At 66.8% G+C, this 112,166-nt stretch carries 105 protein-coding genes and 1 pseudogene (2 of these 106 cut by a window edge); 52 read left to right on the plus strand and 54 right to left on the minus strand.

All coding sequences use genetic code 11. The features are described 5' to 3' along the window. Together AC1DNE_RS06725 and AC1DNE_RS06730 are read left to right on the plus strand one after the other, a co-directional pair. On the plus strand, positions 1 to 563 hold the 3' portion of the coding sequence (locus AC1DNE_RS06725; protein ID WP_476765166.1) for an amino acid ABC transporter permease. 91 nt of this gene lie to the left of the window's left edge; 563 of the gene's 654 nt are visible here — the last part of the coding sequence; its start codon lies beyond the left edge, outside the window; it ends in the stop codon at positions 561 to 563. Next, on the plus strand, positions 563 to 1,336 hold the full coding sequence (locus AC1DNE_RS06730) for an amino acid ABC transporter ATP-binding protein (RefSeq protein WP_476765165.1): 774 nt from the start codon (positions 563 to 565) through the stop codon (positions 1,334 to 1,336). Before AC1DNE_RS06725 ends, AC1DNE_RS06730 begins: the two co-directional genes overlap by 1 nt. Before the next feature lie 205 nt (positions 1,337 to 1,541). Here the strand turns inward: AC1DNE_RS06730 and AC1DNE_RS06735 are convergent, their stop codons facing one another. The 4 genes from AC1DNE_RS06735 to AC1DNE_RS06750 all read right to left on the minus strand — a co-directional run bounded on the left by AC1DNE_RS06735 (position 1,542) and on the right by AC1DNE_RS06750 (position 6,821). Further along, complete coding sequence (locus AC1DNE_RS06735) at positions 1,542 to 2,162, minus strand: sarcosine oxidase subunit gamma (RefSeq protein ID WP_476765164.1); 621 nt, start codon at positions 2,160 to 2,162, stop codon at positions 1,542 to 1,544. Continuing rightward, positions 2,155 to 5,139: a sarcosine oxidase subunit alpha family protein gene (locus AC1DNE_RS06740; RefSeq protein ID WP_476765163.1), complete on the minus strand. Its 2,985-nt coding sequence runs from the start codon at positions 5,137 to 5,139 to the stop codon at positions 2,155 to 2,157. The genes AC1DNE_RS06735 and AC1DNE_RS06740 overlap by 8 nt, the downstream gene beginning before the upstream one ends. Further along, positions 5,136 to 5,411: a sarcosine oxidase subunit delta gene (locus AC1DNE_RS06745; RefSeq protein WP_476840992.1), complete on the minus strand. Its 276-nt coding sequence runs from the start codon at positions 5,409 to 5,411 to the stop codon at positions 5,136 to 5,138. Before AC1DNE_RS06745 ends, AC1DNE_RS06740 begins: the two co-directional genes overlap by 4 nt. A 159-nt stretch (positions 5,412 to 5,570) precedes the next feature. Further along, the gene (locus tag AC1DNE_RS06750; protein WP_476810119.1) at positions 5,571 to 6,821 is read right to left on the minus strand and encodes a sarcosine oxidase subunit beta family protein; all 1,251 of its coding nucleotides are present in this window, start codon (positions 6,819 to 6,821) and stop codon (positions 5,571 to 5,573) included. Positions 6,822 to 6,876: 55 nt separating this feature from the next. Here AC1DNE_RS06750 and AC1DNE_RS06755 point away from each other — a divergent pair, with 55 nt between their 5' ends. The 7 genes from AC1DNE_RS06755 (at position 6,877) to AC1DNE_RS06785 (ending at position 14,283) form a co-directional block, all read left to right on the plus strand. Beyond that, positions 6,877 to 7,878, plus strand: a complete 1,002-nt coding sequence (locus AC1DNE_RS06755; protein ID WP_476840993.1) for a GlxA family transcriptional regulator — start codon at positions 6,877 to 6,879, stop codon at positions 7,876 to 7,878. Positions 7,879 to 7,966: 88 nt separating this feature from the next. Next, a complete protein-coding gene (locus AC1DNE_RS06760; RefSeq protein ID WP_476765159.1) occupies positions 7,967 to 8,788 on the plus strand; it encodes a transporter substrate-binding domain-containing protein in 822 nt (273 codons plus the stop codon). A 117-nt stretch (positions 8,789 to 8,905) separates the two neighbouring features. Then, on the plus strand, positions 8,906 to 9,646 hold the full coding sequence (locus AC1DNE_RS06765) for an amino acid ABC transporter permease (protein WP_476765158.1): 741 nt from the start codon (positions 8,906 to 8,908) through the stop codon (positions 9,644 to 9,646). 131 nt (positions 9,647 to 9,777) lie between these two features. Continuing rightward, positions 9,778 to 10,644, plus strand: coding sequence for an amino acid ABC transporter permease (locus tag AC1DNE_RS06770; RefSeq protein ID WP_441470495.1), 867 nt, complete (start codon positions 9,778 to 9,780; stop codon positions 10,642 to 10,644). After that, positions 10,641 to 11,399 carry an amino acid ABC transporter ATP-binding protein gene (locus AC1DNE_RS06775; RefSeq protein ID WP_441470496.1) on the plus strand — a complete coding sequence of 253 codons (759 nt, stop codon included), beginning with the start codon at positions 10,641 to 10,643 and terminating at the stop codon, positions 11,397 to 11,399. The genes AC1DNE_RS06770 and AC1DNE_RS06775 overlap by 4 nt, the downstream gene beginning before the upstream one ends. A 98-nt stretch (positions 11,400 to 11,497) precedes the next feature. Further along, complete coding sequence (locus AC1DNE_RS06780) at positions 11,498 to 13,108, plus strand: FAD-dependent oxidoreductase (RefSeq protein WP_441470497.1); 1,611 nt, start codon at positions 11,498 to 11,500, stop codon at positions 13,106 to 13,108. An 8-nt stretch (positions 13,109 to 13,116) separates the two neighbouring features. Further along, complete coding sequence (locus AC1DNE_RS06785) at positions 13,117 to 14,283, plus strand: NAD(P)/FAD-dependent oxidoreductase (RefSeq protein ID WP_441470498.1); 1,167 nt, start codon at positions 13,117 to 13,119, stop codon at positions 14,281 to 14,283. Between the two features lie 24 nt (positions 14,284 to 14,307). On the opposite strand, the gene AC1DNE_RS06790 is transcribed toward AC1DNE_RS06785, so the two are convergent. Both AC1DNE_RS06790 and AC1DNE_RS06795 read right to left on the minus strand, forming a co-directional pair. Further along, a complete protein-coding gene (locus AC1DNE_RS06790) occupies positions 14,308 to 14,778 on the minus strand; it encodes a chromate resistance protein ChrB domain-containing protein (RefSeq protein ID WP_441470499.1) in 471 nt (156 codons plus the stop codon). After that, the gene (locus tag AC1DNE_RS06795) at positions 14,775 to 15,746 is read right to left on the minus strand and encodes a Fe-Mn family superoxide dismutase (protein WP_441470500.1); all 972 of its coding nucleotides are present in this window, start codon (positions 15,744 to 15,746) and stop codon (positions 14,775 to 14,777) included. The genes AC1DNE_RS06790 and AC1DNE_RS06795 overlap by 4 nt, the downstream gene beginning before the upstream one ends. A 96-nt stretch (positions 15,747 to 15,842) precedes the next feature. On the opposite strand from AC1DNE_RS06795, the gene AC1DNE_RS06800 reads away from it, so the two are divergent. The 3 genes from AC1DNE_RS06800 to AC1DNE_RS06810 all read left to right on the plus strand — a co-directional run bounded on the left by AC1DNE_RS06800 (position 15,843) and on the right by AC1DNE_RS06810 (position 19,477). Then, the gene (locus tag AC1DNE_RS06800; RefSeq protein ID WP_441470501.1) at positions 15,843 to 16,829 is read left to right on the plus strand and encodes a chromate resistance protein ChrB domain-containing protein; all 987 of its coding nucleotides are present in this window, start codon (positions 15,843 to 15,845) and stop codon (positions 16,827 to 16,829) included. A 15-nt stretch (positions 16,830 to 16,844) separates the two neighbouring features. After that, positions 16,845 to 18,260 (plus strand): chromate efflux transporter, encoded by a 1,416-nt coding sequence (gene chrA / locus AC1DNE_RS06805; protein ID WP_441470502.1) that lies wholly within the window; start codon positions 16,845 to 16,847, stop codon positions 18,258 to 18,260. Between the two features lie 191 nt (positions 18,261 to 18,451). Next, positions 18,452 to 19,477 carry an HAD family hydrolase gene (locus AC1DNE_RS06810; RefSeq protein ID WP_476765157.1) on the plus strand — a complete coding sequence of 342 codons (1,026 nt, stop codon included), beginning with the start codon at positions 18,452 to 18,454 and terminating at the stop codon, positions 19,475 to 19,477. A 291-nt stretch (positions 19,478 to 19,768) separates the two neighbouring features. On the opposite strand, the gene AC1DNE_RS06815 is transcribed toward AC1DNE_RS06810, so the two are convergent. From AC1DNE_RS06815 to AC1DNE_RS06850, 8 genes are all read right to left on the minus strand, one after another. After that, positions 19,769 to 20,665: a ribokinase gene (locus AC1DNE_RS06815; RefSeq protein ID WP_441470504.1), complete on the minus strand. Its 897-nt coding sequence runs from the start codon at positions 20,663 to 20,665 to the stop codon at positions 19,769 to 19,771. A 17-nt stretch (positions 20,666 to 20,682) separates the two neighbouring features. Beyond that, the gene (rpiB, locus tag AC1DNE_RS06820; protein ID WP_441470505.1) at positions 20,683 to 21,129 is read right to left on the minus strand and encodes a ribose 5-phosphate isomerase B; all 447 of its coding nucleotides are present in this window, start codon (positions 21,127 to 21,129) and stop codon (positions 20,683 to 20,685) included. 62 nt (positions 21,130 to 21,191) lie between these two features. Then, positions 21,192 to 21,980: a transporter substrate-binding domain-containing protein gene (locus tag AC1DNE_RS06825; RefSeq protein ID WP_476765156.1), complete on the minus strand. Its 789-nt coding sequence runs from the start codon at positions 21,978 to 21,980 to the stop codon at positions 21,192 to 21,194. Between the two features lie 27 nt (positions 21,981 to 22,007). Further along, entirely contained in the window at positions 22,008 to 22,760 is a 753-nt protein-coding gene (locus tag AC1DNE_RS06830) for an amino acid ABC transporter ATP-binding protein (RefSeq protein ID WP_441470507.1), read from the minus strand. A 14-nt stretch (positions 22,761 to 22,774) separates the two neighbouring features. Further along, positions 22,775 to 23,443, minus strand: a complete 669-nt coding sequence (locus tag AC1DNE_RS06835; RefSeq protein WP_476765155.1) for an amino acid ABC transporter permease — start codon at positions 23,441 to 23,443, stop codon at positions 22,775 to 22,777. A 9-nt stretch (positions 23,444 to 23,452) separates the two neighbouring features. Then, positions 23,453 to 24,136 (minus strand): amino acid ABC transporter permease, encoded by a 684-nt coding sequence (locus AC1DNE_RS06840; protein WP_476765154.1) that lies wholly within the window; start codon positions 24,134 to 24,136, stop codon positions 23,453 to 23,455. A gap of 8 nt (positions 24,137 to 24,144) precedes the next feature. Continuing rightward, positions 24,145 to 25,056 carry an NAD(P)-dependent oxidoreductase gene (locus AC1DNE_RS06845; RefSeq protein ID WP_476765153.1) on the minus strand — a complete coding sequence of 304 codons (912 nt, stop codon included), beginning with the start codon at positions 25,054 to 25,056 and terminating at the stop codon, positions 24,145 to 24,147. A gap of 20 nt (positions 25,057 to 25,076) precedes the next feature. Next, a complete protein-coding gene (locus AC1DNE_RS06850; protein WP_441470511.1) occupies positions 25,077 to 25,826 on the minus strand; it encodes a FadR/GntR family transcriptional regulator in 750 nt (249 codons plus the stop codon). A 329-nt stretch (positions 25,827 to 26,155) separates the two neighbouring features. Here AC1DNE_RS06850 and AC1DNE_RS06855 point away from each other — a divergent pair, with 329 nt between their 5' ends. The 13 genes from AC1DNE_RS06855 to rimO all read left to right on the plus strand — a co-directional run bounded on the left by AC1DNE_RS06855 (position 26,156) and on the right by rimO (position 38,709). Continuing rightward, positions 26,156 to 27,130: a Gfo/Idh/MocA family protein gene (locus AC1DNE_RS06855; protein WP_476765152.1), complete on the plus strand. Its 975-nt coding sequence runs from the start codon at positions 26,156 to 26,158 to the stop codon at positions 27,128 to 27,130. Positions 27,131 to 27,428: 298 nt separating this feature from the next. Next, positions 27,429 to 27,785: a DUF2849 domain-containing protein gene (locus tag AC1DNE_RS06860; protein ID WP_476765151.1), complete on the plus strand. Its 357-nt coding sequence runs from the start codon at positions 27,429 to 27,431 to the stop codon at positions 27,783 to 27,785. Between the two features lie 3 nt (positions 27,786 to 27,788). Further along, the gene (locus tag AC1DNE_RS06865) at positions 27,789 to 29,459 is read left to right on the plus strand and encodes a nitrite/sulfite reductase (RefSeq protein ID WP_476765150.1); all 1,671 of its coding nucleotides are present in this window, start codon (positions 27,789 to 27,791) and stop codon (positions 29,457 to 29,459) included. Continuing rightward, positions 29,446 to 29,970 carry a DUF934 domain-containing protein gene (locus AC1DNE_RS06870; protein WP_441470515.1) on the plus strand — a complete coding sequence of 175 codons (525 nt, stop codon included), beginning with the start codon at positions 29,446 to 29,448 and terminating at the stop codon, positions 29,968 to 29,970. Before AC1DNE_RS06865 ends, AC1DNE_RS06870 begins: the two co-directional genes overlap by 14 nt. Before the next feature lie 2 nt (positions 29,971 to 29,972). Further along, a complete protein-coding gene (locus AC1DNE_RS06875) occupies positions 29,973 to 30,224 on the plus strand; it encodes a hypothetical protein (protein WP_441470516.1) in 252 nt (83 codons plus the stop codon). Continuing rightward, complete coding sequence (gene cysG / locus AC1DNE_RS06880) at positions 30,221 to 31,678, plus strand: siroheme synthase CysG (protein ID WP_476765148.1); 1,458 nt, start codon at positions 30,221 to 30,223, stop codon at positions 31,676 to 31,678. Before AC1DNE_RS06875 ends, cysG begins: the two co-directional genes overlap by 4 nt. A 194-nt stretch (positions 31,679 to 31,872) precedes the next feature. Further along, positions 31,873 to 32,913 carry a sulfate ABC transporter substrate-binding protein gene (locus tag AC1DNE_RS06885; protein WP_441470518.1) on the plus strand — a complete coding sequence of 347 codons (1,041 nt, stop codon included), beginning with the start codon at positions 31,873 to 31,875 and terminating at the stop codon, positions 32,911 to 32,913. 4 nt (positions 32,914 to 32,917) lie between these two features. After that, the gene (cysT, locus tag AC1DNE_RS06890; RefSeq protein ID WP_441470519.1) at positions 32,918 to 33,814 is read left to right on the plus strand and encodes a sulfate ABC transporter permease subunit CysT; all 897 of its coding nucleotides are present in this window, start codon (positions 32,918 to 32,920) and stop codon (positions 33,812 to 33,814) included. Further along, positions 33,807 to 34,697 carry a sulfate ABC transporter permease subunit CysW gene (cysW, locus tag AC1DNE_RS06895; RefSeq protein WP_441470520.1) on the plus strand — a complete coding sequence of 297 codons (891 nt, stop codon included), beginning with the start codon at positions 33,807 to 33,809 and terminating at the stop codon, positions 34,695 to 34,697. Before cysT ends, cysW begins: the two co-directional genes overlap by 8 nt. 24 nt (positions 34,698 to 34,721) lie before the next feature. Further along, positions 34,722 to 35,768 carry a sulfate/molybdate ABC transporter ATP-binding protein gene (locus tag AC1DNE_RS06900; protein ID WP_441470521.1) on the plus strand — a complete coding sequence of 349 codons (1,047 nt, stop codon included), beginning with the start codon at positions 34,722 to 34,724 and terminating at the stop codon, positions 35,766 to 35,768. Positions 35,769 to 35,894: 126 nt separating this feature from the next. Beyond that, on the plus strand, positions 35,895 to 36,332 hold the full coding sequence (locus AC1DNE_RS06905; RefSeq protein WP_476765146.1) for an OsmC family protein: 438 nt from the start codon (positions 35,895 to 35,897) through the stop codon (positions 36,330 to 36,332). Further along, complete coding sequence (locus AC1DNE_RS06910; RefSeq protein ID WP_476765145.1) at positions 36,329 to 37,195, plus strand: sulfurtransferase; 867 nt, start codon at positions 36,329 to 36,331, stop codon at positions 37,193 to 37,195. The genes AC1DNE_RS06905 and AC1DNE_RS06910 overlap by 4 nt, the downstream gene beginning before the upstream one ends. 194 nt (positions 37,196 to 37,389) lie before the next feature. Further along, on the plus strand, positions 37,390 to 38,709 hold the full coding sequence (rimO, locus tag AC1DNE_RS06915; protein ID WP_476765144.1) for a 30S ribosomal protein S12 methylthiotransferase RimO: 1,320 nt from the start codon (positions 37,390 to 37,392) through the stop codon (positions 38,707 to 38,709). 12 nt (positions 38,710 to 38,721) lie between these two features. On the opposite strand, the gene AC1DNE_RS06920 is transcribed toward rimO, so the two are convergent. Together AC1DNE_RS06920 and AC1DNE_RS06925 are read right to left on the minus strand one after the other, a co-directional pair. Beyond that, positions 38,722 to 39,051, minus strand: coding sequence for a hypothetical protein (locus tag AC1DNE_RS06920; RefSeq protein ID WP_476765143.1), 330 nt, complete (start codon positions 39,049 to 39,051; stop codon positions 38,722 to 38,724). A gap of 225 nt (positions 39,052 to 39,276) precedes the next feature. Then, positions 39,277 to 40,251, minus strand: a complete 975-nt coding sequence (locus AC1DNE_RS06925; RefSeq protein ID WP_476765142.1) for a quinone oxidoreductase family protein — start codon at positions 40,249 to 40,251, stop codon at positions 39,277 to 39,279. Between the two features lie 135 nt (positions 40,252 to 40,386). Here AC1DNE_RS06925 and AC1DNE_RS06930 point away from each other — a divergent pair, with 135 nt between their 5' ends. Then, positions 40,387 to 41,559: a UbiH/UbiF family hydroxylase gene (locus AC1DNE_RS06930; protein ID WP_441470527.1), complete on the plus strand. Its 1,173-nt coding sequence runs from the start codon at positions 40,387 to 40,389 to the stop codon at positions 41,557 to 41,559. 79 nt (positions 41,560 to 41,638) lie between these two features. Here the strand turns inward: AC1DNE_RS06930 and AC1DNE_RS06935 are convergent, their stop codons facing one another. Both AC1DNE_RS06935 and AC1DNE_RS06940 read right to left on the minus strand, forming a co-directional pair. Beyond that, a complete protein-coding gene (locus AC1DNE_RS06935; protein ID WP_441470528.1) occupies positions 41,639 to 42,781 on the minus strand; it encodes a CaiB/BaiF CoA transferase family protein in 1,143 nt (380 codons plus the stop codon). 9 nt (positions 42,782 to 42,790) lie between these two features. Then, complete coding sequence (locus AC1DNE_RS06940) at positions 42,791 to 43,762, minus strand: AEC family transporter (RefSeq protein WP_441470529.1); 972 nt, start codon at positions 43,760 to 43,762, stop codon at positions 42,791 to 42,793. 273 nt (positions 43,763 to 44,035) lie between these two features. On the opposite strand from AC1DNE_RS06940, the gene AC1DNE_RS06945 reads away from it, so the two are divergent. Together AC1DNE_RS06945 and hspQ are read left to right on the plus strand one after the other, a co-directional pair. After that, positions 44,036 to 45,085 (plus strand): HpcH/HpaI aldolase/citrate lyase family protein, encoded by a 1,050-nt coding sequence (locus tag AC1DNE_RS06945; RefSeq protein WP_441470530.1) that lies wholly within the window; start codon positions 44,036 to 44,038, stop codon positions 45,083 to 45,085. A 113-nt stretch (positions 45,086 to 45,198) separates the two neighbouring features. Then, entirely contained in the window at positions 45,199 to 45,528 is a 330-nt protein-coding gene (hspQ, locus tag AC1DNE_RS06950) for a heat shock protein HspQ (RefSeq protein WP_441470531.1), read from the plus strand. A 104-nt stretch (positions 45,529 to 45,632) separates the two neighbouring features. Here hspQ and AC1DNE_RS06955 read toward each other — a convergent pair whose 3' ends face one another. Next, positions 45,633 to 46,415: an invasion associated locus B family protein gene (locus tag AC1DNE_RS06955; protein WP_441470532.1), complete on the minus strand. Its 783-nt coding sequence runs from the start codon at positions 46,413 to 46,415 to the stop codon at positions 45,633 to 45,635. Between the two features lie 268 nt (positions 46,416 to 46,683). Here AC1DNE_RS06955 and AC1DNE_RS06960 point away from each other — a divergent pair, with 268 nt between their 5' ends. The 3 genes from AC1DNE_RS06960 to AC1DNE_RS06970 are packed head-to-tail and all read left to right on the plus strand — an operon-like array spanning position 46,684 to position 49,899. Then, entirely contained in the window at positions 46,684 to 48,510 is a 1,827-nt protein-coding gene (locus AC1DNE_RS06960; RefSeq protein ID WP_476765140.1) for an extracellular solute-binding protein, read from the plus strand. A 10-nt stretch (positions 48,511 to 48,520) separates the two neighbouring features. Continuing rightward, the gene (locus tag AC1DNE_RS06965; RefSeq protein WP_441470534.1) at positions 48,521 to 49,552 is read left to right on the plus strand and encodes an AMP-binding protein; all 1,032 of its coding nucleotides are present in this window, start codon (positions 48,521 to 48,523) and stop codon (positions 49,550 to 49,552) included. Positions 49,553 to 49,599: 47 nt separating this feature from the next. Then, positions 49,600 to 49,899: a hypothetical protein gene (locus AC1DNE_RS06970; RefSeq protein ID WP_441470535.1), complete on the plus strand. Its 300-nt coding sequence runs from the start codon at positions 49,600 to 49,602 to the stop codon at positions 49,897 to 49,899. On the opposite strand, the gene AC1DNE_RS06975 is transcribed toward AC1DNE_RS06970, so the two are convergent. Next, positions 49,871 to 50,347, minus strand: coding sequence for a hypothetical protein (locus AC1DNE_RS06975; protein ID WP_476765139.1), 477 nt, complete (start codon positions 50,345 to 50,347; stop codon positions 49,871 to 49,873). The genes AC1DNE_RS06970 and AC1DNE_RS06975 overlap by 29 nt on opposite strands. Positions 50,348 to 50,670: 323 nt before the next feature. Here AC1DNE_RS06975 and AC1DNE_RS06980 point away from each other — a divergent pair, with 323 nt between their 5' ends. The 9 genes from AC1DNE_RS06980 (at position 50,671) to lexA (ending at position 59,078) form a co-directional block, all read left to right on the plus strand. After that, a complete protein-coding gene (locus tag AC1DNE_RS06980; RefSeq protein ID WP_476765138.1) occupies positions 50,671 to 50,952 on the plus strand; it encodes a YARHG domain-containing protein in 282 nt (93 codons plus the stop codon). Between the two features lie 126 nt (positions 50,953 to 51,078). After that, on the plus strand, positions 51,079 to 52,590 hold the full coding sequence (locus AC1DNE_RS06985; protein ID WP_476810153.1) for a helicase HerA domain-containing protein: 1,512 nt from the start codon (positions 51,079 to 51,081) through the stop codon (positions 52,588 to 52,590). A 112-nt stretch (positions 52,591 to 52,702) separates the two neighbouring features. Continuing rightward, positions 52,703 to 53,737, plus strand: a complete 1,035-nt coding sequence (locus tag AC1DNE_RS06990; RefSeq protein ID WP_441470539.1) for an aldo/keto reductase — start codon at positions 52,703 to 52,705, stop codon at positions 53,735 to 53,737. Positions 53,738 to 53,942: 205 nt separating this feature from the next. Further along, a complete protein-coding gene (locus tag AC1DNE_RS06995) occupies positions 53,943 to 54,560 on the plus strand; it encodes an anthranilate synthase component II (protein WP_441470540.1) in 618 nt (205 codons plus the stop codon). 16 nt (positions 54,561 to 54,576) lie between these two features. Continuing rightward, positions 54,577 to 55,590: an anthranilate phosphoribosyltransferase gene (trpD, locus tag AC1DNE_RS07000; protein ID WP_476765135.1), complete on the plus strand. Its 1,014-nt coding sequence runs from the start codon at positions 54,577 to 54,579 to the stop codon at positions 55,588 to 55,590. A 7-nt stretch (positions 55,591 to 55,597) separates the two neighbouring features. Continuing rightward, the gene (trpC, locus tag AC1DNE_RS07005) at positions 55,598 to 56,410 is read left to right on the plus strand and encodes an indole-3-glycerol phosphate synthase TrpC (protein WP_476840994.1); all 813 of its coding nucleotides are present in this window, start codon (positions 55,598 to 55,600) and stop codon (positions 56,408 to 56,410) included. After that, positions 56,407 to 56,907, plus strand: a complete 501-nt coding sequence (gene moaC, locus AC1DNE_RS07010) for a cyclic pyranopterin monophosphate synthase MoaC (RefSeq protein ID WP_476765133.1) — start codon at positions 56,407 to 56,409, stop codon at positions 56,905 to 56,907. Before trpC ends, moaC begins: the two co-directional genes overlap by 4 nt. Positions 56,908 to 56,971: 64 nt before the next feature. Then, complete coding sequence (locus AC1DNE_RS07015; protein ID WP_441470544.1) at positions 56,972 to 58,183, plus strand: molybdopterin molybdotransferase MoeA; 1,212 nt, start codon at positions 56,972 to 56,974, stop codon at positions 58,181 to 58,183. Positions 58,184 to 58,367: 184 nt separating this feature from the next. After that, entirely contained in the window at positions 58,368 to 59,078 is a 711-nt protein-coding gene (lexA, locus tag AC1DNE_RS07020; protein ID WP_441470545.1) for a transcriptional repressor LexA, read from the plus strand. Here lexA and AC1DNE_RS07025 read toward each other — a convergent pair. Beyond that, entirely contained in the window at positions 59,072 to 61,333 is a 2,262-nt protein-coding gene (locus AC1DNE_RS07025) for a ComEC/Rec2 family competence protein (RefSeq protein ID WP_441470546.1), read from the minus strand. The genes lexA and AC1DNE_RS07025 overlap by 7 nt on opposite strands. Positions 61,334 to 61,486: 153 nt before the next feature. Here AC1DNE_RS07025 and gltX point away from each other — a divergent pair, with 153 nt between their 5' ends. From gltX to AC1DNE_RS07040, 3 genes and pseudogenes are all read left to right on the plus strand, one after another. After that, positions 61,487 to 62,905, plus strand: coding sequence for a glutamate--tRNA ligase (gene gltX, locus AC1DNE_RS07030; protein ID WP_441470547.1), 1,419 nt, complete (start codon positions 61,487 to 61,489; stop codon positions 62,903 to 62,905). Between the two features lie 374 nt (positions 62,906 to 63,279). Further along, positions 63,280 to 64,569, plus strand: coding sequence for a citrate synthase (gene gltA / locus AC1DNE_RS07035; protein WP_476840995.1), 1,290 nt, complete (start codon positions 63,280 to 63,282; stop codon positions 64,567 to 64,569). A 138-nt stretch (positions 64,570 to 64,707) separates the two neighbouring features. After that, a pseudogene (locus tag AC1DNE_RS07040) lies at positions 64,708 to 65,630 on the plus strand (Bug family tripartite tricarboxylate transporter substrate binding protein). Between the two features lie 14 nt (positions 65,631 to 65,644). Here AC1DNE_RS07040 and lpxB read toward each other — a convergent pair. The 11 genes from lpxB to frr form a co-directional block, all read right to left on the minus strand. After that, on the minus strand, positions 65,645 to 66,823 hold the full coding sequence (gene lpxB, locus AC1DNE_RS07045) for a lipid-A-disaccharide synthase (protein ID WP_441470550.1): 1,179 nt from the start codon (positions 66,821 to 66,823) through the stop codon (positions 65,645 to 65,647). Continuing rightward, the gene (locus tag AC1DNE_RS07050; protein ID WP_441470551.1) at positions 66,823 to 67,674 is read right to left on the minus strand and encodes an LpxI family protein; all 852 of its coding nucleotides are present in this window, start codon (positions 67,672 to 67,674) and stop codon (positions 66,823 to 66,825) included. Before AC1DNE_RS07050 ends, lpxB begins: the two co-directional genes overlap by 1 nt. Beyond that, positions 67,671 to 68,480, minus strand: a complete 810-nt coding sequence (gene lpxA, locus AC1DNE_RS07055; protein WP_441470552.1) for an acyl-ACP--UDP-N-acetylglucosamine O-acyltransferase — start codon at positions 68,478 to 68,480, stop codon at positions 67,671 to 67,673. The genes AC1DNE_RS07050 and lpxA overlap by 4 nt, the downstream gene beginning before the upstream one ends. A gap of 34 nt (positions 68,481 to 68,514) precedes the next feature. Continuing rightward, entirely contained in the window at positions 68,515 to 68,973 is a 459-nt protein-coding gene (fabZ, locus tag AC1DNE_RS07060) for a 3-hydroxyacyl-ACP dehydratase FabZ (protein ID WP_441470553.1), read from the minus strand. A 207-nt stretch (positions 68,974 to 69,180) separates the two neighbouring features. Continuing rightward, positions 69,181 to 70,242, minus strand: coding sequence for a UDP-3-O-(3-hydroxymyristoyl)glucosamine N-acyltransferase (gene lpxD / locus AC1DNE_RS07065; protein ID WP_441470554.1), 1,062 nt, complete (start codon positions 70,240 to 70,242; stop codon positions 69,181 to 69,183). A 36-nt stretch (positions 70,243 to 70,278) separates the two neighbouring features. Further along, the gene (gene bamA / locus AC1DNE_RS07070; RefSeq protein WP_441470555.1) at positions 70,279 to 72,777 is read right to left on the minus strand and encodes an outer membrane protein assembly factor BamA; all 2,499 of its coding nucleotides are present in this window, start codon (positions 72,775 to 72,777) and stop codon (positions 70,279 to 70,281) included. A 215-nt stretch (positions 72,778 to 72,992) separates the two neighbouring features. Then, on the minus strand, positions 72,993 to 74,141 hold the full coding sequence (rseP, locus tag AC1DNE_RS07075) for an RIP metalloprotease RseP (RefSeq protein ID WP_441470556.1): 1,149 nt from the start codon (positions 74,139 to 74,141) through the stop codon (positions 72,993 to 72,995). Between the two features lie 22 nt (positions 74,142 to 74,163). Beyond that, the gene (gene dxr / locus AC1DNE_RS07080; RefSeq protein ID WP_441470557.1) at positions 74,164 to 75,345 is read right to left on the minus strand and encodes a 1-deoxy-D-xylulose-5-phosphate reductoisomerase; all 1,182 of its coding nucleotides are present in this window, start codon (positions 75,343 to 75,345) and stop codon (positions 74,164 to 74,166) included. Positions 75,346 to 75,349: 4 nt separating this feature from the next. Beyond that, on the minus strand, positions 75,350 to 76,180 hold the full coding sequence (locus AC1DNE_RS07085) for a phosphatidate cytidylyltransferase (RefSeq protein ID WP_441470558.1): 831 nt from the start codon (positions 76,178 to 76,180) through the stop codon (positions 75,350 to 75,352). Continuing rightward, a complete protein-coding gene (locus AC1DNE_RS07090; RefSeq protein WP_441470559.1) occupies positions 76,177 to 76,935 on the minus strand; it encodes an isoprenyl transferase in 759 nt (252 codons plus the stop codon). Before AC1DNE_RS07090 ends, AC1DNE_RS07085 begins: the two co-directional genes overlap by 4 nt. Before the next feature lie 53 nt (positions 76,936 to 76,988). Then, positions 76,989 to 77,552, minus strand: coding sequence for a ribosome recycling factor (gene frr, locus AC1DNE_RS07095; RefSeq protein WP_441470560.1), 564 nt, complete (start codon positions 77,550 to 77,552; stop codon positions 76,989 to 76,991). Positions 77,553 to 77,797: 245 nt separating this feature from the next. Between frr and AC1DNE_RS07100 the strand changes: the two genes are divergently transcribed. After that, on the plus strand, positions 77,798 to 78,211 hold the full coding sequence (locus tag AC1DNE_RS07100; protein ID WP_441470561.1) for a VOC family protein: 414 nt from the start codon (positions 77,798 to 77,800) through the stop codon (positions 78,209 to 78,211). Between the two features lie 16 nt (positions 78,212 to 78,227). Here the strand turns inward: AC1DNE_RS07100 and pyrH are convergent, their stop codons facing one another. From pyrH to AC1DNE_RS07120, 4 genes are all read right to left on the minus strand, one after another. Then, a complete protein-coding gene (pyrH, locus tag AC1DNE_RS07105; RefSeq protein ID WP_441470562.1) occupies positions 78,228 to 78,935 on the minus strand; it encodes a UMP kinase in 708 nt (235 codons plus the stop codon). 105 nt (positions 78,936 to 79,040) lie between these two features. Next, entirely contained in the window at positions 79,041 to 79,964 is a 924-nt protein-coding gene (tsf, locus tag AC1DNE_RS07110; protein ID WP_441470563.1) for a translation elongation factor Ts, read from the minus strand. Positions 79,965 to 80,141: 177 nt separating this feature from the next. Further along, a complete protein-coding gene (locus tag AC1DNE_RS07115) occupies positions 80,142 to 81,143 on the minus strand; it encodes a 30S ribosomal protein S2 (protein WP_441470564.1) in 1,002 nt (333 codons plus the stop codon). A 251-nt stretch (positions 81,144 to 81,394) separates the two neighbouring features. Beyond that, positions 81,395 to 81,787 carry a pore-forming ESAT-6 family protein gene (locus tag AC1DNE_RS07120; protein ID WP_476765129.1) on the minus strand — a complete coding sequence of 131 codons (393 nt, stop codon included), beginning with the start codon at positions 81,785 to 81,787 and terminating at the stop codon, positions 81,395 to 81,397. A gap of 239 nt (positions 81,788 to 82,026) precedes the next feature. Here AC1DNE_RS07120 and AC1DNE_RS07125 point away from each other — a divergent pair, with 239 nt between their 5' ends. Next, positions 82,027 to 83,196: a GGDEF domain-containing protein gene (locus tag AC1DNE_RS07125; RefSeq protein ID WP_441470566.1), complete on the plus strand. Its 1,170-nt coding sequence runs from the start codon at positions 82,027 to 82,029 to the stop codon at positions 83,194 to 83,196. Between the two features lie 19 nt (positions 83,197 to 83,215). On the opposite strand, the gene AC1DNE_RS07130 is transcribed toward AC1DNE_RS07125, so the two are convergent. The 8 genes from AC1DNE_RS07130 to coaD all read right to left on the minus strand — a co-directional run bounded on the left by AC1DNE_RS07130 (position 83,216) and on the right by coaD (position 93,220). Next, entirely contained in the window at positions 83,216 to 83,593 is a 378-nt protein-coding gene (locus AC1DNE_RS07130; protein WP_441470567.1) for a VOC family protein, read from the minus strand. 69 nt (positions 83,594 to 83,662) lie between these two features. After that, positions 83,663 to 84,358 carry a helix-turn-helix transcriptional regulator gene (locus AC1DNE_RS07135; RefSeq protein ID WP_441470568.1) on the minus strand — a complete coding sequence of 232 codons (696 nt, stop codon included), beginning with the start codon at positions 84,356 to 84,358 and terminating at the stop codon, positions 83,663 to 83,665. A gap of 11 nt (positions 84,359 to 84,369) precedes the next feature. Next, positions 84,370 to 85,098, minus strand: a complete 729-nt coding sequence (gene pncA, locus AC1DNE_RS07140) for a bifunctional nicotinamidase/pyrazinamidase (protein ID WP_441470569.1) — start codon at positions 85,096 to 85,098, stop codon at positions 84,370 to 84,372. Positions 85,099 to 85,175: 77 nt separating this feature from the next. Continuing rightward, entirely contained in the window at positions 85,176 to 88,649 is a 3,474-nt protein-coding gene (dnaE, locus tag AC1DNE_RS07145; RefSeq protein WP_441470570.1) for a DNA polymerase III subunit alpha, read from the minus strand. A 521-nt stretch (positions 88,650 to 89,170) separates the two neighbouring features. Beyond that, positions 89,171 to 89,860 carry an ABC transporter ATP-binding protein gene (locus tag AC1DNE_RS07150; RefSeq protein ID WP_441470571.1) on the minus strand — a complete coding sequence of 230 codons (690 nt, stop codon included), beginning with the start codon at positions 89,858 to 89,860 and terminating at the stop codon, positions 89,171 to 89,173. Between the two features lie 4 nt (positions 89,861 to 89,864). Continuing rightward, a complete protein-coding gene (locus tag AC1DNE_RS07155) occupies positions 89,865 to 91,157 on the minus strand; it encodes a lipoprotein-releasing ABC transporter permease subunit (protein WP_441470572.1) in 1,293 nt (430 codons plus the stop codon). Positions 91,158 to 91,200: 43 nt separating this feature from the next. Then, the gene (gene proS, locus AC1DNE_RS07160; RefSeq protein WP_441470573.1) at positions 91,201 to 92,532 is read right to left on the minus strand and encodes a proline--tRNA ligase; all 1,332 of its coding nucleotides are present in this window, start codon (positions 92,530 to 92,532) and stop codon (positions 91,201 to 91,203) included. 187 nt (positions 92,533 to 92,719) lie between these two features. Next, positions 92,720 to 93,220: a pantetheine-phosphate adenylyltransferase gene (gene coaD / locus AC1DNE_RS07165; RefSeq protein WP_441470574.1), complete on the minus strand. Its 501-nt coding sequence runs from the start codon at positions 93,218 to 93,220 to the stop codon at positions 92,720 to 92,722. Positions 93,221 to 93,591: 371 nt separating this feature from the next. Between coaD and AC1DNE_RS07170 the strand changes: the two genes are divergently transcribed. Both AC1DNE_RS07170 and AC1DNE_RS07175 read left to right on the plus strand, forming a co-directional pair. Next, positions 93,592 to 95,466 (plus strand): ABC-F family ATP-binding cassette domain-containing protein, encoded by a 1,875-nt coding sequence (locus AC1DNE_RS07170; RefSeq protein WP_441470576.1) that lies wholly within the window; start codon positions 93,592 to 93,594, stop codon positions 95,464 to 95,466. A 159-nt stretch (positions 95,467 to 95,625) separates the two neighbouring features. Then, complete coding sequence (locus AC1DNE_RS07175; RefSeq protein WP_476765127.1) at positions 95,626 to 96,312, plus strand: DUF2161 domain-containing phosphodiesterase; 687 nt, start codon at positions 95,626 to 95,628, stop codon at positions 96,310 to 96,312. Between the two features lie 175 nt (positions 96,313 to 96,487). Here the strand turns inward: AC1DNE_RS07175 and AC1DNE_RS07180 are convergent, their stop codons facing one another. From AC1DNE_RS07180 to AC1DNE_RS07190, 3 genes are read right to left on the minus strand one after another with little or no spacing between them, the layout of a single operon-like run. Further along, positions 96,488 to 96,898: a hypothetical protein gene (locus AC1DNE_RS07180; RefSeq protein WP_476765126.1), complete on the minus strand. Its 411-nt coding sequence runs from the start codon at positions 96,896 to 96,898 to the stop codon at positions 96,488 to 96,490. Next, on the minus strand, positions 96,895 to 97,347 hold the full coding sequence (locus AC1DNE_RS07185) for a DNA polymerase III subunit chi (RefSeq protein WP_441470579.1): 453 nt from the start codon (positions 97,345 to 97,347) through the stop codon (positions 96,895 to 96,897). The genes AC1DNE_RS07180 and AC1DNE_RS07185 overlap by 4 nt, the downstream gene beginning before the upstream one ends. Before the next feature lie 49 nt (positions 97,348 to 97,396). Further along, entirely contained in the window at positions 97,397 to 98,890 is a 1,494-nt protein-coding gene (locus tag AC1DNE_RS07190) for a leucyl aminopeptidase (protein ID WP_441470580.1), read from the minus strand. A gap of 155 nt (positions 98,891 to 99,045) precedes the next feature. Here AC1DNE_RS07190 and lptF point away from each other — a divergent pair, with 155 nt between their 5' ends. Genes lptF through rsmA form a run of 5 tightly spaced genes read left to right on the plus strand, consistent with a single transcriptional unit; the run spans position 99,046 to position 105,841 of the window. Continuing rightward, entirely contained in the window at positions 99,046 to 100,239 is a 1,194-nt protein-coding gene (lptF, locus tag AC1DNE_RS07195; RefSeq protein ID WP_476765125.1) for an LPS export ABC transporter permease LptF, read from the plus strand. Next, positions 100,239 to 101,330: an LPS export ABC transporter permease LptG gene (gene lptG / locus AC1DNE_RS07200; RefSeq protein ID WP_476765124.1), complete on the plus strand. Its 1,092-nt coding sequence runs from the start codon at positions 100,239 to 100,241 to the stop codon at positions 101,328 to 101,330. Before lptF ends, lptG begins: the two co-directional genes overlap by 1 nt. 49 nt (positions 101,331 to 101,379) lie before the next feature. Then, complete coding sequence (locus AC1DNE_RS07205) at positions 101,380 to 103,923, plus strand: LPS-assembly protein LptD (RefSeq protein WP_476765123.1); 2,544 nt, start codon at positions 101,380 to 101,382, stop codon at positions 103,921 to 103,923. Between the two features lie 53 nt (positions 103,924 to 103,976). Continuing rightward, entirely contained in the window at positions 103,977 to 104,996 is a 1,020-nt protein-coding gene (pdxA, locus tag AC1DNE_RS07210) for a 4-hydroxythreonine-4-phosphate dehydrogenase PdxA (protein ID WP_441470584.1), read from the plus strand. Further along, positions 104,993 to 105,841, plus strand: a complete 849-nt coding sequence (gene rsmA / locus AC1DNE_RS07215; protein ID WP_441470585.1) for a 16S rRNA (adenine(1518)-N(6)/adenine(1519)-N(6))-dimethyltransferase RsmA — start codon at positions 104,993 to 104,995, stop codon at positions 105,839 to 105,841. The genes pdxA and rsmA overlap by 4 nt, the downstream gene beginning before the upstream one ends. A 94-nt stretch (positions 105,842 to 105,935) precedes the next feature. Here the strand turns inward: rsmA and gmk are convergent, their stop codons facing one another. The 7 genes from gmk to fabD all read right to left on the minus strand — a co-directional run. After that, positions 105,936 to 106,583, minus strand: a complete 648-nt coding sequence (gene gmk / locus AC1DNE_RS07220; RefSeq protein ID WP_441470586.1) for a guanylate kinase — start codon at positions 106,581 to 106,583, stop codon at positions 105,936 to 105,938. Between the two features lie 6 nt (positions 106,584 to 106,589). Next, positions 106,590 to 107,471: a YicC/YloC family endoribonuclease gene (locus tag AC1DNE_RS07225; protein ID WP_441470587.1), complete on the minus strand. Its 882-nt coding sequence runs from the start codon at positions 107,469 to 107,471 to the stop codon at positions 106,590 to 106,592. A gap of 108 nt (positions 107,472 to 107,579) precedes the next feature. Beyond that, positions 107,580 to 108,929 (minus strand): endolytic transglycosylase MltG, encoded by a 1,350-nt coding sequence (gene mltG / locus AC1DNE_RS07230; RefSeq protein ID WP_441470588.1) that lies wholly within the window; start codon positions 108,927 to 108,929, stop codon positions 107,580 to 107,582. A 200-nt stretch (positions 108,930 to 109,129) separates the two neighbouring features. Continuing rightward, the gene (fabF, locus tag AC1DNE_RS07235; RefSeq protein WP_476765208.1) at positions 109,130 to 110,401 is read right to left on the minus strand and encodes a beta-ketoacyl-ACP synthase II; all 1,272 of its coding nucleotides are present in this window, start codon (positions 110,399 to 110,401) and stop codon (positions 109,130 to 109,132) included. A 55-nt stretch (positions 110,402 to 110,456) separates the two neighbouring features. Beyond that, positions 110,457 to 110,693, minus strand: coding sequence for an acyl carrier protein (locus AC1DNE_RS07240; protein ID WP_149128804.1), 237 nt, complete (start codon positions 110,691 to 110,693; stop codon positions 110,457 to 110,459). A 259-nt stretch (positions 110,694 to 110,952) separates the two neighbouring features. Further along, the gene (fabG, locus tag AC1DNE_RS07245) at positions 110,953 to 111,690 is read right to left on the minus strand and encodes a 3-oxoacyl-[acyl-carrier-protein] reductase (protein ID WP_441470589.1); all 738 of its coding nucleotides are present in this window, start codon (positions 111,688 to 111,690) and stop codon (positions 110,953 to 110,955) included. A 42-nt stretch (positions 111,691 to 111,732) separates the two neighbouring features. After that, positions 111,733 to 112,166, minus strand: the 3' portion of a protein-coding gene (fabD, locus tag AC1DNE_RS07250; protein WP_441470590.1) for an ACP S-malonyltransferase. It continues 511 nt past the right edge of the window; only the last 434 of its 945 coding nucleotides appear in the window; the start codon falls outside the window, past its right edge; the stop codon is at positions 111,733 to 111,735.

Below are 112,166 nucleotides of genomic sequence, written 5' to 3' on the forward strand. Positions count from 1 at the left end.
TGTTCGGCACGCTGCTCGGCGGCCTCGTTGGCATCCAGCTGTCCTATGCACCCTGGTGGCTCAAGCTGCCGTTCCGGCTCTATGTCGACATCATGCGCGGCACGCCCGTGCTCGTCCTGATCCTCGCGGCCTTCTACATTCCCGCCGTCGCGGGCCTGAACCTCGGCCCGACCCAGGCCGGCATCCTGGCGCTGTCGCTTTTCGCCGGCGCCCATATCGGCGAATTGCTGCGCGGTGCGCTGCAGGCGATCCCGCCCGGGCAGGCCGAGGCAGGACGCAGCATCGGGCTGACCTTCCCGCAGCTCCTGGCCTATGTGTTGCTGCCGCAGGCGGCGCGCAGCGCCCTGCCGCCCTGGATCAATACCGGCGTCGAGCTGATCAAGGGCTCGAGCCTGCTCTCGATGATCGGCGTCGGCGAACTCCTGCTCAAGACGCAGGAGATCATCGGCCGCAACTTCATGACCATCCAGTTCTATGTCTTCGCCGGCATCCTCTATCTGGTGATCAACATCGTGCTGGATCAACTGGGCAAGGCCGTCGAACGGCGGGTCGGGCAGCATTGATGGACAAGCAGCACCCTCTCCTCGCGATCCGCGGCCTGACCAAGCGCTTCGGCCATACCGAGGTACTCAAGGGCGTCGATCTCGACCTCAACCAGCGCGAGGTGGTCTCGATCATCGGCTCCAGCGGCTCGGGGAAGACGACCCTGCTGCGCTGCGTCAACCTGCTGGAGGAATACCAGGGGGGCGACATCGTTCTCGATGGCGAGACGATCGGTTATCGCACGGCCGCCGGGCGCCGTCATCGGCTCGGCGACCGCGAACTCTCGCGCCAGCGCGCGATGACCGGCATGGTCTTTCAGAGCTTCAACCTGTTTCCGCATCTGACGGCGGCCGGCAATGTGATGCTCGGCTTGCGCAAGGTGCTGCGGCTGCCCAAGGCCGAAGCCCGGGCGATAGCCGAGAAATGGCTGGCGCGCGTCGGCCTCGCCACGCGGGCGGACCACTATCCGAGCCAGCTCTCCGGTGGCCAGCAGCAGCGCGTCGCCATTGCTCGGGCGCTGGCCATGAACCCAAAGCTCGTGCTGCTCGACGAGGTGACCTCGGCGCTGGACCCCGAGCTCGTCCAGGAGGTGCTCAATACGGTGAAGAGCATCGCGGAGGATGGCGCGACGCTCTTGATCGTGACCCACGAGATGCGCTTTGCGCGGGACGTCTCGAGCCGCGTCGTCTTCATGGAACATGGGCGGATCGTCGAGGAGGGGCCGCCCGCGGAGATCTTCGGCAATCCCAAGAGCACCCGGCTGGCGGAGTTTCTGCGCAATACGCGGAGCTAGCGGCCGGCCGCGGCGAACTGGCCTGCTCGCACTGCCCGCGTCCCCCGGGTCGTAGCTCGCGCGCGTCGACGCGCGGGCGGTGTCCCGCTGCGTTGTGCCGGCGCCGGAGAAGCAAGACGGCATGATTGACCCGCTCACGCGGGTCCCCGAGAGAAGGAGAATGCCGGCAAGGCCGGCAGCGCGAATGGCGCGCGAGGCGCTGCAATCAACCTCGGCCGGTGGCAACACGGCAGCCGAATTCGGCCGCCGATGCGGCAAACCAGGACCAGAAGCTCCCTGCCATGCTGCGTGCGACCATGATCTCGAATACGGGCCCGTCCGGGCCGTCGGCGAGCCGCCACAGCTGCACGCCGACATAGGCGACGCTGATCAGAGCGGTATCGCCGACGGCGAAGGCCGCCGGGTGCAGATCGAGCATCACGCCCTTCGCCAGCACATCGCGAACACGCGAACCCGAGAGCCTGAAGGCGGCGCGCGCATCGCTCTGATCGCTGACGGCAGCATGGGCCGAGAGCTCGCCGAGAAGCCCGGCAAAGCCATCGCGCGAGGCCGCGCGCAGCAGCCATTGCCCCGGCCCCGCCCAGACCACGTCATGCGCCGCGGCCTGCGCAATCCTCGGTGTCTCCGGCAGGACGATGCCGAGCCTGCCTTCGACGGCCCGCGACAGAGCCGTTGCCATGCCGGGTTCGGCGATCAGCGTCGCCAGACCAAAGCCATCGAGCAAAGTCGCACAGATGCCAGCATCCCCCTTCATGCCGAAGGAGCCGGGCTGCGCGATCCCGGCCCAGGCGCCGCGCGGGACCCAAGAGATCGCTGTCTCAGCCATGGAGGTGGTTTCCTTCGGGATCGACGAAGACCGGCGAGCAGATCTCGACGACGATGTCGCCGTTGCGGACGGGGTCGTAGGCGCGGACGCGCTCGCCGATGCGGCTGGCGCCGTTCCGGATCAGGCCGAGGCCGATCCAGTGGTTCAGATGCGGCGAATGGGCGACCGAGGTCATGTAACCCTCGTCGTTTTCCATCACCGCCGCCTTGCCGATGCCGATGAAATGGGCGCCCGCACGCAGGCGCTGGGACGGATCGGCCGGCTTGAAGCCGACGAAGGACGGCCGGTCCCCCTCGACCAGGGCCTGCCGGCCCGCCATCAGCCGCCCGACGAAATCCTTCTTCGTCGACATCATCTTGCCGAGGCCGAGATCGCGCGCCGTGGTCTGGCCGTTGAGCTCGTTGCCCGCGACATGGCCTTTCTCGATGCGCAGCACACCGAGCGCCTCGGTGCCGTAGGGCGTGATGCCGAAGGGCTCGCCCGCCCGCATCAGGGCGCGCATCATCGCGTCGCCATAATCGGCCGGGACTGCAAGCTCGAAGGCCAGCTCACCCGAGAAGGAGATGCGGAAGAGCCGGGCCGTTATCCCGCCGCCGACCGTCACAGTGCGCGCCGCGAGATAGGGGAAGGCCTCGTTCGAGATGTCGTGCGCGGTATCGACGACGCCGCGCAGGGTCTCGCGCGCCTTCGGGCCGGCCACGGCCACCTGCGCCCATTGCTCGGACACCGAGACCATGCGGACATCAAGCTCCGGCCACAGCACCTGATGGCAGAATTCCAGATGCTGCATCACCTTGCCGGCGTTGGCCGTCGTGGTCGTCATCAGGAAATGATGCTCCCCGAGGCGGGAGGTGGTGCCGTCATCCATGACGAAGCCGTCCTCGCGCAGCATCAGCCCGTAGCGGGCCTTGCCGACCGGCAGCGCCTTCCAGCCGTTGATATAGACCCGCTCGAGGAATTCGGCGGCGTCTGGGCCCTGGATGTCGATCTTTCCGAGCGTCGAGACATCGCAGATGCCGACGCTCCCGCGCACGGCCTTCACCTCGCGATTGACGGTGGTCAGCCAATCGCCCTCCCCGGGCTTCGGATAGTACTGGGCCCGCAGCCACTGGCCGGCTTCGATGAAGACGGCGCCCCCCTCCTTCGACCACTCATGGGTCGGCGCCAGCCGCACCGGCTTGAAGTCCTTGCCGCGGTGGTGGCCCGCCAGCGCGCCGATCGCGACCGGCGTATAGGGCGGGCGGAACGTCGTCGTGCCCGTCTGCGGGATCGTCCTGCCCGTCTGCTCGGCCATGATGGCCAGGCCGGAGAGGTTCGAGGTCTTGCCCTGGTCGGTCGCCATGCCGAGCGTGGTGTAGCGCTTGAGATGCTCGACGGGCCGGAAGCCTTCGCGCGCGGCCAGCTCGACATCCTTGTCGGTGACGTCGTTCTGGTAGTCCACGAAGGCCTTGCCCTTCGTGCCCTTCACCCGCCAGACGGGCTTCAGCGCGGTCGTCTCGGGATCGGTCGCGGGCGCGGGCTCAGCCGCCGCAGGCGTCAGCCCCGCATCGGCCACAGCCTCGCGGCCGAGCCGAGCGCCGTCCTCCAGCGCCTGCGCCAGGGTGAAGCGCCCGGCTGCGCTGCCGGCGACGGAGAGCCCCGGCGGCAAGGTGCCCGGCACGAAACATTGCAGGCCCTCGTCCCAGGCCGGCTTGCCGTTCTGGTGCGAGGTCAGATGCAGCGTCGGGTTCCAGCCGTTCGAGACGGCCAGCAGATCGCAGGCGAGAGCCGTCTTCGCGCCGGAGGCATCGCGGATGCTGACGCCGCCGAGCTGACGGCCCCCGCGCGTGCCTTCGATCACGGCGCCTGCGAACAGCCTTGCGCCGAGCTTGTCGGCGAGCGCCTTGCGCGCTGGATCCGCGTCGGGACGGCTATCGACGATGGCCGCCACCTTGCCGCCGGCGGCTGCGATGTCGCGCGCTGTCGTCCAGCCATCGTCGCCGGCCGTGAACAGCACCGCTTCGCGGCCCGGCATGACGCCGTAACGATTGACGTAGGCGCGCACCGCCCCGGCCAGCATCACGCCGGGCGTATCGTTGCCGGGGAATACGATCGGCCGTTCCAGCGCGCCCGCGGCGAGGATCGCGCGTTTGGCATAGATGCGCCAGCCGCGCTGGCGCGGCTGATGGGCCGCAGGCTCCGGCAGGTGATCAGCGACGCGCTCGACCGCGCCGTAGATGCCGTGGTCGTAGAGGCCGAAGATCGTGGTGCGCGGCATAATCCGCACTTCGGGCAGGCTTTCGAGCTCCGCCAGCGTCGCCGCCAGCCATTCGGCCGCCGGCTTTCCAGCGATCTGGCGCTGCTCCGCCAACAGGCGACCGCCCAGGCGGAAATCCTCGTCGCAGAGGATCACGCGGGCACCGCTGCGGCCCGCTGCCAGCGCCGCCGAAAGACCGGCGGGCCCGCCGCCGATCACGAGCACGTCGCAGAAGGCGAAGGCCTTTTCGTAATGGTCGGGATCTTCCGCTCCGGCCGCGCGGCCAAGGCCTGCGGCGCGGCGGATCAGCGGCTCGTAGAGCTTTTCCCAGAACGCCGCCGGCCACATGAAGGTCTTGTAGTAGAAGCCGGCGACCAGAGCCGGCGAAACGAGCCCGTTGAGCGAGAGCAGATCGAAAGCGAGCGAGGGCCAGCGGTTCTGGCTTGCGGCATCGAGCCCGCCGAACAGTTCGATCACCGTGGCCCGGGTGTTCGGTTCCCGGCGGCCGCCGGAGCGCAGCTCGACCAGCGCGTTCGGCTCCTCCGGGCCGGCGGAGAGAATGCCGCGCGGGCGGTGATACTTGAAGGAGCGGCCCACCAGCCGCACCCCGTTGGCGAGCAGCGCAGAGGCCAGCGTGTCACCGGCATAGCCCTGATATGGCTTGCCATCGAAGCTGAAGGTCAGCGCCCGGCCGCGATCGATCAGGCCGCCGGAGGCGCGGCGGAAGGACTGCCCGCTCATGCCACCGCTCCCGTCTTGCGCGTCTTTGCCGGCTCGACCGCCGCGATCGCATGAGTGCGGGTATCGCGGGTCACGACCAGCCAGGCATGGCAGCCGGCGCCGTGATACCAGAGTTCGCGGTGCGTGCCCGCCGGATTGTCGCGCAGATAGACATAGTCGGTCATCACCGCCTCTGTCGCCGCCATGCCGTCAGGGCGTTGCGGGTCGGCCGCGCCCAGATAGCTGAATTCCTGGGCGTCGTGCGCGCCGCAATGGGGACAGGTGATGCGCATGGTCAGGCTTCCACGATTTTCGGGATGCGACGCACCGCAACCGTCATGCTCGCCCTCGTGGCGAGCATCCACGTCTTGAACACAACGTTCGACCAGCGAAGACGTGGATGGTCGGGACAAGCCCGACCATGGTGGGGATGGTGAGCGCAGCTTGTCATCTCAGTGCAGGTTGGGCTGGGCGCCGGCGCCCTTCTCGTCGATCAGGCGCCCGGTGGCGAAGCGATCGAGCCGATAGGCGGTCGCGACGGGGTGCGGCTGTCCCGTCGCGATCAGATGCGCGAAGCAGAAGCCGGAAGCCGGCGTCGCCTTGAAGCCGCCATAGCACCAGCCGGAATTGAGGTAGAGCCCATCGACCGGCGTCAGATCGATGATCGGAGAGCCGTCCATCGACATGTCCATGACACCGCCCCAATGCCGCAGCATGCGCACCCGGCCGAGGCCCGGCCAGAGCGCCATGGCAGATTCCATCACGTCCTCGATCACAGGCAGATTGCCGCGCTGGGCGTAGGAGTTGTAGCCGTCGATATCGCCGCCGAAGACGAGCCCGCCCTTGTCCGACTGGCTGATGTAGAAATGCCCGGCGCCGAATGTGACGACGGTGTCGATCAGGGGCTTCAGCCCTTCGGAGACGAAGGCCTGCAGGACATGGCTTTCGATCGGCAAGCGCAGGCCCGCCATCGCCGCCACCCGCGAGGAGTTGCCGGCCACCGCCATGGCGATCTTCCTCGCCCGGATCGGCCCGCGCGAGGTCTCGACGCCGACGGCCCGGCCGCCGGCCATGGTGATGCCGGTGACCTCGCAGTTCTGGATCATGTCGACGCCACGACTGTCGGCGGCCCGCGCATAGCCCCAGGCAACGGCGTCGTGCCGCGCCGAGCCGCCGCGGCGCTGCAGCAGCCCGCCCTGGATCGGGAAGCGGGCGTTGTCGAAATCGAGATAGGGCAGCATCGCCCTCACCTGCTCGCGGCCGAGCAGCTCGGAATCGACGCCGGCGAGCCGCATCGCATTGCCGCGCCGGGCGAAGGCGTCACGCTGCGCATCCGAGTGGTAGAGGTTGATCACGCCGCGCTGGCTGACCATGGCGTTGTAGTTCAGATCCTGCTCCAGCCCCTCCCAGAGCTTCATCGAAAGCTCGTAGAACGGCGTGTTGCCCGGCAGCAGGTAGTTCGAGCGGATGATCGTGGTGTTGCGGCCGACATTCCCGGAACCGAGATAGCCCTTCTCCAGCACCGCGACGTTCGTGATGCCGTGCCGGCTGGCGAGGTAATGCGCCGTCGCGAGGCCATGCCCGCCGCCGCCGATGATCACGACATCGTATTCGGCCTTGGGCGCAGGATCGCGCCAGACGGGGGTCCAGCCTTTATGCCCCTGGAAGGCCTGGGCGAGCAGCGAGAAGACGGAATAGCGCATCGAGGGGTCCGGGCGGTCTTGTCATCTGGAGATTGACCGACATAGGCTGCGTGACATGCTCGATAGCGACATCCGATTGCCCAGCAGCGACGACAGCGCACCGGCTCATGTCGGCTTTCTGCTGATCCCTGATTTCGCTCTGCTGCCCTATGCCTCGGCGATCGAACCCTTGCGCGCGGCCAACCGGCTCTCCGGCAGGTCGCTCTATCGCTGGAGCCATGTCTCGATCGACGGCGCGCCCGCTTCGGCCTCGAACGGCGTCGCCATCGCGGCGGATGCGAGCGTCGGCGCCGAATTGCGGCTCGACTACCTGTTCGTCTGCGCCGGGGGCAACCCGGCCCTCTTCCACCATCAGCCGACCTTCGCCTGGCTGCGCCAACTCGCCCGGCGCGGTGTGCGGATCGGCGGCGTCTCGGGCGGCCCCTATCTGCTGGCGCGCGCCAACGTGCTGACCGGCTATCGCTTCACGCTCCATTGGGAGCACGCGCCGGCCTTCCTGGAGGAGTATCCGGACCTCGATCTGCGCCGCTCGCTCTACGAGATCGATCGCGACCGGCTGACCTGCAGCGGCGGCACCGCCCCGCTCGACATGTTGCATGCCGTGATCGCGCGCGAACACGGCAGCGAACTGGCGCTGGCCGTGAGCGAGTGGTTCCTGCAGACCCATGTCCGGGAAGGAGCCGGTCCGCAGCGTATGCCGCTGCGCGAGCGGCTGGGCATCGCGCATGCGCCGCTGCTGCGCGTCATCGGGCGCATGGAGCAGACCATCGAGCATCCCGAACCGCGCGAGGACCTCGCCCGCCTCGCCAATGTCTCGCTGCGCCAGCTCGAGCGCCTGTTCCGCCAGCATCTCGGCCGGTCGCTCGGCGAGCACTACCTGGCCCTGCGCCTTGACCGCGCGCGCGACCTGCTGCGGCAGACAAGCCTCTCGATCCTCGAAACGGCACTCGCCTGCGGCTTCGCCAGCGCCAGCCATTTCTCCCGCAGCTATCGCGAGCGCTTCGGCCATCCCCCGCGCGGCGAGAGAGTGCAGCAAGCTCACTCTGATCGACGCTGACAGGCAAGAAAGCGTCGCACAGGATCAAATCCGCGCACCGATCCCCCGGAAGTCTAGGGCTTCAAATAAAAACAGGGGATCGCGACCGATGAAACGTTTGACCGCTCTGGCGCTGGCTGTCGCCGCCACGCTCGCCGCCGCGCCGGCCCTCGCTCAGGACACCCTCGCCAAGATCAAGGAGAAGGGCGTCCTCACTGTCGGCGTGAAGAACGACTACAAGCCCTGGGGCTTCCTCGACCCGTCGGGCAAGATCGTCGGCCTCGAGATCGATCTTGCGCAGGAGGTCGCGGACAAGCTCGGCGTGAAGATCGAGATGGTTCCCGTCATCGCCGCCAACCGCATCGAGTTCCTGCGGCAGGGCCGCATCGACATGATCCTGGCGACGCTCGGCGACACGCCCGACCGGCGCAAGCAGATCGGCATGATCGAGCCGAACTACTATGCCGGTGCCACCAACGTGCTCGCGCCGAAGAGCGCCGGTCTCAAGAAGTGGGAAGATCTGAAGGGCCGAAAGGTCTGCGCCGTGCAGGGCGCCTATTACAACCGCCGCGTCTCGCAGATGTATTCGCCCGAGCTGGTGGTGTTCCCCTCCGTGCCGGATGGGCTGAACGCGCTGCTGGGCAACAACTGCGTCGCCTTCCTCTTCGACGACACGCTGATCGTCTCGACGCTGGCGGGCGGCGATCCGAAATGGGCCAATTACGAAATGCCCCTGACCTCGGAGGATCCGCAGCTCTGGGCGATCGGCGTGCGCCTCGACGACCTCGACGGCGCCTTCGGCAAGCTGCTGAAGGACATGTCGGTCGAGTGGCACAAGAGCGGCAAGCTGCTCGCGCTCGAGAGCAAGTGGGGCATCAAGCAGAGCCCCTACCTGATCGAGACCAACAAGAAGCTGAAGGGCGGCTCGTAGCCTCGGGGCGTCATTCTCGGGCTTGTCCCGAGAATCTCATGACCAGAGGGCTCTGGTTTCCGAGATGGTCGGGTCAAGCCCGACCATGACGCGCCAAGCCTACCCGAGGTTTCGGACATGATTGCCGCCTTCTTCGAGCGCCTGAACGATGTTCATGGCCTCAACTTCTCGATCTTCTACGACGCCTTCGATCGTTCCCGCTTCCTCACCGGGCTGTGGACCACGACCTATATCTGCGTCGTCTCCATCCTGGCCTCGCTCGCGATCGGGCTCCTCGGGGTCTGGGTGGCCGGCAGCCAGTCGCGCCTCGGACGGCTGCTGGTGCGGGTTTACGTCCAGTTCTTCCGCAATACCCCGCCGCTGGTGCAGCTCTCCTTCTTCTACTTCGCCGTCGGCGGCTTGCTGCCGACGGTGTCGGACGGTTTCGGCGGACAGTCACCGCTTGTCAGTGGCACAGGCTGGGCGATCATCGCCTTCTCGCTTTTCGCCGGCGCATTCAACGTCGAGATCTTCCGCGCCGGGATCGAGGCTGTGCCCGAGACGATGGTCGAGGCCGCGGAATCGCTCGGCTACACGCGCTTCCAGCTCTGGCGCCAGATCGTGCTGCCCCTCGCCTTCCGCATCTGTCTGCCGGCGCTCAACAACAACCTCGTCAATCTCGTGAAGACCACCACCCTCGCCTACGCGATCGGCGTGCCCGAATTGCTCTACGCCGCCTCGCAGATCTGGTCGGAGATGTTCAACGTCCGCGAGATGATGAACGTGTTGCTGGTGACCTATGTCCTGCTCGTCGCAGTTCTGGTCTGGGTGATGCATCGCTGGGAGAAAGCCATGCGCATTCCGGGCTACATGCCATGAAAGCGAGCCGACCCATCTCCTCAGCCCTCATCCTGAGGAGCCGCGAAGCGGCGTCTCGAAGGATGCTTCAGGAGGCTCCGGAGACATCTGGATCATCCTTCGAGACGCGCTCTTGCAGAGCGCTCCTCAGGATGAGGGCTCGTCATGACGTCCGCCCCGAAAGCGACCTTCCGGTCCTCAAGCCATTCCGCGCCGCGCCGATCGCGCCGAGCGGCCTTGCCGCACCTGCCCTCCTGAGCGCCGGGCTCGTCGCGGGCGCCGGAATCCTCTTCGCCGCTTCGCTGGCCGTGGCGCAGGTGACCGCACCGGCGGCACGCGACGGTGCCGTCACCATCCTGCTGCGCTGGGCACCGCTGATCTTCCAGGGCTTCCTGTTCAACCTGCTGATCAGCTTCCTCTCGATGGTGTTGGGAACGGCGGTGGGCGTGCTGTTCGGCATCGGCCAAGTTTCGCCATCCGCGGCGCTGCGCAAGCCTGCCTGGGCCGCGACGCAGTTCTTCCGCAACGCACCCTGGCTCGTGCTGCTGTTCTACGCGATGTTCCTGCTGCCCTTCGAATTGAAGCTCGGCCCGGTCACCCTGGCCTTTCCCGCCTGGGTCAAGGCCATCATCGGGCTGGCGCTTCCGGTCGCGGCCAACGTCTCCGAGATCGTGCGCGGCGGCATCCGCTCGATTCCGTCGGGCCAATGGGAATCGGCCGAGGCGCTCGCCTTCACCCGCCGCCAGACGATGTGGATGATCATCCTGCCACAGGCCTTCAAGCGGATGATCCCGCCCTGGATGAACCTCTACGCCATCCTGACGATGGCCACGACGCTGATCTCGGTCGTCGGCATTCAGGACGGGCTGACGGTGACGCGCGCCGCGCTCGTGGCCGAGAGCCGGCCGGAGCTGATGCTGCCGATGTATCTCCTGCTCCTGCTGATGTTCTTCGCCTACTGCTATCCGATCGCGCGCCTCACCATGGCGCTCGAACGCCGCTTCAACGTGAAGGGATGACCATGGTCGCCAAGCATCAACTCGGCGAGCCGGTCGTCGTCGTCGAGGGCGTCGAGAAGGCCTTCGGCGCCTTCCCGGTGCTGAAGGACGTCAGCCTGACCATTCGCCGCGGCGAGACCGTCTGCATCATCGGCCCCTCGGGCTCGGGCAAGTCGACGCTGCTGCGCTGCATCAATGCGCTGGTGCCGATCAGCAGGGGTTCGATCACCGTCGCCGGCCGGCAGGTCAACGACCCCATGCTCGACAAGCTCGCCCTGCGCCGCGACGTCGGCATCGTCTTCCAGCAGTACAACCTGTTCCCTCACAAGACGGCGCTGCAGAACGTGATGATGGCGCCGGTCCATGTGCTGAAGCAGGATCGCGCAGAGGTCGAAGAGCGGGCCAAGCGCCTGCTCGCCAAGGTCGGATTATCGCACAAGCACCAGGCTTATCCGGGCGAGCTTTCGGGCGGGCAGCAGCAGCGCGTCGCGATCGCCCGCTCGCTGGCGATGAACCCCAAGGTGATGCTGTTCGACGAGGTCACCGCCGCGCTCGACCCAGAGACCAAGAAGGAGGTGCTCGTCACCATCCGCGACCTTGCCGCAGAGGGGATGACCTGCATCCTCGTCACCCACGAGATGGGCTTCGCCCGCGAAGTCGCCGACCATGTCTATTTCACCGACGGCGGCGTCATCGTCGAGCACGCGGCACCGGCGGAGTTCTTCGGCGCGCCGCGAGAAGCCCGCACCCGCGCCTTCCTCGATCAGGTGCTCTGACGCGACATGTCGCGTCAGAGCCGGTCGATGTCGCAAACCGGCCGGCCACCGCAGGCCGCCCGTCCAAGAATGAACGCCGTCATTCGAGAGCGTGCCTCATGAACACTCTGGCCTCAGACCCCAAATCCGTCACCGGCAAGCCGCTGGCCATCGACGAGACGGTGGACGTCCTGGTCATCGGCGGCGGGCCCACCGGGCTCGAAGCGGCGATCCAAGCCGCGAAGCGTGGGTTCGGCGTCCTGCTGATCGATGAGAACCCCGTGCCATTCAAGACGATGGGCGACGACGTGCCCTTGCATTTCGGGCAGGGCATGGCGGCCAGCGCCCGCAATCGCAACGCCATGATGGAGGCATTCGTGGCCTCCGAACCGCGGATCGCAGAGGCTTTCGAGGCCGGCATCGATGTGCGCCTCGGCACCGCCTGCTGGGGCCTTTATGCGAACGGTCCGGCACTCGGCTGGATGCCCGGCCTCGTCGCGGGGCTCGCCGACGAGGAACGCAGCGCCCTGGTCCAGGCGCGGCACGTTATTCTCGCCTGCGGCCGACGCGACATGGGTCTCGGCTTCCCTGGCTGGGAGAAGCCGGGGGTGCTGGGCGCCACCGCCGCGCTTAGTCTCGCGACACGCTACGGCGCGCTCGGCCCGCGCCGGCTCGTCATCCTCGGCTCCAGCACGGAAGCCCTGACCACGGCGCTGGCGCTGCGCGAGACCGGCGCCAGCGTCGCTGCGATCGTCGAGCAGGCTCCCGAAGCCGTCGGCGACGCGGCGCTGCTGGCCAGCCTGCGCGAGGGCGGGACGGATATCCTGACGCGCCATGTCGTCCGCGAGGCGGCCGGGCGCGATTCCGTCGAGGCGGCAATGGTCGCTGGGCTCGACGACGAAGGCCATCCGGCACAGGACGAGCGCGCCATCGCCTGCGATGGCATCGTGCTCGCTGTGGGAGCCACCCCGGTCGTCGATCTGATCGATGCCGCCGGCTGCAAGGTGGCGTTTCAGCCCGAGCGCGGGGGCTATGCGCCGGTCCTCGATGCGAACCAGCGCACAAGCATCCCGAACGTGTATGCGGTCGGCGACTGTGCCGGCATCTGGGCCGCGAAGACCCGCGACCGCGCGGTCGCCGAAGCGGAAGCCCGATGCGCCGTCGCGGCGCTCGGCACGGATGCAATGGCAGACAGCGCCACGAACCCGCCGGCACCGGGATACGACATCTCCGATTACCGCCTGGCCTGGGTGCGGGCGAGTGTCATCGAGGCGCGCGCGGAATTCCATGTCTGCCAGTGCGAGGAGGTGACGGCCCGCGAAATCCTCGAAGTCCGTCCACCGCGTTATCTCGACTGGCAGAACGAGCGCCGCAACGACCGTTCGCTCGCGGCCTTGCTCGGCAATGGCCCGCCCAACCCCGATCAGGTCAAGCGCCTGACCCGTGCCGGCATGGGCCCCTGCCAGGGCCGCCGCTGCCGCGAACAGGTTGCGGCGCTGCTGGCGCTCGGCGCGGCCCTGCCGCTCTCGGCGATCCCGCTCGCGGGCTATCGCACGCCGGCGCGGCCGATGCCGCTGTCGATGACGGCCCATGTGCCGGAAGCGCCGGAGCAGGCCGAGCATTGGGACACCTGGTTCGGCATGCATGCGCAATGGGTGCCGTTCTGGGAGGTTCCGGAGCGCTACACCGTCGCGACCAACGACGCGACCGGCCCCGTCGCGAGCGAGTGAGAGCCAACATGAGCGAGATCAACGGAGCTTCCGTCGTTATCGTCGGCGGCGGCGTGACCGGTCTCTCCGCCGGCTGGTGGCTGGCGCGCGAGGGCGTCGACGTGCTTGTGCTGGAAAAGGGCCTGATCGGCTGGGAGGCCTCCGGCCGCAATGGCGGCGGCTGCTCGCACCACCATTCGCCGCTCTTCGCCGAAGAACAGCGGCTCTGGCCGATCATGGACGAGTTGCTGGGATACCCGACCGAGTTCAGGGGCGAGCGCATCCGCCTTGCTTCCAGCGAGCACCAGATGGCGCTCTACGGCCGCGCCCTGCGAAACGCCGAGCGGCAGGGCTTCCAGTCGGACATGCTCGACGTCCGGCAGGCGAAGGAGCTCGTGCCGCTGGCGGGCGACACCATCGTCGGCGGCTATCACTACAAGTTCGGCGGCCATGCCAATCCGCACCGCACGCTGCAGGGCTATGCCTGGGCGATGCAGGACCATGGTGGGCGCATCCTGCAGCATACGACGGTCACCGGCTTCCGCAGCGAAGGCGGGCGCGTGACGGCGGTCGAGACCGACCGCGGCGTCATCGGCTGCGACAGCCTGGTGCTCGCTGCCGGCCCACAGACCGGGCGGCTCTCGGCGATGCTCGGGCAGGAGGTGCCGGTGCAATCGGCCCGCTGCGAGATGATCGTGACGGAGCCGTTGCCGCTGATGCCGCTCGGCGGCGTCGACGGCTGCGGCCTCTATGGTCGACAGACCCTGCGCGGCAACCTCGCCTATGGCGGCGGGCCGCATGAATGGCTGGCGATGGCCGAGGAAGGCACGCCGGCGAAGCCGACCACGCCGCTGATGCTGCATATGGGCAAGCGCCTGGCCGAGCTTCTGCCGAAGGCGGCACATGCCCGCATCATCCGCTCCTGGGCCGGCGTGATCGAGAATACGCCGGACGGCCGTCCCGTGATCGACCGGTTGGATTCACAGGCGAATGTCGTGGTCGCGACCCTGTCGAGCGTCGGCTTCGGCCTCTCGCCCGCGAGCGGCCACGCGATCCGGGACCTCGTCGTCGACGGCGCGTGCAGCTTCGCCGATATTTCCACCTTCAAGCTGTCGCGCTTCGCGAAGCTGGAGCCGAACTGGCGGGAATTGCAGGGCTGGCAGGTGACGGCGGCGACCGAAGCGCTGGTCGCGTGACGGTCCAAGACCGGAGCAAAGTCGTCAGGCAGCCGTGGCCTTCATCGCCGGCGGCCAATTGTGGGTCTCGCCCTTGCGGCGGGATGCCCAGGCGTAGAGCGCATCGTAGATGATGAAGCCGCGCTTCAACACCTCGTGATCGTCCGGGGAGAGATCGCGAAGCCCCATCGAGATTGCCAGCAATCCTGCCGATTGCGGCGTGAGATCGTGCCGGTCCGTATCGGCGCCGCGAACGATCGCGGCAATCGTGGCGATGGCCGGATCCTTGGCCAGATCATGCTTCTCGACGAAGGCATCGAAGCTGCATCCCTCGCCGAAATGCGTGTATTCGACACCGGGTACGTCATAGGGAATGGCGCCGCTTTCCTCGGCCACCTTCCTGACCTGATCCGGCGGCACGAACAGGAACTCCGGCTCCTTGTCGATGAACCGCGTGATCAGCCAGGGACAGGCGATCCGATCGATGACGGGGCGCTCGCGCGTGACCCATTTCATGGCGTAGGCCTCCCTTCAGCGGTGATGAGCGGAACGGTTGGGGCGCCGATCGCATGCCAGGCGGCAATGCCGCCTGCGAGCGAGCGGGCATCGAGGCCGCGACGGCGAAGTTCGGCGACGGCGTCGCCACTGACCTGGAAGCCGTAGACGCAGTAGGCGACGATCGGCTTGTCCTTCGGCAGGTCCCCGGCCCAATCGGCGATCTGTTCTGGCGCGCGCAGTTGCGCCCCCGGGATCATGTCGCCGCGGTTCGCCAAATCCTCCGCGAGGCAGACGTCCAGCAGGACGAAATCGTCCTGGCGCTGCAAGCGAGCCAGCAAATCCTCCGCGGCTACGGTGTCTCCGGGAACGTCGGCGGCAGCTAAGCCGACCGCGCGTCGGTTCAAGGCGAGCCGCTGGAACCGAGCGCCAACCCGCTCCCAATGGATGTTCTTCATGAAGGCGTCGACATAGGCTCCGGCTTTAGCCCCGAAATCGATGTGATAGGCGTGCTCGTACATATCGAGCGCCATGATCGGGATACTGCCGGCGAGGTAGCTCGTGTGATCCTGCCCCCATTGGATCATCAGGCGTTCGTGACGCTCGGACCAGACCAGCAAGGTCCACCCCGAGCCGCCGGCTTGTGCCTTCGCGCAGGCCGAGAATTTCGAGCGCCAACCGGCGACACTGCCAAAATCCCGCTCCAGCGCCAGCGCGAGGTCGCCCGCGGCATCGCCGGTGCCGCCGAGCCCGTCGAAATAGATCTCATGCAGGATCGCCGAATTGGCGGCGACGAGTTCCTCCCGCTTGAGGCCGTTAATGTCGAACACCGGCGTCTGGCTCCAGTCAAGCTCGTCGAGGCGGCGCTCGATGGCGTTGAGGCGTCGCACGGCGCCTCCGTAATTGTTCTCGTAATGGCTCGCCAGAAGCCGCTCGGAGAGCCCGTCAAGGCGCGGCGGCTTGAACGGCAAGGGCATGATCCGATGCATGGCACCCTCTCCAGGATACGCAATGACCGGACGCTACGCCCGAATCAAAAATGATACAAGTGTTGCTTTTTATATTTCGAATGATACGGTACGAACATGAGTGACGATGCGAATTCCGCGGAGCAGCGCTGGCTCCTGCTGATCCACCAGTTGCCGAGCAAGCCGGCGTATTTCCGGGTGAAGATCTGGCGGCGCCTGCAAGGGATCGGCTCCGTCGCGGTGAAGAGCACGGTCTATGCCCTGCCCGCGAATGCCGAAACTCAGGAGGATTTCGAGTGGCTGCTGAAGGAGATCGTTGAAGGCGGCGGCGAGGCCATGATCTGCGAAGCGCGTCTGATCGACGGCCTCTCGGACAGCCAGGCCAGGGCTCTCTTCGACGCGACACGCGATGAAGATTACGAGGAAATCTCCAAGGAGGCGCGCGCTCTTTCCGCCCGGCTCACGGCAACCGCCACGCCCGAGGACAAGGCGGAAGCTCGCTCGCAAACCGGTCGTCTGCGGAAACGGCTCGCAGACGTCGCCGCCATCGACTTCTTCGGAGCGACCGGCCGCCTTTCGGCCGAGAGCCTGGTCGCCGAGATCGAGCGCAGGCTTGCAGAGGATGCCCATATGACGACGCCGTCGCCGGAAACACCGACGCGAACTGCAGCCGACCTCAAGGGCCATGTCTGGGTGACGCGCAAGGGCGTGCATGTCGACCGGATCGCCTGTAGCTGGCTGATCCGCCGCTTCATCGATCCCAGTGCCGTCATCCGCTTCGTTCCGGGCAAGGGATACGAGCCCGAACCAGGAGAGCTGCGCTTCGACATGTTCGAAGGCGAGATCACGCATGAGGGCGATCATTGCAGCTTCGAAGTCCTGCTCTCTCGCAGCGGCATCACCGATGCGGCGCTCCAGGCCGTTTCCGAGATCGTCCACGACATCGATTTGAAGGACGGCAAATTCGGGCGCGAGGAAACGACAGGCATTGCGAGCCTGATTTCGGGCGTCTGCACCGCATACCCTCAGGACGAAGAACGCATTGCGCAAGGCGCGGCTGTCTTCGACAACCTCTATCAATACTTCAGGTCGAAGCGCGCCTGACGACCGGGGAATGTGATGAACAAGAGCGAGACCATCGACGCTGCGCCTCCCAATCGGAGCGCCGAGCCCGACCATGGGATTTCATTCGGTGAGGCCCTGCGCGTCTGGGCGCGGGTCGCGGCGCTCAGCTTCGGCGGCCCTGCCGGGCAGATCGCGGTGATGCACCGCATCATCGTGGAGGAGAAGCGCTGGATCGGCGAGACGCGGTTCCTGCATGCGCTTAACTACTGCACCTTGCTTCCCGGGCCGGAAGCGCAGCAACTGGCCGTCTATATCGGCTGGCTCCTGCACAAGACCAAGGGCGGCCTCGTCGCCGGAACCCTGTTCGTGCTTCCCGGCCTCATTGCCATCATGGCGCTGAGCTGGATCTACGCCATCTTCGGCAATGTCGGGAGTGTGCAGGCGCTGTTCTTCGGGTTGAAGGCGGCGGTGCTGGCGATCGTGCTCGAAGCCGTGCTCCGGATCGGCCGGCGCTCCCTCAAGAACGGAGTGATGATCGGCCTCGCCGCGGCCGCCTTCCTCGCCCTGGCGCTCTTCCATGCCCCCTTCCCGCTTGTCGTTCTTGTAGCGGGCCTGATCGGCTATGTCGGCGGCCGCGCCGGCTGGTCCGCTTTCCGGGTCGGAGGCGGTCACGGCAAGGTCGGAGCCAAGCAGGTCGCCGACATCGATTCAGCGCTCGGCGATGGCATTCCGGCACATGCCAGGCCGCCGCTGAGTTGGTCTTTGAAGGTCGCCGCCATCGGCTTCTTCCTCTGGTTCGCTCCGATCGTCGCCTTGCTGGCGACGCTCGGCCGAGGCGACGTGTTCACCGAGATTTCCATCTTCTTTTCCAAGATGGCGATGGTCACCTTCGGCGGGGCCTATTCGGTCCTGTCCTATGTCGCCCAGCAGGCGGTCGAGCATTACGGCTGGCTGAAGCCGGGTGAGATGCTGGACGGCCTCGGCATGGCCGAAACCACGCCCGGGCCGCTGATCATGGTCACGCAGTTCGTCGGCTTCATGGGGGCCTACCGTGCGCCGGGCTCGCTGAATCCGCTGCTGGCCGGCACGCTCGGCGGATTGCTGACGACCTGGGTGACCTTCGTTCCCTGCTTCCTCTGGATCTTCCTGGGCGCGCCGTTCATGGAGACAATGCGCAACAACAGGGCGCTTTCCGCCGCTCTTGGGGCGATCACGGCCGCCGTCGTCGGCGTCATCCTGAACCTGTCGATCTGGTTCTCGCTGCACGTCCTGTTCGCCGAAGTCCGACAAATCCGCGCCTATGGCTTGGAACTCGACGTGCCGGTCCTGAGCACGGTCAACGTCGCCTCGCTGCTGTTGACGCTGGCCGCCATGATCGCCGTGTTCCGCTTCAAGGTCGGGATGATCAAGGTCATCGCAGCATGTTCAGCGGCCGGGTTGCTCTACGGGATGCTGCACGGGCTCACCTGACGGAAATATTACCCGTCGACAGCACCAAGTATCGGAGCGTGTTCAGCCGGATCGCGCCCGCCGCCCAGCGCGGTTGCGCAGCATCCGCAACCCGTCAAGTCCTCCAGCCGGTCCGTAACAGTTACACGCTTCTGATGATCGGCCGAATGCTGTTCGATAGCCGCCCCGATGATGCGTGCGCGAGGCGTGTGATGACTCGTTCCACCGGACCTTTCCCACTCGCGACGAGGCGAGACGCTCTCGTCACGGCTCTGATTGCCTCGGTGGCGATGGCCACTGGCACCAGCCCCGTCACGGCCCAGACCGATCCGCTGCCCTCCTGGAATGACGGGAACGCCAAGCAGGCCATCAAGACCTTCGTCGAGAAGGTCACACGGCAAGGCGGCCCGGATTTCGTCCCGGTGGCCGAGCGGATTGCCACCTTCGACAATGATGGAACGCTCTGGTCGGAGCAGCCGCTCTATTTCCAGGGCATGTTCCTGCTGGACCGGATCAAGGCGCTCGCGCCCGGCAGGCCGGAATGGCAGACGCAGGAACCCTTCAAGTCCCTGCTCGCCGGAGACCTGAAAGCCGTCACGGCAAGCGGAACCAGGGGAATCGAAGAGCTCGTCCTGGCGACCCATGCGGGGATGGACAGCGCCGAGTTCGAGCGGATCGTCAAGGAGTGGATGGCGACAGCGCGGCATCCGAAGTTCAACCGCCCCTATAACCAGCTCGTCTACAAGCCGATGGTCGAGCTGCTGGCCTATCTGCGGGCAAACGGCTTCAAGACCTATATCGTCTCCGGGGGCGGGGTAGAGTTCATGCGGCCCTGGGTCGAAGCAGCCTATGGCATTCCGCCCGAACAGGTCGTCGGGTCCGGCATCAAGCTCAAATATGAACTCGTCGGCGACAAGCCGGAGCTGCAGCGGCTGGCCGAGGTGGATTTCATCGACGACGGTCCTGGCAAGCCCGTCGGCATTGCCAAGTTCATCGGCCAGCGCCCCGTCTTCGCCGCCGGCAACTCTGACGGCGACTTGCAGATGCTCCAATGGACGACCCTCAACACGGGTCAGCGCTTCGCACTCATCGTGCACCACACCGACGCCGAGCGCGAATTCGCCTACGATCGGCAGTCCCAGGTCGGGAGGCTCGACAAGGCCCTCGATGAAGCTCCGTCGCGCGGATGGCTGGTCGTCGACATGCGCAACGACTGGAAGACGATATACGGCCCGTAGCAGATGCGAAGGCAAAGCCGCCGATCTTCAATCCGCGGGAGCACGGCGGCAAAATGTGCCGGCGGCCATTTCGATCTGCCGCTCGGCTCGGTGACGTTCGCGACATAATGAAATCGGCCGGGTAGAAGCCGTGCTTGACTAGGCCTGCCCTCCTGCCCGGTCACGATGACGGCGAGAGCTCTGGACGCAAGGCGGCCTGCAATACTCCTGCCTCCCGGCGAAGGGCCGATGCCGGAACAATGGCAAGGCGCCTTTGCGCCGACTGCGCCGAAAATCTTCAGCCCGGTTCGCTCAGCCGAGCGCGCTTCGGAACGGCATACCCGCCTGCGCTCCCGGTGCGAGGCAGGAGAGAGCGGCGGCGCGGCAGCCGAGGTCGAGCGCCTGCTGGAGATCCAAGCCCTCATCGAGAGCAGCCGCGATCGCGCCGACGAAGGTGTCGCCGGCGCCTGTCGTATCGACCGGTTCGATACGCGGAGCGGGCACGTGGAACGTTTCGCCCTCCGGCGTGTACGCGAAGGCGCCCTCGGCACCGGCCGTGACGATGCAGCGCGTCGCGGTGCCCGCGATCAGGCCCGCGATCTCGCCGCCCGGTTTCCCGAGAATGGCGGCGATATCGGCGGCCTCGTGCTCGTTGACGATCAGGACATCGCTGGCGGCGAGCAACGCCGCCGCATCCGCCGCCGGGAAGCCGTCCGGCACCGGCGCGCAGTTCCAGATGACGCGCCCGCCCGATTGCCGGACGCGCCGCGCAAGCGCCAGCGACTGTGCGAAGGGCACCTCCATCTGCAGCACAAGCGTCGTGCCGGCGGTCAACAGCGCCTCCGGCACGTCGTCCGCGCTGGGCTCGAGATTGGCGCCGCTGGCGACGGTGATCGCATTCTCCGCGTGCGCATCGACGGTGATGAAGGCGCAGCCTGTCGGAGCCGCGCCGGCGCCCACCAGATCGGTCCCGACGCCGTTGGCGACGAGGTTGTCGATCGACTCGCGGCCGAAGCCGTCATCGCCGACGCGGGCCGCCATGGCGACCCGGCCGGGCGCAGCCAAGCGCGCTGCGGCAACGGCCTGGTTCGCTCCCTTGCCGCCGAAATGGCGCTCATAGGACGGAGCGAGCACCGTCTTGCCCGGTCCCGGAATGGTCGCGACCCGCGCGACCAAATCGACATTGATCGATCCGAAGACCAGGATCATCGGGCCCTACCCTCGTTTCAGCCTTCGGCATCCATCTGATGCAGCTTCTCGACACGGCGGCGGAAATCCTCGTCGGTCGAGAACTCGGCGGAGAGATAGGACGAAATCAGATCGCTGGCGAGCCAGGGGCCGACGATCTTGGCGCCGATACACATGACATTGACGTCGTCATGCTCGACGCTCTGATGGGCGGAGTGGATATCGTGGCAAACCGCGGCGCGGATGCCCTTCATCTTGTTGGCGGCGATCGAGGCGCCGACGCCGGTGCCGCAGACCATGATGCCGCGCTCGGCCTCGCCGGACGTGACCTTGCGGGCGACTTCGCGGGCGATGTCGGGGAAATCGACCGGCTTGTCGTCATGGGAGCCGACATCGATGACCTCGTGGCCCAGCGATTTGATGTGGTCGATGACGTGCTGCTTGAGGGACCAGCCGGCATGGTCGGAGCCGATGACGAGGCGCATGGGAGTTCCTGTTGGTTAGAGCGAAGCGCCGGCGCCCTTGTCGGGCGCCGGCGAGGAATGGATCAGCCGCGCATGTTCGCGGGCAGTTCGGTGCCGTGGAACTTCTTGTAGATCGCGTTGAGCTTGCCGTTCTTGAGGTTCTGCTCGACCCAGGCGTCGAGCTTCTCGAGCAGCTTGGGCTCGCCCTTCTTCACGCCGACGGCGAGATCGAAGTTGGTGATCGAGACCTTCGGCTCGAAGGGACGCGCAGGCGCCTTGACGCCGATCTGCGAGACGATCGTCGCCGAGGTGGCGACACAGTCGGCCTGGCCGGAGATGGCGGCGGTGACCATCGTCGCATCGTCCTCGAAGCGGGCGAGCTTGAGGTCGCGCTCCTTCATGTTGGTCAGCGTCGTGTCCTGCGTGGTGCCGCGCGAGACCGCGATCGTCTTGCCCTTCAGATCGTCCCAGCTCTTCACATCGAGGGATTTCAGGCAGCCCACGACCGACTGCAGCGCGGCATAGGGCTTGGAGAAATCGATGACCTTGGCGCGCTCGGGCGTGACCGAGAGCGTCGAGATGATGATGTCGGCCTTGTTGGTCTGGACGTTGGGGATGCGGGTCGCGCCGGTCGTCTGGACGAATTCGAGCTGCAGGCCCCAATCCTTGGCGAGGAGCTCGGCGGTCTCGACATCCGAGCCGGTCGGTTTCATCGCGCCGTCGATCATGCCGGACGGCGGGATCGCGAGATCGGTCGCGATGCGGATCTTGCCGGCCTTCATGATGTCGTCGAGCATGTCGGCGCGGGCGGCCTGGCCGGCGCAGGCGAGCGCCGTCGTGCCGAGCAAGGCAATCGTGAGAAAGCGTTTCATCCTTGGTTTTCCTTCCCTTTTTGGTCGTTAGAGCCCGGTTCCGACGAACTGGGCGAGTTCCGGCGTGGCCGGTGCCGACAGGATCGAGGCACTTCCGGCCTCGTGAACCCTGCCCGCGTGCATGAACACCACCTGATCGGCGATGCCCCGTGCGAACCCCATCTCATGGGTGACCATGACCATGGTCATGCCGTCGGCAGCGAGCTGCTCGATGACCTTGAGCACCTCGCCGGTCAGCTCCGGATCGAGCGCGGAGGTGACCTCGTCGAACAGCATCACCTTGGGCTGCATGGCGAGCGAGCGGGCGATCGCCGCGCGCTGCTGCTGCCCGCCGGAAAGCTGCTCGGGATAGGCGTCGAGCTTTTCGGACAAGCCCACCTTCGCCAGCATGACCTTGGCGAGCTCTCGGGCCTCGGCCTTCTTCATGCCCTTCACCGAAACCGGCGCCAGCGTGATGTTCTGCTCGATGGTGAGATGCGGGAACAGGTTGTAGCTCTGGAAGACGATGCCGACATCCTGCCGCAGCGCCCTGAGATCGATATCGACAGCGTCGACCCGGTGATCGCAGACGCGGATCTCGCCGGAATCGATCTTCTCGAAGCGGTCGATGCAGCGCAGCGCCGTGCTTTTGCCGGAGCCGGAGCGGCCGATCAGCACCAGCACGTCGCCGCGCGCGACCGTGAAGCTGACGCCGTCCAGCACCTTGAGGGTGCCGAAGCTCTTGTGGACCTTGTCGAGGACGACGATGGGACGTTCAGCGGTGGGACGTTCCTTGCTCATGGCTTTGAGTCTCGTCAGGCCGGCATCAGCTTCGCGCGGCCGACGCCCATGCGGCGTTCGAGACGCCGGCTTAGGAGCGAGATCGGGAAGCATAGCGCGAAGTAGATCAGGGCGATGATCGCGTAGATCAGGAAGGGTTCGAACAGCGAGTTGTTGATGATCTGGCCGGAGCGGGCGAGCTCGACGAAGCCGACGACAGAGGCCAGCGAGGTGTTCTTGATGATCTGCACCATGAAGCCGACCGTCGGCGGCGTCGCGATGCGCATGGCCTGGGGCAGGATGACCTTGAGCATACGCTGCGTGCGGCTCAGCCCCAGCCCTTCGGCCGCTTCCCATTGCGGGCGCGGCACGGCCTGGATGCAGCCGCGCCAGATCTCGCCGAAATAGGCGCCGACATAGATCGTCAGCGAGGCGCCGGCCGCCCAGAGCGGCGTGATCGCGAAGCCGAGCGCCGAGAGCCCGAAATAGCCGAGGAACATGATCACGAGCAGCGGCGTGCCCTGGACGAGCTGCACATAGGCGCCGCTGATCAGCCGCACGGCCTTGCTCGGCGACACCCGGGCAAGCGCGATCAGGAAGCCGACGAGGCCGCCGCCGATCAGCGCGACCGCCGACAGCCCGATGGTCCAGAGCGCGCCCTGGCCGAGAAAGAAGAGATGGTTTGCGTTCAGGGAGCCGCCCATGACGATCCTCTAGAGCGGCGTGCCGAGGCGCCGGCGGCGCGGGAAGAGGACGAGCCCGAGCGCCCAGAAGGCGGCGCGCAGGACGAGCGAGAGCGCGATGTAGCCGAGCGCGACGAGGATGTAGGTCTCGAAGGCGCGGTAGGTGTCGGACTGGACGTAGTTGGCGACTGCCGTCAGCTCCTCGGCCGAAATCTGCGAGGTGACGGAGGAGGCCAGCATCAGCAGCACGAACTGGCTGGTCAGCGAGGGATAGACCTTCTCGACCGCCGGCAGCAGGATGACGTGCCAGTAGATCTGGAAGCGCGAGAGCGCGAGACCTTCCGCCGCCTCGATCTGGCCGGGCGGGATCGACTCGAAGCCGGCCCGCATGATCTCGGCGGTATAGGCGCCGACATTGATCGCAAGCGCCGCCGCCGCGACCGAAAAGGCCGAGAATTTCAAGCCGATGCTGGCGAGGCCGAAATAGACGAGGAAGATCTGGACGAGCAGCGGCGTGTTGCGGATCGTCTCGACATAGCCGGCGCAAAGCCCGGCAATGAAGCGGTTGCTGCTGCCGCGGCCGATGGCGCAGAATGTGCCGATCGCGCCTCCGATCAGGATCGCCATGAAGGCGAGCTGCAGCGTCATCACCGCACCGTCGAGGAAGAGCGGCCAGCGCTCCAGAACGACGGAGAAGTCGAGGTCGAGACCCATCGCCGCCGTCAGGCCCGGTTCGTCATGCGGTCATAGACGCGGAAGAGCGCCTGATTGCCGTTGCCGCCCTCACCATGGGCGCGGGCCTCGATATACTGGCTGGTGACGAGCGCAGTGCCCGGCAGTGGCACCGAGAGCGCCTGCGCCTGCTCCTGCACGAGGCGCAGATCCTTCAGCATCAGGTCGATGCGGAAGCCCGCCCCGGCATCGCCGGCGATCATGGCAGGGCCGAGCTTCTCGAGCATCCAGGACGCCGCCGAGCCTCCGAGCAGCACGCTGCGCATCTGCTCGAGATCGACGCCCGAGGCGCGGCCGAGCGCAATCGCTTCGCAGACCGCCTGGATGTTGATGCCGCAGATCAGCTGGTTGCAGAGCTTCACCGCCTGGCCGGCCCCCGGAGCGCCGACATGGGTAGTGGTCGTGCCCATGCCGCGGAAGAAGGGTTCGGCCCTGGCGAAGGCGGCGGCGTCACCGCCCGCCATGATCGTCAGCGTCGCGTTCTTGGCGCCGATCGGGCCGCCGGAGACCGGCGCATCGATGAAGTCGGTGCTCGCAGCCTTGAGGTCGGCATGGATCCTGCGGACGGCGACCGGCGAGATCGTGCTCATGTCGACGATCAGGCGGCCGCGCGGCGGCGAGGCCAGGAGACCACCCTCGCCATAGACGACATCCTCGACCTGCGGCGTGTCCGGCAGCATGGTGATCGCGATATCGGCCTCGGCCGCAGCCTCGGCCGGGCTCTTCGCCGGCTTTGCGCCTTCCGCCGCCAGCGTCGCAACCGCATCCCCAAGGATATCGAAGACAGTGACCTTGTGCCCGGCCTTCAGAAGATTGCGCGCCATCTCCCGGCCCATCGTGCCGAGGCCGATGAAGCCGACGCTGCCCGTCTGGTTCTGTCCCATGCTCTGTTCTCTCGGCATTGTCTCTGGAAACCGGAGCCTCAGGCCCCCTGCGCGCTGCGCGTCTCGGGCCGGTCGCCTTCGCCGGTGACGGCGCGGCGGCGGTACTCGTCGCCGATCGCGAAATGGCGCCGCAGCGTCACCTCCGCACGATCCGGATCGCGCCCGACGATGGTGTCGAAGACGCGCTTGTGGTCGTCGATCAGGTAGCTCTTCATCGAGCCGAACTGCTGCACGAGCTCGCGGCGGCTGCGATGCGAGCGCGCGAGCAGCGTGGACATCGATTCATGCAGCACTGCGAGCGTCGGCGAGCGCGACGCCAGCACGATGGCGCGGTGGAACTCGAAATCGGCCGCGCCGCCCGCATCCGCATCGTCGATCGTCTCGCCGATGCGGACGAGCGCGCGCTGCAGCCGCTCGAAATCGGCAATGGTGGCCCGCTCGCAGGCCAGGCGCACGGCCTGGCACTCGATCGCGATGCGGGCCTCCATCACGTCGTCGATGAGGTCGGCCTGCTGGGCCAGGGCGAGCGTGAAGAAGTCCTTCAGCATCGAGGCGTCCGGCCGCTTCACGATGGTGCCCACGCGCTCGCGGATCTCGACGATGCCGAGCATGTGCAGCGCGCGCAGCGCCTCGCGCACGATCGGCCGGCTCACCCCGAGCTGGGCGGCCAGTTCGCGTTCGGCCATGAGCCGCTCGCCCTGCTTCAGCGTGCCGTCGAGAAGCCGCTCCCGCAGATAGGCGAAGACGCGCTCGAACCCCGACGCGCTGTCGGTACCTTGAGCATCCATCCCTGAAACCATTCTTCTTCGTTCTGGTAAGACCAGTACGATGACCAGCATGAAAGGTCAATCGGGGGGCGCAATGACGAAAGGGGCGCCCGGCGAGCAGTGGCGCAAAGCTCAGCGCACCGGCGTTCGCGAAGCCTTCATCCTCAGCCGGGCCGGCCCGCTCCGGGCGCTGCTCGCGCTGGCCGTGATGGGCCTCTCGCTCACGGCGCGGTCGCGGGTCGTCTCGCCCCCCTCCGCATCCGGCGCTGAAACGGCTTCCGTCCAATGGTCCGGGCGTGGCATGCAGGGCGCGGCGTTTCCGCCCTTCACCGCCTGCTCGAGATTCCGCCATGTCCCAGACCTCCATCTCCTTCGGCCTGATCGGCGCCGGCATCATGGGCGAGCGCATGCTGCGCGCGGCGCTGGACCAGCCGGCGACGGCCCTGCGCGTCTGCGGCATCTGGGACCCTTCCGCCGAAGCCATGGAGCGGATCGCCGCTGCCCTGCCCGCAGTGGCGCAGCAGCCGGACGCCGCTGCCCTGATCGCGGCGAGCGATTGCGTCTACATCGCCTCGCCGCCCTCCTCCCATCTCGCCCATGCCCGCGCGGCGCTCGCCGCCGGCCGGGCAGTGTTTTGCGAGAAGCCGCTTGCCGTCGATCTCGCGGATGCGCGCGCCTTCGTCGCGGAGGCCGGAGAACGCGGCGCGGTGAACTTCCCCTTTGCCTCCTCGCCCGCCGTGGCACGCTTGCGGGACTGGATCGCCTCCGGCGTGGTCGGCACGCCCGAGCGCATCTCGATCGAGGTCGCCTTCGCGACCTGGCCGCGCTCCTGGCAGGTCGATGCGGCCGGTTGGCTCGACGGCCCCGCGCAGGGCGGCTTCACCCGCGAGGTCGTCTCGCATTTCCTGTTCCTGACCCGCCGCATCGCCGGCCCCTTCGCCGACCTTGCCGCCAAGGCCAGCTTCCCCGAAGCCGGCAAGAGCGAACGCCGCATCGAGGCGACGCTGACCGCAGGCGCCCTGCCCGTCACCCTGACCGGCAGCGTCGGCACGACCGCCAAGGACGACCACAACGTCTGGACACTGGAAGGCGACAAGGGCGCGGTGCGGCTCTGCGACTGGTCGCATGCCGAGCGCCGTCGTCCCGACGGCAGCTGGGAGCGCGACCCGGAGGCGCTCTCCCAGAACGAGGCTCGGCCGCTGGCGCTGCGCCGCCAGCTCGAAGGCGTGGCGAAGCTCACGCGCGGCGAGCCGCACCACCTTGCAACGCTGCGCGAAGCGTTCGATGTGCAGGAAATCGTCGAAACGATCCTGAAGAGCGCCTGACGCGCCCATCGGACGGTGGCGGCGCCCCGGCCTCATTCCGAGCGCCGCCTGAATTGGCATAAATTTGCGGCGGAAGGGCCAGGAATCCGGTCCGCGAGATGATTTTACTCCCTGACCCTGAGAATACAGAAAAACACCCTATCTGATGTGAATTGAGCTGCAGCCCGCTCGTAGCGTAAAATCCCTGTTCGAAAGACCGAACGGGGATGGGTATTGCTGTGGCGATTCTGGACGTCATCGATCGACAGGGCCTGAGCCATCACAATGGGTCGTCGCCGACGCTCGCGGAGGCCACGTGATGGCCACCACGACGAAACGCGTCCCGCTGCCGGCCATCCTGCTCGCCAACGACCTTCTCGACGGCGATGTCGTCTTCGCCGCAGCCGGCGACGCCGGAGCCCTCATCTGGACGCGCGATCCAGCGCCGGCCCTCGTCGCCGCCGACGAGGCGGCGGCGGAGCGGCTGGAGGCCTTCGCTGCCGCCGAGCTGCGCGGCAACAAGGTCGTCGACGCCTATCTCGTCGACGTGTCGATCGAGAGCGGCCACCCGGTTCCGCGCCATTTCCGCGAGCGTTTCAAGACGCTCGGCCCCAGCAATCGTCCCGATCTCGGCAAGCAGGCCGGTGAAGGCATCGCCTCCGCGCCGAAGGGCTGATCCATGTATCGTTACGACGAATTCGACGAGCGTTTCGTCCGGGAGCGGGTGGCGCAGTTCACCGACCAGGTCGCGCGCCGGCTCGATGGCTCTCTGACCGAGGACGAGTTCAAGCCACTGCGGCTCAAGAACGGCGTCTATCTCCAGCTCCACGCCTATATGCTGCGGATCGCCGTTCCCTACGGCACGCTGAACTCCCGGCAGCTGCGCCAGCTGGCCCTGATCGGCGAGCGCTATGACCGCGGCTACGGCCATTTCACCACGCGCCAGAATCTGCAGTTCAACTGGCCGAAGCTGCGCGACATCCCGGCGATCCTCGGCCTGCTCGCCGATGTCGAGATGCATTGCATCCAGACCTCGGGCAACTGCATCCGCAACGTCACCGCCGACCACTTCGCCGGCGTGGCGCAGGACGAGATCGAGGATCCGCGCCCGACCGCCGAGCTGATCCGGCAATGGTCCTCGGCCCATCCCGAGTTCAGCTACCTGCCGCGCAAGTTCAAGATCGCTGTGACCGGCGCCGAACACGACCGGGCCGTGACCAAGGCACACGACATCGGGCTCAGGCTCCGTCGCCACCCCGATACACATGAGGTCTGCTACGAGGTCAGCGTCGGCGGCGGGCTCGGCCGCACGCCGATGATCGGCAAGGTGGTGCGCGACTACCTGCCGAAGCATGACCTGCTCGCCTATCTCGAAGCGGTCATGCGGGTCTACAATCTCGAAGGCCGGCGCGACAACAAGTACAAGGCCCGCGTCAAGATCCTCGTCCACGAGATCGGCGCCGAGGAGTTCACCCGCCGGGTCGAAGCCGAGTTCGCCGAGCTCAACGGTCCTTCGATCAATGCAGATCCCGACGAAGTCGCGCGGATCGCCGCCTATTTCGCACCGCCGCGCTACGAGGCGCTGCCGCCCGTCAGCAACACGCTGGAGGCGGCCAAAGCCGCGAACCCGGCCTTCGCCCGCTGGGTCGAGGTCAACACCCACAAGCACAAGGCGCCCGGATATACGGCGCTGACGATCTCCCTGAAGCCGCTCGGCCAGGCGCCGGGCGACGCGAGCAGCGAGCAGATGCGCCTCGTCGCCGATCTGGCCGAGCGCTACTCCTTCGACGAGCTGCGCGTGACCCATGCGCAGAACCTCGTGCTGCCGCATGTGCGTCAGCGCGACCTCCCCGCAATCTGGCAGAAGCTCGGGGAAGCGGGTCTGGCGGAGGCCAATATCGGCCTCGTCACCGACATCATCGCCTGCCCCGGCCTCGACTACTGCGCGCTGGCGACGGCCCGCTCGATCCCGATCGCACAGGCGATCCAGCAGCGTTTCGCCGATGCAGCGCGCCAGCGCGAGATCGGCCCGCTCGGCATCAAGATCTCCGGCTGCATCAACGCCTGCGGCCACCACCATGTCGGCCATATCGGCATTCTCGGCCTGGAGAAGCGCGGCATCGAATCCTATCAGATCACGCTCGGCGGCGACGCCACCGAGAACGCCGCGATCGGTGAGATCCTCGGTCCCGGCCTCGCTGCCGAGGAAGTGCCGGACGCGATCGAGCGGATCGTCGCCGTCTATCTGACCGAGCGGAGCGAGGGCGAGAGCTTCATCGACAATGTCCGCCGTATCGGCCTTGCGCCGTTCAAGGCCGCGTTCCAGGAGACCGCCCGTGCCGCTGCTTGACCGGAATGGAAGTCGGGAAGATCGCTGGACCCGCAGCGAAGGCGCCGCGATCGGCAACATCCCGGCCGCGCTCGTGCCGTGGGAGGCTCTGGCTGAGGCGCTCGAGGCGCGAACGCCCGATCAGCAGATCGGCGTGATCCTGCCCAACTCCGTCCCCTTCGCCGCGCTCGCGCCGTTCCTGCCACGACTTGCGCTGGTCGCCATCGCCTTTCCCGCCTATTCGGACGGTCGCGGTTTCAGCCTTGCCCGCCAGATCCGGCGCGCCGGCTTCGAAGCTGAAGTCCGCGCCAGCGGCCCCCTGATCGCCGACCAGTTCGCCTATGCCCTTTCCTGCGGCTTCGACACCATCGAGCTGCCGGAGGCGAGCGCAGCCCGCCAACCCGCGCCGCAATGGCTGCATGCTCGGGAATCGTTCAGCGCCACCTATCAGCGTGGCTATGGCGAGGCCGGGCGCAACATCCTCGACCAGCGCCGGGCGGCGGCAGCCGCGGCCCCCATCGCGGCGGAGTGAGCATGACGATCTCGACCGCCGCGCACAGCTCCGTCGAACGCCCCGGCGCCGCCGCGGGCATCAACGAGGACGACCTGAACGCCGAGTTCGAGGTCATGCTGCCCCGCCAGTCTGCGAGCGAGGCACGCGGGCGCTGGTTCGATCTTTGCTTTCGCCTTATCATCCTGGCACTGGCCGCGTTGTGGCTGCTGACTCCACCGGCGGGCGGCGAGCACAGTGCGGCAGATCAGAAGGCCGCAGCGACCACGCAATGATCGACAGACAGCCCGAAACCACCGCGGCGCGCATCGAGCCGCTGGCGACGCTGCCGCTCTTCCACAAGCTGGACAGGCGCAAGGTTGTGCTCGCTGGCGCGACCGAGGGCGCGCTGTGGAAGGCTGAGCTGCTCGCCGCGACCGGAGCGGAGCTTCATGTCTTCGCCGATGGCGAGGCCGGGCTGTTCGCGGGACTTTCGCAGGGCGAGACCGGCGGTCGCGTCCATGTGCACGACCGGCCCTGGCAGGCTGGCGACCTCGTTGACGCCGCGATCGCCGTGGCCGATCTCGACGATGCCCACGCGGTCCGCGCCTTCGTGGCCGCAGCCCGGCAGGCGGGCGTCCCGGTCAACATCGTCGACAAGCCGGAATACTGCGATTTCGCCTTCGGCGCGCTGGTCAACCGCTCCCCGCTGATCGTCGCCGTGTCCACGGATGGCGCCGCGCCGGTTTTCGGCCAGGCGATCCGCACCAAGATCGAGGCACTGCTGCCGGCAGGGCTGAAGAATTGGGCGCTGGCCGCAGCCGACTGGCGCCCGTCGGTCCAGGCTCGCGAACTTCCCTTCGCGCTGCGGCGTGCCTTCTGGGAGCTCTTCGCCGGCAGGGCGATGGCTGAACCGGGGCGCGCCCCCAGCAAGCAGGACGAGGCGGAACTCTTCGCGCGGCTCGCCCTGATCGAGGCCGCGCATGACGGCAAGGGCCGAGTCACGCTGGTCGGCGCCGGCCCGGGCGATCCCGAGTTGCTGACGCTGAAGGCGATCCGCGCCCTGCAGAGCGCCGACATCATCCTCTACGACGATCTCGTCTCGCCGGGCGTGCTCGAGCTGGCGCGGCGTGAGGCCAAACGCATGCTGGTCGGCAAGACCGGCTACGGCCCCTCGGTGAAGCAGGGCGACATCAACGCGCTGATCGTCTCGCTGGCGTCACAGGGCAAGGATGTCGTGCGGCTGAAGGGCGGGGACCCCGGCATCTTCGGACGCGCCGGCGAGGAGATCGAGGCCTGCCAGGCCGCCGGTGTTCCCGTCGCGATCGTGCCGGGCATCTCGGCCGCGCAAGGCGCGGCCGCCTCGCTCGGCCTGTCGCTGACCCATCGCGACCATGCGCGGCGCCTGCAATTCGTCACCGGCCATTCGCGCAAGGGCGAGTTGCCTGATGATCTCGACTGGCGCGCCATGGCCGATCCTGCCGCCTCGACCGTGATCTACATGGCGCGTGCCACCTTGCCCGGCTTCCGCGAGCGCGCCATCGCCGCCGGGCTCAACCCGGAAACGCCGGCCGTCGCCGTGCTCTCCGCCACCCGCCCGGACGAAAAGCGCGTCGCTGCGACCATCGCGACCCTGCCGGAGCGGCTAGGCGAACTACCGGCGAGCGGCCCCGTTCTGGTCCTGCTCGGCCACGCCTTCGGCCCGGCTCTGGCCGACGCCAATCCGGCAGCTGACCGCCGCCGTGCCTGATAGCGGCCCGGCCTCATCGCCGGGCGGGAACGTCATCGCCGGAGAAGCGTTTTCTCCTCCGGCGCCCAAGTTTGGAAGGCGCACATTGCGCTAGGTCATTGAGAAAAAACCGCCAATTCAGTACGTTTCGTTTGTTTTTCAGAACGGATCGAAGCTTGAACCGAGCCTCGCCGTGAACGCAACGGAGCCMTGACATGACGCGACCCGTTTACAGCCGCCTCCTCCGGGCCGGGCTTGTTCTGGGAGCCTTCACCCTCTGCTTCGGCGTCGTTGCCGGAGCCCGCGCCCAGACCGAACTCCTGAACGTTTCCTACGACCCCACCCGCGAACTGTATCGTGACATCAACGCGGCCTTCATTGCCGAGTGGAACGCGAAAAACCCCGACAAGAAGATCAGCACGATCCGTCAGTCGCATGGCGGCTCCGGCGCACAGGCTCGCACCGTCATCGACGGGCTCGATGCCGATGTCGTGACGCTGGCGCTCGCCGGCGACATCGACGCCATCGCCGAGCGCTCGAAGAAGCTGCCGCTCGACTGGCAGGCGCGTCTGCCGCATAACTCTTCGCCCTACACCTCGACGATCGTCTTCCTCGTCCGCAAGGGCAATCCGAAGTCGATCAAGGACTGGGGCGATCTGGTGAAGCCGGGCGTGCAGATCATCACGCCGAACCCGAAGACCTCAGGCGGGGCGCGCTGGAACTATCTCGCCGCCTGGGCCTATGCCGAGAAGGCCTTCAACAAGGACGAGGGGAAGGTGCGCGACTATATCGGCAAGCTCCTCGCCAACGTCCCGGTGCTCGACACCGGCGCGCGCGGCGCGACCACGACCTTCACCCAGCGCGGCATCGGCGACGTCTTCCTGTCCTGGGAGAACGAGGCCTTCCTCGCCCTCAAGGAGTTTGGCGCGGACAAGTTCGACATCGTGGTGCCCAGCCTGTCGATCCTGGCCGAGCCGCCGGTCGCCCTTGTCGACGCCAATGTCGACGCCAAGAAGACCCGCGAGCAGGCGCAGGCCTATCTCGAGTTCCTCTATACGCCGAAGGCGCAGGCGATCATCGCCAGGAACTTCTATCGCCCGCGCAACCCGGAAGCCGCCGACAGCAAGGACGTCGCCAACTTCCCGAAAATCGAGCTGGTGACCATCGATGGCGTCTTCGGCGGGTGGAAGAAGGCGCAGCCGACCCATTTCGGCGATGGCGGCACCTTCGACCAGCTCTACAAGCCGGCGCGCTGACGCCATGGCGGCGACGACGACGAGCTTCCGCTGGCGCGAGCCCAGCATCCTGCCGGGCTTCGGGCTGGCGCTCGGCGTCACCGTCGCCGCGTTGTCGCTGATCGTGCTGATCCCGCTGGCGGCCCTCTTCCTGAAGGCCGCCAGCGCGGGCCCCTCCGACATCTGGGCGGTGGCGACGTCCCCGCGCACGCTGGCAGCGCTCAAGCTTTCCTTCACGGCCGCGCTGTTCGCGGCGCTCGTCAACGCCGTGTTCGGCCTGATCCTGGCCTGGGTGCTGGTGCGCTACGAGTTTCCGGGCCGGCGCCTGATCGACGCGGCCGTCGACCTGCCCTTCGCCCTGCCGACCGCGGTGGCCGGCATCTCGCTGGCGGCGATCTATGCGCCGAACGGCTGGGTCGGGTCGCTGCTGGCGCCGCTGGCCTTCCGCGTCACCATCCCCTTCACCGATCTCTCCTTCGGCTTCGACGGCAAGGTCGCCTATACGCCGCTCGGCGTGATGGTGGCGCTGATCTTCATCGGCCTGCCCTTTGTGGTGCGCACCGTGCAACCGGTGCTGGAGGAGCTGCAGAGCGATGTCGAGGAGGCCGCGGCGCTGCTCGGCGCCAGCCGCTTCAGGACGATCTTCCGGGTGATCCTGCCGCAGGTCGCGCCGGCGCTGCTGACCGGCTTCGTGCTCTCCTTCGCACGGGCCGTCGGCGAATACGGCTCGGTGATCTTCATCGCCGGCAACGTGCCGATGGTGTCGGAAATCGCGCCCCTCCTGATCGTGATCCGGCTCGAGCAGTTCGACTATGCCGGAGCGGCCGTGGTGGCGACGACGATGCTGCTGATCTCCTTCGCACTGATCCTCGTAGGCAACCTGATCCAGGCCCGCGCCCGCAGGAGGTTCGGCGATGTCTGACGCCATTCTGCCCTCGGCCGTCGCGACGCAGGCACCTCGCAGCGCCAGCCGCGCGCGCGGCGAAAGCCTCGGCGTGCAGATCGTGCTGATCACCATCTCGCTCGCCTTTCTGCTGCTCTTCCTGCTGTTGCCACTCGTGACCGTCTTCATCGAGGCCGGCGCCAAAGGCTGGGATGCGTATCGCGCCGCGATCACGGAGCCCGATGCGCTGTCGGCGATCCGGCTGACGTTGCTCGTTGCGGCGATCGCGGTCCCGTTCAACATCGTCGTCGGCATCGCCGCTGCCTGGACCATCGCCAAGTTCGAATTCACAGGCAAGAACCTGCTGATCAGCCTGATCGACCTGCCGTTCTCGGTCTCGCCTGTGATCTCCGGCCTCGTCTTCGTGCTGCTTTTCGGCGCGCAGGGCTATTTCGGCCCTTGGCTGCAGGCGCACGATCTCAAGATTGTCTTCGCCCTGCCGGGTCTGATCCTGGCGACGGTCTTCGTCACTTTTCCTTTCGTGGCGCGCGAGCTGATCCCGCATATGCAGTCGCTCGGTTCGGCCGATGAGGAGGCGGCGCTGACGCTCGGCGCCTCACCCTGGCGCGTCTTCTTCATGGTGACGCTGCCGAACGTGAAGTGGAGCCTGTTCTACGGCGTCCTGCTCTGCAACGCTCGCGCCATGGGCGAATTCGGCGCGGTCGCGGTCGTCTCGGGCAAGATCCGCGGCGTGACCAACACCATGCCGCTGCACATCGAAATCCTCTATAACGAGTACATGGGAGCGGCCGCCTTCGCGGTGGCTTCGCTGCTGGCGGGCCTGGCCCTCGTCACCCTCGTGCTCAAGACCCTGCTGGAATGGCGCTACGGCGATGCGATCGCCGCCAGCCGCCGCCACTGACCCCGCGGACGAAGGAGCTGGGCCATGTCGGTAGCCGTCACCATCGAGACCATCGAGAAGCGCTTCGAGAACTTCCCGGCGCTACGCGGCGTCTCGCTCGACATCCAGCCGGGAGAGCTCGTCGCGCTACTCGGCCCTTCGGGCTCGGGCAAGACCACGCTGCTGCGCCTGATCGCCGGGCTGGAACAGGCCGATCGCGGCCGCGTCCTCTTCGGCGAGACCGACACGCGTGACCTCTCCCTGCGCGACCGCCGCATCGGCTTCGTCTTCCAGCAATATGCACTGTTCAAGACGATGAACGTCGCCGAGAACATCGCCTTCGGGCTGAGGTCCCGTCCGCGCCGCGAACGCCCGAGCAACGATGAGATTCGCAGGCGCGTCAGTGTCTTGCTCGAACTCGTTCAGCTTCCGGGTCTGGAGAAGCGCTATCCGAGCCAGCTTTCCGGCGGCCAGCGCCAGCGCGTGGCGCTGGCGCGAGCGCTCGCGATCGAGCCGCGGGTGCTGCTGCTCGACGAACCCTTCGGGGCCCTCGACGCCAAGGTCCGCAAGGACCTGCGCGCCTGGCTGCGGGAGCTGCACGGCCGCACCGGCCATACCACCGTCTTCGTGACGCACGACCAGGAAGAGGCGCTGGAGCTCGCCGACCGGGTCGCCATCCTCAATGACGGGCGCATCGAGCAGGTCGGCTCGGCCGACGACGTCTACGACCACCCGGCGACGCCCTTCATCTGCGAATTCCTCGGCGAGGTGAACAAGCTGCCGGTCAAGGTCGTCGGCAGCCAGGCCTTCTTCGGCGACCGGCCGGTGCTGGGCGGATTGTCGCAGAACCAGGGTGGCCCCGCCTCGCTCTATGTCCGCCCGCAGCATCTGCGCATCGTCGACGAGACGCCGCTGGCGCTGCCCGGCGTGGTCGAGCATCTGCGCCGCAACGGGCCGCTGCGCCGGGCTGAAGTGGCGGTCGAGGGGCTGAAGAAGCGTCTCGACGTCGATCTCGCCAGCCAGGTCGCGCCGGCGATCGGCGAGCGAATCCGCCTGCGCATCGCCCACGGCAATTTGTTCGCCGCTGCCTGATCCGGCATTTTTCGACATCGGCCGGTGCCGAAAACCGGTTTCCACTTTTCGGCCCGATGCCATAGCTTCCCTCCCGAATCCGGCCGGCGTTTCGCCGACGGTCCTCGATCCGGACAGGAGATCGCGATGAAAGCACGCGCGAAATGGGTGGAAGGCATGGCCTTCATGGGCGAGGCCGGCAGCGGCCATGCCGTGATGATGGACGGCGCGCCTGAATATGGCGGGCGCAACATCGGCATCCGGCCGATGGAGATGCTGCTGATCGGCCTTGCGGGCTGCACCGGCTTCGACGTCGTCAGCATTCTCAAGAAGGGCCGCGAGTCCGTCACCGGCTGCGAGGTCGAGGTCGAGGCCGAACGTGCCACGACCGACCCCAAGGTCTTCACCAAGATCCACCTCGCCTACCGCATCACCGGCAAGGGCCTGTCGCACGCCAAGGCGGAGCGTGCCGTCACATTGTCGAAGGAGAAATACTGTTCGGCTTCGATCATGCTCGGGGCGACCGCCGAGATGACCTACAGCCTCGAAGTGATCGACGAACTACACAAGGAGGCTGCTGAATGAGCAGGGGCGAACTCGCAGGGCTGATCTCGCCGGAGGCGCTGGCCGCGCGGCTCGGCGACCAAAATCTTGTCGTCATCGACATCCGTACCGCCGCCGATGGCGGAAAGGCCGCCTTCGAGGCCGGGCATATCCCCGGCGCGGTCCATTCCGACTACGCGGCCGATGGCTGGCGGGCGAAGATCGGCAACGCGCCGGGCATGCTGCCGCCGCTCGACCATCTCGCGGCGCTCGCGGGAGGACTCGGCATCAAGCCGCATGACGACGTCGTCATCGTCCCGGCCGGCACCGCCGCCACCGATTTCGCCGCGGCGGCGCGGGTCTACTGGACTCTGAAGCTCATCGGCCACGGCCAGCAGGCTATCCTCGACGGCGGCTTCAAGGGCTGGACCGCCGATCCGCATCGGCCGGTCGAGCGCGGCGCCTCCGCGCCGAAGAGCACAGCCCCCTATCCCGTCGTGGCGCAGCAGCGCCTGCGCAGCACGACCGACGCCACCCTCGTCGCGTCGCGCAGCAAGCAGGCGAGCCTCGTCGATGCGCGCGGGCCGAGCTATTTCGAAGGGCGCGAGAAAGCTGCCGAGGCGACCCGCGCCGGCCATATCCCCGGCGCCATCCAGCGGGACTATGCCGGTGCCTTCGAGCCCGGCAGCGGCAAGCTCAAGGCGCCGGGCGAACTGGAGAAGCTGTTCTCGACCGTGCCGAAGGGGCCGGTCGTGTCCTACTGCAATACCGGCCATTCCGCTGCGGCGAACTGGTTCGTGCTGTCGGAAGTCCTCGGGCGCGACGAGGTCGCACTCTACGACGGTTCGATGACCGACTGGACGCAGGATCCCGAGCGCCCGGTGGCCACCGGCAAGGCGGCCTGATATCGCATCGTCATTGCGAGGAGCGAAGCGGCGAAGCAATCCAGGGGGCGTAGAGTTTTGCCGCCCCTGGATTGCGTCGCTGCGCTCGCAATGACGTTTGAATTGCAAAACAGGTTGAAAAGGTTCAAAGGAAGCGACGATCGCGTGCTGTGACGCGCGGCGCTTCCTGACATTTTTGACCGAGCCACCAGCCGATGAACGCCGTCGCGCCGAAAATCTCCTTCGTTTCGCTGGGCTGCCCCAAGGCACTCGTCGATTCCGAGCGGATCATCACCTCGCTGCGCTCCGAGGGCTATGAGCTCTCCAAGAGCCATGCGGGCGCCGACCTTGTCATCGTCAACACCTGCGGCTTCCTCGATTCCGCCAAGGCCGAGTCGCTCGAGGCGATCGGCTCGGCGATGGCCGAGAACGGCAAGGTCATCGTCACCGGCTGCATGGGCGCCGAGCCGGAACAGATCCGCGACGCTTTCCCCAACGTGCTCGCGATCACCGGCCCGCAGGCCTATGAAAGCGTCGTCTCGGCCGTGCATCAGGCGGTGCCACCGAAGCACGACCCCTTCGTCGACCTCGTGCCCGACCAGGGCGTGAAGCTGACGCCGCGGCACTACGCCTATCTCAAGATTTCAGAGGGTTGCAACAATCGCTGCACCTTCTGCATCATCCCGAAGCTGCGCGGCGACCTCGTCTCCCGACCGATCGGCGACGTGCTGCGCGAGGCCGAGAAGCTGGCCAAGGCCGGCGTCAAGGAATTGCTGGTGATCTCGCAGGACACCAGCGCCTACGGGCTCGACATCAAATACGCGCCCTCGATGTTCAAGGATCGCGAGATCCGCACCCGCTTCTTCGAGCTCGCCCGCGAACTCGGCCAGATGGGGATGTGGGTGCGCCTGCACTATGTCTATCCCTACCCGCATGTCGATGAGGTGATCCCGCTGATGCAGGAGGGGCTCGTGCTGCCCTATCTCGACATCCCCTTCCAGCACGCCTCGCCGAATGTCCTGAAGGCGATGAAGCGCCCGGCCCATCAGGACCGCACGCTCGACCGCATCCGGAAGTGGCGCGACATCTGCCCGGACCTCGCGATACGCTCGACCTTCATCGTCGGCTTCCCCGGCGAGACCGAGGAGGACGTGCAGTTCCTGCTCGACTGGCTGAAGGAAGCGAAGCTGGAGCGCGTCGGCTGCTTCAAATACGAGCCGGTGAAGGGCGCGCCCGCCAACGACCTCGGCCTCAACCTCGTCCCCGAAGAGGAGAAAGAGGCTCGCTGGCACCGCTTCATGAAGGCCCAGGCCGAGATCTCCGCCCGCATCGTCAAGGGCCGCGTCGGCAAGCGCATCCCGGTTATCATCGACGAGGCCGGGCCGACCGTCGCCAAGGGCCGCTCCAAATGGGACGCGCCCGAGATCGACGGCAATGTCTTTGTCGCGAGCCGGCGTCCCCTGCGGCCGGGCGATATCGTAACCGTGAAGATCGAGCGCGCCGACGCCTACGATCTTCATGGCGTCGCCGTCTGAACAGTCACGTTCTCAATTGAAGGTGCAGAGGCGGCGGATGGTGCGGCCGTTGCGGTCGCGCGCCGTGCCGAGACTGCTGCAGGCGTCGGTGGACGCCGCGGTCTCGACCTGCGCCACCTGCCGGGGAGGCTCGCTGCAGACCCCGGCCGTGCAGCCGGTCTCGGCATGGCGCAGTCGGACCGGGCCGGGGACGCGCACGCGTCCCTTCTCGACGCCCTGCAGGATCGCATTGGTGTGGGTGGCGGCTGCTTCACCGATCCCTTTGGCCTGCTGAGCCAGCGCGACGCCCGAAAGGGCGACGACAGCGAAGAGGAACGCGGCGGCCTGAAACTTGGACGACATGAGCGTCGGGGTCCTGAATGGTCGCCAGCATGCGCTGGCACCGATTCGTCGCGGCCCCCTGTGTCCCGGTTCATGCTTCGCATAAAAAATGCGCCCGGATGGCCGGGCGCATTGCTCCCACTTGGCGTCATTCCCGGGCTTGCCCCGGGAATCTCATGCCGAAAAGTCTCTGGTTTCCGTCATGCTTGGGGCAAGCCCGAGCATGACGGCCTTGGTCGAGCCCGATCAGGGAATCAGAACGGTCGAACCCGTCGTGCCGCGCGATTCCAGCAGGCGATGGGCTTCGGCCGCGTCCTTCAGCGGGAAGGTCGCGTTGACCGGTACCTTGACCTTGCCGCTCGTGACGGCGTCGAACAGGTTCTTCGCCATCGCGATCATGGTCTCGCGCTTGGCCGTGTGGGTGTTGAGCGTCGGGCGGGTGACGTAGAGCGAGCCCTTGGCGGCGAGGATGCCGAGATTGAAGGCTTCCACCGGGCCCGAGGCATTGCCAAAGCTCGCCAGCAGGCCGAAGGGCTTCAGCGTATCCAGCGACTTCATGAAGGTGTCCTTGCCGACGCCGTCATAGACCACGTCGCAGAGCTTGCCGCCGGTGATCTCCTTCACCCGCGCCGCAAAATCCTCCTCGCGGTAGTTGATGACGTGGTCGGCGCCATGCGCCTTCGCCAGTTCAGCCTTCTCCTTCGAGCCGACGGTGCCGATGACGGTGGCGCCGAGCGCCTTGCCCCATTGGCAGAGGATGAGGCCGGTCGCGCCGGCAGCGGCATGGACAAGGATCGTGTCGCCCGGCTTCACCTTGTAGGTCCGGTGCAGCAGATACTCGGCGGTGAGGCCCTTCAGCATCATGCTGGCGGCGGCCTCGTAGGCGATTCCCTCGGGCAGCGCGACGACGGAAGCCGCCGGCACGATGCGCTCCTCGGCATAGGCGCCGAGCGCCGAGACGACCGCGACGCGATCGCCGGCCTTGAATTCCGCAACGTTCGGGCCGACAGCGAGTACCTCGCCCGCGCTCTCATTGCCGAGCACGAACGGCAGTTGCGGTGCCGGATAGAGGCCCGAGCGGAAATAGGTGTCGATGAAGTTGAGGCCGATCGCCCGGTTCCGGATCAGGATTTCGCCGGGCCCCGGCTGCGGCAGGGTGATCTCTTCGAACTGAAGGACTTCCGGACCGCCGGTCTTGTGGGCGCGAATGGCTTTGACCATGAAATTCATCTCCCTCGGATGGATGGCCGACCATAGTTCATCGCACAGGAAAGCAGCATCCTTGCCGAACGCAGAACGCACCTTGCGACTTTGCGGACCGTGGCCAAGTCGCGGCTCATCGGATAGCGAAGAGCTATGAGCACGCACACCGCCGATCCGGTCGACATCGCCATCGTGGGCGCGGGCGCCGTCGGCCTCGCAGCCGCGCTGGCGTTGAGCCGCGAGGGGCGCAGCGTCGCCCTGCTCGGCCCCGTCGCGACGCCCCGCGACGGACGCACCGTCGCTCTGCTCGACGGCTCCTGGCGCCTGCTGGGCGAGCTCGGCGTCCAGGATGCCCTGCTGGCCAAGGCCGCTCCGCTCACGGTGATGCGCCTCGTCGACGACACCGGCAGCCTGTTCCGCCAGCCGCCGGTCGAGTTCCGCGCCTCCGAGATCGGGCTCGAAGCCTTCGGCTGGAATATCGAGAATGCCGACCTGACCACGATGCTGGCCGAAAAGGCCGGCAAGCTCCACGGCCTGCGGATGATCCCCGGCCTTGTGCGCGCCATCGAGCCGGAGGCCGGCGGAATCCGCCTCTCCGGAGATGATTTTGCCGTGCAGGCCCGGCTCGTCATCGGCGCCGACGGCCGCAATTCGCAGGTGCGTACCGCGGCCGGCATCACGAGCCGGGACTGGCGCTATCCACAGGTGGCGCTGACCGCGATCTTCGAGCACCGCCGCGACCATCGCGAGGCCTCGACCGAATTCCATACGCGCCAGGGGCCCTGCACGCTCGTCCCCCTGCCCGGGCGCCGCTCCTCGCTGGTCTGGCTGCTCGAGCCCGCGGAGGCGGAGAGCATCGCCGCGCTCGACGACGCGGCCTTCGCGCTGCGGGTCGAAAAGCAGGTGCAGTCGCTGCTCGGCGCCATGACCGTGAAAGGGCCGCGCGGCAAGGTTCCGATGGGAGGGCTTTCGGTCGATCGCTTCGGCGCCGGCCGCATGGCGCTGATCGGCGAGGCCGCACATGTCTTCCCGCCGATCGGCGCGCAGGGGCTCAATCTCGGCCTGCGCGACGTCGCGGCGCTGCGCGATGCGCTCGAAGGCGCCTCGGACCCCGGCGGCGAGGCCGTGATCGCAGCTTACGACGCCGCACGGCGGACCGATGTCCGGCTGCGGACCGGCGCGGTCGATGCGCTCAACCGCACGCTGCTGACGGATCTGCTGCCTGCCGACCTGATGCGCGGCGCGGGATTGCTGGCGCTCTCGCGGATCGGCCCCCTGCGGCGCTTCGTGATGCGGCAGGGGCTGGCGGGCGGCGCGGCCCATTGACGGCCGTCATGCTCGGGCTTGACCCGAGCATCTCCTGCCGGAGGAGGCTCCTGCTTTTTTCGGCCAGAGATTCTCAGGTCTACGCTTCGCTTCGCCCGAGAATGACGGCCTGCAACACCCTACTCGTGTCAGCGCCGCTGGCCGCGACCTTCCGCAACCCCTCGGCCCGCTCCCGAAACATTGGTGCCAGCGGCAGCGGCGTCGAAACAAGGCGCCGCCCGCCCGGTTCCTCGACCTGCGCATCGAGCAGGCCGCGGACCGTCATCTGCGGATCGGACACCGCCTCTTCCAGCGTGCGCACCACGGTGCAGCAGCAATCCAACGGCTCGACCACGGTGCGCCAGTAGTCGGCGCTTTCCCTCGCGATGATCTCTGCAATCGCGGCGCGGGTCGCTTCCGGATCGCGACGGTCGTCGCGCAACCGCTCGTCGAGACCGATCCCGTCGCAGAAGCTCTGCCAGAACTTGGGCTCGAGCGCCCCGACCGCGAGAAACCAGCCATCGGCCGTGGCGTAGAGCCCATAGCGCGGGCTCGCCCCGGTCAGGAGCCCCTCGCCGCCATCCGGGAAGGAGCCGGTCACCTGGCCCTGCGCCAGCCCGTACCAGGCGAAGGTCGGCATGGCATCGGCCATGGCGATATCGAGATGGCAGCCCTCGCCGGTGCGCTCGCGCTGGCGCAGCGCCAGCAGGATGTTGAGCACGGCCGGCATGGTGCCGCCGGCAATGTCGGCGACGAGCGGCGGCGGCAAGGGCGGCGCCTCGCCGCGCTTCAGCGACTGGCCGAGCAGGCCGCCGAGCGCCTGGTAGTTGATGTCATGGCCGGCCTCCTGCGCGCGCGGGCCGTCCTGGCCGAAGCCGCTGATCGAGCAGTAGATCAGCTGCGGATTATGGAATTTCAGCGCTTCATAGCCGAAGCCGAGTCGCTCCATCACGCCCGGCCGGAACTGCTCGATCAGGATATCGGCCTTTGCGATCAGCGGGGTAAGCCGCGCCAACGCGTCCGGCGCCTTCAGGTCGATCTCGACGCTCTCCTTGCCGCGATTGAGCACCGCGAAGGGCGCCGCCGTCTCACCGAAGCGCGGGGGGAATCCGCGCATATCCTCGCCGCCCGGCCGCTCGATCTTGATCACGCGCGCCCCAGCTTCGGAAAGGAAGAGGCTCGCCAGCGGGCCGGGCAGAAGCGTCGAGAAATCGAGGACCAGCAGATCGTCCAGCGGCAGCATCCGGCACCCTCAATGGAAGAGATCAGCCGTTATCCTGCCCGTCTTCACCAGCCACAGGAAGCCCGGCAGCGTGATCATCGACACGACGGTGCCGACGAGGATGCAGGCCGAGGCGCGCTCGATGCCGACGCGATACTGCGTCGCGATCACGAAGATGTTCAGGGCGGGCGGCAGCGCCGCCATGATGATCGCGGCATAGATCCAGTGCGCCGGGATGCCACCGAGCGCCGACAGCAGCACCCAGACCAGCAGCGGATGCAGCAGGAGCTTGATCACGACCAGCCCGGGAACCTCGCCCGGCATGGTCTTCATCGGCCTCAGCGCCACCGTGACGCCCAGCAGGAAGAGCGCGCAGGGCGCGGCCGCCTGCGAGAGCCAAAGCACCATCCGGTCGACCGCGACAGGTAGCTCGACCTTGAAATAGCTGGCCGCGACGCCGGCCAAGGTCGCGATGTTGAACGGATGCGTCAGCACCCGCCAGATCACCTCGCGCGTGGTGGCGAGCACGCTCTTCTTCTCGACGCCCGCCAGTGCCATCAGGAAAGGCACCAGCGAGAACAGCAGGATATTGTCGAAGACGAAGATCAGCACGACCGGGGCGCTGGCGCTGGGGCCGAGCGCCGCAAGGATCAGCGGCGGGCCCATATAGCCGATGTTGGAATAGGCCCCGGCAACGCCCTGCATCACCGCCTGCGGCATGTCGCCCTTGTTGTGCTTCAGCCCGAGCGCGAATGACAGGCAGAAGGCGCAGAATGTCGCCGTGGTCGTGCCGGCGATGAATTTCCAATTGGCGAGCTCGCTCAGCGGCTTGTCGGCGATCAGCCGATAGAACAGCGGCGGCAGCGCGACATAGATCAGGAAGAACTGCAGCCAGACGAGCCCCGCCTCCGGCAGCTGCTTGTAGCGGCCGATGGCGAAGCCGAGCAGGATCAGCCCGAAGAAGGGCGCGACCAGATTGAAGATGTTGAGAAGGTCGGCCATCCACAAGCAGTCGGTTCGGGGCTAGAACGCCCGCCGAGGTCGAGCCGCCCGCGGACACCTGCATCTAGCGCATGGGGCAGCGCCAGCAAGGCCATTCCAAGCGTGGACCTCTTCGCCAAGCGCAGAGGAGAGACTTCATGCCTAGGACTTAAAGCTCTCTCGTTCTTAGAGGCAAAGATTCCTAGTATTTAATACCTAAAACCCAATCGAAAGAACCATGGACGCGCGAAGTCGCCTCCGCCACATTCGCTGCGTCGCAGCATGGAGCGCCCGATGACAACAAAAACACCGCGCCAGTTCTTTCGCCCGCTCGCGATCGGCGCACCGGAGCCTTATCGGGAGCTTCCGCTCAGGCTCGAGCGCATGATCCATTTCGTGCCGCCCCATCTGGAGAAGGTCCGCGCCAAGGTCGGCGAGCTCGCCCCCCAGGTCGACATCGTGCTCGGCAATCTGGAAGACGCTATCCCGGTCGAGGCCAAGCAGGCCGCCCGCGACGGCTTCATCGCCATGGGCAAGGCCGTGGATTTCGGCAAGACTGGCCTGTGGACCCGCGTCAATGCGCTGAACTCGCCCTGGTTCCTCGATGACATCACCGCGATCATGGCCGAGATCGGCGGCAAGCTCGACGTCGTGATGGTGCCGAAGGTCGAGGGTCCCTGGGACATCCACTATGTCGATCAGCTCCTCGCCCAGTTCGAGGCGCGCCACGCCCTGCCGAAGCCGATCCTGATCCACGCGATCCTGGAAACCGCCGAGGGCGTGAAGAATGTCGACGCGATCGCGACCGCCTCGCCGCGCATGCACGGCATGAGCCTCGGCCCGGCCGACCTCGCCGCCTCGCGTGCCATGAAGACCACGCGCGTCGGCGGCGGGCATCCGGAGTACAAGGTGATTGCCGACCCCTCCCCCGATGGCGGGCCACGCGCCGTCGCGCAGCAGGATCTCTGGCACTATACGCTCGCCAAGATGGTCGACGCCTGCGCTGCTGCGGGGATCAAACCCTTCTACGGCCCCTTCGGCGATTTCGCCGATGGCGCAGCTTGCGAGGCGCAGTTCCGCAACGCCTTCCTGCTGGGCTGCGCCGGCGCCTGGACGCTGCATCCCTCGCAGATCGACATCGCCAAGCGCGTGTTCAGCCCCGACCCGGCCGAGATCGCCTTCGCCAAGCGCATCCTGGAGGCGATGCCGGACGGCTCCGGCGCCGTGATGATCGATGGCAAAATGCAGGACGATGCCACCTGGAAGCAGGCCAAGGTGATCGTCGACCTCGCCCGGCAGGTCGCCGCACGCGACCCCGACCTCGCGCAACGCTACGGAATGTGATTGGACAATACGGCGAGGTCGATTGATTTCGACGCATTTACGACGCATTGCTCTCGCAAGGGCGGCGAGAACGTAAGCCGGCGACGGATCGGCCGGCTCAGTATGGATGAGTCATGGAAGCGCGTTCGGCCAAATTCCGGATCGGGCAAGTGGTCAAGCACCGCATCTACCCCTTCCGCGGCGTGATCTTCGACGTCGACCCGGTCTTCTCCAACACCGAGGAATGGTGGGAGGCGATCCCGGAGAACATGCGCCCGTCGAAGGACCAGCCCTTCTACCATCTCTTCGCCGAAAACGAGGAGACGGAATACGTCGCCTATGTCTCGGAGCAGAACCTCGTCAGCGACGATTCCGGCGCGCCCATACGGCATCCGCGCGCCAAGGAGTTCTTCCGGCGCGACCGGAAGGGACGCTACCGAATCGACCATGCGGAGCTGCACTGAGGCCGCGGCTGCCTGTGCCGGGACGCACAGGCCATCACAATGATCAATGAAAAAGGGCCGGCTCCATCGAGCCGGCCCTTTCCGTTTGGTTCGTGCTCAGCCGATCAGGGCTTGGGCGGGGTCGCCGGAGCAGCACCCGGAGCCGGCGCCGCGCCGGGCGCCGGAGCAGCATTGGCGCCGCCGGCGCCGAGGCGCTGACGCAGCTCTTCCTGACGCTTGGCCAGCTCGTCCTGAAGCTGCTTCTGCTGATCCTCGAGCACCTTCGGATCGATCGGCGCGCCGTCGAAGCCCTTGGCGAAATCGGCGAGCGGAACGGCGAAGGTCACCTCGCGGGCGCCCTGGTTCTGGACGCTGATGTTGAGCGTGGTGCCCTTCTTCATCGCGTTGATGAAGTCCTCCTTGACCTGCGCCTCGGCGAAGCAGCCGTTCGGGAAGCAGATCGCGTAGCGGCCGCCCGTCGGCTGGGCGTTGTCGACGCCGAAGCGGATGCCGGGCTGCAGCATCAGGCCGAGCGGCATCAGGAAGCGGACGATCTTGTTCGGGTCACCCTTCACGTCATAGACGGCAGCCGCCAGCACCGGCTGGCCCTGATCCGAGACGAAATCGCGGGTGGTGTAGCAGATTTCCTTGTTGGCGGCCTGGTCCTTGCCGCAGACCTTGGTCCAGCTCGTCTGGGACGGCTCGGGCTTGACCTGGACGACGGCCGGGCCGCTGGCAGCGGCGGGCTGCTGCCCGGGGGCAGCCGGCTGCTGAGCCGGCGGGGCTGCAGGGCGGGCCGGGGCGGCGGGGCGCTGCGCCTGCGCGAAAGCCGCGACGGGCGCGAAGCCGACCGCCGCGCTGAGAACCAGCCCTAGAGCAGACGATGACAGGCGAAACGAAGCGGACATTCTCTGTCTTTCCTTATCAGGCGAATTCGGGGATCACGACTTCGCAAGCCGCGCGTCACCACCGACGGCCCAATCGCATGACGGCGCCGGCCATAGCAAGCCGTGCACATCAAGGGTGATTGAGGCGTTTGAATGACACCCGGACTCGGCTTTAGCGACTTCGCGCGCCGGATTCCAGCCCGAATAGCTAAGTGACGGCCGTCAGCCCATGCTATTCTTACGTAGGGAATCAGGTCTTACGATGGATTTTTGTCGATCGCCCTTGGCGATGAGCCGCCGCAGGGTCAACGCTATGCTCGCCTTGAGCCCGCTCGCCCTGTTGGCGCGCGGCGGCTCGGCGTTGGCTGATTCGGCCCCCGTGCAGCACGCCATAGCGATGCACGGCCAGCCTGCCCTGCCCCCTGGTTTCGCCCATCTGCCCTATGCCGATCCGAAGGCTCCGCGCGGCGGCCGGATCATCTTCGGCCTCCAGGGCACCTTCGACAGCCTGAACCCCCTGATCGTTCTCGGCGTCGCGCCCGATGCCGTGCCGAAATATGTGCAGCAGAGCCTGCTCTTCCGCTCGGCCGACGAGCCTTTCACCGCCTATGGCCTGCTGGCCTCGCAAGTGGAGCTCGACGCCGATCGCAGGAAGCTCGCCTTCGAGATCGACCCTCGCGCAACCTTCGCGGACGGCACGCCCGTCACCGCCGCGGACGTGCTCTTCACCGTCGAGATGCTGAAGACGAAGGGCAAGCCCTTCCACCGCTCCAGCCTCGCGCGCATCACCAAGGCATCGGCACCCTCGCAGAAGCGGGTCGAGTTCGAGCTCGGCGACGGCTCCAACCGCGAATTGCCGCTGGTGATCGGCGCGCTGCCGATCTTCGCCAGGCACGCGACCAATGCCGAGACATTTGGCGATACGAGCTTCAAGCCCGCGCTCGGCTCCGGCGCCTATGCCGTCGGGGAGGTCCGGCCCGGCGAATCGCTGACGCTCAAGAGGCGGAAGGATTTCTGGGCCGAGGACCATCCGCTGACCCGCGGCCTCTTCAATGCCGATGAAATCCGCTACGATTTCTACCGGGATTCCAACGCCCTGTTCGAGGCGTTCAAGGCCGGGCTCTACGATGTAAGACTCGAAGGCGATCCGACGCGCTGGATGACCGGCTACGATATCCCCGCGGTGCATGACGGGCGCATCGTTCGCCAGACCCTGCATTTCGACACGCCAAAGGGCATGACGGGGCTCGTCTTCAACACACGCCGCCCGGTGTTCTCCGACGTCCGGGCGCGCGAGGCGCTCGGCCTGTTGTTCGATTTCGAATGGGTCAACCGCAACCTGTTCCACGGCGTCTATCGGCGCGCCGGCAGCTTCTTTTCCGATTCACCCCTGTCCGCCCTCGGCGTCCCCGCCGATGGCCGCGAGAAGGCCTTGCTCGCCGCTTTCCCAGATGCAGTGCGCGAGGATATCCTTTCAGGCACGTGGAAACCCTCGGAAACCGATGGATCGGGCCGGGACCGCGAGCAGGCGCGCAGGGCGCTCGACCTGCTCAAGGGCGCCGGCTATGCGCTCCAGGACGGAGCCTTGCGCAACGGCAAGGGCGAACCCTTCGCCTTCGAGATCACCGTCACCAGCCGCCCACAGGAACGGCTGGCGCTGAACTACGCGCAGTCGCTCGGCCGCCTGGGGATCACCGCCACTGTCCGGCTGATCGACGACGTCCAGTACTGGCGGCGGCTCTCTGCCTTCGACTTCGACATGATCCAGTGGACCTGGCCGGCCTCCGCCTCGCCCGGCAACGAGCAGATCGGGCGCTGGGGCGCGGCGAACGCCGAGCGCAAGGGGTCGCTCAACTACGCAGGGGTGAGATCGCCCGCCGTCGATGCGGTGCTGCGGGCCCTGCTCGGCGCCCGCGAGCGCGAGGATTTCGTCGCCGCTGTGCGGGCGCTCGACCGGCTGCTGCTGTCGGGCTTCTACGTCGTGCCGCTCTACTACCTGCCCGACACCTGGCTCGCCCTTGCGCGGGACGTTGTGATGGCAGGGCGCCAGCCGGCCTATTTCCTCTCCAGTGAAACGCTGGCGCGCCTTCCGGCCACGCCCGCTCCTGCGAATTGAAGGGCCGTCGATGCGAGCAGAACAGGACGAGGCTTCCGCCCTGCTCGATGGGCTCGATATCGATACGCTGCTCAAGGCCCTGACGCGCAGGCGCGGCTATGAGGCCGCCCTGCGCGACCCGCCGGGGCGGCGCGGCTGGAGCGATGTCAGCCCGGCCTCGATCAATTTCCTGCAGCTCGATCAGCGCATCGACCAGCTCGCAAGGCTTCTTGCCGCCAACAAGGGACAGCCGGGCGCGAGCGTCGCGATCCTGGCGCCTTTGGGGCCCGAGGCGGTCGTTTCCGTGCTCGCCAGCCTGCGTGCCGGCCTCTCCCCGCTGATGCTGCCGCTGCACGGCAACGAGCTTGAACTGCTGCGCCTCATCGAGGCTTCAGGCGCGGTCATGGCGCTCGGCGTCAGTCGCGTCGGGCCATTGCGGCCGCTGTTGATGCTGCGCAATCTCGCGATGCGCGCCTTCAGCACCCGCTTTGTCGGCGGCTTCGGTCCGGACGTGCCCGATGGCGTCGCGCCGCTCGACACCCTCCTGGCCAATGCGAGCCTGCATCCCCTGCCCGGGCCGGTCGAGCGCCCTTGGCTGCAGGTCGCCGACGCCGTCTCGCTTCAAGGTCCGCAGCGGATTTCCGAGCGGGAGATTCTCGGCAAGGCGCTCGAGATCTCGCGGGCACTGAAGCCGATGACCTCCTCGCGGATCGTCAGCACCCTGGTCGGAGGCGATCTCGCGGCGCTCGCCAGCGGGCCGGGCATGGCGATGCTCACCGGCGTCGAATTACTGCCGCTCGGCCTGTTCCACCTCGGCGATCTCCAGGCCTGCATCGAAGGCGGGCGCAGCGTCCATCTCGTGCTGCCGGGCAACATGGAGCCGGCACTGGCCCATTCGCGACTGGCGGGCCATCCGGCGCTCGCCAGCCTTGTTTTCGTGCAGCGGACCGGCAGTCAGCTCTCCTATCCGGCAATTGATCGCCCCGATCTCGCCATCGTCGACATCGCGGTGCATAGTGCTTCGGACATCACCGTCATCAGGCGCCAGACGCCCACGGGCTGAACAGCGCGATGACGATGATGGGGCGCGCATTCTGCGGAGTGTTCACCATGCTTTCCGTCGGTCTTGTCCTGCTTTCGCTCTCCGCGAGCCCGGCACTTGCCGTCGCCGACAAGGTCCCGCGCTTCGATATCAACGCCTCCTGTGGCAGCGCCGATAAATCGGCCACGGGTATCGGCCGCCCCGCCAGCGCCTGCCGCGACGACGAGGAAAAGGCCCGCACCGCGCTGGAAGCGCGCTGGTCGGAATACCCCGCCCAGGCCCGGACGACCTGCACCGAAGGCGCGAGCCTCGGCGGGCCGCCGAGCTATGTCCAGCTCATCACCTGTCTGGAGTTGGCGAAGAAGTAGACTTGCCGCCGGAGAGCGCCGCGGCGCGCAGCAGCGCGTAGAGCACCAGCGCATTGAGCAGATGCCAGAGCCAATGCGTTCCGAGCGGCACAGCGCTGCAAAGCAGCCCGTCGATACTGCGCATCGTCAGCGAAACGGCGAAAACCACACCGGCCAAGGCCAGAAGCTTGCGCTGGCCGCTCAGGGCCGGATCGCGCGGCATGGCGAGCGCGATGCCGACAAGCCCGAGCAGGAAGGCCGCATAGCCGGTGGAGCCTGCCACCATCGCCGGCAGAACCGCACGCCCCGCCCAGGAGAGAACGAGCGCGAGGCCGAAGAACGCAAGCGTCCCGATCGCCGTGATCAACCCTGATGCACCGAGGAACCGGCTCAGCGCGAATGCGAAATAGCCGAAGGCGAAGAGCTGGATCGGCACGACATCGGCCAGCACCGTCCAGCGATTCGGCATGGTGTGGAACAGGAAGGAGCCCGCCCGATCGCGAAGACCAGCAGGATCAATGTGAGCGCGATGCCGTCGCGCCCTTCCTGCCGGCGCCATAGCCGAAAGGCCATCAGCGCCGCCGCCAGAAAGGCGACGTTCGTCACCGCATTGACGGGCTCGGCCCAGAAGCTCGCATCGAGTCTTTCGCAATAGCCGAACCGCATCGATCCGCCCGTCCCTTGCCCGCCTCAGCGAACCCCGCCGTTGCGACAGCGTCATGTCGCGTGCCGACTGTTGCCTTGCCGCGGCCGGTCCGCAAAGCTCACGCGCTCATGCCGGGGAACACCAATATGCGCAGCCTTCGCCTTTCATTGTCCGCAAGCCTCCTGCTCGCAGCCGGAGCCACTGCCCCGGCGTTTGCCAACTCCGAGACCTGCGCGAACCTCTGGACCGCCCGTAACGAGATCTACAAGGCGCAGGGCTACTGCTTCCGCACGCAGCGCGCGATCGCGGCATTCGGCAACGCGGGTTGCCAGTACGACAATATCGAGGACGTGCCGCTTTCCGCCAATGACCGCCGCGTGATCGCCGACATCGTCCGGCAGGAACGGGCGCTGCGCTGCCCGCGCTGACCCGAAATCGTTCACGGCGATTGCCTGTGGAAGGCAGGGCTGCCCTGCGTCCAGCGGGGGCGAGGCCGTGCTAGAAGCCCCGGTCGCGCGCCTGCGCCCGACCAAACAAGGCGATTCACGACCGGCATGACGACAGCGATCGAGATGGGAACGACAAGGACCGGCGAGCCCGGTCTCATCGATCTCGCCGAATTGCTGGCGACGCGCCTGCTCGTCCAGGGCAATTCGGGCTCGGGCAAGTCGCATCTGCTGCGCCGCCTGCTGGAGCAGAGCGCCCCGCTCGTCCAGCAGGCCATCATCGACCCGGAGGGCGATTTCGTCTCGCTCGCCGACCAGTTCGGCCATGTCGTTGTCGATGCCGAGTGCGGCGAGGCGGAGCTGCAGCGCGTCGCGCTGCGCGTGCGCCAGCACCGCGTCTCGGTGGTCCTGAACCTCGAAAACCTCGAGGCGGACGAGCAGCTGCGCGCCACGGCCGCCTTCCTCGGCGGGCTCTTCGACGTCGACCGCTCGCTCTGGTTCCCAATGCTGATCGTCGTCGACGAAGCCCAGCTCTTCGCCCCGGTGATGGCAGGCGAGGCCTCGGACGAGGCGCGCCGACTCTCGCTCGGCGCCATGACCAATCTGATGTGCCGCGGCCGCAAGCGCGGCCTTGCCGGCGTCATCGCGACGCAGCGCCTAGCCAAGCTCGCGAAGAACGTCGCGGCGGAAGCCTCGAACTTCCTGATGGGTCGCACCTTCCTCGACATCGACATGCAGCGCGCCGCCGACCTGCTCGGCATGGACCGGCGCCAGGCCGAAATGTTCCGCGATCTCGAACGCGGCCAGTTCGTGGCGCTCGGCCCTGCCCTGTCAAAGCGCCCGCTGCCGATCAGGATCGGCACCGTCAGCTCCGTCGATCGCGGCAGCGCGCCGGGGTTGATGCCGCTGCCCGAACAGGCGCCGGCGGAAGCAGGCAAGCTGATCTTCACGCCCGGCGAGGACGAGCCGCCGCCGATGGCGCGGCCGGTCCGCCCGGCGCCGCGCCCACGCCCGGACCCGAACGAGGTGCTGCGCCGGATCGAGACCTACCGCCCGGCTCCGCAGACCGAGCCCGAGCCCGAGATCGAGCTGGAGCCGGAAGAGCGCGAAGCGATCATGGTCGAGATTCTGCGCGAGCTGATGGCCGACCCTGAAGCACGATCGCGCCAGGTCGCGGTGCTCTATCAGGATTTCACCGTGCGCTGCCGGATGCGCCGGCTCGGCCGGACGAATCTGAGCCTGGAGGAGTTCCGCCGCAGGCTCGCCGTGGCGCGGGCCGGCGTCAGCGACAGCGTCGCGACCAGCGAGGGCTGGCAGGCGGCAGTCGTGGCCTCGGGCACGCTGCCGGAGGACCTGCAGGGGCTCTTCCTCTACATCGCCCGCACCGCCATCGAGGGCAGGCCCTGCCCCAGCGATGCCGAGCTCGCCGAAGTCTATGGCAGCCACTCGCCCAGCCGGGCGCGGCGCCTGCTCGGCTATATCGAAGAGCGCGGCCTGATCGTCTGTCATGTCGACTTCCGCGGCCTGCGAACGCTCGCCCTGCCTGCGCTCGGCGTCGAGACCGCGCCGGGCCAGGCTCAGCCGCGCACGGCCGGGATGCCGCGCAGCGCCCGCGGATAGAAGCCAGCGCCGCGCGCTCGGTGACTTCAACTCACGAATGCTGTTCCAGCCGGCCGACTAATCACGCCCGCTTCGCACCACCATGTTCTCGCCTCCACAGGAGATCTGGATCATGGAATATCGGCGTTTGGGCCATTCGGGACTGAAGGTTCCCGCCCTCAGTTTCGGCGCGGGCACCTTCGGCGGACAGGGGCCGCTCTTCAGCGCCTGGGGCAACACGGACGCCAAGGAAGCGCACCGCCTCGTCGATATCTGCCTCGAAGCCGGGCTGAACCTCTTCGACACAGCCGACGTCTACTCGAACGGGGCGTCCGAGGAAGTCCTCGGCGAGGCGATCAAGGGCCGCCGCGACAAGGTGCTGATCTCGACCAAGACGACGCTGCCGATGGGCGACGGCCCGAACGATGCCGGCTCCTCGCGCAGCCGCCTGATCAAGGCGACCGAGGACGCGCTGCGCCGGCTCGGCACCGACTATATCGATCTGCTGCAGTTGCATGCCTTTGACGCCGGCACGCCGGTCGAGGAGGTTCTCTCGACGCTCGACGCGCTCGTCCGGGCGGGCAAGCTTCGCTATGTCGGCGTCTCCAACTTCTCCGGCTGGCAGCTGATGAAGTCTCTGGCCGCCGCCGAGCGTCATGGCTGGCCCCGCTATGTCGCGCATCAGGTCTACTACTCGCTCGTCGGGCGCGACTACGAATGGGAGCTGATGCCGCTCGGCCTCGACCAGGGCGTCGGCGCGCTGGTCTGGAGCCCGCTCGGCTGGGGCCGCCTCACTGGCAAGATCCGGCGCGGCCAGCCTCTTCCGGCCGGGAGCCGGCTGCACGAGACAGCCGAGTTCGGCCCGCCGGTCGAGGACGAGCAGCTCTACGCCATCGTCGACGTGCTCGATGCCATCGCGCAGGAGACCGGCAAGAGTGTGCCGCAGGTCGCGATCAACTGGCTGCTGCAGCGCCCGACGGTCTCCTCGGTCATCATCGGCGCCCGCAACGAGCAGCAGCTGCGCGACAATCTCGGAGCCGTCGGCTGGAACCTGACGGCCGAGCAGGTTGCGCGGCTCGATGCCGCGAGCGTCCGTACGGCGCCATACCCGTACTTCCCCTATCGGCGGCAGGAGGGTTTCGGCCGTCTCAATCCGCCGCTGGTCTGAGCCGTTATTGCGAGGAGCAGGGCGACGAAGCAATCCAGGGGCCGCAGGACGGACCACGTCAGCCGGATCCCCCTGGATTGCTTCCGTTCGCTCGCAATGACGGGCTGCTCCGTGCGAGCGCGCTTCGGGAGATGACCGCCGCGCAAAACTTGACCACCCCGCCCCCGAACGTGCATGACCTGTGGCCGTATTCACGGGTCCAGCCATGCGCGTTCTGTTGATCGACAACTACGACAGCTTCACCTGGAACCTGGTCCACCTCATCGGTGGCCTGGGAGCCGAGGTCGATGTCTGGCGCAACGACGCGCTGTCGGTCGAAGAAGCGCTGGGCGGCGAGCATGATGCGATCGTGCTCTCGCCCGGCCCGTGCACCCCAAACGAGGCCGGGATCTGCCTCGATGTCGTCCGGCAGGGCGCCGCCCGCAAGCCGATCTTCGGCGTGTGCCTCGGCCTGCAGGCGATGGGGCAGGCCTTCGGCGGCGACGTCGTGCGGGCGCCCGTGCCGATGCACGGCAAGGTCTCGCCGATCAGGCACAGGGCACGCGGCCTGTTCCGCGGCATCAACGGCCCGCTGCAGGCGACGCGCTATCACTCCCTCGTGGTCGATCGCGATTCCTGCCCGACTGTCTTCGACATCGAGGCCGAAACCGATGACGGCCTGATCATGGCGCTCTCGCACCGGGAGCTGCCGGTCCACGGCGTCCAGTTTCATCCGGAGAGCATCGCCTCCGAGCATGGCGCGACGATCCTGCGGAATTTCCTCGATCTCGCCCAGCGATGGCGCAGCGAGCACGAAGCCGCCGCCCTGACCCCATCAGCCTGATTTCCGCAGAGTTTCCATGGACGACTTCAAACCCTTCATCGCCAAGGTCGCGACCGGAGCGACACTCTCGCGCGAGGAGGCGCGGGACGCCTTCGACACGATCCTCTCCGGCGAGGTCACCAACGCGCAGTCCGCCGCCTTCCTGATGGCGCTGCGCGTCCGCGGCGAGACGATCGACGAGATCGCCGGCGCCGTCGGCGCCATGCGCGGCAAGATGCTGCCGGTGAAGGCGCCGGCCGAGGCGATCGACATCGTCGGCACCGGCGGCGATTCGTCCGGCTCCTACAACGTCTCGACGCTGGCTTCGATCATCACGGCAGCCTGCGGCGTGCCCGTCGCCAAGCACGGCAACCGCGCGGCTTCCTCGCGCTCCGGCGCGGCCGACGTGCTCACCGCACTCGGCGTCAAGGTCGGGCTCGATTCGTCCGGGACGGAGCGCTGCATCGCCGAGGCCGGTGTCGGCTTCATGTTCGCGCCGACGCATCACGCCTCGATGCGCCACGTCGCGCCGGTGCGTACCGAGCTCGGCACGCGCACGATCTTCAACCTGCTCGGCCCGCTCTCGAACCCGGCCGGGGTGAAGCGCCAGCTGATCGGGGCCTTCTCCGAAACCTGGCTGGAGCCGATGGTCAAGGTGCTGGCCTCGCTCGGCTCGACCCGCGTCTGGGCCGTGCACGGCTCCGACGGGCTCGACGAGATCACCACGACCGGGCCGACCCGCGTCGTCTCGCTGGAGAACGGCAAGGTCGAAACCTTCACGATCAGCCCCGCCGATGTCGGCCTCGAGCCGGCCAGGCCGGAGGAGCTGCGTGGCGGCACGCCCGAGCAGAATGCGGCCGCGCTGAACGCCGTGCTCGCCGGCGAGAAGACCGGCTTCCGCGATATCGCCGCCTTCAATGCCGCGGCAGCACTGCTCGTCGCCGGCAAGGCTGCGAACCTGAAGGACGGCTTCGCCCAGGCGACGGCCGCCCTCGACTCTGGCAAGGCCAAGGCGACGCTGGGCGCCCTCATCAAAGCCTCGAACGCGTGAGGGCGGCATGACCGACATCCTCGCCAAGATCGAAGCCTACAAGCGCCAGGAGATCGCGGCCGCCAAGGCCGTGGTGCCACCGGCCGAGATCGAACGCCGCGCCCGTGCCACCGGCAGGCCGCGCGGCTTCGCCGACGCTCTCGCCGCCAAGCTCGCGGACGGCAAGCCGGCCCTGATCGCCGAGATCAAGAAGGCGAGCCCGTCCAAGGGGCTGATCCGCGCCGATTTCGACCCGCCTTCGCTCGCCCGTGCCTATGCCGCCGGCGGCGCGGCCTGCCTCTCCGTGCTGACCGATGCGCCCTCCTTCCAGGGTCAGCCGGAATTCCTGACGCAGGCGCGCGAGGCCTCCGGCCTGCCCGCCCTGCGCAAGGATTTCCTCTACGAGCCCTATCAGGTCTACGAAGCCCGCAGCTGGGGCGCCGACTGCATCCTGATCATCATGGCCGGGGTCGACGACGACACCGCCAGGGCGCTCGACGAAACCGCGCGCGAACTCGGCATGGATGTGCTCGTCGAGGTTCATGACGACGCCGAGCTCGACCGGGCGCTCAAGCTCGAGAGCCGGCTGCTCGGCATCAACAACCGCGATCTGCGCAGCTTCCACGTCGATCTCGCGGTGACCGAGCGGCTGGCGCCGCGCGTCCCCTCCGACCGCATCGTCATCGGCGAGAGCGGCATCTTCGCCCATGCCGACATCGCCCGCCTCAACAAGGCCGGCGTCAACAGCTTCCTCGTCGGCGAGAGCCTGATGCGGCAGGCGGATGTCACGGCCGCGACGCGGTCGCTGCTGACCGGCACGGCGCAAGAGAGCGCGGCGTGAGCCGGCTCAGCCACCTCGACGCCCAGGGCCAGGCGCATATGGTCGATGTCGGCGACAAGGCCGAGACGACCCGCATCGCCGTCGCCGAAGGGAGTGTCGTGATGGCGCCCGGGACGATCGCGATCGTGCGCGACGGCAACGCCAAGAAGGGCGACGTGCTCGGCACGGCGCGCCTCGCCGGAATCATGGCCGCCAAGCGCACACATGAACTGATCCCGCTCTGCCACCCCCTGCTGCTCAGCAAGATCGGGGTCGATCTCACGATCGACGAGGCATTGCCGGGCGTGCGCGTGCGCGCCGAAGTGAAGATGAAAGGCCAGACCGGCGTCGAGATGGAGGCGCTCACGGCCGTCTCGGTCGCCTGCCTGACCGTCTACGACATGGTCAAGGCGGTCGACAGGGCGATGCGGATCGAGAACATCCGGCTCATACACAAATCCGGCGGCCAGTCCGGCGACTACGACGCAAAGGCTTCGCAGGAAGGAAGTCGAGCATGATGTCATCCGAAAACCGGTCCCAACTATTCGCTGCCGCGGACCTGCGGTTCGGCATCCTGCTCTGATGGCGCTCACCCCGGTCCCCGTCGCGCGCAAGGCGCTGCTCGACAGCATTCCAGGGCCGACCGGGGCCGAAACCCTGCCGCTCGCGCAATGCGCCTGGCGGGTGCTTGCCGGTGAGGTCAAGGCGCTCCGGACCCAGCCGCCCTTCGCCAATTCCGCCATGGACGGCTATGCCGTGCGCGGCGACGACATGGCGGCGGGCATCTCGCTCGCGGTGATCGGCGAATCCGCCGCTGGCCGGGCCTTCGAGGGCTCGGTCGGGCCGGGGCAGGCCGTGCGCATCTTCACGGGCGCGCCAATGCCGGAGGGCGCCGATACCGTCCTGATGCAGGAGGATGCCGACGGCGTCGACAGCCCGGCGATCCGCGTGCGGGTGCCGCCTGCCAGGGGCAAGTTCCTGCGCGCAGCCGGGCTGGATTTCCGCGAGGGCAACGTCCTGCTGCCGGCCGGACGCGTGCTCGACAGCGCTGCGCTGGGCCTTGCCGCCGCGATGGGACATCCGACCTTGCCCGTCCGGCGCAAGCCGCGCGTCGCGATCCTTGCCACTGGCGACGAGTTGGTGGCTCCGGGCGAGCCGGTCGGGCGCGACCAGATCGTCGCCTCGAACTCCTTCTCGCTCGCTGCACTGGTCGAGAAGGCCGGCGGTGCCGTTCTCGATCTCGGCATCGCCCGCGACGACCACGCCGACCTCGCGGCCAAGATCGGCCAGGCGCGGGACGCCGACGCCGACGTCCTCATCACACTCGGCGGGGCCTCGGTCGGCGCGCATGACCTCGTGCAGGAGGCGCTGACGCGGGCCGGCATGTCGCTCGGCTTCTGGAAGATCGCGATGCGGCCGGGCAAACCGATGATGACCGGCCGACTCGGCCGCATGGTCGTGGTCGGCTTGCCCGGAAACCCGGTCTCCTCGATCGTCTGCGGCCATCTCTTCGTCCTGCCGCTGATCGAGGCTCTGCTCGGCATTGGGGAGGCCGACCGCGACCGCAGCATCCCCGCCCGCCTCGGCCGTGACATGCCGGCCAATGACGAGCGCGAGGACTATCTGCGCTCGGAGCTCGCACTGAGGCCGGATGGCTGGGTGGCGACGCCCTTCGACCGGCAGGATTCCTCGATGCTCGGCACGCTGGCACGGGCGCAGGCATTGACGATCCGGCCTGCCCATGCCGCGCCGGCAAAAAAAGGCGACATCTGCCGCATCCTGCCGCTGCGCTAGATCACCGCTCATCCTGTCGGACGCGATCGTAGCGATCTGTATAGGGTTATCGCATCGGATCTGCCCGAAAAGTGGATTCCACTGTTCGCTTCGATGCCGGAGCCCGCTTGCGGAACACAAGTGGAACGCGTATGGTGTTCCTGCTTTGTTTCGAATCTAGCCTTCGAGAAGGCCGGCGGGGATCATGCTGACACGCAAGCAACACGAACTCCTGCGCTTCATCCAGGAACGCTTGCGTGAGAGCGGGGTGCCGCCCTCCTTCGACGAGATGAAGGATGCGCTCGATCTGCGCTCCAAGTCGGGCATTCACCGGCTGATCATGGCGCTGGAGGAGCGCGGATTCATCCGTCGCCTGCCCAACCGGGCGCGTGCGCTCGAGATCATCAAGATGCCCGACGGGCTCGGCGCCCCGCAGCAGCGGCAGCGTTTCAACCCTGCGGTCGTCCAGGGCGGCCTCGGCTCGCAGCCGAATCTCACCAAGCCACGCCCTGCGGCCGATGAGGACAGCCGCTCCTCCATCGCGATCCCGGTCATGGGCCGCATCGCCGCCGGCACGCCGATCTCGGCGATCCAGAACCGTAGCCACACCGTCTCGCTGCCGCCCGACATGCTCGGCTCCGGCGAGCATTACGCGCTGGAAGTGCGTGGTGACTCGATGGTCGAAGCCGGCATCCTCGACGGCGACACCGTCATCATCCGCAAGCAGGATTCGGCCAATACCGGCGACATCGTCGTGGCGCTGATCGATGACGAGGAAGCGACGCTCAAGCGACTGCGCAAGCGCGGCTCCTCGATCGCGCTCGAAGCCGCCAACCCCGCCTATGAGACGCGCGTGCTCGGGCCGGACCGGGTCAAGATCCAGGGCCGCCTCGTCAATCTGATGCGGCGCTACTGAAGGCGCTCGACCTCGGCTTCGCCGTCGGCGGAAGCCGGTGTCACACTCGGAGGCGCTGTCGAGGCTTGCGCAGGGCGCTGTTCACGGCGGCGGCTCCAAGGGCGGTCGGCAGCGTTCTGCTCCGAGACATGGCTGCTCCACCCCGATCCTGTTCGATAGAGCGAAGTCGCGCCGTCGCGCGATAACGCCATTCGCTCGATCAGCCGTGCCTTGCAGGTTCCGCTCCAGGGGATGGCCGTGACGACGAGGTCAGCTCGCATGCAGTCCTCGATAAGCCCCAACCTGTCGCGCGTGTAGGAGACGGTGCGCTGATCCGGCGTCCGTGCGACGCAGCCGAGCGCATCGCAGCTAATGCCGGCCCGCAGCGTCGGATCGTCCGGCGAACGGCGATCGCCATCAGCAGCGAGCCATTGCTGCAGCACGAAACGGCTCGGCTTGCCCGCAATCGCGAGGCGGCCATCCGGGCCCCGCACCGCCAGCCCCGAACCGTCGCGTTCGATCAGGATTTCCGGCCGCTCCGGCTTGCCGGCGATGGCCACGCCGAGCAGGAGCGGCAGCGCCGCCAGCCAGCGCCAGGGCGTGGTCCAGAGCGTCAGCCACAGCAGCGCCAGCACGAAGCAGGTCAGCACCGCCGGCCCGAAGGCTGCGATCATCACCGTGGAATGGTCGATGCTTGCGACCCAGTGCGCCACCTTGAGCACGACATCGGAAGCCAGCCCCATCAGCGCCCAGGCGGGCCAGTCCAGTCCGAAGGGGTAAGCCAGCACGCCGAAGACGGCCGCCGGCATGACGAAGAGCGAGACGAAGGGCAGCGCCATCGCATTGCCGAGCAGGCCGAAGGGATTGAAGGTCTGAAAATGATAGGCGCCGAAGGGCGCTGTCGCGGCCGTTGCCAGCAACGTGGTGACGACGATGCCGAGTGCCGCGGCCCAGACCGGCCCAAGCGGCCACGGCAAGGTCGGCGGCGGCTGGGAGCGCTTTCGGCTCTCCCAGCGTTCGGCAAAGGCGATCAATGCCGCGACGGCTCCGAAGGACATCTGGAAGCTCGGCCCGAGCAAGGCCTCCGGCTCGCGCAGGAGCACGATCATGGCCGCAAGCGCGAGATTGCGCATGCTCAGCGCCGCACGATCGACAAGGATCGCGCCGAGCATCACCAGCGTCATGATCAGCGAGCGCTCGGTCGCGACATCGCTGCCCGAGAAGATGCAGTAGGCGGTCGCGCCGAACATCGCTGCGGCCGCTGCGATCTTCTTGATCGGCCAGCGCAGCGCGGCGGTCTGGGAGAGCGCCAGCAGGGCGCGCACCAGCCAGAAGATCGTCCCGGCGGCGAGGACCATGTGCAGGCCGGAGATCGAAACGATGTGGTAGATGCCGGCGGCGCGCAGGTCGTTGTTCGTCGCCTCGGTGATCAGCCCGCGCTTTCCCGTAACGAGGGCGGCGGCGACTGCCCCGCCCTGTCCGCCACCGCCTTCCGCGATGCGTTGGGTCAAGGCATTGCGCGCCCTGTCGATGGCGACATCGACGGCAAGACGCGTCGGCATCGGATGCGGCGGTGGCGCCAGGGCAATCTTGCCCGCGATGCTGCCGACTGCGCCAATGCCCCGGAAGAAGGCATCGCGACCGAAATCATAGCCGCCGGCCCGGGCCGGCCCGGGCGGAGGCAGCAGCCGCGCCGTCGCGACGACATGATCGCCCGGCGCCACGGAAGCGGCGCGGATATTGACGCGCACGCGCCTTGGGCGCTCGGCTGCCGGCATCCCGGCGAATTCCGTTACCAGCAGGACGATACGGGCGCCGCTGTCGCGTGCCTCGACGCTCTCGACGAAACCCGTCACCTTGCCGATTCGTTGACGCTCCAGCATCGGCGCCGCGACATCCGCCGTACGCCAGGCACCGGCGGCAAAACCCGCGAAGGCGGCGGCCACCGCCAGGGAGGCCATCGAGGCTAGCCGACGGGTTCGCAGCACGAACGCGAAGATCGCACTGAGCGCGAAGCCAGCCAGAGGCGCCCATAAAACCGGCTCACGGTCGGCCGCGAAATAGAACAGGATGCCGGCGCCCATCGCCACGGGCAGCCACAGGAACGGACGGCGGCGCTCGGCCTCGAGTTCGAGCGCCTGACCGAACCGGGCCTGCCAGTCTTGCAGCCAGACTTCGAAGCGAACGGAGGTCAGCCAGCTTGGCAGCAGGCGCAGAGGCAAGGCCTCGGCTCGCGCGCCGCGCGGCTTGTCCTGCCCCGGCGGCCCCGGCTGCATTCTCCGCCCCTCCTCGCCGGCGCTGCGATTTGACCGCTTAACCTTTCCGGCCAAGCCATGTTACAGGGCGCGCGCCGGTTGTCATGTCATGACCTGCGCCATTTCCCTGTCTTGCCCCGGGCGGCTCCCGCCGCCCGGTCGGAGTTGCCTTCCATGAGCAATGCCGTCGTCACGCGCTTTGCGCCCTCGCCCACCGGATTCCTGCATATCGGCGGAGCTCGCACGGCGCTGTTCAACTGGCTCTATGCCCGCCGCCAAGGCGGCAAGATGCTGCTGCGCATCGAAGACACCGACCGCGAACGCTCGACCGATGCCGCTATCGCAGCGATCCTCGACGGGCTGGAATGGCTCGGCCTCGATTGGGACGGGCAGACCGTTTATCAGTTCCAGCGCGCGGCGCGGCACCGCGAGGTGGCCGAGCAGATGCTCGCCGCCGGCAGGGCCTATTACTGCTACGCCAGCCCGGCCGAGCTCGAGGAGATGCGCGAAAAGGCCCGCGCCGAGGGCAAGCCGCTGCGCTATGACGGCCGCTGGCGCGACCGCGACCCGTCGACTGCGCCGGACGGCGTCAAGCCCGTCATCCGCCTCAAGGCACCCCAGACCGGCGAGACGGTGGTGAACGACGAGGTGCAGGGCCGGGTCGTCTGGCAGAACGAGAATCTCGACGACCTCGTGCTGCTGCGCTCGGACGGCACGCCGACCTATATGCTCGCCGTCGTGGTCGACGACCACGACATGGGCGTGACCCATGTCATCCGCGGCGACGACCATCTCACCAACGCCGCCCGCCAGACCCAGATCTACGACGCGCTCGGCTGGGATGTGCCGAGCATGTCGCATATCCCGCTGATCCACGGGCCGGACGGCGCCAAGCTCTCGAAGCGCCACGGCGCGCTCGGCATCGATGCCTATCGCTCGATGGGCTACCTGCCGGCGGCCCTGCGCAACTATCTGGTGCGGCTGGGCTGGAGCCATGGCGACCAGGAGGTCTTCTCCACGCAGGAAATGATCGACGCCTTCAACCTCTCATCGATCGGCCGCTCGCCGGCGCGCTTCGACTACGCCAAGCTCGAGAACCTCAACGGGCTCTACATGCGCCAGTCGAGCGACCGCGAGCTCCTCGATGCGCTCAAGGTCATCCTGCCGGAGATCGGCCCGGCGCGCGGTATCGGCCAGACGCTGTCGCCGGAGCTGGAAGCGAAGTTCCTCGCAGCCATGCCCGGCCTCAAGGAGCGCGCCAAGACGCTGGTCGAGCTGCTCGACAGCGCCTTCTATCTCTATGCCCAGCGCCCGCTGCAGCTCGACGACAAGGCCAAGAGCCTGCTCGACGAAGCCGCGCGGCAGCGCCTGCCGAAGATCGCCGAGAAACTCGCCGTGGTCAGCGATTGGGCTCCTGCGCCGCTGGAGGCGGCCGTGCGCGCCTATGTCGAGGAGAGCGGCATCAAGCTCGGCCAGGCGGCGCAGCCGCTGCGCGCCGCGCTGACCGGCCGCGCCATGTCGCCCGGGCTCTTCGACGTGATGGCCGTGCTCGGTCGCGACGAGACGCTGGCGCGGCTCGCCGACCAAGCCTGAGCTGTCGTAAATGGGGCATCGCCGCTGCCGGGCGGTGCCCCTCTTTCAGCTTTCAAGCTTGCGCACGCCGCCTCGCGGTGGCGGCGTGCTCGCTGCTCGCGCAGATATGATCCAGGCGCGGTTCCAATCGCCTTTCGGCTTGGTTGAATGCACTGGGCAAATGGTCTAGTGACGCGCAAGTGCGTTGCGCGGCCACACCGTGGCGGAGCACGAATATTGCTTGTATATCAGCCACATGGGTCTCCTTCCACATCCCCTTCCGACATCATCCCGTCACATCGCGGGCCTCGGATGGGAAAAGGCTGGCGCGGAAGCGCCGGCGGATAGGCGAAACAGGTGCTGAACAGCAGCGAGCCTTGAAAGGATCGGTATCGATGAGCGGAAACACGAGCCAGCTCCAGGTCGGCGACAAGACCGTCGACATGGCGATCAAGCAAGGGTCGGTCGGCCCTGCCGTCATCGACATCGGCAAGCTCTACGCCCAGACGGGCATGTTCACCTACGACCCCGGCTTCACCTCGACGGCGAGCTGCGAGTCGCAGATCACCTATATCGACGGCGACCAGGGCGTGCTGCTCTATCGCGGCTACCCGATCGAGCAACTCGCCGAGCACGGCGACTTCCTCGAGACCTGCTATCTGCTGCTCTACGGGGAACTGCCGACCGCCGCGCAGAAGGCGGATTTCGACTACCGCGTCACGCGCCACACCATGGTGCATGAGCAGATGGCCCGCTTCTTCCAGGGCTTCCGCCGCGATGCCCATCCGATGGCCGTCATGGTCGGCTCGATCGGCGCGATGTCGGCCTTCTATCACGACTCCACCGACATCTCAGACCCGCATCAGCGCATGATCGCCTCGATGCGTATGATCGCGAAGGTGYCGACGCTGGCGGCGATGGCGTTCAAGTACACCGTTGGCCAGCCCTTCGTGTATCCGCTGAACTCGCTGGACTACACCTCGAACTTCCTGCGCATGTGCTTTGCGGTCCCGGCCGAGGAGTACAAGGTCAATCCGGTGCTGTCGCGCGCGCTCGACCGCATCTTCATCCTGCACGCCGACCACGAGCAGAACGCCTCGACCTCGACCGTGCGCCTCGCCGGATCCTCGGGCGCCAACCCCTTCGCCTGCATCGCGGCCGGCACGGCCTGCCTGTGGGGGCCCGCCCATGGCGGCGCCAATGAGGCGGCGCTCAAGATGCTCGAGGAAATCGGGACCGTCGACAACATCCCGAAATACATCGCCAAGGCCAAGGACAAGAACGATCCGTTCCGCCTGATGGGCTTCGGCCACCGGGTTTACAAGAACTACGACCCGCGCGCCAAGATCATGCAGAAGACCACGCATGAGGTGCTGAACGAGCTCGGCATCAAGGACGACCCGCTTCTGGACGTCGCCATCGAGCTGGAGCGCATCGCGCTGCACGACGAGTACTTCATCGAGAAGAAGCTCTATCCGAACATCGACTTCTATTCGGGCATCACGCTGAAGGCGATGGGCTTCCCGACCTCGATGTTCACTGTGCTCTTCGCCGTCGCCCGCACCGTCGGCTGGATCGCGCAGTGGAAGGAGATGATCGAAGATCCGTCCCAGAAGATCGGCCGCCCGCGCCAGCTCTATACCGGCGCGCCGCAGCGCGATTACACGCCGATCGGCCGTCGCTGATCCCGGCGCAGCACGAACGCCAGCAAGGGCGCGGTGGTTTCCACCGCGCCCTTATTGTTTCGGAAGATTGATCAAAGGCATGCGGGTGATCGGCGAGCGCGTCTGGGTAGAGTCGCGTCTTCCAACGGAGATCCGTGCATGACCGAAAACCATCTTCTCGACCGCCGCGCCTTCCTGATCGGCGCCGGAGCCGCGAGCCTCGCCGGCACGCAGGCGCAGGCCCAGGCCGCTTACCCGTCCCGTCCGATCACGCTGGTCGTGCCCTTCGCCGCCGGCGGCTCGACCGATATCGTCGCCCGCCTCGTCGGCCAGAAGATGAGCGAGCTGCTCGGTCAGAACGTGGTGATCGAGAACCGCGCCGGGGCCGGCGGCAATGTCGGCTCCACCGCCGTCGCCCGCGCCGCGCCGGACGGCTACACCCTCCTCCTCGGCACCATCTCGACCCATGCCCTCAACCCGGCGATCCTGAAGACCGTCACCTTCGACGCGGTGAAGGACTTCACCCCGATCTCGCTGCTCGCGATCGTTCCCAACGTGATGGTGGTGAACCCCAACTTCCCGGCCAAGACCGTGAAGGAAGTGCTGCAGGTGCTGAAGGACAATCCGGGCAAGTACTCTTATGCCTCCTCCGGCGTCGGCACGCCGCTGCACCTCTCCGGCGAGCTGTTCAAATCGCTCGGCGGCGTCCAGATGAACCATGTGCCCTATCGTGGCGCCGGCCCGGCGCTGAACGACGTCGTCTCGGGTGCGGTGCCGATCATGTTCGACAACCTGCCCTCCTCGGCCGGCGTCATCCGTAATGGCCAGCTTCGGGCGATCGGCGTCACCACCAAGGAGGGCGTCGCGTTCTTTTCGGCCCGGCCAACCTGCCCCGCCCGATCGTCGAGAAGATCAACCAGGCCGCCAACCAGGCGCTCAGGGACGAGAAAGTGAAGAAGAAGCTCAACGACGTCAGCGCCGATATCGTCGGATCGACGCCGGAGCAGCTCGGCGAGCACGTCAAGACCGAACTGGCCAAATGGGCGCCGATCGCCAAGGCGTCCGGCGCGGTCGTCGAATAAGCCGGCTTACAAACTCAAGCCTCGAGGCGAGCAGGCGAGGAGACCAACGCCAACGCCGCTTCGACGGCGTTGGCAGCCGGGCTGGGCCCCGCCGAGCGCATGATGGTCTCAACCTCGGCGAAGCCGTCCAGCTGCGCCTGCCGTTCGGGCCCCTCGGCGAGCGCCGCCAGCAAATGCCGGCCCAAGGCCTCCGCCGTCGCATCATCCTGGATGAACTCCGGGACGACGTTCCGACCAAGGATCAGGTTCGGCAGGATGACGCTCGGCAGCTTGACGAGCCGCCGGGCCAGCACGGCCTCCCAGCCTGCCCCACGATAGGCTGCTACCGTCGGCACGCCAGACAAGGCCAACTCGAGCGTCACGGTACCGGAGGCGGCCAGGGCCACGCGGGCTTCTCGGAAGGCGGCGAGCTTGGCGGCCTCGCCGCTGACGATCTCCGGCGCGACCGACCAGCGCGCCGCGGCCTCAGCGATCATCGGTTGGAGCCGCGCGACGGCCGGCAGAACGAAGCGCGCCCCGGGAACAGCCGCTGCGACCCGTGCGATCGCCTCGCCAAAAACCGGCATCAGATGATGGATTTCCGAGCGGCGGCTGCCGGGCAAGACCAGCACCAGCGGCTGGGCCGCATCATCCCGGGCACCTTGCTCGGCCGGGTTCGGCCGCAATTCGGCGAGACGCTCCATCAACGGATGGCCGACATAGATCGTCTGAGGACCCTGCAGCCGCGCGAGAGCAGCCGGTTCGAACGGCAGCAGCGCCAGGATGCGATCGACATGCGGCGCCATGCGACGTGCCCGGCCGGAGCGCCAGGCCCAGACGCTCGGGCAAACCCAGTGCGCGATTGGGATATGAGGGGCCCGGGCCCGAACTTTCTTCGCCACGCGCAGGCAAAAATCCGGACTGTCGATCGTCAGCAGCAGATCCGGCTGAAAATCGGCAATCCCACGGGCAGCATCCTCCATCCGCCGCAGTAGCAGCGGCAGGCGCGCGATCACCGGGCCGAAGCCCATCACCGCGATGTCGGCTTGCGGAAAGAACGGCAACAGCCCCGCTTGCGGCAGGCCATGATCGCCCACCCCGCGCAGCTCGATGGGGCGATCGCCCAAGCGCTCGTGCAGGGCCGCCAGGAAGCGCAGCGCGAGCGCATCGCCTGAGGCCTCGCCCGCAATGATGGCGAGCTTGAAGGGTCGCATCAGGCGATGCCTTCGATGAACAGGCCGAGCTGATCCGCCTGCCGCCCAAGCGCCGCGCGGTCGCCGACCAACACCTCGCCCGCCTTGAGCCCGATGCCCGACAGGCCGGCGTCGGCGATGTTACGCAGGGTCTCCGGGCCGATGGCCGGCATATCGACGCGGAGATCCTGTCCCATTTTCGGGGCCTTCACGAGGACGCCATCGCCCTTGCCGATCTTGAGGCGTCCCCGCGCGACGAGATCCGCCACGCGCTTGATCATCGCGTCAGTGCCCTCGGCAGCCTCGATCGCGATGACCCGGTGGTCGGCAAGGATCGCCGCCTGGCCGACATCGAACGGCGACAGCGCCGCCAGCAGCGAGAAACCGCGCTCGAGCAGAGCCTGCTGCACGGGCGCCGCCTGCCTGCGGCCGAGCGCCCCGCGAGGCGCGGTCAGCTCCGGCGCGATGTCCGCCGGGCCGTGGACGCGGAAGCCTTGCTCCTCGAAGAAGCGGACGACACCACGCAAGAGATGGTCGTCGCCGCCCTGGAAGGCGCGGGCGAAGTAAGGCAGATATTTCAGGGTCGAGGCTTCAGGCCGCAGCGCCCCGAAGCTGGGTCGCGGCAGGCTTCCCAGCATGACGATGTCGACGATGCTGCGTCGGCGCAGCTCGCCGAGCAGGCTGCCGAGCTGGCCGAGACGGTAACTCTGCACATCGGCATCGCCGAAAGCAGCTGGGTCGGCCGCGCCCTCCAGTGCCGCGATGAAGGGACGCTCGCCATGGTCGGCGAGGTTGCGGGCCAATCGGAGCGGGTACTCGCCGGCACCCGCGATCAGCACGAGCGGGCCGCGTGCGGCTCCCGCGGCGCTCACCGCTCCGTCGGAGCGACGTCGCGCGGCATGCAGAGCGCCTTGTCGCCACCTTCCCTGATGAAGTCCAGGATCTCGTGGACCAGAGGGTGCGAAGCGAACTCGGCCGCGACGTCCTCGACCCGTTCGGTCAAGGTTCCTTCATCGGCGAACAGCAGGCGGTAGGCGCGGCGCAGCTCGTGGATCTGCTCGCGCGTGAAGCCCCGGCGCTTGAGGCCGACGAGATTCAACCCGACGAGGTGGGCGGGGTTGTCGCGGATGGTGCCGAAGGGAATGACATCGCTCAACACCCCGGCGCCACCGCCGATGAAGGCATGATCGCCGATACGGATGAATTGCTGCAAGCCGGCGCCGCCACCGACGATGACGAAGTTGCCGATCGTGACATGGCCGGCGCACATCACGTTGTTGGAGAAGATGACGTTGCTGCCGAGACGGCTGTCATGGCCGACATGCGAGTTGGCCAGGAAGAAGCAGCGGTCACCGACGGAGGTCACCATCCCGCCGCCTTCCGTGCCCGGATTCATCGTAACGCCCTCACGGATCTGGCAATCCGCGCCGATGGTCAGCGTCGAGGGTTCTCCCCGGTACTTCACGTCCTGCGGCGGATGACCGATCGAGGCGAAGGGATAGACCCGCGTGCGGGAACCGATCGTGGTGCGGCCGGCGACGGAGACGTGGCTGACAAGTTCCACGCCCTCCCCCAGCACGACATCCGGCCCGACCGTGCAGAACGGTCCGATCCGGACCCCCACGCCGAGCTGCGCCTTGGGGTCGACCACCGACATGGGATGGATGGAGGGGCTCATCGGGAGCTGGTCCTGATCTCGCAACACCGTGGCCTCAGACGACCATCGCCGAAATTTCGGCCTCGGCCACGAGCACGCCTTCCACCCGCGCCTCGCCGCGATAGAACCAGATGTTGCGCTTGCGGGCGAGCTTGGTGAGATGGAAGCGCAGCGTGTCGCCCGGGATGACCGGCTTGCGGAACTTGGCCTTGTCGATCGTCGTGAACAGGACCGTCTTGACCTCCTGCTCACCGACAGCCCGAGCATTGACAACCAGCACGCCGGCGGTCTGCGCCATTGCCTCGATCATCAGCACGCCCGGAAAAACCGGGCGCTCCGGGAAGTGGCCGGTGAACTGCGGTTCGTTGACGGTGACGTTCTTGATACCCACGCCGGAATCGTCGCCGTTGATCTCGACAACGCGGTCGACCAGCAGGAAAGGATAGCGGTGGGGGATGCTGGCCATGATCTTCTGGATGTCGATCACACCCAGCGTCGTCGTCGCCTCGCTCATCGTCTGTCTTCTCCTGGGCCCCGTCCCTGAGCGGCGGCTCGCATTCTCTTCAACATGGTCGACTGCGAAAACCGTTTCCGCAATCGGCAGCAATTCCAAAGCGTTCCGCCCGTTTGCCGGAAACAGGGCAGCTTCGGCAACAGAAATTTCTCAGCACTGCGAAAGAAAGAACCAGGAGCTTGTGCGCCGCTATCCGGCAGCCTGGCTTCATTCCTCGGGCGTTTGGGATTTCCGGCCGCGCTTCGCAACCAGCGTCTTGAGCAAGGCACTCTCCCGCGCCCATGCCAGCGCCGGCTGAGCCGGATAGCCGCCATACCGCGAGCCGCGCGGAACATCGCCGGCGACACCGCTCTGAGCGGCGATCTGGGCACCAGCCCCGACCGTGAGATGTCCAGCAAGGCCGACCTGCCCGCCCAGCACGACGAAGTCCTCGAGCGTGGAGGAGCCGGCGAGGCCGGTCTGAGCACAGATCACACAATGGCGGCCGATGACGCAGTTGTGCCCGATCTGTACGAGGTTATCGATCTTCGTACCTTCGCCGATCACCGTATCGCGACTGGCGCCGCGGTCGATGCAGCTGTTGGCGCCGATCTCGACGTCATCCTGGATGATGACGCGGCCGACCTGCGGCACCTTCATATGCCCTTTCGGGCTCATGGCGAAGCCGAAGCCATCCTGCCCGATGCGGGCGCCCGGATGGATGATCACGCGGTTGCCGATCAGTGCGGACTGGATCGTGCTGCCTGCTCCGATCGAGCAATTGCGCCCGATCCGAACCTGCGGACCGATCACCGCATGCGACGCAACGACAGTGCCCGCCCCGACTTCCGCGCCGGGGCCGATGACGGCCCCCGGGTCGATCGTCACGCCGGGCTCGATAACCGCCGTGGCATGAACGATGGCGCCGGGCGCCACGCCTTGGGAAGCGAACACGGACTCCGGCCGCAAGGCCGTGGGAAAGCACCGCGCCAGAACCTTGGCGAAGGCATGATACGGCGCAGGCGAAACCAACGCGACCGTGCCCGCAGGAACGCGGTCGGCGAAGCGCGGCGAAACCAGGCACAGGCCCGCTTTCGTTGCCGCCAGCGCCTCGGTGTACTTGGGATTGTCCATATAGGCCACGTCGGACGGGCCGGCCATTTCCAGGGCCGCCGCCCCCTCGACGCGACGCGACGCGTCGGCGCCTGCGGGCAATTGCGAGCCCGAAATGCCTGCGACCTCGCTGAAATCGAGCGAGGTCGCGAAAGGAAAGAAGATGGGATCTGCCATGACTGGGTCCGGAGCGGGGCGCTGGGCCCCGCCGCGTCAGAAGCGGGTGCCGCCCGAGAAGCGGAAGGCCTGGAGACGATCGCCGCCGTACTTGCCGGCCAATCCGGTAGCCGGGTTCACGCCGTACTGACCGTCGTCCTTGGTCAGAGCATAGGCGTAGTCGAACCGGATCGGGCCAAGCGGCGACTGCCAGAGCAAGCTGACGCCGACCGACGAACGCAGGACGTTCTTGTCGCGAATACAAGCGATGTTGCTCTGAGCACCGCCGGTGACGACGTTGAACTGACGCGCCTCCGAACCCGCCGGGCAGTTGAAGACAACCGCCTTCGAACCGCCGTCGTAATTGAACAGCGTGCCGGCGTCGGCGAAGACCGCGCCCCGCAGACCGATATCGCGCGGCAGGCCGAAGATCGGGAACTGCACTTCGACGGTGCCGCCGAAATAGGTCGTGCCACCCACGGCGTTCGCGGTCGGGTCGTTCAGCACGTCGCGCGGCCCGATGCCGGACGGCGCGAAACCGCGAACCAGTGTCGGTCCGAGGAAGTAGTGGTCGACCATGCGCAGGTTGCCGCTGGTCGCCTGAACGTGGCCGCCCTGAACGCGGACGAATCCGACGACGTCGTCGAAGATCTCGCGATAGTAGCGCGCGTCGGCCGCGACACGGAGGAACTTGGAGTCGCCACCGAGGCCAGCGAATTCCGGCTTCAGCTCCGCGATGAAGCCGTTGCGCGGGCTCTGCACGCTGTCGAGCGAGTTGTAGTTGAAGTTCAGGCCGACGAGCGAAGTCAGGGTGTCGCCCTGCGCTTCCTTGACCGCCACCGTCGCTTCGCCGTTGGTCACGCAGTTGTAGATATCGGTGGGGCCGCCCGTCGGCGTAATGCCGGGGATCGGGTAGGTACAATCGTTATAGGGACGATTTGCCTCGTTCGGAATGGTGATATTGGTCTGGTAGAGCGAGTAGCGCGGCGTGATCGAGAACTCTTCCGTGATCGGGAAGGTGAACCGCACCTGACCACCGGTCACGCGGCTCTCGAAACGGCCGGTGTTGTAGTTGTCATTGTACTTCGAGAACAGATCGATACCGGCCGCCACGCGATAGCCCAGGAAATAGGGCTCGGTGAACGAAAAATCGATGCCCTGCGTGCGCTGGCCGACCGTGCCCGCGATGCGAACGAACTGACCGCGGCCGAGGAAGTTCGACTCCGACAGCGAGATTTCGCCAATGACACCGTCCGAGGTCGAATAACCGCCGGCGATCGAGAACGAACCGGTCGCCTTGTCCTCGACGTCGATGTTGAGGATGACACGATCCGGCGCCGAGCCAGGCTCGTTGGTGATCCGGACCTTGTTGAAGAAGCCGAGATTGTTGAGACGGCGCTCAGCGCGGTCGATCATCACCTTGTTGTAGGCGTCGCCCTCGCCGAGATCGAGCTCACGGCGAACCACATAGTCGCGGGTACGGGTGTTGCCGCGCACGTTGATGCGCTCGACATAGACCCGCGGCCCCTCGTCGACGACGTAGGTGATGCCGATCGTGCGGCCAGACGCGTCGCGATCGCCGCGCGGGCGGACCTGAGCGAAAGCATGGCCGCGACGAGCAACCTCGGTCGTCAGCGCAACCAGCGACTTCTCGACCGCCTCGGCATTATAGGTATCGCCTGCCGACGTAGCGACGTAGCGCTGAAGCGCCGCCTGATCGACATCGCGCAGCGCGGAATCAACGGCGACGTTGCCGACCTTGTATTGCGGACCTTCCTCGATCTGGATGTCGACGACCCAACCGCCAGCCGCATCGTCGAAGCGAGCCGTGTTGTTGACGACCTGGAAGTCGGCAAAGCCGTTCTTCAGGTAGAAACGCCGAATGAGATCTAGGTCGGAGCTGATCCGGTCCGGATCGTAAACGTCGGAGGTCTTGATCCAGCTCAGGAAATTCGACTCGGTGGAGCTCATCAGGCCGCGCAGCCGGCTCGCCGAGTATGCCTCGTTGCCGCTGAAATTGATCGACTTGATGCCGGTCTTGCCGCTCTCGTTGATGGTGAAGACCACGTCCTGGCGACCATTCGGCAGCGGCGCGATACGGCCGCTGACCGAGGACAGGCCATAGCCGGCGCGGCGATAGGCCTCGCGCAGGCGCTGGATGTCGGAATCGATGAGCGCCTGGCTGAGCGGACCACCGGCGCGCGACTGCACCAGCGGCGCGAGCTGATCGCTCTTCAGGCGACGGTTACCCTCGAAAGCGACACGGTTGACCGTGCCGTTCTGCTCCTGGACCGTCACGACGGTCTGCGAACCGCGGCGGCTGACCTGAACATTGCTGAACAGGCCAGTGGCAAGAAGGCTCTCGCGAATCTCCTGGGGGTTCTCGCGCCCGGCGGCATAGGAGCGAATGGTCTCCGCATCGACGCGCCGATTGCCGTGGACGACCACAGCCTGCGCAAACGCCACACCACCACTCACGGCCAGCATCAAAGCCGAAAGTCCGATCGATCGAGAGAGCCGCAGTTTGGTCGGCCGGCTCTGTTGGGTCGACGTCATCGGGTCGCCTATTCCATATCTCTGGTCACCACCCCAAACGGGGACCGCCGTCAGACGACGGCAGCACGGGGACATTGCGGTTCAATCGCTTCTACAAAGTTTCCGGCAGGGTGCAAACCGGGATCATCGTTAACAAAAGATTTTTAACGACCTCGTTGCGGACGAGCCACGCGGCTCGCCGCGATTTTGCCCCAAAGCGCCACGGCGCCCGGATTTCAGAGCATTCCACGCACGTGGACAATGTCGTTCCAGGTCACGAACAACATCAGCATCAGCACCAGCGCAAGCCCCAGCCGGAAGCCGATCTCCTGCGCGCGGGGGCTCAGCGGGCGGCCGCGCAGCGCCTCGTACAGGTAAAACATCAGGTGGCCGCCATCGAGCATCGGCACCGGCAGAAGATTCATCAGCCCGATCGAAACGGACAGGATCGCCGCGAGATTGAGCAGTCCGAGCAAGCCGCCACTGGAAGCAACGAGGCCGGAAACCTGTGCGATCCGAATCGGCCCCGAGAGCTGGTCGGTGGATTCGCGCCCCTTCAGCAGCTTCGCGATATAGTCGTAGGTGCGGGTGACGACGAACCAGGTCTCGGCACCGCCCATCCGCAGGGAATCGATCGCGCCGAAGCGCTGCGTCGTCCAATCCTCGGGCTTCGGCGACGCCCTGACTCCGATGACGCCGATCCGCTGCGTCCCGACCGGCGTCTTGAGCTCGGACAGAGCCGGCGTGACCGGCAGATCCAGCGCACTGCCGTTGCGGTCCACTGTGACCGTCAGGCGCTCCTCCGGCCGGGAGGAGATGATGCGCTGCATTTCGGAGAAGCTGTCGACCTTGTGCCCGTCGATCGCAATGACGATGTCGCCGGCCTTCAGCCCGGCGCTCTCCGCAGCACTCCCGGCCACGACGGCATCGACGCGCGGGATCAGGACCTGCTTGCCGAACAGGAAGACCGTGCCGGCGAAGATCAGAATCGCCAGCAGGAAATTGGCGATCGGGCCGGCGGCGACAATGGCTGCGCGTTCGGCGATCGATTGTGCCGGAAGCGAACGGGCGCGCTCCTCCGGCGTCATTCGCCGGACGGCCGCGTCATCGGGGGCGCTCGCGGCATCGGCATCGCCCGAGAATTTCACATAGCCGCCGAGCGGAATCAGCGCGAAGCGCCAGCGCGTACCGTGGCGATCCGTGAAGCCGAACAACTCCCGCCCGAAACCGATAGAGAAAGTCTGCACGTCGACGCCGCACCAGCGGCCGACGAGAAAGTGCCCGAGCTCGTGAACGAAGACGACAAGCGTGAGAACGAACAGGAACGGCAGCAGATAGCCGAGCGCGAAATGCCCAGCATTCCAGAGTGACGCCGCAAATTCCATCGAGCTCTCCCGTTCCTCGTCCTTAGGTGGCAGTGAACGGCGCTTGCGACAAGAGCGAGGCGGCTCGGCGCCTGGAATCTTGGTCAACGGCCAGCGCGGCCGCGATATCGCGCGGGGCTTCTCTTGTCACAGGCATGGCCGCGCAGACCGCCTCGACGAGCGCGGGGATTCCGGTAAAGCGCAGCCGCCCGGTCAGAAACGCTGCGACGGCCACTTCATTTGCGGCGTTCAGCACAGCGGGCATGGCTCCCCCTTCGCGCAATGCGGCGATCGCAAGGCCAAGCGCCGGAAACCGGTCGAGATCCGGTCTCTCGAAACTCAGCGGTGCCGAGGTCGCCAAATCGAGGAACCGTGCGGGCGGCGCATCGAGGCGGCCATCGATGCCGAGACAATGGGCCGCAGCAACCCGCATATCCGGCAAGGCCATGCCCGCACTCACCGAGCCGTCCCGGAAAGTGACCAGCCCGTGGACGATCTGCTGGGGATGGACGAGCACGTCGAGCTGATCGGCTTCCAGCCCGAACAGGAAGCGGGCCTCGATCAACTCGAGCCCCTTGTTCATCATGCTCGCGGAATCGACGGTGATCTTCGCGCCCATCGTATAATTTGGGTGCTTCAGCGCCTGCTCGGGTCCGGCCGCTGCGATCCGCTCCGCGCTCCAGGTCCGGAAAGGACCACCGGACGCAGTCAGGGTCATGCTGTGGACCGCGGAGAGAGGCTCCGCCCCGAGAACCTGGAACAGCGCGTTGTGCTCGGAGTCGAGCGGCAACAAGCGGGCAGCGACCTGGGCCGCCCGGATCATGACGGCCTCGCCGGCACAAACGAGGCTCTCCTTGTTGGCGAGCGCGATCGTTCGACCGGGCAAGAGTGCAGCGAAAGTCGCCTCCAGCCCCGCCGCTCCTGAAATCGCGCTGACGACGATATCGGCAGGGCGCGCTACCGCCTCCAGCACGGCCGTTCGCCCTGCCCCGCTCGCAATACCGGTGCCCGTCAGCGCCTCCCGCAATGCCGGCCCGCCGGCCTCATCAGCCAATGCGGCGAAGGAAGCTCCCGTTTCGATCGCGACTTGCGCCAGCGCGGCCGCATCCTGCCCGCCGACAACCGTTCGGATCGCCAGCCGTTCCGGGTTTTCCGAGACGATGTCGCGGACCGAACGTCCGACGGAGCCGGTCGCTCCGAGAAGGGTCACAGTACGAAGCGGCATCGGCTCAGATGTTGAGATGGATCGCGAAAAGCGCAAGCCCGGCCAGTACGAGGACAGCCCAGTAGCCGTCGAGCCGGTCCAGAAAACCGCCATGCCCGGGGATCAGCTTGCTTGAATCCTTGGCATCGAAGCGGCGCTTCAGCGCGGACTCGAACAGATCGCCCGCCTGGCTGACAATCGATCCGGCCAGCGATGCGGCAATGACCGGGCCGGCTGCAGTCAGCCCTTCGAACACCGGCGACAGCCGCCAGACCAGATAGCCCCCGATCGTCCCGGCCACCGCGCCTCCGATCGCGCCGGACCAGGTCTTCTTCGGACTGACACTCGGCATCAGCTTGGGACCGCCGAGGCTGCGCCCCGTAAAATAGGCGGCGATGTCCGTGAACCAGACCACCGCGAAGCTCCACAGGATAAGAGCAAGCCCGATGCCCGGCAGATCGCGCATGGCCGGCGTGACCAGCGCAAAGGCGAGCGCATAGGCGAGCCCGCAGAACTCCAGCGCGAGGCGAGAGCGCACGAAAGGCGTGGCCAGCGCACCCAGCAGCGCCGCCGCGGCCGCCGCGCCCGCCAGCGCAGCCGGGCTCGCAGGAGAGAAGGCCAGGGCGAGGCCGGCAACGACCACGCCGATGCCGGCCGGAACCGCATTGCCGCGGCTGACGATGGCCAGCCATTCATAGGCCACGACGCCGGCCACCAGGGTCCAGATCAGGCGAAACGGCCAGCCACCCCAGATCGTCACAAGCAGGATCAGCGCCGCGAGCACGAGCGCCGAGACGACCCGGAGCTTCAGCTCGCCCGGGCCCGGTCGCGGCGCAGCTGGAACAGGCTCATTCACGCGACGCCCACGCTGCGGCCGGCGGGAGCGGACACACCGCCGAAGCGGCGCTCGCGCTGCCGGTATTGCGCCAGAGCGTCCTCGAACACGGCGCGATCGAAATCCGGCCACAGCACCGGCACGAAGACGAACTCGGCATAGGCGGCCTGCCACAGCAGGAAGTTGGAGATGCGCGTCTCGCCCGAGGTGCGGATCACCAGCTCGGGATCCGGCAGGTCATGGGTATCGAGATGGCCGCCAATCGCAGCTTCGTCAATCGCGGCCGGGTCGATGCGCCCCGCCACCGCATCGGCGGCAAGGCGCCGCGCCACGCGCACGATCTCGTCGCGCGAGCCGTAGTTGAAGGCGATGACCACAACCAGGCCGGTATTGGCGCGGGTGCTGGTCTCGGCATGCTCGACCAGCCGGCGCAGATCGGCGGCAAGGTTCTCGCGATTGCCGATGATGCGGACCCTGACATTGGCCGCCGAGAGCTCCGCCAGATCCTTTTCGACGAAATGCTTGAGCAGCCCCATCAGGAAGGTAACTTCCGCATAGGGACGGCGCCAGTTCTCGGTCGAGAAGCTGTAGAGGGTCAGGACCGAGAGGCCGAGATCGCTGGCGTTGCGGACGGTGCGACGCAGCGCCTCAAGCCCGCGGCGATGGCCCTCCTGACGCGGCAGGCCGCGCATCTGCGCCCAGCGGCCATTGCCGTCCATGATGATGGCGACATGGGCCGGGTTGGGCACATCTGCCTCACGCTGACCGGATGACATGCGGATGTGCCTCGCTCGGCCGGAAGGGCGCAGGACAGATCCTGCGCTGGGGATCAGACGTGCAGGATTTCCTTTTCCTTCGCCGCGAGCGCCTGATCGATCTCGGCGATGTGCTGGTCCGTCGCCTTCTGGACAAGGTCGGAATTGCGGGCGGCATCGTCCTTGGTCATGTCGCCGTCCTTCTCCAGCTTCTTGACGACATCGATGCCGTCGCGGCGGACATGGCGCACCGAGACCTTGGCCTCCTCGGCATATTTATGCGCGACCTTGACCATCTCCTTGCGGCGCTGCTCGTTCAGCTCGGGGATGCGGATGCGCAGCACCTGGCCTTCCGTCTGCGGGTTGAGGCCGAGATCGGATTCGCGCACCGCCTTGTCGACGGCGTTGACCATCGAGCGGTCCCAGACCTGGACGCTGAGCAGGCGCGGCTCCGGCACAGAGACCGTGGCGAGCTGGCTGAGTGGGGTGCGGGCGCCATAGGCCTCGACCTGGATCGGGTCGAGCATGTTGGCAGAGGCGCGGCCGGAGCGCAGCGAGGCGAGGTCGCCCTTGAAGGACTGCACCGCACCGGCCATGCGGCGCTTGATGTCGGCGAGGTCGAACGTCGTCTGGGCCATTTCAATCGGGACCTTGCAGATAATCCAAAATCGGCGCGACCATGGCGGCGAGGCCGCGCAGGGTCAAGAATTACATGCTCGAACAGCATGTTCCCCCACGCCGGGCAAGGGGAAAGCGGCGGATCGAGCTGAATCACGATGAGGCGGCAGGACGGGCTGGTCCGCCGCCTCGGGATACATAGATCAGTCTAGAGGCTCACAGCGCCGCAAGCCAGCACCGCCGGCAAAGAACCACGGAGAAAAACGTGCCCCGCCTGAACCGCATCGTCGAGACCGCGCTCTATGTCGAGGACCTCGACCGCGCCCGCGACTTCTATGAAGGCAAGCTCGGCCTCGCGCCCCTGCTCAAGACGAAGACCCTGTTCGCCTATGATGTCGGTGGCGCGAGCGTGCTGCTGCTGTTCCTGCGCGGAGGATCGTTGCAGACCCAGAGCTTCGACAACGGGAGCATTCCGCCGCATGATGGCAGCGGCGCGCTGCACATCGCCTTCGCCATCGATGCCGAGGAGCTGGCCGCCTGGGAGGCGAAGCTGGCTCAGCTCGGCATCGTGGTCGAGGGGCGCATGCAATGGGATCGCGGTAGCAAGAGCCTCTACTTCCGCGACCCGGACGGGCACATGCTAGAACTGGCGACTCCCGGCCTGTGGCGGACCTACTGAACGAGGAGGGCTCCGCTCAGGGCGTTACGTAGGTCGCCCTGCCCTCGCCGCGCAGCACGGCGGCGAGCGCCCCCGTCTCGGCAATCGAGAAGACGACGATGGTCAGGCTCGCATCGCGAGCGAGCGCGAAGGCGGCCGTGTCCATCACCTTGAGGTCGCGCCTGATCGCATCCTCATGAGTCAGCGTGTCGTAGCGGGTCGCAGCCGGATCCTTCTTCGGATCGGCACTGTAGACGCCGTCGACCTGCGTCGCCTTGAGCAGATGGCTGCAGCCGAGCTCCGCCGCGCGCAGGGCCGCGCCTGTGTCGGTGGTGAAGTACGGGTTGCCGGTGCCGCCGCCGAGGATAACCACCTTGCCATTGCTGAGATGGTCGAGCGCGCGCTTGCGGGCGTAGCTCTCGCAGAGCGACGGCATCGGCACCGCGGACATCGCACGGGCCGGCGCGCCGGCGGCTTCGATCGCGTGCTCCAGAGCCAGCGCATTCATGACAGTGCCGAGCATGCCGATCGAATCGGCAGTCGTCCGATCGAGCCCCTTGTTGAGGCCCTGCACGCCGCGGAAGAAGTTGCCGCCACCGACCACGATGCCGATCTCGACCCCCTCCCGCGAGGCATGGGCGATGTCGGCGGCGAGCGCCGTCAGCGTGTGGCCATCGAGGCCGGAACCCTGCGGTCCCGCAAGGGCTTCGCCGGAGAGCTTCACGAGAACACGTTGGGGTCTCATCGATATCTCTCCGTCAGTTCTGGGCTGGCCGCGAACGATGCGACCCCCTTCCTACAAAAAAGGCCGCGCAATGCGCGGCCTTTTTCGCATTCGTTCCCAGGCTTGTCAGCCCGTGGTGCCGCCGGCGGCCGCAACTTCAGCCGCGAAGTCCTGCTCTTCCTTCTCGATGCCCTCGCCAAGCGCGAAGCGGGCGAAGCCGGTGAGCTTGACCGGAGCGCCGACCTTGCCCTCGATCTCCTTGAGGACCTGCGAGACCGACTTCGAGCCGTCATGGATATAGGCCTGCTCCAGCAGGCAGTACTCCTTGGCGTAGCTCTTCAGGCCGCTCTCGGTGATCTTGGCGAGGACATGCTCGGGCTTGCCGGCGTTCTTCTCGGCCAGGATCGCCTTCTCGCGCTCCAGAACCTCCGGGGCGACGGAAGCGAGGTCGAGCGCAACCGGGTTGGTCGCCGCGACATGCATGGCGAGCTGGCGGCCGAGCGTGGCGAGCTCATCCGAATTGCCGGTCGACTCCAGCGCGACGATAACGCCGATCTTGCCGAGGCCGTCGGCGATCGCGCCGTGGACATAGGAGCCGATCACGCCCGCGGAAACCTTGAGCGAGGAAACGCGGCGCAGCGTCATGTTCTCGCCGATGGTGGCGATGGCATTGGCGATCGCGTCCTGCACGGAGCCGCCGCCAGGATAGTGATGGCCGAGCAGCGCCTCGACATCGCCGCCACGCTCCAGCGCGACATCGGCGATGGTCTTGGCAAGTGCCTGGAATTCCGGGTTGCGGGCGACGAAGTCAGTCTCGGAATTGACCTCGACGACAACGCCTTCGTTGCCCTGCACGGCGACGGCGACGAGGCCCTCGGCGGCGACGCGGCCGGCCTTCTTGGCGGCCTTCGACAGGCCCTTTGCGCGCAGCCAGTCGACGGCGGCTTCCATGTTGCCGTCGGTCGCAGAAAGGGCGGTCTTACAATCCATCATGCCCGCGCCGGTCTTGTCGCGGAGTTCCTTCACGAGTGCGGCGGTGATCGCTGCCATCTGTCCTGTCCTTGCTGTCGTTGCGGCACAGGCCCGAGGGCCGGCCGCGGATCGGAATGTCCGGACGCCTTATGGGGCAACGCCGACGCTCCGTTTCCGGTCGTCGGCGCTGGTCGGCGTCAAATCGAGAGCCTGATTGCGACGCGCCGATGACGCGCCGCCATCATGCAGTCTGTATCAAGCGTCGGCGAGTTCGCGCGCCTGGGCAACCCAGCCCTCGCGCTCGATCTTGCCGCCGAGCTTGAGGTCGTGGTCGACCTTGGTCACGTCGGCCGGCGACATCGCCGCGATCTGCCAGAAGTGATAGATGCCGCCGTCGTTCAGCTTCTGGACCGCGTCGGGGCCCATGCCGGAGAGCTTGGTCAGATCGTCCGGAGCGCCGCGCGGAGTGGTCAGCGTCTCGAAGGCCTGGCCCTCGCCGGCGACCGGCTCGAGAGCCTCTTCGACGACCGGAGCGGCCGAGGCGCCAAGGTCGATGCCCTGGTCGCCCGAGGCGCGGCCGATGCCGTCGATCGCCGCGCGGGCGATCAGGTCGCAGTAGAGCTGGATGGCGCGGCCGGCGTCGTCATTGGCCGGGACCGGGAAGGTGATGCCGTCCGGATCCGAGTTCGAGTCGACGATCGCGGCGACCGGGATGCCGAGGCGCTGAGCCTCCTTGATCGCCAGCTGCTCCTTGTTGGTGTCGATCACGAAGATCATGTCGGGCGTGCCGCCCATATCCTTGATGCCGCCGAGCGCCTTCTCGAGCTTGTCGCGCTCGCGCGCCAGCATCAGGCGCTCCTTCTTGGTCAGGCCGCTGCCGCCGCCGTTGAGCATCTCGTCGACCTTGCGCAGGCGCTGGATCGAAGCCGAGATGGTCTTCCAGTTGGTCAGCATGCCGCCGAGCCAGCGGGAGTTGACGTAGTACTGGGCCGAGCGCTTGGCCGCATCGGCGATCGAGTCCTGCGCCTGGCGCTTGGTGCCGACGAAGAGGACGCGACCGCCGCGGGCGACGGTGTCCGAGACCGCCTGCAGGGCGCGATGCAGCATCGGCACCGACTGCGACAGGTCGAGGATGTGGATGTTGTTGCGGACGCCGAAGATGAACGGCGACATCTTCGGGTTCCAGCGGTGGGACTGGTGGCCGAAGTGGGCACCGGCCTCAAGGAGCTGGCGCATGGAGAAATCAGGCAGAGCCATGGTATTCTTGTCCTTCCGGTTGAGCCTCTGGAGCGCGAATGAACAGGCATGAGCTGCCGCGTCACCGGAACGCCTCGTAGGAAAGAGGCGATACGCTCCATGTGGGATGGGCTGCGCCTTACTAGGGATGGCGCCGCATTGCAAGTCGCCGAGCCAAGAAAGGCCGGTTCGACTTGTGAAAATCCCGCGCGAACGACGCGCGGGACGATTGATCGGTTACTCCGGTGCGGGCGGGAGGCCCCGGCCCGTCGTCACTGCGGCAGCTTGGCGCCCACCTGCTTCACGAGATCGCCAATCTGCTTGCAATAGGCGGCCGGCGTGCCGTTCTGCGCCTTCGCGATCACCTCGATGTTCTGCTCCATGCCCATGGCCGAGATCGTGCCCTTGCGGCCGGCGGCCTCCGCGGCGTCGCCGCCGCTTGCGTCGGCCGGCGCGGGGATGAGAGCGATCAGCTTCTTCTGCACCTCGACGGCTGCACCGTCGATATGGCCCCTCTCGGCGCAATAGCCGAGAATGCCGAGCTGATTGCGGGCTGCCTGATACGCGACTTTCAACTGGTCTGCCTGCGTCTGGGCGAAGGACGGAGCGGCGGACGATAGAACCGCGACGGCTGACGCGGCGATCAACGACTTATAAAAGATCATATTGGATATCCTCGGGCTATTATGATCCCAAGCATGCCACCATGCTCGCCCCCCAAGCGCATTCTGACTAGCCTCTGCGTCCAGCTTGCTCAACCTGCGACAATGCAGGCCCGGCAGGAAGGCGACAGCGGGCATGGACAGCGGCGCCCCCTCGCCCTCCTCTTGCTCGGCCGCCCTTCGCAGCGCACAGAGACGCCGGTCGCGCTCGCTCCGCGTCTGCGAAACGGACCGGCACGGGCATGATTCTCGACCTCAGGACGATCTTCGTTACCGGTGCGCTGACCTGCTTCATCATCGGTGTGATGCAGCTGATGACCTTTGCCACCGGGCGCTTCAGCCGCAGCCCCGTCTGGTGGGGAACAAGCAGCCTTTGCATCGGAACGGGCCTCCTCGGCGCGGCGTTCCGCGACGCTATTCCGGACCTGATCTCGATCGAGTTTGCCAATACGGCGATGCTGGCCGGCTGCCTGCTGCTGCTGTTTGGCATCCGCCATTTCGGCGGGCGCGAGCTGCACTGGTTCGGCTTCGGGATCACCCTCCTCGCAGTCTGGATCCTGCTTTCGCTTTCGCCGGGCGAGCAGGGTTATGCGACACGAGTCATGATCGTTGCAGGCGTGATGGCATTCTGCGACGCCGCAATCGTGCGGGAAGCCATTCGCCTCGGATTGCAGGAGAAACTGCGCTCGGCCTGGCTGCTTGCGGCGCTGTTTGCTCCGACAGTCCTGATCTATGTCGGGCGCATCGGGTTGGCGGCGTTTGATCGCGTCGGCACGACGCTCTTTCCGCGCGACGCCGGAGCGAATGCCTGGCTCGCGGCGACCGGCGTCGCCTTCATCATCCTGCGCGGGCAGGCGCTGCTGTTGCTCGCCACGGAACGCTCCAACCGTATGCTGGCGTCGCTTGCCCGGCGCGACCCCCTGACCGGCGCGATGAACCGCTCCGGTGTCGAGCAATGGCTCGACCAACAGGTCCGCGGGCGGCAACGGGGCGAAGTGCGGGTCTCAGTCCTTCTCGTGGACATCGACCACTTCAAGGCGCTGAACGACACGCGCGGCCATGCGGCGGGCGACGAAATCCTGCGGGTCTTCGCCCATGCCGTGCGGGGTCAATTGCGCAGCGACGACATCCTCGCCCGGCAGGGTGGCGACGAATTTGCGGTCATCCTCCCCGGCGTCGGCGTGCGCGAGGCCGTCCGGGTGGCCGAACGGATTCGCGGTGTCTTCAAGGATGCGCTGGCCGGGGCCAACGACCTGGCGGGTCCGCCGACGCTCAGCATCGGCGTCGCCGAAACCGACCTGCGCACCAGCAACCTCGACCAGTTGCTGGCTGAGGCCGACGAAGCGCTCTACCGGGCCAAGCGCCTCGGCCGCGACCGTGTCCAGGCGCAGCTCAAATTGGCCGAAGCCTGAGTACCTGGCCCCGGCGCGTTCAAGCCTCCCCGGAAAAGGGATGGAACACCCGCAACCGGTGCCCGTCCGGGTCGCGCGCAGTGAAGGTGCGGCCGAAATCGAGGTCGGTCGGCTCCTGCAGGATGGCGATGCCGCGTTTACGCCAATCCGAGCAGGCTGCATCGACGGCCCCAGCGCTCGCGACCACCATGGCGATCTCGGCCGCGCCGCCGGATCCGGCCGTAGCCGGCTCGACGGTATGGCGCGACCACAGGCCGAGCCTGACCCCAGACGGAAGCGCAAACATTGCGAAGGTAGGCGACAGCTCGAGCGGCTCGCTGCCCAGCAATTCCGCATAGAAGCGGGCACTCGCTTCAGGGCTGTCAACATGAAGCAGGATGAAGTGGGCGTCGAACATGATGGCCTCCGAAGGTTTCGAGATAGCGGGAGACTAGAATCAGATGCTGCCAATTTCCGGCAGCGTCGTTCACGCTGATGGGGCAATCCCTTCCTTCTCGCGCCAGACCTTGAGCAGCGCCTGCCGCCGTTGTGGATAGCGGCTCTCCTGCGTCTCGAACCGCGTGAGCCGGTCCGTTCGAAAATGCCGGAAATCCTGCCGCAGCTCGCACCAGGCGACGAGCACGCGGACATGCTCGAAGAAGGACAGCGCGAGCGGCCAGACCACACGCCCGCTGACGTGGCCCTTGTCGTCGCAATAGCCGATGGCGGCCTTGCGCCCCGCGCGGATGGCCTGACGGATCGCTGCGAGATCGATTTCGGGTGCATCCACGGCCTTTCGCCCCGGGCCGAGAATCAGCGCCGCCTCCTCGACGCGGCCGGCCATGTCGGCAGGCAGAACGGCGACGATCTTGGCCATGGCGTCGCGCGCCGCAAGCGCGAGCGCTCCGTCCGCGCGGTCCGCCACCCAGCGCGCACCCAGCGCCAGCGCCTCGATTTCCTCCTCGCTGAACATCAGCGGAGGCAGCATGAAGCCCGGCTTCAGCACATAGCCGAGCCCGGGCTCGCCTTCGATCGGCGCACCCTGCCCCTGCAAAGTGACGATGTCGCGATAGAGCGTGCGAATGCTGACACCGAGCTCGGCTGCAAGCTTGCGCCCCGAGACCGGACGGCGGTGTCGGCGCAGCACCTGGACAAGATCGAGCAGACGCTGCGCGCGCGACAAGGGCTTGAACCTCAGCCCGGCAGATCGCTGGCCTTGATCCGCGTCACGTCGAGTTCGGCCATCTCGGCCCAGGCCTTGGCGAGCGAGCCTTCGAGATCGATGGCGCGGCAGGCATCTTCGACGACATAGGTGTCGAAACCGGCTCGGGCCGCATCCTGCGCCGTCCAGCTCACGCAGAAATCGGTCGCCAGGCCGACGATGACGGCCCGCAGGATGCCGCGCTCCCGAAGATAGCCGGTCAGGCCCGTCGGCGTCCGGCGGTCCGCCTCGACGAAACCGGAGTAGCTGTCGACCTCGCGGCGATAGCCCTTGCGGATAATTGTCTGAGCCCGAGCCAGATCGAGATCGGCGCGGAACTCCGCCCCCTTCGTGCCCTGCACGCAGTGATCCGGCCAGAGCACCTGCGGCCCATAGGGCATCTGGACCATCTCGAACGGCTTCTTGCCCGGATGGCTCGACGCGAAGGAGGAATGGCCGGCCGGATGCCAATCCTGCGTCAACACGATGTTGGAGAAGCTTTTTGCCAGCGCGTTGATGACCGGGACGACTTCATCGCCCTTGGTGACGGCGAGGCTGCCGCCGGGGCAGAAATCGTTCTGGACATCGACGACGATGAGGACGGTACGCTCGTCGATCACGGGCTGCTCCTGTGCCTTGGCTGCGCGCGAGGCCGCCGCCGCGGTCAGGATCGTCGCTCCTGCGATCAACCCGCGCCTGTCGATCCCGCCCCGATCCGTCATGACCCGCCTCCCACCGACACTAACCTGCGCCAGCGGCGCGCCAGCGGCAAGGCAACAACCGTGCCCGCGATGAATGACTAGCGCAGTTCGACGCTGACCACGCCGGGCGCGGCGCGCACCGCGTTGGCGATCTGCTGGTTGATCGGGAACTTGCCCGGCAGCTCGATCTCGACCTCCTGGGCACCGTCATCGAGAATCATCACGATCGAGACCTTGCCCTCTGCCCGCACGGCCTCGCGCGGGCGGATGCGCTCGGCGATGGAAGCGACTGCTTTCTCGTCGCGCAGATAGATCAGCAAATCCTGCTTCTGCCGCGAGGCGAGGTCGTCCAGCACCTCGACATCCTCGATGCGGGGGCGCACCTCCTCGCCGTCGAGCACGGCCGAGAGGCGCAGCACCAGCGCCCTGCCCGGCTCGAGCAGATCGCGGAAGCGCATCAGCCCTTCCGAAAACAGCACTGCCTCGAACTGGCCGCTCGGATCGGACAGGTTGACGATGCCCATCTTCGAGCCGGACTTGGTGCGACGCTCCGACTTGTCGATGACCGAGACCGCAACCTTGCCGACGCCGGTGCCGTTGGCGCGCACCGTTTGGGCAAAATCGGTATAGCGCTGCACCCGCAGACGCTTCAGCACATGCTCGTAATCGTCGAGCGGATGGCCCGAGAGGAAGAAGCCGACCGCCTCGTGCTCGCGCTTGAGCTTCTCGGCCGGAGCCCAGGGCTCGACTTGCGGGATGCGGAAGGCTTCCTGGATCACGCTGCCGCCCAACAGATCGAACTGGCCGGCCGCTGCCTCGTCGCGGGTGCGGTTGGAGAGCGCCAGCATGCCGTCGATCGCCGCCATGGCGCGGGCGCGGTCCTCCTCCATTTCGTCGAGCGCGCCGGCGGCGATAAGGGCTTCGAGCGTGCGGCGGTTGACCAGCTTGGTGTCGATGCGGCGCGCGAGATCCGCAAGGTCGCGGAAGGGGCCGCCGGACTGGCGCGCCGTCACCACGGATTCCACAGCCGCCCGGCCGACACCCTTGATGGCGCCGAGCGCGTAGAAAATCTTGCCGTCGGCAACGTCGAACTCGACGCCGGAGCGGTTGATCGCGGGGCGTTCGACCTTGATGCCGAGACGCTCGGCATCGCGGCGGAATTCCGAGAGCTTGTCGGTATTGCCCATATCGAGCGTCATCGACGCTGCCAGGAATTCGACGGGGTAGTTTGCCTTCAGATAGGCAGTCTGGAAGGCGACGACGGCATAGGCCGCCGCATGGCTTTTGTTGAAGCCGTAATCGGCGAACTTGGCGAGCAGGTCGAAGATTTCGGAGGCCGTGTCCTTCTTGATGCTGTTCTCGATGGCGCCTTTCACGAAACGGTCGCGCTGGGCGTCCATCTCGGCCTTGATCTTCTTGCCCATGGCGCGGCGCAGCAGATCGGCTTCGCCGAGCGAATAGCCCGAGAGCGCCTGCGCCACCTGCATCACCTGTTCCTGGTAGACGATGATGCCGTGGGTTTCGCGCAGGTACGGCTCCATCCCCGGATGGAGATAGGTCGGATCCTCCAGCCCGAGCTTGCGTCGGCAATAGGTCGGGATGTTGTCCATCGGGCCCGGCCGGTACAGCGCCACCAGCGCGATCAGATCCTCGATGCGGTCGGCCTTCATCTCGACCAGCGCCTTGCGCATACCGACCGATTCCACCTGGAACACGCCGACCGTCTCGCCGCGGGCCAGCATGGCGTAGGTCGTCGGATCGTCGAAGGGCAGCTGGGCGAGGTCGATATGGATGTCGCGCTGGGCGATGAGCTTCACCGCCGTGGTCAGCGTCGTCAGCGTCTTCAGGCCGAGGAAGTCGAACTTCACAAGGCCAGCCTGTTCGACCCATTTCATGTTGAACTGGGTGACGCGCATGCCGGTGCGCGGATCGACCGAGAGCGCGACGAGCTGTTCCAGCGGCCTGTCGCCGATCACCACGCCTGCGGCGTGGGTCGAAGCATGCCGGTGAAGCCCTTCCAGCTTCTGGCCAATTTCGAGGAGGCGCGCGACGATCGGCTCCTCCTCGGCGGCCTGCTGCAGCTTCGGTTCGCCCTCGATCGCGTCCTTCAGCGAGATGGGCTTTGCCGGGTTCTGCGGCACCAGCTTGGTCAGCTTGTCGACCTGGCCGTAGGGCATCTCCAGTACGCGGCCAACGTCGCGCAGCACGCCGCGCGCCAGCAGGGTGCCGAAGGTGATGATCTGGGCGACACGCTGCTCGCCGTAATGGTGCTTGACGTATTCGATCACCTCTTCACGCCGGTTCTGGCAGAAGTCGATGTCGAAGTCCGGCATCGAGACGCGATCCGGGTTGAGGAAGCGCTCGAACAGCAGGCCGAAGCGCAGCGGATCGACGTCAGTGATGGTCAGCGCATAGGCGACGAGCGAGCCCGCGCCCGAACCGCGGCCGGGCCCGACCGGGATGTCGTGGTTCTTCGCCCACTTGATGAAGTCCGAGACGATCAGGAAGTAGCCCGGGAACTTCATCCGGGTGATGATCGAGAGCTCGAAATCGAGCCGCTTGTCGTAATCCTCGACGCTGAAGCCCTCGGCCGGGCCGTGCTTGGCGAGCCGCGCGGCAAGACCGACGCGGGCCTGCTCCTGCAGCTCCTCCGCCTCGTCGCGCCCCTCCTCGCCGAAGCGCGGCAGGATCGGCTTGCGGGTCGAGACACGCCAGTGACAGCGCATCGCGATCTCGACCGTGCTCGCCAGCGCCTCCGGCAGATCGGCGAAACGCTTCTGCATCTCCGAGCGCGTGGCGAAGTAATGCTCCGGCGTGACGCGGCGGCGCTCGCCATCGGAGACGAGGCGGCCCTCGGCCACCGCGAGCAGCGCATCATGCGCGTCGAAATCGGCGGGCTTGGCGAAGAAGGGCTCGTTGGTGGCGACGATCGGCAGATCGGCATCATAGGCAAGGCGCAGGAGATGAGCCTCCAGCGCCGCCTCCCCGTCGCCGCCATGGCGCTGGATCTCGACATAGAGCCGGTCGCCATAGATCTCGGCCAACGTGGCCAGACGGGACGTCGCCTGCGGGAGCTGGCCGCTGCGCAGCGCCATATCGATCGGCCCGCCATGGCCGCCGGTCAGGGCGATGAGCCCGGCATTGAAGGCGGAGAGCCGCGCGACCGTGGTGACCGGCTGCCCCGCGCCGCCTGTTGCCAGCGCGGCCTCGCTGACGAGCTTCATCAGATTGCCGTAGCCGGCCTCGTCCATGGCAAGCAGAACGATGTGAGGCAGTCGCTGCGGCTGGGCCGGCCTGCGGCCGCTTTCATTGTCGTCGGCGAAATCGACGGAAAGCTGCACGCCGGCGATCGGCTGCAGGCCCGATCCCGCCAGCTTCTCCGAGAATTCGAGCGCGCCGAAGAGATTGTCGTTGTCCGTGAGCGCCAGCGCCGGCTGCCCGTCGGCGGCGGCCATCTTGGCCAGCGTCGCGACCGTCATTGCGCCTTCGAGCAGCGAATAGCTCGAATGGACGTGGAGATGGACGAAGCCGATGTCCGACAGGATGCGCGACTCGCCAGTTTCCCGACCCATGCCCTTCTCCCATCGTCGCAGCGCGACTCGTCGACCTCATTCTCCTTATGAAACCTGAGCCGGATGCGAAACCTCGGCACGCCCTGCGTCGAGGTTTCTCGGCCGATGCTGTGGATGGCTCCTGCCGCACTCAGACGTGCGGCCCGGAGAAGATCGCTGCCCAGAGCCAGATCATGCCGAGGAACACGCCGAGCGAGGCGATCTCGGCAAGGCCGGCGGCGAATTTACGCGCTGCAGTCATGAGAACCTCCGTTGTTCTTGATAGGTTCATTTTAGTTCATGATTTGTTCTCGTCAATCGATGTGCACGCGGCCAAGCCGCCCGCGCTCTCGGGCGGTTAATGATGCCCTAACAGCCACTCGGGCCGCTTAACAGAGCAGGAGACCGTGGCTCCGCCCGGTCCGGGTGGGCGCATGCCCTGCCCGGCCCCGACTTGTGCTGCTCGAATTGAAAGAAATCAGCCGCGGCCGAAGCATCTCGGACCGGCGCAGCGCTCTGTCCGAGAATGGCGGCCAGCACCCTCAATCCAGCGCCACGACGAGCCCGTCGCGGATCGTCACCTGCCGGTCCATCTGGCCTGCGAGCTGCAGGTTGTGCGTCGCGATCAGCGCCGCGAGCCCCGACGCCCGCGCGAGCGCCATCAGCGTGCCGAACACGTGCTGCGAGGTATGCGGGTCGAGATTGCCGGTCGGCTCGTCGGCCAGCAGCAAACGTGGCCCGTTGGCGACAGCGCGGCCGATGGCGACACGTTGCTGCTCGCCGCCGGACAATTCGCCCGGCAGATGATCCAGCCGCTCGCCGAGGCCCAGGAAGGTCAGCAGCTCCGATGCCCGTTCCTCCGACACATCGCGCGGCAGGCCCCGGATGCGCTGCGGCAGAACCACGTTCTCCAGCGCCGTGAACTCAGGCAGCAGATGGTGGAACTGATAGACGAAGCCGATCTCGGTGCGGCGCAGGCGCGTGCGCCCGGCATCGTCGAGCTTGGTCGTGGCTAGCCCGCCGACGAAGACCTCGCCGGCATCCGGCTTCTCCAGCAGTCCGGCGACATGGAGCAGGGTCGACTTGCCGGTGCCGCTGGGCGCGACCAGCGCGACGACCTCGCCCGGCCAGAGCGCGAAATCGGCCCGGCGCAGCACTTCGAGCGGCGCATCGCTTTGCGGATAGAAGCGTTCGACCTGCGAGAGGAAGAGCGCGGGCATCTCCTGCGCCATCTGCTTAGCCCATCCTCAGCGCTTCGACCGGGTCGAGCCGGGCGGCCTTCCAGGCCGGATAGAGCGTCGCCAGCAGCGACAGCGTCAGCGCCATCAGCACGACGCTCACCACCTCCCGCCAGTCGATTACGGAGGGGATGTCGCTCAGGAAGCGCACGGTCGGGTCCCAGAGATTGGCCCCGGTGATCCAGTTCAGCGCCGCCATGATAGACTTGATGTTGTTGGCGAAGAGCACACCGAGGATGAGGCCGGCGACCGTGCCGATGACGCCGATCGCCGCTCCGGTGATCAGGAAGACGCGCAGCACCGTGCCCCGCGTGGCCCCCATGGTGCGCATGATGGCGATGTCGGCGGTCTTGTCCTTCACCAGCATGATCAGGCCGGAGACGATGTTCAGCGCCGCCACAAGCACGATCAGCGTCAGGATGATGAACATCACGTTCCGCTCGACCTCGAGCGCGTTGAAGAAGCTTCGATTGCGCTGGCGCCAGTCCGAAAGGACGAGCGGCCGCGGCGCATCGGCCTCGATCGCGTCACGCACGGTCTGCGTCCGATCGGGATTGTCGACGAAGATCTCGATGACGTTCACGTCGCCGTCGCGGTTGAAATAGGCTTGGCTCTCGGCGAGCGGCATGTAGACGAAGGTGCCGTCGAACTCGGTCATGCCGATCTCGAAGATCGCCTTGACCGGATAGGCCTTGATGCGCGGCGCCGTGCCGAAAGGCGTCGAGGCCCCCTGCGGCGAGACCAGCGTCATCGAATCGCCGACCTGGAGGCCCAGCGCATTGGCGAGGCGCCGGCCGATGGCGACGCCCGGCGTCCCGCTGTCGAAGCCGTCGAGCGTGCCGGACTTGATGTTGCCGCCGATGAAGGGAATCGCCTTGATGTCAGCCTCGCGCACGCCGCGGACCAGCACGCCATTGTTGCCGGTCTGCGAGGAGGCCAGAGCCTGCCCTTCGACCAGCGGAATCGCGAGCTTGACGCCATGGATCTTGGCGAGCTTCTGGGCGACGCTGTCGTAATCGTCGAGCGGCCGGTCGATCGGCGTGGCGAAGATATGCCCGTTTACGCCGACGATCTTCTCCAGCAGCTCCTTGCGGAAGCCGTTCATCACCGACATCACGATGATCAGCGTGGCGACGCCGAGCAGGATGCCGAGGAAGGAGAAGCCGGCGATGACCGAGACGAAGCCCTCGCGCCGGCGCGTGCGCAGATAGCGCCCGGCCAGCAGCCATTCGAAGCCGGCGAAAGGCTTCGTTCCAGTCGGAATGACGGCATTCTCGGCGACAGCGCTCATGAAGCGGCTCTGACCATGCGAGGACCTTTGGCGCGGCGCTCCGTCACGCCGCCCGGCCCTTGAAGCGGTCGAGCGCAGCTTCCAGCGAGACGAGCTCGCGCTCGCCGCCCGCGCGGCGCTTGAGCTCGACCTTGCCCTCGGCCAGGCCCTTCGGCCCGACGATGATCTGCCAGGGTACGCCGATCAGGTCGGCGGTGGCGAACTTGGCGCCCGGCCGATCGTCGGTGTCGTCGAGCAGGGCGTCGTAGCCCTTGGCGAGCAGGTGCTTGTAGATCCGCTCGCTGGCGCCGTCCGTCGCGGCATCACCCACCTTGAGGTTGATGACGGAGACGTCGAAGGGCGCAATCTCGTCGGGCCAGACGATGCCGGCATCGTCATGGCCGGCCTCGATCAGCGCCGCGACGAGACGGCTGGGGCCGATGCCGTAGGAGCCGCCATGCAGCAGTACCGGCTGGCCGTCCGGGCCGGCCACAGCCGCGCCCATCGGCTCGGAATACTTGGTGCCGAAATAGAAGATGTGGCCGACCTCGATGCCGCGCGCCGAAACGCGCTTGTCCTCGGGGACCGCCTCGAAGGCCGCCTTGTCGTGCATCTCCTCGGTGGCGGCGTAGAGGCTCGTCCACTTGTCGACGACGCCCTGCAGGCCGGCGACGCTGTCGAAATCGGTGTCGGCGGCCGGTGTCTCGAAATTCAGGTAGTCGCTGTGGCAGAAGACCTCGCTCTCGCCGGTCGAGGCGAGCACGATGAACTCGTGAGAGAGATCGCCGCCGATCGGGCCGGTATCGGCCTTCATCGGGATCGCCTTCAGGCCGAGCCGCGCAAAGGTGCGCAGATAGGCGGTGAACATGCGGTTATAGGCGTGGCGCGCAGATTCCTTGTCGAGATCGAAGGAATAGGCATCCTTCATCAGGAATTCGCGGCCGCGCATCACGCCGAAGCGCGGGCGCACCTCGTCGCGGAACTTCCACTGGATGTGGTAGAGATTGAGCGGGAGGTCCTTGTAGGACTTGACGTAGGCACGGACGATCTCGGTGACCATTTCCTCGTTGGTCGGGCCGTAGAGCATGTCGCGATCGTGCCGATCCTTGATGCGCAGCATCTCCTTGCCATAGGCGTCGTAGCGCCCGCTCTCGCGCCAGAGATCGGCCGACTGGATGGTCGGCATCAGGATCTCGATGGCGCCGGAGCGGTTCTGCTCCTCGCGCACGACCTTGCAGATCTTGTCGAGCACGCGCAGGCCGAGCGGCAGCCAGGCATAGATGCCCGCCGACTGCTGGCGGATCATGCCGGCGCGCAGCATCAGCCGGTGCGAGACGATCTCCGCCTCCTTGGGCGTATCGCGCAGAAGGGGCAGGAAATAGCGGGAAAGACGCATCAGAAAACCTGTCGGAGGGCAGCGCGCGGGGGATCGCACCGGGGAACTACGCAACGAGTCGCTTTACCTGAGAGACACCATCGCTCTCGGCAAAATGCAAACCAAAATCAGCAGAAAGCGGCGGAAGATGGCGAAGTTGTGTGTCTCTCGCCTCGATCTATTTCGCGTTTCGCTGCCTGATTTAGGTTCAGCTTCGAGCGAAGCGCGCCTTCAGCGCGTAGAGCACGGGCGCCGGCACGAAGGGGGAGACGTCCCCGCCCATCGCTGCGATCTGGCGCACCAGCGTCGCAGTGATGTAGCGCACACCGGGCGAGGCCGGCAGGAACACGGTCTGCACCTCCGGCGCCATCGTCCCGTTCATGCCCGCCATCTGCATCTCGTAGTCGAGATCGCTGCCGTCGCGCAGCCCGCGGATGATGATCGAGGCGCCCGCGCGGCGGGCCGCATCGACCGCGAGATCATCGAAGGTCACGACATCGAGCACAGCCCCCTTCGCCGCAAGCAGCGGCGTCGCGACAGTACGCACCAGCTCGGCGCGTTGCTCGACGGAGAGAAGCGGCGTCTTGCCGGGATGGACGCCGATCGCGACGACGAGCTTGTCGCAAAGCCCGGCCGCAGCCGCGATCACGTCGGCATGGCCGTTGGTCACGGGGTCGAAAGAACCGGTGTAGAAAGCGATGCGTGCCATGATGCCAGCGTTAGCGGCTCATCCACAGCGCGACAAGCCGCATCCCCGATCCCAGCCAGGCTCGGCCTGCCCCAAGGCAAGCCGATGCAACCTCAGGAAAACGGGACGATTGCGGTGAGCGCGGCGGCACTGCCGAGGATGATCGACAGGCAGATCATCAGGGAGGCTAGCGAAGAAACGTGGCGGGACGCGACATCAAACGGGTAGGCATGCATCGAAGACTGCCTCGCGAATCGGAAGTTACTGCATTGCCGTTGGGTGACGGCGCCAGCGGGCCGCGACGAGGCGAGATTGTGACGAAACGGTGACGACAGGCTGGTTATGCCGGCTTTGCATTGCGTTTTCATAGGCAAACCGCCTAAACGACGGCCATGCTGACGATCAACGACATCACCTATCGCCTTGGCGAGCGCCTGCTGCTCGACCACACCGGCGCCGCCATTCCGGACGGCGCGCGCGTCGGCTTCGTCGGCCGCAACGGCACCGGCAAGACGACCCTCTTCAAGATCATCACCGGCGATCTCGGCACCGAGAGCGGCAACATCAGCCTGCCGAAGGGCCGGCGCATCGGCGGCGTGGCGCAGGAGGCGCCGGGCGGCCCGGAATCGCTGATCGAGGTCGTGCTCGCCGCCGACACCGAACGCACCGCGCTGATGCAGGAAGCGGAGACCGCGACCGACCCCCATCGCATCGCCGAGATCGGAACACGGCTCGCCGATATCGGCGCCCATTCCGCGCCGGCCCGCGCAGCGATGGTGCTGCACGGCCTCGGCTTCAACGAGGAGGCGCAGCAGCGCCCCTGCTCCGACTTCTCGGGCGGCTGGCGCATGCGCGTCGCGCTCGCCGCCGTGCTCTTCTCCGAGCCCGATCTCCTCTTGCTGGACGAGCCGACCAACTATCTCGACCTCGAAGGCACGCTCTGGCTCTACGATTATCTCGAGCGCTACCCGCATACCGTGCTGGTGATCAGCCACGATCGCGAGTTGCTCGACACCAGCGTCGACCACATCCTGCATCTCGACCAGGGCAAGCTCACGCTCTACCGCGGCGGCTATTCTTCTTTCGAGAAGCAGCGCGCCGAGAAGCAGATGCAGCTCGCCCGCGCGAAGGAGAAGCAGGACGCCGAGCGCAAGCATCTCCAGGCCTTCGTCGATCGCTTCAAGGCCAAGGCCACCAAGGCGCGCCAGGCGCAGTCGCGGGTGAAGCGGCTGGAGAAGATGGAGACCATCGCAGCGATCGTCGACCGCGACGTGCAGCCCTTCGTCTTCCCCGGGCCGGAGAAACCGCTCTCGCCGCCGATGATCGTGCTGGACGACGCCAGCGCCGGCTATGGCGAGCGCAAGGTGCTGTCGCGGCTCAAGCTCAACCTCGCCCCGGACGACCGGATCGCCCTGCTCGGCTCCAACGGCAACGGCAAATCGACCTTCTGCAAGCTGATCGGCGGAAGGCTCGCCCCGCTCTCCGGCGAGATGAAGAAATCGAGCAAGCTGGAGACCGCCTATTTCGCCCAGCACCAGCTCGACGAGCTGAGGCTCGAAGATACGCCCGTCGGCCATCTGCGTGACCTGATGCCGGATGCGCCGGAGTCGAAGCTGCGCTCCAAGGCGGCGCAGATCGGCTTTCCCGCCAGCAAGGCGGATACGCCGGTGAAGCTGCTTTCGGGCGGCGAGAAAGCCCGTTTGATGCTGGGGCTCGCCACCTTCCACGGCCCGCATCTGCTGATCCTCGACGAGCCGACGAACCATCTCGACATCGACAGCCGCACGGCGCTGATGACGGCGATCAACGACTACCCCGGCGCCGTCATCCTCGTCAGCCACGACCGCTTCCTGATCGAGGCCTGCGCCGACCGGCTCTGGCTGGTCGCGAACGGCACGGTGAAGAACTTCGATGGAGACATGGAAGACTACCGCGCCTTCGTGCTCGACACCGCCAAGGCCGAGCGGCGCGGCAAGCCCGCTCCCGAAGCGGGAGCCGCAAAGCCGAAGACGGACGAGCGCAAGGAGGCCGCGACCAAGCGGGCCGCGCTCGGGCCGCTCAGGCAGAAGCTCAACCTTGCGGAAGCGCGAATCGCCAAGCTGACCGGGCTGATCGAGAAGGTCGACGCGGCGCTCGCCAACGGAGCCTTCTCCCGCGAGCCTGAGAAGGCGCTGCAGCTCTCACGCCAGCGCGCTGAGCTGGGGGAGGCGCTGACGGCCGCCGAGGAGGAATGGCTGCTGCTCGGCGAGGAGCTGGAGAGCGCGTAAGGCCCGGCGGGCAGCGCTGTCGGGCGACCAAGGATCGCGCCCGTCGACCGCCGAGTTCGCAAGTTCTGCCGGTGGAGGCGCGGCGCCCTGCCCAGCACGGCGTTTGCTTGGCTGAAACGACTATGAGGGCATGCTCGACGCGTTGTCCGGAGATGCGGTGTGGAAACCTCTCTTTATCTGCCCGTCAAGCGCTTCCTCGAGGGCCTGGGTTATTCCGTCAAAGGAGAGATCGGACACTGCGATCTCGTCGGGCTTCGGGATGATGATCCGGCCGTCGTGATCATCGGCGAGCTGAAGCTGACGTTCAATCTGGAGCTCATTCTGCAGGGCGTGGAGCGAATGAGCCTCGGCGATGAAATCTGGCTGGCAGCTCAGCTTTCCGCCAAGGGCAAGGGCCGCGAAAGCGATCCGCGATATCGCAACCTCTGCCGGCGCCTCGGCTTCGGTTTGCTGGGCATCTCCAAATCCGGCCATGTCGATATCCTGGTCTCCCCGACCGCGCCTACGCCGCGGAAGGATCCCCGTCGGCGCTCGAGACTGGTGGAGGAGCACAAGCGGCGCCAGGGTGACCCCGTCGCCGGCGGAGGCACGCGCAAGCCCATCATGACAGCGTATCGCCAGCAGGCGCTCGCCTGTGCCGCAGCGATGGCGTCGGCGCCGCAACGCCCGCGCGATCTCAAGCCATCGTTCCCCGATGCCCAGAAGATCCTGCGCCGGAATGTCTATGGCTGGTTCGAACGGTCCGAGCGCGGCGTCTACGCGCTGACCGAGACAGGTCGCAGTGCATTGGCGACCTGGCTATCCGAGCACGCCGCGAATCGAGAGAGCGGCCAGACATCCGCCTGAGCCCCGAACCGACCTTCGGTTTCCGCCACGCGACATCAGCTGTGGAAGACCGGGAAAACGCTGCCCCCACAGCAACAGCGGGGCCACCGCGTATTTTTTCAGCTCGCGGCGCGACGGCACACGTCAGAACGCGGCGGCAGCCGAAGCCCCCGCCCGGCGTGCGAATATGTGCCGTTCACCCCTGCCCCGGCTTGACGATCCGGCTGAGGCGGTTGTCGGTGAACATGTAGATCTCGCGCCCGCCCGGCTCGGCATAGAGCACCTGGACCTCGCGCTGGCCCTTGCCGCTTTCGCCGATCAGCACGTCGGTCGGCCGCGTGCCCTTGAGCTTCACCAGCTCGCATTCGGTGATGCCGGGCGCGATCTCCTTCGGCAGCGGGCGTGTCGAGGGATCGAGCGAGGCGCCGACGCTGCAATCGCCCTCAGGCGTCAGCACCGGCTCCTGCGTCGAGATTCCGGCGCTGGCGCTGCTCGTCCGCGTCGTGGTCACGCCGCCCTTGGTTTCGGACTGGAAGGCGAAACCGCCCATGTCGACCGAGCAGCCCGCGAGTGTCGCGGCGCAGAGAAACAGAACCGGCAGTCTCACGCTTTCTTCTCCCAGCGACCGGCCTCGTCCTGCTGCCAATAGCTGGCGGCATGGCCGGAGGCCCGGGCTTTCTTCCAATCCTCGCGGGCCGCTGTCAGCGCCTCGGGATCGTCTCCATCGAATATCAGAACGATGCGCTCGTAGTCTTGCATTGCGTCGGGAATGCGAACTCCGTCAGCGCAGATCCGGACCTGCGCAGCGTTCGGATTGTGATCCTGCGTGGTGATCACCACCGGGTTCTGTGCGGCGTCCGCCTCCATCGCCGTGACATGCGGCAGGAAGCTCTCATCCGCGTAAGTCCAGAGGTGATCGTCGATCACGCTCAGCCGCTCCTGGCTTGAGACCTCGACGACGACCTTCTGGCCGCGCGAGAGCGCCCGGTCGAGGATCGTCGGCAGGACCTGCTCCAGCGGGCGGGACTGCAGATGGAAGAACAGGATCTCGGCCATCGAAACCCTTTTCTCCTAAAACACTGACGTTCGTTCCGCAGAAATGACTTTAGCTTTCGTAGTGGTCGGCCACGAGCCGGTCGAGCAGGCGCACGCCCCAGCCGGGGCCCCAGGAGCGGTTGATCTCGCTGTCCTTGGCGCCCATGCCGGTGCCGGCGATGTCGAGATGCGCCCAGGGCGTGTCGTTGACGTGGCGTTGCAGGAACTGCGCAGCGGTGATCGAGCCTGCATAGCGCCCGGCCGAATTCTTCATATCGGCGAACTTCGAATCGATCATCTTGTCGTAGGCCTTGCCGAGAGGCATGCGCCAGACCGTCTCGCCGGTCGCGAGGCCGGCGGCCGTCAAACGCTGCGCCAGCTCGTCGCTGTTGGTGAAGAGGCCGGCATTCTCCTGTGCCAGCGCCACGAGGATCGCGCCGGTCAGCGTGGCCAGATTGATCATGAAGCGCGGCTTGAAGCGCTCCTGCGTGTACCAGAGCACGTCGGCGAGGACGAGGCGGCCCTCCGCGTCGGTGTTGATGATCTCGATGGTCTGGCCAGAGAGCGAGGTGACGATGTCGCCCGGACGCTGGGCGTTGCCGTCCGGCATGTTCTCGACGAGGCCGATGACGCCGATCGCATTGACCTCGGCCTTGCGGGCGGCAAGCGCGTGCATCAGACCGACGACGCAGGCAGCGCCGGCCATATCGCCCTTCATGTCCTCCATGCCGGCACCAGGCTTCAGCGAAATGCCGCCGGTGTCGAAGGTAACCCCCTTGCCGACGAAGGCGACGGGCTGCTCGTCCTTGCCGGCGCCGTTCCAGCGCATGATGGCGACGCGGCTCTCGCGACGCGAGCCCTGGCCCACCCCGAGCAAGGCGCGCATGCCGATCTTCTTCAGATCCTTCTCGTCGAGAATCTCGATCTCGACATCGAGCTTCTTCAGCTTGGCGGCCCGGTCAGCGAATTCTTCCGGGTAGAGGACGTTCGGCGGCTCGTTGACGAGGTCGCGCGCCAGCACGACGCCGGCGGCGACGGCATCGGCCGCCTTCAGGGCCTTCTTCAGGCCGGCAGGATCATCCGAGCGCAGCGTCACCGCGATCGGCCCGGCGTCATCCTTGTCCTTGCTCTTCGTCTTGTAGCGGTCGAAGGCATAGCTGCGCAGCTTCAGGCCCAGCGCCAGCTCGGCGCCACGCTCGGCCGCGATCGTTCCCGCCGGCAGCGCCAGGATGATTTCCGCCGTGCGCCCCGCACCGAGCCGGCCGGCGATGGCGCCACCGAGCTTGACGAAATCGAGATCGTCATTCTTGTCCGCGTCGCCGATCCCGACGACGATCAGCCGCTCGTAGGACGCCCCCTCGGGAGCAGGCAAGGTCAGGCCGGCATAGGCCTTGCCCTTGTAGCGCTCGGCCGCGGCGGCCCGCGTCAGGAGAGCCTGCGCAGCGCGCCCCGCCGCATTCTCGGCCGCGGACGGCAACACGAGCCGATCCGAAACCAGGATCACGAGATCCTGCCCTTCGACGGCATTCAGGGCTTTGACCTCGAGCTTCAGGCGCTGGGACATGATCCGCTCACAATCTTGCGACAAGTGCCGGGGAAGGACACAGGGATGGCCGGCGGCAAACGATTCCCGTTTGCGCCGCGAACGCGCCTATACCATATGGGGTGTCCGACGAACCACCTCGGGAATCTCCCATTCCCGACTGCCGGAAGTGATGCGTGCTGTTCAACCGCCTTGACCGATACATCCTGAAGATCGCGGCGGGGGCGGCGATCGTGCTGCTGTTCGGTCTCACGGGGGTCATCTGGGTCACGCAGGCCCTGCGCGAAGTCGACCTCATCACCGGCAAGGGCCAGACGGTCCTGATCTTCCTGACCGTCACGCTGCTGTCGCTGCCCGCGCTGATCGCCGGCATCGCGCCAGTCGCCTTGTTCATGTCGACGCTCTACACGCTCAACAAGCTCAACGGCGATTCCGAGCTGATCGTGATGAACGCCGCCGGCGTGGCACCGCACCGGATCGTCCGGCCCTTCCTCGCCCTGACCATCATCACCGCGGTCATTGTGGCGTGGATGACGATCTCGGTGATGCCCGCGAGCTTCCGCATGCTGCGCGATCTGATCACGCTGATCCGCGCCGACTTCGTCGCCAACGTCGTGAAGGAGGGGCAGTTCGTCTCGCTCGATTCCGGCGTCACCTTCCACTACCGCGAGAAGGCCGGCGACTCGCTGGTCGGCATCTTCATGCAGGATCGTCGCGACCCGGCGCAGCCTTCGATCTATCTCGCCGAGCGCGGACGAACGGTCGAGGCGGAAGGCCAGAGCTTCTTGATGCTCGAGAAGGGGACCATCCAGCGCGAGACCAAGAACACCACCACGACGTCCATCATCTCCTTCGAGCGCTACGCGCTCAATCTCTCGGCGCTGACTGGCGATCCGACCGGCGGCCCCGGGGAAGGCGACGGCGACAAGGTGGTCTACAAGCCGCGCGAACGCTCGACCTGGCAGCTCATCAATCAGAACCCGAACGAGAGCTACTACAAGATTCAGGAAGGCCGCTTCCGGGCCGAGCTGCACAATCGCCTGTCGGCGCCGCTTTACCCCTTCGCCTTCATGCTGATCGCCTTCGCGGCGATCGGCGAAGCGCGGACTACTCGCCAGGGACGTGCGCTGGCGATCCAGGCCGCGATCATGATCGTCGGCGCGACCCGCATTGCCGCCTATGCGGCCTGGACGGCGAGCGTCCGCTCGCCCTTCGCCGCCGCCCTGCTCTACATCCTGCCGATCACGGCCATCACGCTGGCCCTCGCYGTCATCTTCTACGGTGAACGCCTGCGCCCCGTTATGGCGCGACTCACTGCCCCTCTGACAACGCCGCTCGCCAATATTGCGGCCCGTTTCCGGCGCGCCTGATGCTCCTGTTCTCGACCTTCGGGCGCTATCTGACAAAGCGCTTCGCCCGCGCGATCCTCAGTGTGTTCGGCACCTTCTTCTTCCTGATCGGCACGCTCGATTTCGTCGAGCTGATGCGCCGGGCCGGCGATTCCCCCATCGCGACAACCCCGCGGATCGTGCAGCTCGCGCTCTTCCGCGCACCAGCCGTGGCCGAACAGATCTTCCCCTTCGCCGCACTCTTCGGCGGTATGTTCGCGCTGCTGACGCTGAGTCGTAAGCTGGAGCTGGTGGTCGCGCGCTCGGTCGGCGTTTCGGCCTGGCAGTTCCTGCAGCCCGCAGCGGCCGTCGCCGGGATGATCGGCCTGATGTCGATCATGATCTACAACCCGCTCGCGGCTGATCTGAAGCGCAAGGCCACCGCGCTCGAAACGCGGCTGTTCGTCCGCGCGAGCGGCAAGACGGGCGCTGCCCAGGATGTCTGGCTGAGGCAGCGCAGCGTCGATGGACAGGCCATTATCCGCGCGGCCGGCGCCCTGCCGGACGAGGACGGCTTGTCTCAGGTGGCGTTCTTCGTGTTCAACCACGACGGGTCGTTCAAGGAACGCATCGACGCGAAGCAGGCCGTGTTGCGTCCGGGACACTGGGAACTTACCGAGGCGCGCATCACCTCCGCCACGGAAGAGCCACAGAATTTCGCGAGCTACATGGTCTCGACGACCCTGGAGCCGGAACAGATGCGACAGAGCTTCACCCCGCCCGATGCGGTGGGGTTCTGGTCCATGCCAACGGTCATCGATCGGACACAGCGGGCCGGCCTCGACACGACGCCTTATGAGCTGCGATATCAGGCACTTATGGCGCGCCCGCTGCTGCTCATCGCCATGGTGCTGGTGGCAGCATCCGTTTCCTTAAGATTTTTCCGCTTTGGTGGTGTGACCAAGTTGGTGATAGGTGGCGTCGCGGCCGGGTTCGTGCTCTATGTTGCGACCCAGCTGTCGGAGGAACTCGGATCGTCGGGAATCGTCAATCCGATCGTCGCGGCGTGGTTGCCCGCAGCATTGGGGACGATGCTGGGCACCCTTGCCCTCCTCCATCAGGAAGACGGGTGAATCGTACTGTGCCTATGGTTAATTTTGGGTTTAACGGATGGTTTCGCGCGTGAACCGCGTGGCGCACTTTGCTGCGGCGACCGCTCTCGCCTCCAGCCTGGCCTATCTGCTGGCCGGGCCGGCCTATGCCCAGAATCGGGTGGCCGGCTCGAAGCCTGCGCCCGCCGCTGCCGCCGCCAAGCCGCAGGACCGGATGGTCGTCGATGCGCGCGAGCTCGTCTACGACAACGACAAGAAGACGGTCGCAGCCGTCGGCGACGTCCAGATTCTCTATCAGGGTCGGACGATCGAGGCCGATCGCGTCATTTATGACCAGGCCAACAAGCGGGTCACCGCCATCGGCAACGCCCGCATCACGGAGACCAACGGCACCGTCATAACCGGCGACAGGTTCAACCTAACCGATGACTTCCGCGACGGCTTCATCGATTCCCTGCGCGTCGTGAACCCGGACCGCACGCGCTTCTCCGCTCCGCGCGCGGAACGGACGGACGGCGAGACTTTCATCTTCGAGAAGGGCATCTACACCGCCTGCGAGCCCTGCAAGGACAACCCCGAAAAGCCGCCGCTATGGCAGGTTCGGGCTGCCAGGATCATCCACAAGAAATCCGAGCAGACGGTTTACTACGAGGATGCCCGGCTGGAATTCGCCGGCATCCCGATGGCCTACTTGCCGTACATGTCGGGCCCGGACTCGACGGTAAAGCGCAAATCCGGCTTCCTGTCGCCGAAGTTTATCAACACCTCCGCCCTCGGCTTCGGTGTCGGCCTGCCGTATTTCCTCAATCTGGCGCCGAACTACGACCTGACGCTGACCCCGACCTTCCTCACCCGCCAGGGCGTACTCGGGCAGGCGGAGTGGCGGCATCGTCTGGTCAACGGCTCCTATACCATCCGCGCATCCGGCATCTTTCAGCAGGATCAGGAAGCCTTCCTCGCGAGTCCGCTCGGCCCGCGTGACAAGGAGTTCCGCGGTTCGGTCGAAACGAACGGCAAGTTCTACATCAATCAGAACTGGTCGTTCGGCTGGAACGCCGCGATGTCGACGGACCGCTGGTTCTACAAGAACTACCGGATCAAGAACGAGGCCTTCAGCACCACGACCTATCTGCAGGAATCGATCTCGACGGCCTATCTGAACGGCCAGAGCGCAACCGCCTGGTTCGATCTGCGCGGCTACTATTTCCAGCCGCTGAACTACCAGGACTGGCAGAAGCAGCAGCCGATGGTGCTGCCTGTGCTGGACTACGACAAGCGGGTCCACAAGCCGTCCTTCCTCGGCGGCGAGCTGGAATTCACTGTCAACGTCACCAGCCTGAATCGCGACACTGCCGCGTTCACGCAATTGCCGCAGCAGAAGACCTACCTGATCACGACGCCGAGCTATTCGCTCTATGACGGCTGTGCGGTGTACCAGAAGAGCACCTGCCTGGTGCGTGGCCTCGCCGGCAATGTCTCGCGCGCGACGGCCGAGGTTTCCTGGCGGCGCAACTTCATCGATCCGCTCGGACAGATGTGGACGCCCTACGCCTCGGTTCGCGCGGACATCTTCTCGGTCAACCCCGACACCAGCAGCGTGATCAACTCGCGCGTCTCGACGATCGCGGATACCTCCGACGAGGTCTTCGGCCGGGTGATGCCGGCCATCGGCCTCATGTACCGCTATCCCTTCGTCGCCAAGACCGACTGGGGCACCCATATCATCGAGCCGGTCGCGCAGATCGTGGCGCGGCCGAACGAGACGCACAGCGTGCGTCTCGCCAACGAGGACGCTCAGAGCCTCGTCTTCGACGCCACGAACCTGTTCGAATGGAGCGGCAAATTCTCAGGCTATGACCGCGTCGAGGGCGGCACCCGCGCCAATGTCGGCGCGCTCTATACCGGCCGGTTCGGCAAGGAGGCTTTCGCCAATCTCCTCGTCGGCCAGTCCTTCCAGCTCGGTGGACGCAACTCCTTTGCCAGCGGCGACCTCGTCAATACCGGCCTCAACTCCGGCCTCGACACGAACAGCTCTGACATCGTCACCCGTGCGCAGCTTTCGCCGTTCAAGGGCTTCTTCCTGACCGGGGCCGCGCGCCTGAATTCGACGACCTTCGAAGCGCAGCGGATCGACGCCGCCGCGACCTATGCGAACAGCGTGATCACGGCCTCGGTCGGCTATGGTCGCTACGAGCCGCAGCCCGAACTCGGCATCTCGCGCCGGCGTGAGGGCCTGTCGCTCAACGGTTCGCTGCGCATTGCCGACAACTGGCGTCTCCGGGCCGGCGTGCTGTTCGATCTCGACAAGTACAAATACGACCGCGAGCGCTATCGCGACGCCTATGCGGCCTATCTGGCGGCTCCGTCGGTCGCGGCTGTACCGGTCTATCCCAACACGGGACCGTTCCAGACTGCCTCGACCTCGCTCGGTGTCAACTATACCGACGAGTGCACGATTTTCGACATCAGCTATTCGCAAAGCAATGCCGACCGGCAGTCGGGCGCGACCAAGGATACCCGCACGGTCATGTTCCGTCTCGAGCTGCGCACACTGGGCGAGCTCGCCTATTCGCAGAATCTCAACAGCTCATCGGCTGACGGCGTCAGTCAGTGACGATATCCGGGCCGCCGAGGCGGCCCGTTTCCTCTTCGACGCGGAGTTCCGCCTTGCCGCCATTGCCGCTTGCGCTGACACAGGGCGATCCGGCAGGCATCGGGCCGGAGCTTGCCCTGCGGGCCTGGCTTGAGCGCCGGGAGCGCAAGCTGCCGGCCTTCGCCTGCGTTGCCAGCCCCGACGATCTCGCCGGATTGGCGAAGCGGTTGGGTTGGCATGTCCCGGTGCGCGTCTGCGGCTGGGATGATGCCGGGGAAGCTTTTCCGGAAGCCTTGCCGGTCATCGCGCTCACGGCTACCGCCACGGCGGAACCCGGTCGGCCCAACCCAGCGACAGCGCCGGCCACCATCGCTTCGATCGACATGGCAGTCGCCGCAGTGCGGACCGGCGAGGCCGCTGCTGTGGTGACCAACCCGATCGCCAAATCGGTGCTCTATCAGGCCGGTTTCCGGCATCCCGGCCATACCGAATACCTTGCCCATCTTTCAGCGGATGGCGGAAGCGAGCCACGACCGGTGATGATGCTCTGGTGCGAAGAGCTTGCGGTCGTGCCGGTGACGATACATGAGCCGCTGCGCCGCGTAGCAGAGCTCCTGACGACCGAGCTCATCGTGGACACCGCACGTATCGTCGCGGCGGAGCTGAAAGCCCGCTTCGGCATCGCCGCGCCGCGCCTCGCCTTCAGCGGCCTCAACCCCCATGCCGGCGAGAACGGCGCGATGGGGAGCGAGGACATGGCGGTCATCGCGCCCGCCATCGCCGCGCTTCAGGGGGAAGGCATCGATGCGCGCGGTCCCTATCCGGCGGACACGATGTTCCACGCCCGGGCGCGGGCTGGATACGACGTGGCCCTGGCGATGTATCACGATCAGGCGCTGATCCCGATCAAGACGATCGCCTTTGACGAAGGCGTCAACGTCACGCTCGGCCTGCCCTTCATTCGGACTTCTCCCGACCATGGCACCGCCTTCGACATCGCAGGCAAGGGCATCGCGCGGCCCGACAGCCTCTGTGCCGCGCTGAAGCTTGCCGCGCGCATGGCCGAAGGGCCGATGCAGGTGACCGCATCATGAGTCAAATCGACGATCTGCCGCCGTTGCGCGAGGTGGTCGAGCGCCATGGCCTGATGGCGCAGAAGGCKCTCGGACAGAATTTTCTGTTCGACCTCAACCTGACGGGCCGCATCGCAAGAGCGGCTGGGCCACTCGACGACGAGACCGTGGTGGAGATCGGACCGGGCCCCGGCGGGTTGACGCGCGCTCTGCTCGCCAACGGAGCGAGACGGGTGATCGCGATCGAGCGCGACCGGCGCTGCCTGCCGGCGCTGGCCGAGATCGCGGCACGCTATCCGGGTCGGTTGGAGGTCATCGACGGCGATGCGCTCGCCGTCGATCTGTCGCCCCATCTCAAGGGCGAGCACGCGAAAATCGTCGCCAACCTGCCCTACAATATCGGTACGCCGCTGCTGGTCGGCTGGCTCAGCCTCGAGCCCTGGCCGTCCTGGTGGAGCTCATTGACACTGATGTTCCAGCGCGAGGTGGCCGAGCGGATCGTCGCGACGCCGGAACAACGCGCGGATTACGGCCGGCTCGCCGTGCTGTCGAACTGGCGCTGCGAGACGAAGATCCTGTTCGATGTGCCGCGCAACGCCTTCGTGCCGCCACCGAAGATCACCTCCTCGATCGTCCAGCTCGTTCCGCGCGAGCGGCCGGAGCCCTGCGACCGACGCCTGCTCGAGCGGGTCACGCTCGCGGCCTTCGGACAGCGGCGCAAGATGCTGCGGCAGAGCCTGAAGGCGGTGCTGTCGGATCCCGCGCCGATCATCGCCGCCGCCGGCCTCTCCGAGACGGCGCGCGCCGAAGAAATCCCGGTTTCCGGCTTCGTTGCCCTGGCCAACGCGCTCGGTGCCCGGCTCTAGAGCACGCGCGGCCCGGATTGCGAGGCAATCTGGGCGGATCACGCCTTCTCTATCGATAGCTTAAGCCGGGCTCGATCCGCCGGCTCCACGATCGTCAGGGCATCGCCTCGTCGAGCAGTGTCTCGACGAAATCGGCAAGGCCGATCGCCCGGCTGCGCTTCAGCCGCTCGGCGGTGAGGATGGCCTTGATCGAGTCGTAGGCGTCGTTCAAATCGTCGTTGACGATGACGTAGTCGTACTTCTCCCAGCGCGCGATCTCGGAACGAGCGTTTGCGAGTCGCTTGGCGATGACCTCCTGAGCGTCCTCGGCGCGGCGTACCAGCCGCGAGCGCAACTCCGCCATCGAGGGCGGCAGGATGAAGATCGTCACGACATCCTCGCGCGCCTTCTCGACGATCTGCATCGTGCCCTGCCAATCGATGTCGAACAGCACGTCACGCCCGCGCGCCAGCGCCGCCTCGACCGGCTTGCGTGGCGTACCGTAGCAATTGCCGTGGACCTCGGCCCATTCGAGCAGATCGTCATGGTCGCGCAGCGCCTCGAAGGTGTCTCGGTCGATGAAGCGGTAATGCACGCTATCGATCTCCGAGGGCCGGCGCTCCCGCGTCGTCACCGAGACGGAAAGGTCGATATTGGTTTCGCGCTGGCAGAGATTGCGCGTCAGCGTCGACTTGCCGGCGCCTGACGGCGAAGACAGGATCAGCATCAGGCCGCGCCGGGCCGGACGGGTCGTTTCGGCCATCACGGCTCACTCCACGTTCTGAACTTGCTCGCGCAACTGATCGACCACGGTGCGCAGTTCGAGGCCGATGCGCGACAGGCCGGGATCATTGGCTTTGGCGCAGAGCGTCGAGGCCTCGCGGCCGAACTCCTGGGCGAGGAAATCGAGCTTGCGGCCGATCGGGCCGCCTTTGGCGAGGAGTTCGCGCAGCGCGCCCACATGGGCCTGCAGCCGGTCGATCTCCTCGCGGATATCGGCGCGCACTGCAAGCAGCGCCGCCTCCTGGTGCAGGCGCTGCGGATCGAAGCCGCTATTGGCGCCGAGCAGGGTCTCGACCTGCGCGGCGATGCGCGCCCGGATGGCCTCGCTGCTGCGCGCCGGATGCTGCTCAGCTTCGCCGGCAAGCCGCGCGATGGTTTCGAGGTGGCCGAGAAGGATCGCCGCCAAAGCGCGCCCCTCGGCGGAACGGGCCTCCCTCAGAGCGAGAGCCGCAGCCTCCAGGCCGGCGAGCGCCGGGGCCTCGACGGCCCCCAGGATATCCTGCGCTTCGTCGGCGAATTCGACGACCCCGCGAATGCCCAGCAAGCCGTCATAGGATGGCGGGTTGATCCCCGCCGCTGGCGGCAGCCGCTCGACCGCCTGCAGCAAGGCAACGAGAACGGCCTCGTTGATGCGCGGACGCGGCGGGCCAGCGTCGCTGGTGACGGCCAGATTGACGTGCAACGTGCCACGGGCGAACGCGCCGGCCAGATGCTTGCGCGCAGCTTCCGCGAGCGCCTCGAAGCCGGGCGGTACCCGGACGCGCAGATCGAGCCCGCGCCCGTTGACGCTGCGGATCTCCCACGCCCAGCCATGGATGCCGGCGGTCCCCGCGGCGCGGGCGAAGCCCGTCATGCTTTCGATGGCCATGGCCCTGCCGCTCCTGTTGTGATGCGGCGGGACCGTAGTGGCGCGCTCCGGCCGCGGCAAGCGCCGGAACATCGGAAAATGGGGATGACCCGCGCGATAATGGGCAGCTCAGGGCTTGAGCTGCGGAACCTGCTTGGGCGAGTTCAGATCGAACGTCTTGTTGAGCAGCGGATCGCGCGGCGTGCCCTCGGAGGCGTCGAAGGCGCGGGCGCGGGTGCCGGCCACAGCGCCGGCGCCCGCCGGCTGGGCCACGGGCAGGCCGGCATTGTCGGCGCCAGGCTGGGTCGATGCCGGAGCTTCGGTCCGGTTGTCGGGGCCTGCCGGAGGTTCGATCTTGTCGACCACGTCGCCCGAGGGCTTTCCGCCCTGCTGCTGGCTGCGCGTCGTCTCGATCTGGCGCCAACGACCGACATTGCGGTTGTGCTGATCGAGCGTCTCGGCGAAGGCATGACCGCCGCTGCCATCGGCGACGAAGTAGAGTTCCTTCGTCCGCGAATGATTGACCACGGCCTCCATCGCAGCGCGCCCGGGATTGGCGATCGGCCCCGGGGGTAGTCCGGTGATGACATAGGTGTTGTAAGGCGTCGCCTGCGTGATCTCGTTGCGCTGGATCGGCCGGCCGAGCGTGCCCTTGCCGCCGACGAGGCCGTAGACGATCGTCGGATCGGACTGCAGCTTCATCTTCTGGTTCAGGCGGTTGATGAAGACGCCGGCAACGCGCGGACGCTCATCGGCGCGGCCGGTCTCCTTCTCGACGATCGAGGCGAGAATCACGAGTTCCTGCGGCGTCTTGATCGGCAGGTCGGCAGGGCGACGCTCCCAGATTCGCGCAAGGATCACGCGCTGATCGCGCGCCATGCGGTCGATGATCGCCTGCCGCGAGAAGCCACGCGGGAACCGATATGTGTCCGGCAGGATCGAGCCTTCCTTTGGCGCCTGGGCGATCTCGCCGGTCAAAAGCTCATTGTTGCGCAGACGCTCGACGATCTGCTCGCTCGTCAGCCCTTCCGGAACGGTGATCGAATGCTCGACCACCTTGCCGCTGGAGATGATGTCGAGAATCTCCTTCGGGCTCACGCGCGCCTTGAACAGGTACTCGCCGGCCTGAAGCTTGTGCCAATCGCCGCCGACGATCGCCGCGATGCGGAAGCTCAGCGGGTGCTCGATCAACCCCTCGCGCTGCAGCAGCTCCGCGATCTCGGTCAGCCCGCTTTCCTTCGGGATGATGAGGACGCGGTCACCCGCAAGCGGACCTGGCGACTTGCTCTGGCTGGAGACAACGGCGATGCCTGCGCCGACGACGCCGGCGCCGACCAGCGCGATCGTGAAAAGACCGCTCAGCATCGACAGGAAGGGACTGCGGCGACGGCGGCGCACCTTCGGCGGCGGCGCCGGGGGCGCTACGGGCTTGAGGGCCTCGCTCGGACTCTTCGGGGCGACGCGGGGCGTATCATTCACGATCAAGACGCTCGCAGGATGAAGTAGACTGTCTCGGCACGACCGAGCGCCGGAGGGATTCTGGCCCCAGGCGCATCAGGCTTTAAACCGCCATATTAGAACCGGTTTCCTCGTGGCTGTGAACGCGGAATCACGCGTTCGCCAACGCTGGCGCCAAACTCTACCCAACATTATGGCAAAACGGAGCTGACCCGCTGAGATCAGCTATCGGGATGGTAGCGCCGCAGGACCAGCGAGGCGTTGGTGCCGCCGAATCCGAACGAATTCGACAGGGCGTAATCGATCTCGCGCTTGCGCGCGACATGCGGGACGAGATCGATATCCGTCTCGACGGAGGGGTTGTCGAGATTGATGGTCGGCGGCGCGATCTGATCGCGGATCGCCAGCACGGTAAAGATCGCCTCGATCGCTCCGGCCGCGCCGAGCAGATGGCCCGTCGCCGACTTGGTCGAGGACATCGAAGGCAGCTTCGGCGCGTTGGCAAGCAGGCGCTCGACGGCGCGCAGCTCGATTTCGTCGCCGAGAGGCGTCGAGGTGCCATGGGCGTTGATATAGTCGAGATCAGCCGCCGCGATGCCGGCCCGTCCGAGCGCGGCCTGCATGCAGCGATAGGCGCCATCGCCGTCCTCGGCCGGCGAGGTGATGTGGTAGGCGTCGCCGGACATGCCGTAGCCGACAACCTCGGCATAGATCTTCGCGCCACGGCCCAGCGCGTGCTCGAGTTCCTCGAGCACGACGACGCCGGCGCCCTCGCCCATGACGAAGCCGTCGCGGTCCTTGTCGTAGGGACGCGACGCCTTCTCGGGCGTATCATTGAAACCGGTGGACAGCGCCCGGCAGGCGCAGAAACCGGCGATACCGATGCGGTTGACGGCAGATTCGGCGCCGCCCGCAACCATGACATCCGCATCGCCCAGCGCGATCATGCGCGAGGCGTCGCCGATGGCATGCGCACCGGTCGAGCAGGCCGTCACGGCCGCGTGGTTCGGACCTTTGAGCCCGTGCTCGATCGAGACATAGCCGGCGGCGAGATTGATCAGGCGCCCGGGGATGAAGAAGGGCGAGAGCCGGCGCGGCCCGCGCTCCTTCAGCAGCAGGGAGGCCTCGTAGATGCCTCCGAGCCCGCCGATGCCGGAGCCGATGGCGACACCGGTCCGGATCTGGTCCTCGTAGCTTTCAGGCTTCCAGCCCGCGTCCTGCAGCGCCTGCGTGGCGGCGGCCATCGCAAAGACGATGAACTCGTCGACCTTGCGCTGTTCCTTCGGCTCCATCCAGGCGTCGGGGTCGAAGGTCCCGTCGCTACCGTCACCCCGCGGGATGCTGCAGGCAATCTGCGCCGGCAGGTCGCTGGCGTCGAAGCTGGTGATGGGGCCGGCGCCGCTGGCACCGGCCAGGAGACGCGCCCAGGTCGGCTCGACGCCGCAAGCGAGCGGCGTCACCATGCCGAGCCCGGTCACGACCACGCGCCGCATCGGAAAACTGCGAGAAGCCATGATGCCTTCTGTGTCGATCAGCCTGGGAGGCCGATCACGCGCTCTTCGCCGAGAGGAACTTCACGGCATCGCCGACCGTCACGATCGTCTCGGCCGCATCGTCCGGGATCTCGACGCCGAACTCTTCCTCGAAGGCCATCACGAGCTCGACGGTGTCGAGGCTGTCCGCACCCAGGTCCTCGATGAAGTTGGCGCCATCGACAACCTTCTCGGGCTCGACGCCGAGGTGCTCGACCACGATCTTCTTCACGCGCTCGGCGACATCGCTCATGAGTCTCTTCCTTAGAAACTGAAAACGCATCGCAGAGCGCGACGCGCGTTATGGACTTTCATTCCGAGCCGCCGCGCCATCGTGACGATGCCCGCGACCCGGAAAGCTCGAAGCCTGCACAAACGCAACAACCGAGGTTTCGTCAAGTCCCCTCGGCTCGCTCGCCAGCAGCGCGACGGCGCTAGTTAACATAACCTTTCAAGGCTGGCGAGAGCGCCGCAACGTTATCAAAACCAATCTAGAAATGGCGCTAACGCCCCTAGATCATTGCCATTCCGCCGTTCACATGAAGCGTCTGGCCGGTGACGTAGCCGGCCTCCGTGCTGGCGAGGAAGGCGACGGCGGCGGCAATGTCCGCGCCCGCACCCAGCCGGCCCATCGGCACGTCAGAGAGAATGCTCTCGCGCTGCTTCTCGTTCAGAGCCTGCGTCATCGGCGACTCGATGAAGCCGGGAGCGACCACGTTGACCGTGATATTCCGGCTCGCAACCTCGGCAGCGAGCGCCTTCGACATGCCGATCAGGCCGGCCTTGGCGGCAGCGTAGTTGCCCTGCCCCGGATTGCCCGTAGTGCCGACGACGGAGCCGATCGAGACGATTCGGCCGTAGCGCTTGCGCATCATCGACTTCACGGCCGCGCGCGACAGGCGGAAGGCGGCCGTCAGGTTGACGGCGAGAACGCTGTCCCAGTCCTCGTCCTTCAGGCGCAGGAACAGGTTGTCGCGGGTGATGCCGGCATTATTGACGAGGATGTCGAGCCCGCCCAGCTTCTCCTCGGCCGTCGGCACCAGCGCCTCGACCGAATCCTTGTCGGAGAGGTTGCAAGGCGCCACGACGACGCGCTCGCCGAGCTCGGCCGCCAGGGCCTCCAGCGCCTCGGCGCGTGTGCCGGAGATCGCGACGCTCGCACCCTGCGCATGGAGGGTCCGTGCGATGGCTCCGCCGAGGCCGCCGGTGGCACCGGTGACCAGGGCCTTGCGGCCGGTCAGATCAAACATGTTCGCTCCCTTTTCGGCGTTCTGCCGTTCTTGCCCGCGCCGTCAGGCGCCGCGGGCCTTGTAGGCGGCAATATCCTCTGCCGTACCGATCGACACCGGCGACGAGCCGGCGACGATACGCTTCACCAGGCCGGCAAGCACCTTGCCGCTGCCGAGTTCGACGAAATCGGTGACGCCCGCGGCAGCCATGGCCTGCACGCATTCGCGCCAGCGCACGGTGCCGGTGACCTGCGCCACCAGCGAATCCCGGATCGCTTCCGGAGCACTGAGCGGCGCGGCGCCGACATTGGCCATCACCGGCACGACCGGGGCCTGCATCGACACCTTAACCAACGCCTCGCGCATCGCATCGGCAGCCGGCTGCATCAGGGCGCAATGGAACGGAGCGGAGACCGGCAGCAGCATGGCACGCTTCACACCACGCTCGCCCGCGAGCGCGATCGCCCGCTCGATTGCCGCCTTGGCGCCAGACAGGA

This window comes from Allobosea sp. 05L423, assembly GCF_056397745.1.

Excerpts from the sequence above, each read along its gene's own strand:
- coaD (WP_441470574.1), bottom strand. The coding sequence starts at position 93,220 with ATGGCACGCATCGCTTTCTACACCGGTTCTTTCGACCCCGTGACCAAC.
- AC1DNE_RS06765 (WP_476765158.1), top strand. The coding sequence starts at position 8,906 with ATGATTGCCGCCTTCTTCGAGCGCCTGAACGATGTTCATGGCCTCAAC.
- AC1DNE_RS07125 (WP_441470566.1), top strand. The coding sequence starts at position 82,027 with ATGATTCTCGACCTCAGGACGATCTTCGTTACCGGTGCGCTGACCTGC.
- cysW (WP_441470520.1), top strand. The coding sequence starts at position 33,807 with ATGTCTGACGCCATTCTGCCCTCGGCCGTCGCGACGCAGGCACCTCGC.
- AC1DNE_RS06775 (WP_441470496.1), top strand. The coding sequence starts at position 10,641 with ATGACCATGGTCGCCAAGCATCAACTCGGCGAGCCGGTCGTCGTCGTC.
- lexA (WP_441470545.1), top strand. The coding sequence starts at position 58,368 with ATGCTGACACGCAAGCAACACGAACTCCTGCGCTTCATCCAGGAACGC.
- trpD (WP_476765135.1), top strand. The coding sequence starts at position 54,577 with ATGGACGACTTCAAACCCTTCATCGCCAAGGTCGCGACCGGAGCGACA.
- AC1DNE_RS06780 (WP_441470497.1), top strand. The coding sequence starts at position 11,498 with ATGAACACTCTGGCCTCAGACCCCAAATCCGTCACCGGCAAGCCGCTG.
- AC1DNE_RS06785 (WP_441470498.1), top strand. The coding sequence starts at position 13,117 with ATGAGCGAGATCAACGGAGCTTCCGTCGTTATCGTCGGCGGCGGCGTG.
- tsf (WP_441470563.1), bottom strand. The coding sequence starts at position 79,964 with ATGGCAGCGATCACCGCCGCACTCGTGAAGGAACTCCGCGACAAGACC.
- AC1DNE_RS07155 (WP_441470572.1), bottom strand. The coding sequence starts at position 91,157 with ATGAGCGCTGTCGCCGAGAATGCCGTCATTCCGACTGGAACGAAGCCT.
- rimO (WP_476765144.1), top strand. The coding sequence starts at position 37,390 with ATGAACGCCGTCGCGCCGAAAATCTCCTTCGTTTCGCTGGGCTGCCCC.
- fabG (WP_441470589.1), bottom strand. The coding sequence starts at position 111,690 with ATGTTTGATCTGACCGGCCGCAAGGCCCTGGTCACCGGTGCCACCGGC.
- AC1DNE_RS07120 (WP_476765129.1), bottom strand. The coding sequence starts at position 81,787 with ATGATCTTTTATAAGTCGTTGATCGCCGCGTCAGCCGTCGCGGTTCTA.
- cysT (WP_441470519.1), top strand. The coding sequence starts at position 32,918 with ATGGCGGCGACGACGACGAGCTTCCGCTGGCGCGAGCCCAGCATCCTG.
- AC1DNE_RS06980 (WP_476765138.1), top strand. The coding sequence starts at position 50,671 with ATGCGCAGCCTTCGCCTTTCATTGTCCGCAAGCCTCCTGCTCGCAGCC.
- AC1DNE_RS06990 (WP_441470539.1), top strand. The coding sequence starts at position 52,703 with ATGGAATATCGGCGTTTGGGCCATTCGGGACTGAAGGTTCCCGCCCTC.
- dxr (WP_441470557.1), bottom strand. The coding sequence starts at position 75,345 with ATGCCGCTTCGTACTGTGACCCTTCTCGGAGCGACCGGCTCCGTCGGA.
- AC1DNE_RS06955 (WP_441470532.1), bottom strand. The coding sequence starts at position 46,415 with ATGTCCGCTTCGTTTCGCCTGTCATCGTCTGCTCTAGGGCTGGTTCTC.
- AC1DNE_RS07025 (WP_441470546.1), bottom strand. The coding sequence starts at position 61,333 with ATGCAGCCGGGGCCGCCGGGGCAGGACAAGCCGCGCGGCGCGCGAGCC.
- AC1DNE_RS07185 (WP_441470579.1), bottom strand. The coding sequence starts at position 97,347 with ATGGCCGAGATCCTGTTCTTCCATCTGCAGTCCCGCCCGCTGGAGCAG.
- AC1DNE_RS06945 (WP_441470530.1), top strand. The coding sequence starts at position 44,036 with ATGACAACAAAAACACCGCGCCAGTTCTTTCGCCCGCTCGCGATCGGC.
- AC1DNE_RS06845 (WP_476765153.1), bottom strand. The coding sequence starts at position 25,056 with ATGCCGAGAGAACAGAGCATGGGACAGAACCAGACGGGCAGCGTCGGC.
- AC1DNE_RS06885 (WP_441470518.1), top strand. The coding sequence starts at position 31,873 with ATGACGCGACCCGTTTACAGCCGCCTCCTCCGGGCCGGGCTTGTTCTG.
- hspQ (WP_441470531.1), top strand. The coding sequence starts at position 45,199 with ATGGAAGCGCGTTCGGCCAAATTCCGGATCGGGCAAGTGGTCAAGCAC.
- proS (WP_441470573.1), bottom strand. The coding sequence starts at position 92,532 with ATGCGTCTTTCCCGCTATTTCCTGCCCCTTCTGCGCGATACGCCCAAG.
- cysG (WP_476765148.1), top strand. The coding sequence starts at position 30,221 with ATGATCGACAGACAGCCCGAAACCACCGCGGCGCGCATCGAGCCGCTG.
- AC1DNE_RS06860 (WP_476765151.1), top strand. The coding sequence starts at position 27,429 with ATGGCCACCACGACGAAACGCGTCCCGCTGCCGGCCATCCTGCTCGCC.
- lpxD (WP_441470554.1), bottom strand. The coding sequence starts at position 70,242 with ATGGCAGATCCCATCTTCTTTCCTTTCGCGACCTCGCTCGATTTCAGC.
- AC1DNE_RS06975 (WP_476765139.1), bottom strand. The coding sequence starts at position 50,347 with ATGCCGAATCGCTGGACGGTGCTGGCCGATGTCGTGCCGATCCAGCTC.
- AC1DNE_RS06940 (WP_441470529.1), bottom strand. The coding sequence starts at position 43,762 with ATGGCCGACCTTCTCAACATCTTCAATCTGGTCGCGCCCTTCTTCGGG.
- AC1DNE_RS06815 (WP_441470504.1), bottom strand. The coding sequence starts at position 20,665 with ATGATCCTGGTCTTCGGATCGATCAATGTCGATTTGGTCGCGCGGGTC.
- AC1DNE_RS07115 (WP_441470564.1), bottom strand. The coding sequence starts at position 81,143 with ATGGCTCTGCCTGATTTCTCCATGCGCCAGCTCCTTGAGGCCGGTGCC.
- trpC (WP_476840994.1), top strand. The coding sequence starts at position 55,598 with ATGACCGACATCCTCGCCAAGATCGAAGCCTACAAGCGCCAGGAGATC.
- AC1DNE_RS06740 (WP_476765163.1), bottom strand. The coding sequence starts at position 5,139 with ATGAGCGGGCAGTCCTTCCGCCGCGCCTCCGGCGGCCTGATCGATCGC.
- lpxB (WP_441470550.1), bottom strand. The coding sequence starts at position 66,823 with ATGCGACCCTTCAAGCTCGCCATCATTGCGGGCGAGGCCTCAGGCGAT.
- AC1DNE_RS06960 (WP_476765140.1), top strand. The coding sequence starts at position 46,684 with ATGAGCCGCCGCAGGGTCAACGCTATGCTCGCCTTGAGCCCGCTCGCC.
- AC1DNE_RS06855 (WP_476765152.1), top strand. The coding sequence starts at position 26,156 with ATGTCCCAGACCTCCATCTCCTTCGGCCTGATCGGCGCCGGCATCATG.
- AC1DNE_RS06840 (WP_476765154.1), bottom strand. The coding sequence starts at position 24,136 with ATGGGTCTCGACCTCGACTTCTCCGTCGTTCTGGAGCGCTGGCCGCTC.
- AC1DNE_RS06830 (WP_441470507.1), bottom strand. The coding sequence starts at position 22,760 with ATGAGCAAGGAACGTCCCACCGCTGAACGTCCCATCGTCGTCCTCGAC.
- AC1DNE_RS06755 (WP_476840993.1), top strand. The coding sequence starts at position 6,877 with ATGCTCGATAGCGACATCCGATTGCCCAGCAGCGACGACAGCGCACCG.
- pyrH (WP_441470562.1), bottom strand. The coding sequence starts at position 78,935 with ATGAGACCCCAACGTGTTCTCGTGAAGCTCTCCGGCGAAGCCCTTGCG.
- chrA (WP_441470502.1), top strand. The coding sequence starts at position 16,845 with ATGAACAAGAGCGAGACCATCGACGCTGCGCCTCCCAATCGGAGCGCC.
- fabZ (WP_441470553.1), bottom strand. The coding sequence starts at position 68,973 with ATGAGCGAGGCGACGACGACGCTGGGTGTGATCGACATCCAGAAGATC.
- AC1DNE_RS07190 (WP_441470580.1), bottom strand. The coding sequence starts at position 98,890 with ATGTCCCAGCGCCTGAAGCTCGAGGTCAAAGCCCTGAATGCCGTCGAA.
- AC1DNE_RS06865 (WP_476765150.1), top strand. The coding sequence starts at position 27,789 with ATGTATCGTTACGACGAATTCGACGAGCGTTTCGTCCGGGAGCGGGTG.
- fabF (WP_476765208.1), bottom strand. The coding sequence starts at position 110,401 with ATGCGGCGCGTGGTCGTGACCGGGCTCGGCATGGTGACGCCGCTCGCT.
- rseP (WP_441470556.1), bottom strand. The coding sequence starts at position 74,141 with ATGGAATTTGCGGCGTCACTCTGGAATGCTGGGCATTTCGCGCTCGGC.
- rpiB (WP_441470505.1), bottom strand. The coding sequence starts at position 21,129 with ATGCGCCTCGTCATCGGCTCCGACCATGCCGGCTGGTCCCTCAAGCAG.
- AC1DNE_RS07240 (WP_149128804.1), bottom strand. The coding sequence starts at position 110,693 with ATGAGCGATGTCGCCGAGCGCGTGAAGAAGATCGTGGTCGAGCACCTC.
- bamA (WP_441470555.1), bottom strand. The coding sequence starts at position 72,777 with ATGACGTCGACCCAACAGAGCCGGCCGACCAAACTGCGGCTCTCTCGA.
- AC1DNE_RS06970 (WP_441470535.1), top strand. The coding sequence starts at position 49,600 with ATGCTTTCCGTCGGTCTTGTCCTGCTTTCGCTCTCCGCGAGCCCGGCA.
- AC1DNE_RS07015 (WP_441470544.1), top strand. The coding sequence starts at position 56,972 with ATGGCGCTCACCCCGGTCCCCGTCGCGCGCAAGGCGCTGCTCGACAGC.
- AC1DNE_RS06760 (WP_476765159.1), top strand. The coding sequence starts at position 7,967 with ATGAAACGTTTGACCGCTCTGGCGCTGGCTGTCGCCGCCACGCTCGCC.
- AC1DNE_RS07225 (WP_441470587.1), bottom strand. The coding sequence starts at position 107,471 with ATGGCCATCGAAAGCATGACGGGCTTCGCCCGCGCCGCGGGGACCGCC.
- AC1DNE_RS07150 (WP_441470571.1), bottom strand. The coding sequence starts at position 89,860 with ATGGCGCAGGAGATGCCCGCGCTCTTCCTCTCGCAGGTCGAACGCTTC.
- AC1DNE_RS06900 (WP_441470521.1), top strand. The coding sequence starts at position 34,722 with ATGTCGGTAGCCGTCACCATCGAGACCATCGAGAAGCGCTTCGAGAAC.
- AC1DNE_RS06920 (WP_476765143.1), bottom strand. The coding sequence starts at position 39,051 with ATGTCGTCCAAGTTTCAGGCCGCCGCGTTCCTCTTCGCTGTCGTCGCC.
- gltX (WP_441470547.1), top strand. The coding sequence starts at position 61,487 with ATGAGCAATGCCGTCGTCACGCGCTTTGCGCCCTCGCCCACCGGATTC.
- AC1DNE_RS06835 (WP_476765155.1), bottom strand. The coding sequence starts at position 23,443 with ATGGGCGGCTCCCTGAACGCAAACCATCTCTTCTTTCTCGGCCAGGGC.
- AC1DNE_RS06925 (WP_476765142.1), bottom strand. The coding sequence starts at position 40,251 with ATGGTCAAAGCCATTCGCGCCCACAAGACCGGCGGTCCGGAAGTCCTT.
- AC1DNE_RS07130 (WP_441470567.1), bottom strand. The coding sequence starts at position 83,593 with ATGTTCGACGCCCACTTCATCCTGCTTCATGTTGACAGCCCTGAAGCG.
- AC1DNE_RS06800 (WP_441470501.1), top strand. The coding sequence starts at position 15,843 with ATGAGTGACGATGCGAATTCCGCGGAGCAGCGCTGGCTCCTGCTGATC.
- pncA (WP_441470569.1), bottom strand. The coding sequence starts at position 85,098 with ATGACGGATCGGGGCGGGATCGACAGGCGCGGGTTGATCGCAGGAGCG.
- AC1DNE_RS06750 (WP_476810119.1), bottom strand. The coding sequence starts at position 6,821 with ATGCGCTATTCCGTCTTCTCGCTGCTCGCCCAGGCCTTCCAGGGGCAT.
- AC1DNE_RS06995 (WP_441470540.1), top strand. The coding sequence starts at position 53,943 with ATGCGCGTTCTGTTGATCGACAACTACGACAGCTTCACCTGGAACCTG.
- AC1DNE_RS06935 (WP_441470528.1), bottom strand. The coding sequence starts at position 42,781 with ATGCTGCCGCTGGACGATCTGCTGGTCCTCGATTTCTCGACGCTTCTG.
- AC1DNE_RS06795 (WP_441470500.1), bottom strand. The coding sequence starts at position 15,746 with ATGCATCGGATCATGCCCTTGCCGTTCAAGCCGCCGCGCCTTGACGGG.
- AC1DNE_RS06770 (WP_441470495.1), top strand. The coding sequence starts at position 9,778 with ATGAGGGCTCGTCATGACGTCCGCCCCGAAAGCGACCTTCCGGTCCTC.
- frr (WP_441470560.1), bottom strand. The coding sequence starts at position 77,552 with ATGGCCCAGACGACGTTCGACCTCGCCGACATCAAGCGCCGCATGGCC.
- AC1DNE_RS06825 (WP_476765156.1), bottom strand. The coding sequence starts at position 21,980 with ATGAAACGCTTTCTCACGATTGCCTTGCTCGGCACGACGGCGCTCGCC.
- AC1DNE_RS06985 (WP_476810153.1), top strand. The coding sequence starts at position 51,079 with ATGACGACAGCGATCGAGATGGGAACGACAAGGACCGGCGAGCCCGGT.
- AC1DNE_RS06790 (WP_441470499.1), bottom strand. The coding sequence starts at position 14,778 with ATGAAATGGGTCACGCGCGAGCGCCCCGTCATCGATCGGATCGCCTGT.
- AC1DNE_RS06875 (WP_441470516.1), top strand. The coding sequence starts at position 29,973 with ATGACGATCTCGACCGCCGCGCACAGCTCCGTCGAACGCCCCGGCGCC.
- lptG (WP_476765124.1), top strand. The coding sequence starts at position 100,239 with ATGCTCCTGTTCTCGACCTTCGGGCGCTATCTGACAAAGCGCTTCGCC.
- AC1DNE_RS06905 (WP_476765146.1), top strand. The coding sequence starts at position 35,895 with ATGAAAGCACGCGCGAAATGGGTGGAAGGCATGGCCTTCATGGGCGAG.
- AC1DNE_RS06745 (WP_476840992.1), bottom strand. The coding sequence starts at position 5,411 with ATGCGCATCACCTGTCCCCATTGCGGCGCGCACGACGCCCAGGAATTC.
- AC1DNE_RS06730 (WP_476765165.1), top strand. The coding sequence starts at position 563 with ATGGACAAGCAGCACCCTCTCCTCGCGATCCGCGGCCTGACCAAGCGC.
- AC1DNE_RS07170 (WP_441470576.1), top strand. The coding sequence starts at position 93,592 with ATGCTGACGATCAACGACATCACCTATCGCCTTGGCGAGCGCCTGCTG.
- AC1DNE_RS06810 (WP_476765157.1), top strand. The coding sequence starts at position 18,452 with ATGACTCGTTCCACCGGACCTTTCCCACTCGCGACGAGGCGAGACGCT.
- AC1DNE_RS06910 (WP_476765145.1), top strand. The coding sequence starts at position 36,329 with ATGAGCAGGGGCGAACTCGCAGGGCTGATCTCGCCGGAGGCGCTGGCC.
- lpxA (WP_441470552.1), bottom strand. The coding sequence starts at position 68,480 with ATGAGCCCCTCCATCCATCCCATGTCGGTGGTCGACCCCAAGGCGCAG.
- AC1DNE_RS07090 (WP_441470559.1), bottom strand. The coding sequence starts at position 76,935 with ATGTCATCCGGTCAGCGTGAGGCAGATGTGCCCAACCCGGCCCATGTC.
- dnaE (WP_441470570.1), bottom strand. The coding sequence starts at position 88,649 with ATGGGTCGGGAAACTGGCGAGTCGCGCATCCTGTCGGACATCGGCTTC.
- AC1DNE_RS06930 (WP_441470527.1), top strand. The coding sequence starts at position 40,387 with ATGAGCACGCACACCGCCGATCCGGTCGACATCGCCATCGTGGGCGCG.
- gmk (WP_441470586.1), bottom strand. The coding sequence starts at position 106,583 with ATGGCCGAAACGACCCGTCCGGCCCGGCGCGGCCTGATGCTGATCCTG.
- AC1DNE_RS06850 (WP_441470511.1), bottom strand. The coding sequence starts at position 25,826 with ATGGATGCTCAAGGTACCGACAGCGCGTCGGGGTTCGAGCGCGTCTTC.
- AC1DNE_RS06735 (WP_476765164.1), bottom strand. The coding sequence starts at position 2,162 with ATGGCTGAGACAGCGATCTCTTGGGTCCCGCGCGGCGCCTGGGCCGGG.
- AC1DNE_RS06965 (WP_441470534.1), top strand. The coding sequence starts at position 48,521 with ATGCGAGCAGAACAGGACGAGGCTTCCGCCCTGCTCGATGGGCTCGAT.